Source organism: Amycolatopsis sp. NPDC114504 (assembly GCF_055633595.1).
On sequence record NZ_JBVKDU010000003.1, the window covers coordinates 112719 to 225617 of the forward strand.

The window sequence follows — 112899 nt, forward strand, 5'->3', positions numbered from 1 at the left end:
TTCCAGGCCGCCGCACGCACGGACTCCAAGACCGCGCTGCTCGCGCCGGAGTTCTGGGTCCAGCTGGCGCGCAACGAGCTGGCCCGCGCCGCCGAGCTGTCGTCGACCGCGGGCGTGCTGATGATCGACCTCGACCACTTCAAGGCCATCGACGACGGCAACGGCCACCTGGCGGGCGACGAGGTCCTGCGCGCGATCGCGGCGGCGATCCAGGGCTCGGTGCGCAGTGGCGACTACGTCGGCCGGTTCGGCGGCGACGAGTTCGTGGTGCTGCTCCCGGGCGCGACGAGCGCGGAGATCGTGTCCATCGCGGACCGCATCCGCGCGGCGATCGCCCGGATCGAGGTGGCGGTCCCGGTGATCCGCCCGGGCAAGCCCGAGGTGATCGACGGCCTGACCGCCTCGATCGGCGCGGCGGTGTACCCGGAAACGGCGACGGAGTACACGATCCTGCTGCAGGCGGCGGACGACGCGGTGTTCGCGGCGAAGGCGGCCGGGCGCGATCGCGTGGTCCTCGCGGAAACGCGCACCGAGCTGTCCCGCCCGGAGATCCCCGACGTGCTCTGATCCCCGGGCGGGCCGGACGCTACGGCAGGGTCGAGAGGGAGTCCTCGAGCGTCGCGGCGGACAGTTCGTTGTCCACCATGTCCCCGGCCAGGTAGGCGCCGTACGCCGGCAGGTCCAGGTGCGCGTGGCCGCACAGCGCCGTGAGGATCACCTTCTCCTCGCCGGTTTCCTTGCACCGCAACGCTTCCTGGACGCACGCCGCCAGCGCGTGCGTCGGCTCCGGCGCCGGGATGATCCCTTCGGAACGCGCGAACCGCACGCCCGCGGCGAAACACTCCTGCTGGCCGATCGCGATCGCCTCGATCAGGCCGAGCTCGTAGATGTGCGAGATCAGCGGCGACATCCCGTGGTAGCGCAGGCCGCCCGCGTGGATCGGGTCCGGGATGAAGTCGTGGCCGAGCGTGTGCATCTTGAGCAACGGCGTCAGCCCCGCGGTGTCGCCGAAGTCGTAGGCGTACTTGCCGCGCGTCAGCGACGGGCACGCGGCCGGCTCGACCGCGCGGATCACCGGGTTCATCCGGCCGGCCAGCTTCTCGCGCAGGAACGGGAAAGCGAGCCCGCCGAAGTTCGAGCCGCCGCCGGTGCAGCCGACCAGCACGTCCGGGGTGTCGCCGGCCAGTTCGAACTGCTTCAGCGCTTCTTCGCCGATGATCGTCTGGTGCAGCAGCACGTGGTTGAGGACGCTGCCGAGGGCGTACCGCGCGTCCGGGTCCTGCGCCGCCTGCTCGACGGCCTCGCTGATCGCGATGCCGAGGCTGCCGGTGGAGTCCGGGTGCTGTTTGAGGATGGCCCGGCCGGACTCGGTCAGCTCGGACGGGCTCGGGTGGACGGTCGCGCCGAACGTCTCCATCATCAGCTTGCGGTAGGGCTTCTGGTCGTAGGACGCGCGGACCTGCCAGACCTCGCACTCCAGCCCGTACTGCGCACAGGCGAACGCGAGCGCGCTCCCCCACTGACCGGCGCCGGTCTCGGTGGTCAGCCGGGTGACACCCTCCTGCGCGTTGTAGTACGCCTGCGGGACGGCGGTGTTCGGCTTGTGCGAGCCGACCGGGCTGACGCCTTCGTACTTGTAGTAGATCCGCGCGGGCGTGCCGAGCGCCTTCTCCAGCCGGCGCGCCCGGAACAGCGGAGACGGCCGCCAGAGCCGGTAGACGTCCCGGACCTCCTCCGGGATGTCGACATAGCGATCAGTCGTCACTTCCTGGGCGATGAGCGCCTGCGGGAAGAGCGGCGCCAGGTCGTCCGGCCCGACGGGCTCGCGGGTGCCGGGGTGCAGCGGCGGTGGCGGCGGCTCCGGCAGGTCGGGGATGACGTTGTACCACTGGGTCGGCAGATCCTCTTCGTCCAGGATGTATTTGGTCTGCTCAGCCATCGCGCCTCCTAGGTCGGCACTTCAACTTAGGTCGCCTCCGCCCGCGGAGCCAGTACGGTGTGGACGCCGACTCCTCGAAAGGGCCTCGTGATGGACAGCGTGCTGACGGACCTCCCGGTGTGGCTGCCCGAGTCGGGCCGCGGCCCCGGCCTGGTGCTGGTCCAGGAGATCTTCGGGCTGGACGACTACCTGCGCTCGGTCGCGGCGGACCTGGCCGCCGAAGGGTACGTGGTGGCGGTCCCGGAGCTGTTCTGGCGGACAGCTCCCGGCTGGTCGTCGTCCCACGACGAGGCGGGCGTGGCGGCGTCGATGGAGGTGGCGTCCACTTTCGACCCGGTGTCGGGACTTTCCGACGTCCTGGCGACGATCGCCCACCTCCGCGCCCATCCCGCGGTTTCCGGTGGCGTGGGCGTGCTGGGTTTCTGCCTGGGCGGATCGCTGGCCTTCGCGGCGGCGGCCGCGGGCGACCCGGACGTGGCGGTGTCGTTCTACGGCTCGACGGTGGCCGGGCAGATCGCGGACCTCGCGAAGATCACGTGCCCGATCCAGTTCCACTTCGGCGGGCAGGACCCGTACATCCCGCGCGCGGACGTGGCGGTGGTCGAGTCCGCGGTCGCGGCCCACCCGGGCGCGGAGATCCACGTGCAGGAAGAGGCGGGACACGCGTTCCACAACAACGTGGCGCCGATGTTCCACCACCCGGCCGCGGCGGCCAGGGCGTGGGACCTCACGACCGGCTTCCTGCGGCGGACCCTGCCGGCGTGATTCACCCGGCCGAGTGCCGGGCCAGGTTCGCCTGGTGGGGGCCGGCGAGCCAGTCCTGCTCGAGCCGCGCGTCGACCGGTTCCTCCCCGCGTCGCAACGCGTCGATGTAGGCCCGATCGGCGGCGAAGCGCGCCGCCACTTCGGGACCCTCGGCGACGGCACCGTGGCCGGGGACCACGACCTCGACGTGCCGGGCGGCCTCGGCCAGCCGGTCGAGCGCGGACGCGTACGCGTCCACCTGACCGGGACGGCGGGGGTCGAGGAGCGGGATCAGGAGGTCGGAGAGCATGTCGCCGGCGACCAGGACGCCACGGTCGGCGAGCAGGAGCGCGGCGTGGCCGATGGCGTGCGCCTCGTGCTCGACGAGCTCGCCCGGCACCGGTCCCCCGTCCGCGGGCAGCGGGGTGACGAGCCCGATCAGCTCCGGCGGGATGCCCGTCGCGCTCTCCGCCGCCATCGCCCGCGCGCGCTCCAGGACCGCGCCGGCGGCCGCGGCGCAGGCGGCGGTGGCGTAGCGCGGCACGTCACCGAACCGGGGGTGCCAGAGCAGGTGGTCCCAGTGGAGGTGGGTGGAGAACCCGGCGACCACCGGCAGACCGAGCCGGTCCACGTCGTCGGCGAGCTCGGTCAGATCGGCGCCGTCGATGCCGGGGTCGACCAGGATCACCCCGGCGTCCGCGCGCACCACGACGGCGTTGCTCCGGACCCACTCGCTCTGCCGGACCCAGACACCGTCGGCCACCTGCTTCAGCATCGGCCCACTCTGTCAGGTGGCCACGTCCGGCGCGAGCGGTCGGCTAGGGTGACCGCGTGCATCCGCGGCTGGTGGCCCTGTTCCGGGGTGTCAGCGGGCGACCGGCGGTGCTCGTCGAGCTGATCTTCCTGCTGCTCTGGTTTCCGCTCTTCGCGTTTCTCGACTCCCTGGTGGGCAAGGACTTCGCGGCCGCCACCGCGAACGCGCTGGCCCTCCAGTCCGCGGAACACGCGGTGCACCTCGACGTCGAACTGAGCGTGAACGGCTGGCTGGCCGGGAACCCGGTCGTCGCGCAGCTCGCGGTGTACTTGTACCGGCTGTACTACGTGGTGGTGGCCGGGACGCTGCTGTGGGTGTTCGTCCGGCACGCCGAGGTCTACCGCCAGGTCCGCCGGACGATGGTCGCGATGATGGCCCTCGTCCTGCCGGTCTACTGGGCGGTGCCGATGTCGCCACCGCGGTTCGCGCTGGCGGGCGCCGTCGACATCGTTGCCCGGTACGACATCTGGGACCAGCCGAGCTGGACGAGTCCGACGCACTACACGGCCATGCCCAGCATGCACGTGGGCTGGTCGCTGTGGTGCGCGTATGCCGTGTGGACCGCGCTCCGGGGCACGCGTCCCCGCCTGGCGCTGGCGGCATGGGCGTTCCCGGCGCTCATGGCGGCGGACGTGCTCGCCACGGCGAACCACTACGTGCTCGACATCGTGGGCAGCGTCGCACTACTGGGCGTCTCCATCGCGGCGGGCGTCCTGTGGGGGGCCCGGGTCGTCTACAGTCGCCACCAGCGCTGACCTTGGAGGAACCGTGCCCCACGCCGTGGACTTCGTCACCGTGTCGACCGCCGGCCTGGAGTCGTCGCCGGTCGCGCCCGCCCTCGCCGGCCTGCGGGCCAACGAGGCCCGCTACTTCAAGAACAAGTACGACCACGTCTTCACGGTCGAGCCCGCCGCCGACGCCGAGGCGACCATCGCCTGGGTGAGCCGCATCCTCGCGGAGGAACGCGACATCGTCATCGCCGCACCCCCGCTCGAGGCGACCGAGTTCCAGGTCGAGAACATCCGGATGGCGTACGTGTTCTACGAGGACGGCCTGTCGATCAACGTGATGTACACCCTCGAAGACGGGGGGAAGCGCGCGGTGGGGTTCAAGCTCTCCGACGGGATGGAGATCCCGGCGGAACTGGGGGCGTTCAAGTTCGCCCGCCAGAAGTCGAAGCTGGCCGGCACCATCCGCGGCTCCTACTTCGTCATCAAGAACGAGTACTGATCAGTCCTTCGGGTCGACCAACCAGGCGACGGTGTCGTTACCCTCGACCTCCCGCTCGCCCCCGGCCACCCGTTCGAGCCGCTGCCGCTCGAAGCCGGCGAGACCATCCCGGGACAAGCGCGTCTCGCAGGCCGACCGCACGACCGCCTCGACGAAGACCGCGTAGTCGACCCTTGTGGCGGAGAGTGAGTTGCCGTCGAGCGTGGAGGCCGGTTCGAAGTCGAGCACGGCCGGCGTCGTGTCCTTCACACCGCCGAAGCAAAGTTCTTTCAGTCCATACGGCTTCGTCGATTTCCCGATCGGCAGCCTGTCCTCGCTTATGGTGACGACTCCCCGGATGAACTGGCTCATGAACCTCGCGACCTCGGTCTCGCCACCCGATGGCCGGGGAGCGACACCGATCCCACCGTCCGCCCGGTGCGACGATCGCGACACCTCCCGCGACCACCAGGCCCAGCGGTACCGCGACACCTCCGATGTGGACCTTCTTGTTCAGGATGCTTACGTTCCCGCTGCCGGTGTTCACGAAGCTTCCTCGATCAGCCGAACAGGTGTGCACGTGGATGCCCGAGCGGCCTGCGCTACCCATCGCCGCGCCGGCGAGCGCTGCCCGACCAGCGCATCGATCAGCGGGGCCCGCGGTGCGCGATCCTCGAAATGAGCCCGGAACTCCTCGAGTTCGCCACTCCGGCCCGCCAAGCTCAACTGACCCGCGACGACCCGAAGAAGCCTCGCTCCCGATTCATCCCTCGCATTGCCACCAAGGTCCTGCGCGATCTCGGCGAGCAGATCGACAACCCTGCCCGCCAGTTCGGCCGATTCCATTCGTACCTCCACCGTGCTTGGACCATCGACACTCGCACGGTCGAGCTTCACCAGTTACCGGCGACGTCTCGCCACGGACAGCCCCGGTCGAGCGCGTTACCGGCGACGTCAGGCCAACCGATCAGGAATCGAGAAGCGCCGGTCACCGCCCCCGACCTAGCGTTACCGGCATGACGAACATCGACTCCATCACCCTCGAGGTTTCCGACATCGCCGCCGCCGAGCGCTTCTACGCCGACGGGTTCGGCCTCACCACCCAGCTCCGGTTCCGGACCGCCGCGGCCGCCTCCACCGGCTTCCGCGGCTACACCCTCTCCCTCGTCGTCGCCCAGCCCGCCGACGTCGACTCGCTCATGGCCACCGCTGTCGAAGCCGGGGCCACCACGCTCAAGCCCGCCGCGAAGTCCCTGTGGGGCTACGGTGGCGCCGTCCAGGCGCCCGACGGTGCCATCTGGACCCTCGCCACCTCGACCAAGAAGGACACCGGGCCGGCCACCCGGGCGATCGACTCGATCGTGCTGCTCCTCGGTGTCCAGGACATCCTGGCCAGCAAGAAGTTCTACGTCGACCACGGTCTCACCGTCGGGAAGAGCTTCGGCCGCATGTACGTCGAGTTCGACGGCGGGAGCGGACCCGTCAAGCTGGCGCTCTACCGGCGGAAGGCGCTCGCCAAGCAGGCCGGCGTCGCTCCCGAAGGCACCGGTGCGCACCGGATCGCCGTCAACGCCGGCGTGCCGTTCACCGACCCGGACGGGTTCGCGTGGGAAGTCGCCACGACCCAGTCGCTCGACGCCTGACCAGGCGATCAATCACCCGTTCGGGAATTCGAGCAGGGTGCCGTGGCCGACCGGGACCGCGTCGTCCCGGGCCGGCGACGCGGACTTGGGGCTGCCCACGCAGACGTACCCGGCGTACGTCCGGTCCTTGACCCGCTCGGCCACCGGCCGGAACCGATCGGGCCGGAGACCGCGGAACCGCGTCGCGACGACGTCTTCGTACAACCGTTGTGAGACGACCACCACGACGTCGTCGCCGGCGTGCCGGACGAGCGCTTCGCGCACGGCCACCGCGTCGAGCAGCCGGCAGGCGACGATCGGGGCGTCCCCGATGGGGCCGAAGACCCCCGCGGTCAGAGCGCCGTGGTGCATCGAAATCCGCAGCCGCAACCGCGGGCAGCTGCCGCGCGCCAGTTCTTCCACCACCTCGTGGACGAAGTCCGCGACGACGAGGGAAACGTCGGAATCGGCGGGCAGCACCGCCAGCTCACCGTCCCCCCGCGGTTGCCGGAGCCATTCGGCGCGAACGAGACCGGCCCGTTCGGCAGCGCGGTCGAGAACCTCCTTCAGCCGGAGCAGAACCGCGGTCTGGTCGAGGATCCCCATTCTCGAGAATCCCTCGACGTCGACCGCTACGACGAGTCCGTAGACGAGTTGACCTTCGTGAAGCATGTCCATCCCCTCGGCAGAGCCGATGTCCCTCACACGATTGAACAGTCGGGGGCAGTTTCCGTGCCACGTCCGCGGACACACGAAGACGAACTCGCTCCCGGGACGCCGAAGACGTCGAGGTCCCCCGATTTCCGCCGGTTCCGGCACCCCATCCCGCTCGGAAAGCGTGAGACGATGTGGGACACAACCGGCCGACGTGGGACACGATGCCAAGATGCCTCCTTCCCGACCCGGGCCATTCGGTGACCTTGACCCGTCCGGGGTCACGACGCTCACCCAGCTGGCCGCGCTGCTCCGGCAATGCCGGGTGCGCGCCGGGAATCCGTCGCTGCGCGACATCGAGCGGCTCGGCGAGAAACGCGGGCACACCTTGCCCCGCTCCACCGTGGCCGGCGTCCTGGCCGGCCGGCGCGCGCCGCGGCGTGATCTGCTGCTGGCCCTGCTGACCGCGTACGGAGTTCCCGAAGAAGACCGGGCGGGATGGACGATCGCGTGGGAAAGGGCCGTCGCCGGCCGGCCGGCGGAAAACGCGGACTTCGGCCCCGATCCGGCCGCCGGGGAATCGGCCGACATCTGGCGGTTCCCGCCGGACGAGCCGGTGGTGATCACGTGCGGGCGAATCCCGGAATCGATGGTCAACAACCTCCCGGCGAGCGATCCGCGGGATCCCGACTACGTCGATCTGCTGACCTACGCCGATCCGGACGCGCTGGTCCACCTCTTCGGCCACATTCGCGCCCTGAACCCGGATAACCACGTCAAGTTCGCGACGACGAGCGAACTGCAGCCCGCGGACCACGCCAGTCACCTGGTGGTGATCGGCGGGTCGGATTTCAACCTGCTCACCCGCGACATGTTCGCCGCCCTGCACCTGCCCGTGAAGATGTCCCCGCGTTTTCCCGAAACGGATTGGCTCGGCCTGGAAGTCGGCAACGGGGAGGGAACCCGGCGCTTCAGCCCCGTCCTCGGCGACGAATACGGGGCGCGCATCCTCCACGAGGACGTGATCCTGTTCTTCCGCGGCCTCAACCCGGCCGACCGGCGGCGCACCATCACGATCTGCGCTGGCATGTACGCCCGCGGCACGCTGGCCGCGGCCCGGTGCCTGACCGATCCGGTGCTCGGGCCGGTGAACCAGGACTACCTGCGCCGCCGGGTCGGTGCCAACCCGCACTTCGGGTTCGTCGCGAGGGCGTTCGTCATCGACCGGATGCTGGCCCCGCCGGACCTCACCGCCCCCGGGCACCTCCTCTACGAATGGACGCGCCCGGAGTGACCGGCCGCCGTCAGCGCGGCCCGAGCCCGGTGCGGCCGTCGATCAGCTCGCGGACGACGTCGAGGTGGCCGGCGTGCCGGGCCGTCTCCTCGATCATGTGCAGGACCACCCCGCGCAGGTCGGCGATCTCGTCCCCGAGCGGCGACGGGTGGCGCTGCTTCGGCACCGCGGACAACGGCGTCGCGGCGAAGATCTCGTCGGACCGGCGGCACTGGTCGCGGTAGAACGCGAAGACGACCTCCGGGGGCCGGGGCGTGGTCGACGGCGCGGGGCCGGCCGGCCACGCGACCGGGTCCGCGGTGCCGGTGACGATCTCCTGGAACCAGTGCCGCTCGGCGTACCCGAGGTGCTCGACCATGCCGAGCGGGGTCCAGCCGGTCGGCAGGACCGGGGTCGTCAAGGCGTCCTCGCCGAGTCCGTCGAGGATCGCGAGGACGCTTTCGCGCTGGGCACGCAGGAAAGCCTGGAGCGTGCGCTTCTCGTCGTCGGCCACGACGGGAAACCCTAACGGGCAGCAGCGCACCTTGGCGGACGGTTTTTGTCGGTGGTGTTCGGTAGCGTCGGAGACATGGCAACACTGGTCACCTTCCACGCCCACCCGGACGACGAATGCCTGCGCACCGCCGGGGTGATGGCCAAGGCCGTCGCCGAGGGGCACCGCGTCGTGCTCGTCGTCGCCACCAAGGGCGAGGCCGGCGAGGTCCCCGAGGGCTTTCTCGCCGAGGGCGAACACCTGTGGGAGCGGCGCGTGCGGGAGTCGCACGCGGCCGCGGAGATCCTCGGGGTGGAGCGCGTCGAGTTCCTCGGCTACCGCGACTCCGGGATGATGGGCGAGTCCACGAACGACGACCCGGAGTGCTTCTGGCAGGCGGACGTCGAAAAGGCGGCCGAGCAGCTGGCGGCGATCCTGCGCGAGGAGTCGGCGGACGTCCTGACGGTCTACGACGACAACGGCGACTACGGCCACCCGGACCACATCCAGGTCCACCGGGTCGGCATGCGGGCGGCGGAGCTGGCGAGCACCCCGCGCGTGTTCCAGGCGACGTTCAACCGCGAGTTCATGCAGCGCGGCTTCGAAGCGGCGGTCGAGCAGGGGTTGATGCCCCCGGAGGCGGCACCGAAGCCCCCGGAGAACGTCGAGTTCGGCAAACCGGAGGCCGAGATCACGGCGGCGGTCGACGTGTCGAAGTATGTGGGGGCGAAGCGCGCGGCGATGCGGGCGCACCCGAGCCAGATCAGCGAGGACATGTTCATGCTGGCCATGCCGGACGACGCGTTCGCCTTCGCGTTCGGGACCGAGTGGTTCATCCGGGCCGGCCAGGGGCCGGGGATCACGGAGACGGATCTGCTGGCCGGGCTGTAGGACAGTCGGCTGGTCGCGAGTGTCCGGCCGGGGCCGGGGCCGGGGCCGGGGCCGGGGCCGGGGCCGGGGCCGGGGCCGGGGCCGGGGCCGGGGAGAGGCTAGCGGCGTAGGCGAGCCGAGTGGGTGGCTTGGCGGCGGGAATGCGGTGCTGCCGGGCGTGCCTCGGCGCGGGTTGTGCGGATTTTGCTCCCCCGGCGACCAGGCTGCTCGGCGGTGAACCGCGAACCTCCCCGCGATGCGGCCGTGGTCGGCCTCCGGCGCGGGGCCTCAGCCGATCGCGGCCCCCGACATGCCCGACCAGCCCTCCGCCGCGAGGCCCCAGCCGACTGCAGCCCGGCCAACCTCCGGCGCAGGGCCCTCAGCCGAGCCCGATCCCGCCAACTCCGGCGCGAGACCTCAATCGGCCTCAGCCCCCGGCGGGCTCCTACGCGGGCCCCAGCCGACCGCACTCCCCACCGAGCCTGCCCAGCTCCAGCCGACCTCAGCCCAGGCCGGTCAGTCCGGCGCGGCCGTCACGTCCAGCTCCACCAGCTGGCCCGCGTACCCCAGCCGGGCCACCCCCAGCAACGTGCTCGCCGAGGTGAACGCCGCCCCGATCGCCGACTCCGTCAGCCGGTCCCACACCGCCGACAGCACCGAGCGGTCCTCCGTCACCACGTAAATCACCGTCCGGACCACGTCGGACGGCGACGCGCCCGCGAACTCCAGGGCCGAAGCCGTGTTGGCCACCACCTGGTCCACCTGGGGAAGGAGCCCGTCCACCACCGCACCGTCCGGGGTCAGCGGGCACTGGCCGGCCAGGTACACCGTGCGGGCCGATGTCGCCACCGTCACGTGGTGGTAGCCCGGTGGTGCGTGCAGGCCGGGCGGGTTCTGCCGTTCAATGGTCACCACCGCATCATCACCGGGCGCGCAACCGAGAAACGCCGGGAGGGCACGTGCGCAGGACCATCGACTGGGCCGGCGACGCGATCGTCGTCATCGACCAGACCGCGCTGCCCGGCGAGTACCGGCTGCTGCACCTGCGGACCGTCGGTGAGCTCGTCGACGCCATCCGGCGCCTCGCCGTCCGCGGGGCGCCCGCCCTCGGGGCCGCCGGGGCCCTTGGGGTCGCCCTCGCGGCCCGGACCAGCGAAAACGTCGAAGCCGACGCCGCGCTGATCGCCACCGCGCGGCCCACCGCCGTGAACCTCGGCTGGGGCGTCGAGCGCGCGCTGAAGAAGCTTCACCACGGCCCGGACGCCGTCCTCGAAGAAGCCCTCGCCCTCCTCGACGAAGACGAAGAGCTCAACAAGACCGCTTCACGCCACGCCGCCGAGATCGTGCTCGCCACCTGCCCGCGACGGCCGCTGCGGCTGCTCAGCCACTGCAACGCCGGGCGCCTCGCGACCGTCGGCTGGGGCAGCGCCCTCGGCGTCGTCTGGCACCTGCACGCCCGCGGGCTCGTCGAGGAAGTCCTGGTCGACGAGACGCGCCCGCTGCTCCAAGGCGCCCGGCTGACCGCGTGGGAGCTCGCGCAGGAGCAGGTCCCGTACCGGGTCCAGCCGGACGGCGCGGCCGCCGCGGCGATGGCGCGCGGGATGGTCGACTGCGTGCTCGTCGGCGCCGACCGGATCGCCGCGAACGGCGACGTCGCCAACAAGATCGGCACCTACGGACTGGCGATCGCCGCGAAGCACCACGGCGTGCCGTTCGTCGTCGTCGCGCCTTCGTCCACAGTGGACAGCAGGCTCGCGGACGGCGCGGGCATCGCCATCGAAGAACGCGATGCCCGCGAGCTCACCGAATACGCGGGCGTGCCGACCACCCCGCCGGGCACGCGGGTCTTCAACCCCGCGTTCGACGTGACGCCGCACGAGCTCGTCACGGCCGTGGTCACCGAGCACGGCCGCTACGAGCCTTAGGGACGCGGGCCGATCTCACGACCGCCGTCGGTCACCGTGATGGCCATCGCCGGGCACGAGTCCGCGGCGTCCAGCACCGTTTCGTCGGCGTCGACGTCCGAAACCGCCGTCTGCGCCACCGCGCCGTCGAGGACGAAGACCTCGGGCATCAGCGCGGCGCACATCCCCGAACCGATGCAGGTGTGTTCGTCGACTTCCACGTGCCAGCTCATGGCCACCTTCCGAGTCACCAGCCGATCGGCATCGACCGCGTTCCGCGGACGAGCATCTGCGTCTTCCACACGATATCGCCGGCCAGGTGCAGCCCCGGCAGCTCGGTGACCAACGCGCGGAGCGCCTCCTGCAGCTCGAGCCGGGCGAGCGGCGCGCCGAGGCAGTGGTGGACGCCGTGGCCGAAGCCGAGGTGGTGCTGGTCCTCGCGGTCGAACCGCAGGCCCTCGGCGTCGTCGAACTGCAGCCGGTCGCGGTTGGCCGCCCCGATGGCCACCAGCACCGGCTCCCCCGCCCGCACGAGCACGCCGCCGACCTCGACGTCTTCGGTGGCGTAGCGCGCGAACCCGGCGCCCGCGCCCAGCGGCACGAACCGCAGCAGCTCCTCGACGGCGGCCGGGATCAGGTCCGGGTCGGCGACCAGCCGCTCCCACTGCCCGGGCTGGTCGAGCAAGGCGTAGACGAAGTTGGGGATCTGGCTCGCGGTGGTCTCGTGCCCGGCGACGAGGATGCCGACGCACAGGTCGACCAGCTCCAGCTCGGTCAGCCGGTCGCGGGTGTCGCGCGCCTCGATCAGCGCCGTCATCAGGTCGTCCTGGGGCCGCGCCCGGTGCTCCGCGATCAGCCCGCGCATGTAGTCGCGCAGCTCTTCGCGGTTGCGCTCGAACTCCTCGGGGGTCAGGCCGCTGGTCGACAGCGCGGCGTCGCTCCAGACGCGGAACTTCGGCCGGTCGCCGACCGGGACGCCGAGCAGCTCGCAGATGACCGCGACCGGGATCGGCAGCGCGTACAGGTCGACGAGGTCGGCGGGCGGTCCGGCCGCCTTCATGTCCGCGATCAGCCCGGTCGCGAGCTCGACGACGCGCGGGCGCAGCAGCTCGACGCGCCGCATGGTGAACGCCTTCGCCACCAGCGTCCGCAGCCGCGTGTGGTCCGGCGGGTCCATCTGCAGGATGCCGCCGTCACGCTGGACGGGCGAGCGGCGCGGCGCGTCCTTCTCCTTCTCCATCGCCCGCGAGAACCGGCGGTCGCCGAGCACCAGCCGGGCGTCGGCGTAGCGGGTGGCCAGCCAGGCCGGGTCCCCGTACGTCATCTTGACCCGGACCATGCCCTCGGCGTCGCGGGCGGCCGCATAGGCCTCGTTGAGGTCGAGCCCGGCCTCCTCGTTGAAGGGGTACGAGAGCGGCTCGGTGTGGGCGACGGTCATGCGGAAACCCCCGTGGTCGGATTGTAAGCGACTGCTTACAACGCTACACAGTTTCTCCCCACCTGTCACGGTCCGCCATTGCCAGGTCACGGAATCCTAGGTTACGGTGACATAGGTGTGGATCGAGATCCTCTTGCTGTCGAAGCTGGACCGCGAGCCGATGCACGGCTACGAACTGCGCAAAGCCGTGGAAGCGTCGACGGGCCACACCTTGTCGAACAACTCGCTCTACCCGACGCTGCGGCGCTTCGTCGACGCGGGCGCGGTGAGCCGCAGCGCGGAGGAGCAGGAGGCCAAACCGCCGCGGCACGTCTACACGGTCACCGATGTCGGGCGGGAGCTGCTGCGCGACATGCTGGCGGACTTCCCCGGCGAGCTGGCGCTGAACGAACCGGAGTTCCTCGCCAGAGTGGGGAACTTCGGCCGGCTGAGCCGCGACGAACGCGCTCGCGTGCTCGACGTCCGAAAACGGGCGCTGCTCGCCGAGCGGGCGCGGGTCACCGGGCTCGCCGCCGGGCAGGCCGACCCGTGGAGCCGCGCCGCGCTGCACCACGTCATCGGGAAGTTCGACGCCGAGCTCCGCTGGCTCGCCGACCTCGAAACCGAACTGAGGAGAGACGCATGACCACCACCGAAGAGACGCCTCGCCTCCCCTTCACCCGGGCGAACGCGCTCGCCATCGCGCCGGACTACGAAACGCTGCGCCGGCAGGCCCCGATCAGCCGGGTGCTGACCCCGGCCGGCGACCCGGCGTGGCTGGTGACGTCGTACGAAGAGGCCAAGGAGATCTTCCGTGACAAGCGCTTCGGCCGTTCACACCCCGCGCCGGAGCGGGCTTCGCGGATTTCGAACGCCGCGATCCAGGACGGCCCGAGCGGGGACTTCGAGACCGAGGAAACCGAGCACAAGCGGATGCGCCGGATGCTCGCGCCCGCGTTCTCCGCGCCGCGGATGCGGGCCCTCGGCGACCGGATCGCCGAGCTGACCGACCGCTGCCTCGACGACCTGCAGGCCGCCCACGACGCGCGGCCGGGCGAGCCGGTCGACCTGACCGACTTCCTCGCGTTCCCCTTGCCCGTGCTGGTGATCTGCGAGCTGCTCGGCGTGCCGTACGAAGACCGCGAGAAGTTCCGCGGACTGTCCGAGCGGATCGCCATGATGGACGGCGGCGAGGACGCGCAGGCGGCCATGACCGAGTTCAAGGCCTACATGACGAAGCTGGCCGACGCCAAGCGCGCGGACCCGCAGCCGGACGTCATCTCCGACATGGTCGCGGTCCAGGCCGACGACCCCACGTTCACCGACGACGACCTCGCCCGGATGGGCGCCGGCCTGCTGTTCGCCGGCCACGAGACGACGTCCACCCGGATCGCGATGGGCACGCTGTTCCTGCTCAGCGACACCGCCCGCCGCGACCGCTTCGCCGCCGACCCCGACGGCGAGGTCAACCAGACGATCGAGGAGATCCTGCGGCTGACGGCGACCAGCGGCACCGGCCTGCTGCGCTACGCCCACGACGACGTCGAGGTCGCCGGGACGCGGATCATGCGCGGCGACGCGGTCCTCATCTCCAGCGACGCGGCCAACCGCGACGCGGCGGTGTTCGCCGACCCGGACGAGTTCGACCCGGCCCGCACGCCGAACGTCCACCTGGCCTTCGGCACCGGCGCGCACGTCTGCATCGGCGCCAACCTCGCCCGCACCGAGCTGCGGACGGTGTTCCCCAAGCTGTTCTCGCGGTTCCCCGGCCTGCGGCTGGCGGCCGGGATCGACGAGATCCCGGTCCGCGTCAACCGCGTCGCCGGCGGGGTCGACGCCGTCCCCGTGACGTGGTGAGCCCCATGAAGATCACCGCGGACACCGACAGCTGCGTCTCCTCCGGGCAGTGCGTGCTGCTCGCGCCGGGCACCTTCGACCAGGACGAAGAGCTCGGCACCGTCGTCCTGCTTTCCGACGGGCCGGCGGCCGGCGAGGAGGACGCGGTCCGGCAGGCGGAGCTGACCTGCCCGGCCGCCGCGATCCGCCTTTCCGGCGCCTAGGCGCGCCCGCGTCCGGTTTGCCGGTTAGCCTGCTCGGATGAGCGAACAGGCTGGCCGGCGCCGGGACGCGGCCGCGACGCAGCGCGCGTTGCTGGACGCCGCCGCGACGTTGTTCGCCGAGCGCGGCTTCGACCGGACGACCGTGCGCGAGATCGCGAGCCAGGCCGGGGTCAATCAGGCGCTGCTCTTCCGCTACTTCGGCAGCAAGGACGCGCTGTTCGAGGCGGTCATCGCGCGCAACGGGCGCGAGCAGCTGGCCAGCACCCCGCCCGAGCGGCTCTTCAGCGCCTCCTTGCGCGGCATGCTGGCCCCGGAGGGCACGCGGAACCGGACGCTGGAGACGTACTTGCGCTCGTCGGGCAGCGACGGCGCCGCGGCCGCGATCCGGCAGGAGATCGGCGAGGAGTACGCGCAGGTGCTGGCGACGCTGACCGACGCGCCGGACGCCGAGCTGCGCGCCGACCTCGCGCTGGCCTGGCTGATGGGCATCGCGTTGGTCCGCGAGATCTCCGGCACGGAACCCCTGGCCAGCGCCGACCCCGACGAGGTCTGCCGCCTGGTGCTCACCGCGACGCGCACCCTCCTGGAGCGCGCGGAATAGCCGTGGGGAGTCCTACCGCACTGGTCGTGAGTGAGAAACAGGGTTAGAACACGGTTTCTCACTCACGACCGGGCAGCGCGCGGCGGAGTAGCTCCGCCAGGTGCACCGGGGTGCGGCCCGACTCCTGGGCGATCTGCGTGCGGCAGCTGAAGCCGTCGGACACCACCAGCGTCTCCTCCGGCGTCGCGCGGATCGCCGGGAGCATCCGGTCCTCCGCCACCGCCTTCGACACCTCGTAGTGGCCGCGCTCGAAGCCGAAGTTGCCCGCCAGGCCGCAGCAGCCCGAATCGAGCGTCGTGTTGCGGACCCCGGCCGCGGCGAGCGCCGACTCGTCAGCGCCGAAGCCCAGAACCGCGTGCTGGTGGCAGTGCACCTGCGTGATCGCGTCGACGTCCAGGTCCGCGAACGGGATCGGGGCCCGCTCCAGCAGTTCCGCGAACGTGAACGTCCGGGAGGCCAGCACGGCGGCTCGCGCGTCGCCCGGCAGCAGCGCCGGGAGATCGCCGCGGAACAGGGCCGTGCAGCTCGGCTCCAGCCCGGCCACCTCGTAGCCCTCTTCGAGGTAGGGCGCGAGCACGTCCAGCGTCCGGGTCAAGACGCGGCGCGCGACACCGAGCTGGCCCGTCGACACCCATGTCAGTCCACAACAGACTCCGCGGTCCGGCAGGACGACGTCGTAGCCCGCCGCGGTCAGCACCTCGTTGGCGGCGTCGAGCACCGAAGGCGTCAGGTAGTTGTTGAACGAGTCCGGCCACAGGACGACTCGACGCTCTCCCGAAGCCTTACGCCGCAAGTCCGCACGCGACGACGTGAACGGCGATGGGGCGAACGTCGGCAGCGCACGTTCCGGCGCGATCCCGCCCAGGCGTTTCACCAACCGCGCCAAAGAAGACCGCCCGACGGCGTTGGCCAGCCGCGGCGCCCGGGCGCTGAGCCGCAGCCACAGCGGCAGCCAGCCCATCGAATAGTGCGACGCCGGGCGCAGCCGCCGCCGGTAGTGCTGGTGCAGGAACTCCGCCTTGTACGTCGCCATGTCGACGTCCACCGGGCAGTCCGACAGGCATCCCTTGCAGGACAGGCACAAGTCGAGCGCGTCGTGGACTTCGGACGAACGCCAGCCGTCCGTGATCACCTCGCCGTTGATCATCTCGGCCAGCAGGTGCGCGCGCCCGCGCGTCGAGTGCTGTTCCTCGCGGGTGGCCCGGTAGCTCGGGCACATCACGCCGCCGCCGCTGGTGTTGCGGCACTTCCCGACGCCGACACAACGCCGCATCGCCTGGCCGAAACTCCCCCGGTCTTCCGGATAACCGAGGAAGACACTGTCCTCAAAGGACGGTGTCGTGGCCCGCACGCGCAGGTCGGCGTCGACCGCCCGCGGCGCCACCAGGATGCCGGGGTTCATCCGCCCGGCCGGGTCGAAGATCGCCTTGAACCGCCCGAAGAGGTCCATCATCTCCGGGCTGTACATCCGGGACAGCAGCTCGGAGCGCGCCTGGCCGTCGCCGTGCTCGCCGGACAGCGAACCGCCGTGCGCCGCGACGAGGTCCGCCGCCTCCTCCAGGAACCGCCGGAACCCCGCCACGCCGGACGCGGACAGCAGGTCGAAGTCCAGCCGCAGGTGCAGGCAGCCTTCGCCGTAGTGGCCGTAGACGACGCTGCGCCGCCCGTGCGCCCGCATCAGCTCCTTGAACTCGCGCAGGTACGCGCCGAGCCGCTCGGGCGGGACGGCCGCGTCCTCCCAGCCCGGCCAGGCTTCCGAGCCGTCCGCGAGCCGGGTCGCGAGCCCCGCGCCCTCCTCGCGGATGCGCCACAGCCGGCGTTGCGCGGCCGGGTCGTCCAGGATCGCGAAGCCCGTGAGGTCGAGCGACGCCGCCAGCGCGCGGGCCCGCGACGCCGGGTCGTCGCCGGCCAGCTCGACGAACAGCCAGGCCCCGCCCGGCGGCAGGTCGTCCGCGCGGCCCGGCAGCATCGCGACGAGCTCGGCGTCGACGCCCTCGACGGTCAGCGGCGACCACGGCAGGATCGACGGCACGGCGTCGGCCGCGGCGATGTCGGACGGAAAACCCAGCACCGCCAGCACGCGGCGCGCGGGGAGCTCGGCCAGTTCGACCGTGGCTTCGAGGATCGTGACGCAGGTGCCCTCCGAGCCGACGAGCGCCTTCGCGACGTCGAACCCGTTCTCCGGCAACAGGTGTTCGAGCCCGTAGCCGGACACGCGCCGCGGCCACGTCGAAAGTTCCTTGCGCAGCAAGGCCAGGTTGTCCCGCACCAGCGCGCGCAGCTCGTCGAAGATCCGGCCTTCGGTGGGCTCGTCGCGCCCGACGCGCAGCCGCGTGCCGTCGTAGAGCAGGACGTCGAGCGAGCGGACGACGTCGACCGTGCGCCCCCAGGCCACCGAGTGCGAGCCGCACGCGTTGTTGCCGATCATCCCGCCGAGCGTGCAGCGGCTGTGCGTCGACGGGTCCGGGCCGAACCGCAGCCCGTGCGGCGCGGCGACCGCCTGCAGGTCGTCGAGGACCGTCCCGGGCAGCACCCGCGCGAGCCGCGTCCCCGGGTCGAGGGAGAGCACGCCGCCGACGTGGCGCGAGGTGTCGATGACAAGGCCCGGCCCGCACGCGTTGCCGGCGACGCTGGTGCCGCCGCCGCGGGCGATCACCGGCAGGTCGCGGGCGCGCGCCTCGGCGACCGCGGCGACGACGTCGTCGACGGACCTCGGCAGCACCACGCCCCGGGGCACGTGGCGGTAGTTGGACGCGTCGGTCGTGTACAGCGCGAGCGTGGCGGCGTCGGTGAGGATCTCCACGCCCCCATTCAAGTCGACGGACGGCGTCCGTACCTCTCCAGCCGGGTATGTCCGAAACCACACCCCGTGTGCCATCGTGATCGGGTGACGGCAAAGGAGCACGTCGCCGAGTACAGCGCGGTGCTGGGCGAGCTGCTGCGCGAGCGCGAAAAGCTGCTCGGCACGCTCGACCGCGTCGCCGCGCTGCACGGGACCGCGCGCCTGGTCCGGGAGACGGTCGGCGCGAAGGCCGGGTTCGTCGCGGAGCTCGACCAGCCGGGGCTCGCCGTGATCCGCTGGATGTCCGGCACCCGGACGGACTCGCTGCAGGACCTCGCGGTGCCCGTCGGCCAGGGCATCGGCGGGCGGGTGCTGGCGCTGGGCCGGCCGGTCCGGGTCGCCGACTACGTCAGCTCGCCCGCGATCACCCACCAGTTCGACGCCCAGGTGCGCGGCGAGGGTCTGGCGGCGATGCTCGCCGTCCCGGTCGTCGCGCGCGGCGAGACCGTCGCGATCGCGTACGCGGCCATGCGCGAGCCCGCCGACTTCGGCGACGACGCCGTCCGGCGGATGGAGGAGGTCGCCTGCCAGGCCGGGACGGCCCTGCAGCTGGCGAAGGTCGCCGAGACCGACCGCACGGCCGCGGTGGCCGGCGAACGCCTGCGGATGCAGAGCGCCCTGCACGACTCCGTCGGCGCGCTGCTGTTCTCCATCGGCGTCCAGGTGCGCGACCTGCACGGGGACGTCCACGGGAACCCCGGGCTGGAGGCGCGGCTGCGCCGGCTGGAGGGGGACGTCTCGGCGGCGGCCGGGGCGCTGCGGGAGTCGCTGCTGGCGCTGTCGGAGTCCAGTCCGGAGCGGGCGCTGCCGGTCGAGCTGGCCGAGCACTGCCGCTCGTTCCAGGCGCGCTGCGGCGTCCCGGCCCGGTTCGTGCAGCTCGCGGCGGTGCCGCCGCTGGACGCCGAACGCACCGCGCTGCTGGTCGCCGCGGTCCGCGAAGGGCTGCTCAACGTCGAGAAGCACGCGCGGGCGTCGTCGGTGATCGTCAGTCTCCTGCCCAGCGAAGACGGCGTCCAGGTGGTCGTCGCGGACGACGGCACCGGCGCGGTGACCGTCCCCGGCACGGGCACGGGCATGGGCCTGCGCACGCTGTCCGGGCGCGCCCTGCGGCTGGGCGGCCGGGTCAGCCTGGTCCGCGACGACGACGACGGCTGCACGCTGCGCGCGTGGGTGCCGCTGGTGCGGTCGTGACGCGCGCGAGCGTGCTCGTCGTCGACGACCACCCGGTGGTCCGCGACGGCGTCAGCCTGCTGCTGCGCTCCGACCCGTGCCTGGCGGTGGCGGGTTCGGCGGAGTCGGGCCGGGCGGCGATCCAGCGCGTGTCGGAGCTGCTGCCGGACCTGATCCTGCTGGACCTGCGCCTGCCGGACATGCTGGCGCCGGAGGTGATCGCCGAGCTGCGGCGCGTGCACCCGGCCGCCCGGATCGTGGTGTTCACCGCCCACGGCGACCACCAGGGCGTACTGGCGGCGCTGGACTCCGGCGCGCACGGTTGCCTGCTGAAGGATGTGGCGGGCACCGACCTGGTCGCGGCATTGCGGCGGGTGCTGCGTGGCGAGCGGGTGGTCGACCCGCGCATCCTGCCCGACGCCGGGCAGCGATCGGACGCGCTGGCCCGCAGCGGCCTGACCCGCCGCGAGTACGAGGTGCTGCGCCTGGCCGCGCAGGGCCAGACGAACCCGGAGATCGCGGAGTCGACGGGCCTGGCGCGCAACACGGTGAAGACGTACCTGCAGTCGGCCCTGCACAAGCTCGGCGCCCGCAACCGCGTCGAGGCGATCGGCAAGGCCAGCGAGGCCGGCCTGCTGTGAGATCCTCGCCCGGGTGACCATCGACCTGCACGCGCACAGCACGGCCTCGGACGGGACGACGCCGCCCGCGGAACTCCCCCGGCTGGCCGCCGAGGCCGGGCTTACCGTGCTCGCCCTCACCGACCACGACACCTTCGCCGGGCTGGAAGCCGCCACCGCCGCCTCGGACATCGAGATCGTGCCCGGCGTCGAGATCTCCTGCCGGCTCGACGACGCCGAGGTGCACCTGCTCGGCTACTTCGCCGATCCCGGGTACGCGCCGCTGGCCGCCGAGCTGGAGCTGATCCGCACCGATCGCACGCGCCGCGCCGTGCGGATGGTCGAGCGCTGCCGGGAGCTGGGTGCGCCGATCACCCTGGCGCAGGTCGAGGCGATCGCCGCGGGAGCGCCGCTCGGCCGGCCACACATCGCCGCGGCCCTCGCCGCCGTCGGCATCGCCGATGCCTTCACCCCCGACTGGATCGTCGACGGCGGCCGGGCCGACGTCCCGAAGCACGTCCTGTCCACAGTGGACGCGATCGGGCTGGTCCGCGCGGCCGGCGGCGTGACCGTGCTGGCGCACCCGCGGTCGGTGAAACGCCGCGCGGAGGTCAGCGACGCGCAGCTGGCCGCGCTCGCGTCGGCCGGGCTGACCGGGCTCGAGGCCGACCACCCGGAGCAGGCCCCCGAGGTCCGCACGCGGCTGCGGGAGGTGGCCGCCGGACTCGGTTTGCTCGCGACGGGCTCCAGCGACTTCCACGGCGACCGCAAGCCGGTCCGCCTCGGTGAGCACACCACCTCACCCGCCGTGTTCGAGGCGCTGCGGGAAGCCGCCGTGTCCGTTTTGTAGCCGGTTACCTCTCCACGTGGGGGTGTCCGAGGACCCGACCCCACCGCAGGATGACCGCCACCGACGGTGACTCACGTCACACGAGTGGAGGAGGCGTCGTGCGTCCAGGAGTGAGTCCGTGCTGACCGTGCGTGGTCTGCGGGTGCGGTACGGCCGGTCGACGGCCGCCCTGCACGGTGTCGACCTCGACGTCTCCGCCGACGGCGTCCTCGCCGTGCTCGGCAGCAACGGCGCCGGCAAGTCCACCCTGCTCAGAGCCGTCTCCGGCACCCTCCGCATGCACCGGGGCGCCATCGAAGACGGCGAGATCCGCTACGACGGCCACGCGCTCGGCAAGCTCGACCCCGCCCGGATCGTCCGGCTCGGCGTCGTCGGCGTACCCGAGGGGCGGCAGGTCTTCGCGCGGATGACCGTCGAGGAGAACCTGCGCGCCGGCGGCATCGGGGCTCGGACCGCCGCCGAACGAACGGAGGCACGCGAGCGCGTCGACGAGCTGTTCCCGGTGCTGACCGAACGCGCCAAGCAACGCGCCGGCCTGCTGTCCGGCGGTGAGCAGCAGATGCTGGCCATCGGGCGGGCACTGATGTCCGCGCCGCGGCTGCTGCTGCTCGACGAACCGTCGCTCGGGCTGGCGCCGAAGATCGTCGCGCAGATCGCCCGGACCATCCGCGAGATCCACGAGCAGGGCACCGCCGTGGTGCTGGTCGAGCAGAACGCCGTGATGGCGCTCGGCGTCGCCGACCACGCCGTAGTGCTGGAGGTCGGCCGGGTCGCGCTCGCCGGGACGGCCGCCGAGCTGTCCGCGAGCCAGGACGTCCAGCGGCTCTACCTCGGCGGCCACGCCGAGTCGCAGGAGACCGCCGACGCCGAGGCCGAACGGGCGCGCGAGCACCTCGCGGGCCGGACGCTGTCGAGGTGGGCCGGATGACGCCGCCGGAGCTGTGTGTGGAGGGCGTTTCCTTGCGGTTCGGCGGGATCCGCGCCCTCGACTGCGTGAGCTTCACCGTCGCCCCCGGCTCGCTGCACGCGCTGATCGGGCCGAACGGCGCCGGGAAGTCCAGCTGCTTCAACGTGATCAGCGGCCTCTACCGGGCCGACGACGGCCGCGTGCGGCTCGGCGACACCGACCTCACCGGGCTCGCGCCGCACAAGCTCGCCGGGCTCGGCGTCGGCCGGTCGTTCCAGAACGCCGCGCTGTCGGCCGGCTCCACCGTGCTCGACAACGTGCTGCTCGGCCGCCACGCGCTGACCCGCGGCGGGTTCCTCGAGGTCGGGCTGCGGCTGCCGTGGACGGTCCGCGCCGAACGCCGGCACGCCGAGCGCGCGCGGGAGATCTGCGCGTTCCTCGGCCTCGGCGACGTCGTCGACGCACCGGTCGGCGCGCTGCCCTACGGCGTCGTCAAGCGCGTCGACCTGGCCCGCGCGCTCGCCGTCGAGCCGGTCCTGCTGCTGCTCGACGAGCCCGCGGCCGGGATGAACGCGGCGGAGACCGCGGAGCTGGCCGGCACGATCAGCGGGATCCGCGCCGAGCTGGGCATCTCGATCCTGCTCGTCGAGCACGACATGGGCCTGGTGATGGGCATCGCCGACCGGGTCACGGTCCTCGACTTCGGCCGCCGCATCGCCGACGGCACCCCGGCGCAGGTCCAGGCCGACCCGGACGTCATCAAGGCCTATCTGGGCACGGAGGCGGCGTGAACACATTCCTGCAGCTCACGGTGAACGGCCTCGGCAAGGGCGCGGTGTTCGCGCTGCTCGCGCTGGGGTTCGTCATCATCTTCAAGGCCACCGAGGTGGTCAACTTCGCGCACGGCTCGCTCGTGCTCTTCGGCGGCTACCTCGTCGTGGTGACGCGGGACGCGCTGGGCTGGGTGGGCGCGTCGCTCGTCGGCATCGTCTCGGCCGGGCTGCTCGGCCTGGTCGTGGAGCGGCTGCTGCTGTCGCGCTCCCGGCACGCCGACGCGAACAGCCTGGCCCTGCTCACCATCGGCGTCGACGTGATCGTCACCGAGGAGATCGTCCGCCGCCTCGGCGTCACGCTGCCCTTCCTCGGCGGCGCCTGGGACGCACAGCCGTTCCAGCTCGGCGGGATCACGCTGTTCCGCACGCACCTGGTCGCCCTCGGCGTCGCCGCGGTGCTCATCACGGCGTTCTGGCTGGCCTTCAAGTACTCGAACTGGGGCGTGGCCATGCGGGCGCAGGCGGAGAACCGCGAAGCCGCCGCGCTGATGGGCATCCGCAGCTCCCGCGTCACCGCGACCGCGTGGCTGGTCGCCGGGCTGCTGGCCGGGGTGGCGGTCCTGTTCATCGCGACGCAGGACTTCTCCGGCGCCGGCCTTTCGCGCGGGACGCACTCGATCGCGCTGGCCGCGTTCCCGGCCGCGATCCTCGGCGGCCTCGACTCGACGGCGGGCGCGGTGGTCGGCGGCCTGGTCGTCGGCCTCGTGGAAGCGCTGTCCGCGCAGTACGTGTCGTTCGACTTCTCGAAGAGCGCGGTGTTCCTCGTGATGCTGGTGGTCCTGGTGGTGCGGCCCTCGGGGCTGTTCGGCACGAGGGAGCGAACCCGTGTCTGACAGCGCCGTGTCCGAAGTGGACAGACCACCGGTCGCCGAAGCCGCGCCGCCGAAGCGCCGTGACGCGGGGAAGCTGGTGCGCCGGGCCGCGTGGCTCGCGCTGCTGGTCGTCCTGCTCGCCCTGCCGCTCTACCTCGACGCCGCCTGGCTCAAGGCCGGGCAGTACATGATGATCGGCGGGGTCGGCGCGATCGGGCTGACGCTGGTGGTCGGGCAGGCCGGGCAGCTTTCCCTGGCCCACGCGTTCTTCCTGCTCGCCGGCGGCACGGCGTACACCGTCCTTTCCGGACCGACCGGCGACGACCGCGTCGTCGGCTTCGGCCTGGACCCCGGCCTGGCCCTGGTCGGCGCGGTCGTCGTCTCGGCGCTGCTGGGCCTGGCCTTCGCGCCGGTGGCCGGGCGGCTGCGCGGGATCTACCTCGGCGTCGCCTCCCTCGCCCTGGTGTTCCTCGGGCTCTACTTCGGACAGTCCGCCGAGGAGCTCACCGGCGGGACGTCCACCGGGCGCGCGCCGGCGCCGTTCTCGCTGTTCGGCTTCCCCTTCACCAACGACGGGCCCGAGCTCACCCTGCTCGGCGTCCCGATCCGGCAGGCCGAACGCACGTGGTACCTGTTCCTGCTGCTCACCGCGCTCGCGTTCGTGATCGCGCGCGGTGCCGTGCGCGGCCGGGTCGGCCGGTCATGGCGGGCGGTGCGCGACAACGAGGCCGCGGCCGCGGTGATGGGCGTCAGCGTGCTGCGGGCCAAGGCGGGCGCGTTCGCCGTCTCGTCGGCCTACGGCGGGCTCGCCGGCGCGATGACCGTGCTGTGGTTCGACATCCTCAAGCCGGACGAGAGCGAGTTCGGCACCTACGGCATCAACGTGTCCATCGCCTACCTCGCGATGGTCATCATCGGCGGCCTCGGCTCGGTGCCCGGCGCCCTGGTCGGCGCGTTGATCGTCAACGGCCTGCCGCAGGTGCTCGCCCTGTACTCCGCCGACCTCGGCTGGTTCGCCGGCACCGGCGACGGCGCGCTGACCCCGATCCTGGTCAGCTCGTTCGTCTACGGCGCCGCGATCATCCTCGTCGTCCTGTTCGAACCGGGCGGGCTGACCGCGATCGGCCGCCGGCTCACGCAAAGACGTTTTCGCCGTCAACCCCGTCAACCCGCGGAGGAATCATGAAACGCACACACCTGGCGGCGGCGCTGGCGGCCGTCCTCGCGCTCTCGGCGTGCAGCACGAAAGCGGGCGACGCGGGCTCGTCGGGCCCGGACAGCTCCGGCGTCAAGACCGGCAAGGGGGTGACGGCCACCGAGGTGACGCTCGGCGTGATGACCGACAAGTCCGGCGTCTTCAAGAACCTCGGCCTCGGCGTCACCCAGGGCAACGAGCTGTGGGCCAAGGACTTCAACGCCGCCGGCGGCGTCTGCGGCCGGCAGGTGAAGCTCGAAGAGGTCGACCACGGCTACAAGGCCGACACCGCGAAGACGCTGTACCCGCAGATCGAGCCGAAGGTGCTCGGGTTCGTGCAGCTGCTCGGCTCGCCGGTGGTGGCCGCGCTGAAGCAGAACCTGGCGACCGACAAGGCCGTCGCCGCGCCCGCGTCGTGGTCGTCGGAGCTGCTCGACAACCCGTACGTGATGATCGTCGGCACCACCTACGACCTGGAGATCATCGACGGCCTGGCGTACCTGCAGGAGCAGGGGCAGCTCAAGGACGGCGACACGATCGCGCACGTCTACATCGACGGCGAGTACGGCAAGAACGGCCTGCGGGGCTCGCAGTTCTACGCGAAGAAGCACAACCTGACGGTCAAGGAAGTGAAGATCACCTCGACCGACAGCGACCTGACGAACGTCGTCACCGGGCTCAAGGGCGCCGGGGTGAAGCTGATCGCGCTGACCACCACGCCCGCCCAGACCGGGTCCGCGCTCGCGGCGAACAAGGCGCTCGGGCTGAACGTGCCGGTGCTGGGCAACAACCCGACGTTCGACCCGGTGCTGCTGAAGAGCCCGGCGGCGAACGCGCTGGACAAGCTCACGATCGTCGCCAGCAGCGTGCCGTTCTCGGCCGACCTGCCGAAGGCCAAGGACGTCGCGGCGAAGTTCAAGGCCGCCTACAAGGAGACGCCCAACGGCGGGGTCCCCTACGGCTACGCGGTCGGCGAAGTGTGGGGCGCGGTGCTCAAGAAGGCCTGCGACAACAAGGACCTCACCCGCGACGGCATCGCCGCGGCGCTGAAGCAGACGACCTCGGCCGGCACGGACGACCTGGTCGCGGCGCTCGACTTCTCCAAGCCGGGGACGCCGGCGACGCGCCAGGTGTACGCGGCCACCCCGGACGCCACGGCCGAGGGCGGCGTCAAGTACGTCAAGCCACTGTTCGAGGCACCGGAGGCCAAGGAGTACGTGGCTCCGCACCAGAAGTGAGCCGTCGCGCGGCCAGCGCGGCCGCCTCGTGCAGCGGGGTGGTCGCGTTGGCTTTCGCGGCGTCCAGCAGGTCTTCGACGGTCTTCCCGATCGTCTCGACGCGGGCGAGCGCGGCCTCGTGGTCCAGGCCCTCCGCTTCCCGCGAGAGCGTGTAGACGATCCCGCCCGCGCTCGCGACGTAGTCCGGGACCCACAGGACGCCCCGGGCGGCCAGGTCGTCCGCGACGGAGTCCTCGGTGAGCTGGTTGTTGGCCGGGCCGACGACCAGCGGGGTGTCGAGCCGGGCCACCGTCTCGGGGCTCAGCACCCCGCCGACCGCCGCCGGGACGACGACATCGGCGCTCAAGGTGAGCGCCTTCTCGGGCTCGGCCCAGGTCAGCCCGCCGCTTTCGGCGTCGGCGCGCTTCGCCGGGTCGATGTCGGAGACGACGACGTCGGCACCGGCCGCGTGCAGGCTCGCCGCGAGGTGGGCGCCCACGGAGCCGTAGCCGCTGATCACCACCCGGCGCCCCGTCATGTCCGCGGAGCCGACCGCCGCGCGCAGGGCGGCCAGCACGCCGACGGCGGTCGGGCCGCTGGAGGAGCCGGTGCCGCCCGCGGACTCGGGCGTGCAGAACGCGAACGCCGAGACCTCGCGCAGCACGAGCATGTCGGCCGGGCCGGTGCCGACGTCCGGGCCGGCCAGGTAGGTGCCGCCGAACTCGGCGATCAGGTCGGCGTGGTCGAGCAGGACGTCCCGGCGCTGCGCCGGCGAGAGGACGCGGCCGGGCTCCAGCGCGAGGACGCTCTTGCCGCCGCCGAACGCGAGGCCCGCGACGGCGCACTTCGCCGTCATCGCGGCGGACAGGCGGAGGACGTCGTCCACGGCCTGGACGGGCGTGGCGTAGGCCTTCATGCGGCAGCCGCCGACGGCCGGGCCGAGTGCGCTCGAGTGGATCGCGACCATCGTGGTGACGCCGGAACGACGGCCACGCCGGGCGACGAGCTGTTCATGTGCGGTCATGCCGACCGAAGTTAGGGTGAACATCGACGCTGATGACTGTCCGCCGAACTAAATTCGGTGGAACCGAGGAGGGCCCCGTGCTGGACGAACTTGATTCGGCGATCGTGCGCCACCTGCAGGAGGACGCCCGGCAGACCAACCGGGACATCGCCCGGAAGGTCGGCATCGCGCCCTCGACGTGCCTCGAACGCGTCCGGCTGCTGCGGGAGCGGGGCGTCATCCGCGGCTACCACGCCGACATCGACCTGGCGAGCCTCAACCGCGGCGTCCGGGCGCTCATCGCGGCGCAGGTGCGACCGTTGAGCCGGGCGGTCATCGACGAGTTCCAGCGCTCGATCTCGGACCTGCCGGAGGTGCTTTCGGTCTACGTGACCGCGGGGAGTGACGATTTCCTGATCGAAGTGACGACACCGGACATCGACGGGCTGCACGCTTTCCTCGCCGACCGGCTGGCGTTGCGCCGCGAGATCGTCGGCTTCCGGACGTCGATCGTTTTCCGGCACCTCCGGAAGACGACGCTTGAACCCCTCCCACCGGGGTAACCCTGGTGTGGACGACACGCCACCCCTAAGTGTTCCCCTGAAATACCCGGGTTCGCACCCTCAAAGGCGGAAAATGTCGGTGTCGGGCGGTCTAATGAGCACGACGGGAAGGAGGCACCGCCATGACAACGGAACTGAACCACCGGGAGCGGGCCACATTGAGAGCCGTGGCCGGGGGCCACGCCGAGATCAGCTGCAGCTGCGAGCCCGACCTGTTCATCGACGGCCTGAGCTGCTGCGACCAGTCCACCGTGCACCGGCTGGCCCGGCTCGGCCTGATCGCACCCGCCCGCCCCGGCAAGTGCGGCACCCGCGTGCCCGCCGTGCTGACCGAGGCCGGCTCACTGGCGCTGGGCGAGGTCTTCGCCATCGCCGCGTAATTGTTTTGCCACACTCTGGGGTCACTGACAGCATCACCTGATGCACGTATTCCTCGAAACCGAGCGGCTGATCTTGCGCCGGTTCACCGAGAACGACGCCGACTCGCTCTTCGCGCTCTATGACGACCCGGCCGTGATGAAGTACCTCAATGGGGGCCGGCCGGCGGACCGCACCGAGATCGTCACACTGGATCTCCCCGCGTTCCTCGGTTACTACGAGCGTTTCCCCGGTTACGGGTTCTGGGCGGCGATCGAGAAGAGCACCGGCGATTTTCTGGGGTGGTTCCATTTCCGCCCGCGCCCGCACGATCCCCCGGACGAGCCGGAGCTGGGGTACCGGCTGCACCAGCGGGCCTGGGGCAAGGGCTACGGAACCGAAGGGTCGGCGGCGCTGCTCGCCAAGGGCTTCACCGAACTGGGCGTCCGCCGCGTGACGGCGGCGACCATGGTGGTGAACAAGGCTTCGCGCCGCGTGATGGAGAAACTGGGGATGACGTTCGTCCGCACGTACTTCGAAGACTTCCACGACCCGGCCCCGGGTTCGGAGCACGGCGAGGTCGAGTACGCGATCACCCGCGAAGAGTGGGCTGCCGCGGCCGGTCGTGAGTGAGAAACAGGGTTAGAACACTGTTTCCCACTCACGACCGGTGGGTCAGCGGTAGACCTCGAACTCGTAGATCCGCGCCGCGCCGTTGCCGTCGTTGGCCGGGGTGGTGAGGTTCAGCTTCACGTACCGGGCCGATCGGGTCGTGATCGGGCTGTACGTGCGGCTGGCCCTCGAACCGGTCACGGACGCGACCGTCGTCCAGGTCGAACCGTCGGTCGACGTCTGGATCGTGAACGCGCCGGTGTTCCAGCCGGTCGTCTCACCGCCGAGGCCGGCGTGCTTCACCACGAACGACGACACGTTCTGCGCCGACCCGAGGTCCACCTGGAGGAACTTCGTGGCCGCGGTGGAGCAGAACTTGCTGTTGTTCGCCAGGCTGCCGTCGACGGCCTTGTCGGCGCTCTCGGACGACGCGCACGCCGCCGAGCCCGTGGCCGCCTTGCCCTGGGCCAGGTTCGTGCCGAGGTCCGGCGCGGTGGCCGGCGGCGTGAACCCGTCGTTGTACGACGGCGGGACGTCGGAGGCGTTCGTGCCCCACGCGCTCGCCGACGAGCCCATCGTGTAGTTCAGCGTCGACGCACCCGCGATGTCGCCGTAGCGGATCCACGACTTGGTCGTCGCAACGCCGTTGACGCTGAGGCTCTGCACGTACTGCGATCCCTGGCCCGCGCCGCTTCCGTTGATCTGGATCGTGCCGCTCGGGCGGATGATCGAGACGGACGGGAACAGCGGGCCGTGCAGGGCGAGGACGTCCGCGCCCGGGGTCGCCGGGTACATGCCCAGCGCGGCGAAGACGTACCACGCCGACGTCGCGCCGAGGTCGTCGTTGCCGGGCTCGCCGCCCGCGCCGGTGGTGAACGACTCGTTCATCACGCGCCGCACCGCCGAGCTGGTGCCCTGCGGGTGGGCGGCGTAGTTGTACGCCCACGGCACGCCGTGCTCGGGCTCGTTGCCGATGTAGAAGTACGGCTGGGTCAGGCCGCCGTTGAGCTGGGTGAAGTGGTGGTCGAGCCGCTGGACGGCGGTCTTCGGGCCGCCCATCAGGTTGATCAGGCCCTGGTAGTTGTAGGGCACCATCCACGTGTACTGCGACGGGTTGCCTTCGGTGTAGCCGCTGTTGCTCGACGGCACGACCGGCCAGGCCCACGTGCCGGTGCTGCCGCGCGGCTGGATGTAGCCGGAGTCGGGGCCGAAGACGTTCTGCCACCACTGGGCGCGCTGCATGTACGTGTTGTACTTCGTGGTGTCGCCGACGGCCTTCGCGAACTGCGCCACCGCGAAGTCCGACGCCGAGTACTCGAGCGAGTCCGACGGGTCCTCGGTGACGTAGTGCCGGCTGACGTACCCGGACTGGCGGCCGCGGATCGAGCCGCCCTGCGCGGTGCCGCCGTTGGAGCTCTTGTCCATCAGCGTCAGCGCCGCCGCCGTGTCGAATCCGCGGACGCCGAAGGCGTACATGCTGCCGACGACGATCGGCCCGGGGTCACCGGTCATCACGAAGTGCTCGTTGTTGTTGTGCGACCACTTGGGCAGCAGGCCGCCCTGCTGGCCGTCGAGCACCATGGACTTGGCTATGTCACTGGCTTCCGCCGGCGCGACCAGCCCGATCAGCGCGGCCCACGAGCGGTAGATGTCCCAGCCGGAGTAGTTCTGGTAGACGGTGTGCGACGCCGTGTGGATCGCCTGGTCGAACCCGCGGTACTGGCCGTTGGTGTCGCTGGCGATGTTCGGGTTCTGGAACACGTGGTACAGCGCCGTGTAGAACTTCTGCAGGTCCGCGGCCGCGCCCCCGGTCACCTGGACGCGGTTGAGGATCGTGTTCCAGCTCGTGTCGGCCGCCGCGCGGGTCCCGGCGAAGTCGAAGCCGGGGTTCTCGGCGGCGAGGTTCGCCTGCGCGTTGGCCAGGCTGACGAACGAGATGCCGACCTTCGCCTGCACGGTGGTGTTCGACGAGGTGTCGAAGGTGACGTAGCCGCCGGCGTTCGTGCCGCTGGTGCTCGCGGACCCGTTCGAGACCGTGCCGCCGAGCCAGGTGCCGAAGCCGCTGGGCGCGCGGTCGAACTGGATGACGTAGAAGATCTGGTACGTCTTCGACGAGCCGCAGAAGCCGCCGCCGGTCGCCGAGCCGGTGAGCTGGCTGCCGCTGATGCTGATCGATCCGTTGCGGTTGCCCGTCGCGCTGCGGCCCGGGTTGACCAGCAGCCGCGCGGACGTCGTGTTGGGGTAGGTCAGCTTCATGAAGCCGGACCGCTGGGTGGCCGACAGTTCGACGGTCGTGTTGTAGTTGTCGAGCTTGTTCTTGTAGTAGCCGGGCGCGGCCGACTCGTTCGCTTTCGTGTAGCGGCCGGCGTAACCCGTCCAGCCGGTGCCCGGCGAGGTGCCGATCGCACCGGTGATCGGCAGCAGGCCGAGGTCTTCGTTGTTGGGGCAGCCCGCCCCGTTGAAGTGGGTGAGGCTGAACTCCTCGATGCTGGTGTCGCTGTAGCGGTAGCCGGACGGCGACCCGGTCGGGGTGTCCGGGCTGAACTGCGTCATCCCGAACGGCACGGCCGCACCCGGGTACGTGCTGCCGCCGGCGCCGCCGGGCACCGGGTTCGGGGAGTTGCTGTTGTCGGTGCCGATGAAGGGATTCACGTACTGCGTAAGGGCCAGCGTCGCCGCGCCGGCGGGTGCGGTGGGCAGTGCGACGAGCCCTCCGGCCGCGATGATCGCGGCGAGCGCCGCCCCGCGCAGCCGTCTGGCGAGTGGTCCGGACATGGAACCTTCCCTCCTTGTCGCACGCTTCCGCCGGGCGACAACGTTGTCGGACAAGCGTTTCTGACAACGTTGTCAACGTGGGACGAGCCGCGCCGACGACGTTGTGGCGATCGAAGTGGTACCGGAACTCGGTGGCACGACATGGTGCCACGGCGGAACCCTGTCGCGGAAGCACCGAAAGTCCGTTGTGCGCCAACCGGTTCGGCGACCGGACCACTCAGCGGCGGTGGACCACCCAGGTCTCGCCGAGTTCGGTCGTCGAGGCTTCGCCGTTCGTCAGGTCCGCGAGCCGGCTCTCGAACGCCGGCCACTCCCCCGGCGCCAGCCCGATCTCGAAACGCGCGAGAGCGTCGAAGCGGGTCGCGTGGATCAAGTACGGCGACTCCCTCAGATCGTTCTCCAGCCGGCCCGCGCGGTCGTAACTCACCGCCACCTCGACGAGCCTGAGACGCCGGTGTTCTAGTACACCAACCACTTCCAGTGCGTCCGAAACGGACTGACCGTACGCGCGGATCAACCCGCCCGCCCCGAGCAGCACGCCGCCGAAGTAGCGCGTCACCACCGCGACCGTGTCCGTCAGCTCCCGGCGGCGGAGCACCTCCAGCATCGGCGTGCCCGCGGTACCCGCCGGCTCACCGTCGTCACTGGACCGCCGGGTTCGCCCATCCGGCCCCAAAACGAAGGCGTGACAGTGGTGCCGCGCGCCCGGTTCCGCCTTCCGGCGGCCCGCGATGAACTCGCGCGCGGCCTCTTCCGACGTCACCGGGGCCAGCGCGCACAGGAACCGCGAGCGCTTGATCTCGATCTCGTGGACCCCTTCACGAGCCACGGAGAGATAACGATCAGTCATCGGGCAAGTCCGCCATGCACTCAGCTTGCCACCCCGCACGGGTGCCGCGACACGTGCCCCAGACCACTTAAGACAGACGTTTCCGCAGGTCAAGGCCACTATCTTCCGATACTCGGGAGGAACAGCCCGGCATATGGGACTACCCTGGGGCCCGTCAACGTAAGCGTGGCATTTCCCACCCGGGGACAACGACGTATGTCGATAACAGCGAATTCACACTATCGTCATAAGACCCGGCGAACCCGGGAGTAACACCGCGCGCTCGAGCCGACCCCCACCACAGTGGTCTGCCCGTGCGCGCACGCAGGACCGACATGTTCGGCTGCCCAGTGTTGTGCGGCCTCCCAGATGACCCACGTCCGGTTCCCGAGCATCGCCGCTCGGCCGGTACCTCGCGGCATCTTGCACTTCGACAACGCCGACAACAGCAACTGTTCTCGACTGACCATCGCGGTACCGGACCACTTCGTTAACCGGTTCAGCTCGAACCACACGATGGAGTGAGTACCGGTCGCGCCAACGCCTTGGGAGGCGGCCAGCCGTGACCCACCGTGCCCGTTCCCTGTCCACCACGGGGCAGCAGCTCAGCAACGCCGAGGCCGAGGGCCTCTACCGCAGCGACTACGAACACGACGCCTGCGGTGTCGCCTTCGTCGCCGACCTGACCGGCCGCCGAGATCATGCGATCGTCGCGAAGGCCCTGGTCGCGTTGCGCAACCTGGAACACCGCGGGGCGCGGGGCGCCGAACCGGACACCGGCGACGGCGCCGGGCTGCTGATCCAGGTCCCCGACGAGTTCTACCGCGACGTCGTGGACTTCGAGCTCCCCGAGCCGGGCACCTACGCCGTCGGCACGGCTTTCCTGCCGCAGGACGAAAAGCGCCGCGGCCGGGCCATGACGACCATCGAGCGCATCGCGGCCGAAGAGGACATGCGCGTCCTCGGCTGGCGCGAGCTGCCGGTGCACACCGAGCACTGCGGGCCGACCGCGGCCGAGACCATGCCGCACTTCACGCAGCTGTTCCTCACCGCGCGCCGCCCGAAGCCGGAGCACTCCGACCCGCTGCACATCGAGCGCAGCGCGTTCTGCGTGCGCAAGCGCGCCGAGCACGAGCTCGTCGAGGACGACGTCTACTTCCCCAGCCTTTCGTCGCGGACGATCGTCTACAAAGGAATGCTGACCGAGGGCCAGGTCGAGCGGTTCTTCGCCGACCTGACCGACGAGCGCGTCACCAGCGCCATCGGCCTCGTGCACTCCCGCTTCTCCACCAACACCTTCCCGTCGTGGCCGCTCGCGCACCCGTACCGATACGTCGCGCACAACGGCGAGATCAACACCTTGCGCGGCAACCGCAACTGGATGGACGCCCGCGAAGCCCTCCTCGAAACCGACCTGGTGCCGGGCGACCTCAAGCGGATCTACCCGGTGATCACGCGCGGCGCCAGCGACTCGGCGAGCTTCGACGAGGTACTGGAACTGCTGCACCTCGGCGGCCGCTCGCTGCCCCACGCGGTTCTCATGATGATCCCGGAAGCCTGGGAGAACCACCAGGAAATGGACCCGGCGCGACGCGCCTTCTACGAGTTCCACTCGACGCTGATGGAGCCGTGGGACGGCCCGGCGCTCGTCGCCTTCACCGACGGCAGCCAGATCGGGGCGGTCCTGGACCGCAACGGCCTGCGCCCCGGGCGGTACTGGGTGACCGACGACGGCCTCGTCGTGCTCGCCTCCGAGGTCGGCGTGCTCGACATCGACCCGGCGACGATCGTGCGCAAGGGCCGCCTCGAGCCCGGCCGGATGTTCCTCGTGGACACCGCCGAGGGCCGGATCGTCGAGGACGACGAGGTCAAGACCGAGCTGGCCACCGCGCACCCGTACGACGAGTGGGTCGAGGCCGGCCTGGTGCAGCTCGACGACCTGCCCGAGCGCGACCGCGAGGTGCCGCTGCACGCCGCGCTCGTCCGCCGTCAGCAGGCGTTCGGCTACACCGAGGAAGAGCTCGAAGCGATCCTCGAGCCGATGGCCCGCACCGGCGCGGAGCCGATCGGCTCGATGGGCAACGACTCGCCGATCGCGACGCTGTCCAGCCGGCCGCGGCTGATCTTCGACTACTTCATCCAGCTGTTCGCCCAGGTGACCAACCCGCCGCTGGACGCCATCCGCGAGGAGCTCGTCACCGCGCTCGGCACCCAGATCGGCGCCGAGCCGAACCTGCTCGTCGGCAACGCGGCGTCGTGCCGCCGGATCGCGCTGCCGTTCCCGGTGCTCGACAACGACCAGCTCGCCAAGCTCGTGCACGTCAACGACGACGGCGACCTGCCGGAGTTCCAGGCCGTCACGGTGCTCGGCCGCTACAACGTCCACGGCGGCGGCGAGGCACTGATCCAGCGGCTCGACGAGATCCGCGCCGAGGTGTCGGAGGCGATCGAGGACGGCGCGCGGCTGATCGTGCTGTCCGACCGCGGCGTCGACGAGAACCACGCGCCGATCCCCTCGCTGCTGCTCACCGGCGCGGTGCACCACCACCTCGTCCGCGAGAAGACGCGCACGCAGGTCGGCCTCATCGTCGAGGCCGGCGACGCGCGCGAGGTACACCACATCGCCCTGCTCATCGGCTACGGCGTCGCCGCGGTGAACCCGTACCTGGCGATGGCGACCGTCGAGGAGATGGCCCACCAGGGCCTGATCCCGGGCGTGACGCCGAAGCAGGCGACGTACAACCTGATCAAGGCACTCGGCAAGGGCGTCCGCAAGACGATGTCCAAGATGGGCGTCTCGACCGTCGCGTCCTACACCGGCGCGCAGATCTTCGAGGCGGTCGGCCTCGGCGAAGAGGTCGTCGAAAACTGCTTCACCGGCACGACGTCCCGCCTCGGCGGCGTCGGCTTCGACACCCTCGCCGACGAGGTCGCGAAGCGGCACGCCTACGCGTTCCCGGCCGACGGCGTCCGCCCCGCCCACCGCGAGCTGGAGACCGGCGCGGACTACCAGTGGCGCCGCGAAGGCGAGCCGCACCTGTTCAACCCGCAGACGGTGTTCAAGCTCCAGCACTCCACGCGGTCCGGGAAGTACGACGTCTTCAAGGAGTACACGAAGGCCGTCGACGACCAGTCCGAGAAGCTGCTGACGCTGCGCGGGCTGTTCGACTTCAAGTACGGCAAGCGCGCGCCGGTGCCGATCGACGAGGTCGAGCCGGTCTCCGAGATCGTCAAGCGGTTCGCCACCGGTGCCATCTCCTACGGCTCGATCTCGATGGAGATGCACCAGACCCTCGCCATCGCGATGAACCGCCTCGGTGGGAAGTCCAACACCGGTGAGGGCGGCGAAGACGCGGAGCGACTGTACGACCCGGAGCGTCGCTCAGCGGTCAAGCAGGTCGCGTCCGGCCGGTTCGGCGTCACCAGCGAGTACCTCGTCAACGCCGACGACATCCAGATCAAGATGGCGCAGGGCGCGAAGCCCGGCGAAGGCGGGCAGCTGCCCGGCGCGAAGGTGTACCCGTGGATCGCGAAGACGCGGTTCTCGACGCCGGGCGTGGGTCTCATCTCGCCGCCGCCGCACCACGACATCTACTCGATCGAGGACCTCGCCCAGCTGATCCACGACCTGAAGAACGCCAACCCGAAGGCCCGCATCCACGTGAAGCTGGTGTCCGAGGTCGGCGTCGGCACGGTCGCGGCGGGTGTCTCGAAGGCGCACGCCGACGTCGTGCTCATCTCGGGCCACGACGGCGGGACGGGCGCGTCGCCGCTGTCGTCCATCAAGCACGCCGGCGGCCCGTGGGAGCTGGGCCTGGCCGAGACGCAGCAGACGCTGCTGGCCAACCGGCTGCGCGACCGGATCGTGGTGCAGACCGACGGCCAGCTCAAGACCGGCCGTGACGTGATCGTCGCGGCGCTGCTCGGCGCCGAGGAGTTCGGCTTCGCGACCGCGCCGCTGGTGGTGTCGGGCTGCATCATGATGCGCGTCTGCCACCTCGACACCTGCCCGGTGGGCGTCGCGACGCAGAACCCGAAGCTGCGCGAGAAGTTCAGCGGCAAGGCCGAGTACGTCGTCAACTTCTTCGAGTTCATCGCCCAGGAAGTGCGGGAGTACCTGGCGGAGCTCGGCTTCCGGTCGATCGCCGAGGCCGTCGGCCACGCCGAGTTCCTCGACAAGCGCAAGGCCGTCGACCACTGGAAGGCGGCCGGGCTCGACCTGTCGCCGATCTTCCACGTGCCCGAGATGGCTCCGGCGGGGCTGCGGCTGCAGCAGACCCAGCAGGACCACGGGCTCGAGAAGGCGCTCGACAACACGCTGATCCAGCTCGCCGAGGGTGCGTTGAACTCCGGCGACAAGGTGCGGCTGGAACTGCCCGTCCGCAACGTGAACCGGACCGTCGGCACGATGCTCGGCTCGGAGCTGACCCGGCGGTGGGGCGGTGAGGGCCTGCCCGACGACACCATCGACGTCACCTTCACCGGGACCGCCGGCCAGTCGTTCGGCGCGTTCGTGCCGAAGGGCATCACGCTGCGGCTCTACGGCGACGGCAACGACTACGTCGGCAAGGGCCTCTCCGGCGGGCGGCTGATCGTGCGCCCGTCGAAGGACGCGCGGATCGCCGCCGAGGACCACATCATCGCCGGGAACGTCATCGCCTACGGCGCGACCAGCGGCGAGATCTTCATCCGCGGCAAGGTCGGCGAGCGGTTCTGCGTGCGCAACTCGGGCGCGCTGGCCGTCGTCGAAGGCGTCGGGGACCACGCCGGCGAGTACATGACCGGCGGCCGGATGGTCGTGCTGGGCGGGATCGGGCGCAACTTCGCGGCCGGCATGTCCGGCGGCATCGCCTACGTGCTGGACCTGCCCGCGCACCGCGTCAACCCGGAGATGGTCGACCTCGACCCGCTCGACTCCGAGGACGCGGACTTCCTGCGCGAGACGCTGGAAAAGCACTACGACGAAACCGAATCCGCGGTCGCGCGGGAACTGCTGGCCGACTGGGACGCGGGCGTCGACCGCTTCGGGAAGGTCATGCCGAAGGACTACAAGCGCGTGCTCGCCGCCCAGGTCCAGGCGGAACGCGACGGGCGCGACGTGAACGAGGCGATCATGGAGGCCGCACATGGCTGACCCCAAGGGCTTTCTGACCACCACCCGCGAAGAGCCGAAGCGGCGTCCGGTCGACCTGCGGCTGATGGATTGGCGAGAGGTCTACGAGGACTTCGCGTCCACGAAGCTGGAGAAGCAGGCCGGCCGCTGCATGGACTGCGGCATCCCGTTCTGCCACCAGGGCTGCCCGCTCGGGAACCTCATCCCGGAGTGGAACACCCTGGTGTGGCGGGAGGACTGGCAGCAGGCCATCGAACGCCTGCACGCGACCAACAACTTCCCGGAGTTCACCGGCACGCTGTGCCCGGCGCCGTGCGAAACCGCGTGCGTGCTCGGGATCAACGACGACCCGGTGACGATCAAGCGCGTCGAGATCTCCATCGTCGACCGCGCCTTCGAAGAGGGCTGGATCACGCCGCAGCCGCCCACCGCGAAGACCGGCAAGAAGGTCGCGGTCGTCGGGTCCGGCCCGTCGGGACTCGCCGCGGCGCAGCAGCTCACGCGCGCGGGCCACAGCGTCGTGGTCCTCGAGCGGGCCGACAAGATCGGCGGGCTGCTGCGCTACGGCATCCCCGAGTTCAAGATGGAGAAGTCCCGCCTCGACCGGCGCCTGGCGCAGATGGAGGCCGAGGGCACGGAGTTCCGGACCTCGGTGAACGTCGGCGTCGACATCACCGCGGCCGAGCTCCAGTCGTCCTACGACGCGGTGGTGCTCGCCGGCGGGGCCACCGACTGGCGCGACCTGCCGATCACCGGCCGCGAGCTCGACGGCATCCACCAGGCCATGGAGTTCCTGCCGCCGGCCAACCGGGTGGCGTCCGGCGACCTCGAGTCTTCTCCCTTCGACGCCTCCGGCCTGGATGTCGTCGTGATCGGCGGCGGCGACACCGGCGCGGACTGCGTCGGGACGTCGCACCGCCAGGGCGCTCGGTCGGTGACGCAGCTCGAGATCATGCCCAAGCCGCCGGAGGCCCGTTCGGACGCCCACCCGTGGCCGACGTACCCGATGATCTACCGGGTGTCCTCGGCGCACGAAGAGGGCGGCGAGCGGATGTACGCGGTGAACACGCAGGAGTTCCTCGGCGACGATGCCGGCCGCGTGCGCGCTCTGAAGCTGGTCGAAGTACGCAACGAGGGCGGCAAGTTCGTCCCGGTCGAGGGCTCCGAGCGCGAGCTGCCGGCGCAGCTGGTGCTGCTGGCGATGGGCTTCCTCGGGCCGCAGAAGAAGGGCCTGGTCGAGGACCTCGGCGTCGAGCTGGACCCGCGCGGCAACGTCGCCCGCGACAAGGCGTTCAAGACGAGCCTGGACAACGTGTTCGTGGCCGGTGACATGGGCCGCGGCCAGTCCCTGATCGTCTGGGCGATCGCGGAGGGCCGCAGCGCCGCGGCCGGCGTGGACGCCTACCTGACCGGGCGCGAGGTGCTGCCCCGGCCGATCGCGCCGACGGACCGGCCGATCGCGTAAGACCCGGCGCCGGCGGAGGTGTCACTGTCGCCACCTCCGCCGGCGCTGTCCCACTGCTCAGCCGTAGTAACCCTTTTCGAGGTCGTCCAGCAGTCCCGGGTGCGTCGGCTGCCAGCCGAGCAGCTCCTGGGTCTCCTCGCTGGAAGCCGGCTGGTCGATCCCCAGGAGCGCGCCGAGGAAGCCGAGCTCCTCGGCCTCGACGGACGTGACCGGGAGCCCGAGCCGGCGGCCGACCACCTCCGCGACGTCGCGGATCGCCACGCCCTCGTCGCCCACCGCGTGCAGCACCGAACCCGCGGGCGCCTGCTCCAGCGCCAGGCGGAACAGGTGGGCCGCGTCCACGACGTGCACGGCCGGCCAGCGGGCCGTCCCGTCCCCGACGTAGGCCGCGATGCCCCGCTCCCGGCCCGCGAGCACCAGCCGCGCGATGAGCCCGTGGGCGTCCCCCTCGCCGTGCACCGTCCGCGGTAGCCGGACGACCGACGCGCGGACCCCGCGGTCCGCCGTCTTCACCACGGCACGGGCGTTGTCCATCCGGCCCGCCACCGGCCCGAAGCCCGCCGGGTCGTCCCGCTCGGTCGCGACGCGCCCGGCCACCCACGGCGTCCCCGACGCGGCGATGAACGGCTTGCCTTCGAGCACGGCCGTCATGGCCTCGACGGCGGCCGCGTCGGTGCGGATCGCGGCGTCCATCCGGCCGAAGTCGTGGCCGAAGGCGAGGTGGACGACGCCGTCGGCGTTGTCGGCGCCGGCTTTGAGCGTTTCGAGGTCGCCGAGGTCGCCGCGGAGCACCTCGGCGCCCCTTTCCCCGACGGTCGCCGCGGCGGCGTCCGATCGGGCGAGGCCGACGACCTGGTGGCCGGCCGCGAGCAGTTCGGGCACGAGGGCCGAGGCGATCCAGCCGTTCGCTCCGGTGACGAAGACACGCATGAGAACCTCCCTGTGATGACACCTGGTGCCATCACGCTAGCACGTATGACGACACCGGGTGTCATCGCTTAAGCTGGAGGTATGAGCCGCTGGGAACCGAACGCACGCGAGCGGCTGGTGCGCGCCGCGGTGGAGTCGTTCGCCGAGCGCGGCTACGACGAGGTGACGGTCGCGGAGATCACCGAGCGCGCCGGGCTGACCAAGCGGACGTTCTTCCGGCACTTCGCCGACAAGCGCGAAGTGCTCTTCGCCGGCCAGGACATCCTGAGCCGCACGTTCGCGGAGGCGATCGCCGCGGCCCCGGCGTCGGCGACCCCGATCGAGGCGATCTCGGCGGCGCTGACGGCCACGGAGACGGCGTTCGGCCCGGACCACCGCGAGTTCGCGCGCAAGGTCCAGGCGGTGGTCGCGGACCACACCGACCTCCGGGAACGCGAGCTGCTCAAGCGGGCGAAGCTCCGGGCCGCGATGGCCGACGCGCTGCGGGCGCGCGGCGTACCGGACCCGGCGGCGAGCCTGGCCGCCGAGATCGGCGGGCTGGCGTTCACGACGGGGTTCGCGCGCTGGGTGGCGCCGGCGAACGACCGCACCTTCGGCGAGGAGGCCAGGGAGGCGCTGGCGGAACTCGTCGAAGCGACGGCCAAGCTCGGCTGAGGCGGGTGGTTCAGCGGGGCAGGGTGCTGCCCTTGGGTCCGTGGCTGTGCGAAACGAGCTTGGCGAAGCAGTGGTCGGCGTCGAGGTGCTCGGCGACGCACCACGCGTTCGCGGCCGCGCCGGTGGGGAACGTCGTGCTCGCCACCGTGACCCAGAAGTCGCCCTTGGTGTAGCTCGCGTAGTCGCCGGACCAGAGCAGCAGCGCCGACGGGTACGCCTGCCGGGTCGACGTGAAGTCGGCCCAGATCGCTCGGTAGTCGTACGTCGTCCCGTCCGCGACCAGGCCGTAGCTCTTCGACGACAGCTGCGGAACCCACTGGTCCGCCACGGATTCCACCCGCGCCCGGTCCGTGTCCACCTGCCGCTGGAGCGTGGAGCGGGCGGACGTCTCGTCGGACACCGGGTCGGGCGCCGAGGCCGTGGTGGTCACCGGCGGCTCGGTGTAGGGCGCGGACGTCGTCGGTGCCGCGTACGGGTAGGCGCCGTAGCTCCCGTACCCGCCGCCGCTCGTCCCGGTGCCGCCGGAGTCCGCGTAGCTCGTCGTGCCCATGCCGAGCTCGTGTCCGCAGACCCTCGCCGTCCCGGCCGTGGCCCGGTCCAGCTCGAAGCCGTTCGTCGAGTCGGAATCGGAGATCCGCTCCAGCGCGGACGCGTCGGCGCTCAGCCCGCCGCCCTGGTACCGATCGGCCAGGTCGGCCAGATCGCCGGCACTGGAGAAAACGGCGTTGTCGAAAAAGCCGTTCGCCGACATCAGGTCGTTTCCCAGCTCGTCGAAACCGGTGCACAACGCCCGCCGGTCGACCGGTCCGGTGGCACACCCCGCGAGCCCGAGCACCCCGATGGCGACGGCGCCGACCAGCACGGCCACCCGAATTCTTCCCTGGTTCATCTCCGCCTCCAGCGTTCTCGGGGCGGATGTCGGCGGCCGCGGGAATTCCGCTACCGGCTCCCGCGAACTGTCGCGGAAATGACCGGTAGCGGTGGACACGGAGGGCGTGCAAAAAGTGATTCACCGCCCCGGTGTCCCCCGATCCGCTTCGACGCTCAACTTAATCTTTCGTGTGAATGCCGCGGTTTCGGTGGCACGCGACGTCACGGTGTCGGCAACCTGGGTTTCAGGGGGCACGGCCGACGGGGGAGCTTCGGCCGGTCGTGCACCCCTGCGTCATCCACACGGGAGGGGAGCCCGCAATGAGTGTCGACCTGTCCACCACGCTGTCCTGGACCACCGCGACCGGGGACGCCGAGGTGATGCTCGGCGAACTGCAGCCGAACATCCTCAAGGCCCACGTCCGCGACCACCTTTCCGTACTATTGCTGACTTTCGGCGACGCCGCGGAGGCGCGGGCGTTCCTGGTCTCGGTCACCGGGAAGATGAAGTCCGCCAAGGCACACCTCGACGAAGTCGGCGCCTTCAAGGGCGGTGAAGCGGCCGGCACGCCGTACGTCGGAGTGGGGCTCACGGCGGCCGGCTACAACGCTCTCGGCGTCGAGAACTTCCCGCAGGACGAGGCATTCCTGCGCGGGATGGCGGCACCGGCGACGCGGCGGAAGCTGAACGACCCGCCGCGCTCGACGTTCGATCCGGGCTACCACGGGGAAATCCACGCCGTCGTGCTCGTCGGCGACGCCACGGACAAGGCGATGACCGCGCGGCGCAACGAAATCCTGGACCTGCTTCCGGACTCCGTCGCCGTGCTCGCGGAGGAGACCGGCCTCGGCCGCGTCAACGCGCGGGGCGAGGGCATCGAGCACTTCGGGTACGTCGACGGCCGGAGCCAGCCGCTGTTCCTCACCGAAGACGTCGACGCGGAGAAGAACAACACCGACGGCATCAACGTGTGGAACCCGGCGGCGCCGCTGTCCCAGGTGCTGGTGCCGGACACCGCGGCCCCCGATCCGGCCGTGCACTTCGGCAGCTACTTCGTCTTCCGCAAGCTCGAACAGAACGTGCGGCGGTTCAAGCAGGCGGAGGCGGACCTGGCCGACACGCTCGGCCTGTCCGGCGACGATCGGGAGCGCGCGGGCGCGATGATCATCGGCCGGTTCGAGGACGGCACACCGCTCACCACGCAGCGCGAAGACGGCGCGGAAAGCCCGGTGTCGAACAACTTCACCTACGACAGCGACCGCGCGGCGCTGAAGTGCCCGTTCCAGGCGCACATCCGCAAGACGAACCCGCGCGGATCCGGCGGCGCCGAGGAACCGGCCGGCGAGCGCCTGCACCTGATGGCGCGCCGGGGCGTCACCTACGGCGAACGGCCGGACGACCCGAACGCCGACGTCCCGCCGTCGGCGCGGCCGAGCGGCGGGGTGGGGCTGCTGTTCATGGCGTTCAACGCGGTACTGGGCAACCAGTTCGAGTTCACGCAGGCGGTCTGGGCGGACAACCCGGGCTTCCCGATCGTCGACGGCGTCACACCGGGGCTGGACCCGGTGATCGGGCAGGGCGAGCGCGGCACGTCGGACTACACGGTCGAGTGGGGCGGGTCGGCGCAACGCACGGCCGACCCGGTGCCGCAGTCGGTGACCTTGCGGGGCGGTGAGTACTTCTTCATGCCGTCACTGGCCTTCCTGCGGGCGCTCTGACCCAGGCGCGGCGAGGTCAGGCGGGGCCGAGCAGATCCAAGGCCAGCAACCCCGCTCCCAGCCGCCCGGCCTCGTCGCCCAGCTTCGCGATCCGCAGCTCCGGCATCCGCTGGAACGTCAGGTGCGAAGCCAGCCACTCCCGCACCGGCTCCAGCACGTAGTCCGCCGCCGTGAACAACCCGCCTCCGAGGATGATCACCTCCGGCCCCAGCAGCGTCAGCAACGTCCGGATCCCGTGCCCGAGCCCGTCCAGAGCGTCCTGGACCACCGCGACCGCGACCTCGTCGCCGTGCCGAGCCAGCTCGACGACCTCGCGAGCGCCGTCGGCCGCGCGGCCCGTGCGCTCGGTGTAGCGGCGGGCGATCGCCGCCGCCGACGAGATCGCCTCCAGGCAGCCGATCGCGCCGCAGCCGCACTTGCCGGGGTGGCCGACGTCGATGTGGCCGACCTCGCCCGCCTGCCCGTGGGCGCGGTGGATGCGGCCGTCGAGCAGCAGCGCGGCCGCGATCCCGGTGCCGACCGGGATGAACGCCGCGTTCGTCGCGCCCTGTCCCGCGCCCACCCGGAACTCGGCCACGCCGCCCGCGGTGACGTCGTGCCCGAACGCCACCGGCAGCCCCAGCCGTCCTTCCAGCAGCTCGCCGAAGGGAACCTCGCGCCAGTCGAGGTTGGCCGAGAAGTGGCAGACGCGGGTCTCCTCGTCCACGATCCCGGGCACGACGACGCCGACCGCGTCCGGCGTCCCGGTACCGGCCTGCGAGGACAACGCGGCCACGATGTCCACCACCTGGGCGGCCAGCGCCGTCCCGTCCGCGCTGCGCGCCGTCTCCGCGCGCAGCGTCGCCCTGGGCTCGAGCTGCTCGTCCAGCAGCGCCGCCTTGATCGTCGTCCCGCCCACATCGAGGGCCGCCACCATTCGAGTCACCGCGGCATTGTCACATTGACGCGGCCCAAACGGCGGACCTACGCTCAACCGGCCAGACGAGGAGATTCCGGAACGCGGTGCAAGTCCGCGCGGTCGCGCCACTGTGACCCCCGCCAGGGGGAAGCCAGACCCGGATCCCTTCGTGCAGTCCCCGATGAGGCCGCGAAAGCCCGAGGAGGCCACGCTCATGTCCCACACGGCAGCTCCCGCCGTACCGCTCCCGATCCGCATCCCGATCCGTGAGATCGTGCCGTGGGCGGTGTTCGTGGTGCTCCTCGCCCTGATCGCGGTGTACTTCGTCAGCGCCGAGCAGGGCGCCACCTCGATCTTCGCGAACATGTACGTCCACGAGTTCGTGCACGACGGCCGGCACCTGCTGGCCTTCCCCTGCCACTGATCGGCGGCACGACCTCCCATGATGAAGACCCTGCTGGTCCGCGGCATGCTCGCGGGCCTGATCGCCGGCGTGCTCGCGTTCGGGTTCGCCTACGCCTTCGGTGAGCCGTCGGTGAACACCGCCATCGGGCTCGAGGAGTCCGGCGGCCACGCCCATTCCCACGATGCGGGCGCCGGGCCCGCCGAAGAACACGAGGAAGAGCTCGTCCCGCGGGACATCCAGAGCACGGTCGGGCTGCTCACCGGCGTCGTCGTCTACGGTGTCGCGATCGGCGGCCTGCTCTCGCTCGCCTTCGCGTTCGCCCAGGGCCGCCTCGGCACCCTCCGCCCCCGCGTGACGGCGTTGCTGCTCACCGGCGGCGCCTTCGCCGTCGTGTTCCTGGTCCCGTTCCTGAAGTACCCGGCCAACCCGCCGGCGGTGGGTCAGGCGGGCACGATCGGCTCGCGCACCGAGCTGTACTTCGGGTTCGTCGCGGTGTCGCTGCTGGTCGGCATCCTCGCGACGGTGTTCGGCCGCAAGCTCGCGGACCGCTTCGGCGCTTGGAACGGCTTCCTCCTTGCCGCGGCGGGCTACCTCGTCGTGATCGGCGTGGTGGCCTGGCTGATGCCGGCGGTCGACGAGGTCCCGGCGGACTTCCCGGCCTCGACCCTCTGGGACTTCCGCACGGCTTCGGTCGGCACCCAGGTGGTGCTGTGGCTGGCGCTGGGCCTGGCCTTCGGCGCCTTCGCGGAGAAGGCGCTCACCAAGAAAGCCGTGGCCGTCGCCGGAGCGTGATCCCGGTCCCTTAGGATTTCCCCGCCGGGTCGGGGGATTCCGGAGGGGGAACCTTGTTCGACGAGACGCGCTCGACGCTGTCCAGCCACACCCAGACGACGGTCCGCGGACCCGTCGAGTCCCCCGGGACCGACGGGTTCGCGATCACGGCGTTCGTCATGGGGCTGCTCGGGCTGGTCCCGCTCGCCCTCGGCTTCGGGACCCGCGCCTTGATCCGGCTCAGCCGCAACGGCCGGGACGGCACCGGCCTGGCGGTCGCCGGGCTGGTGCTCAGCGTGCTCTGGATCGGCGTCGGCCTGGTGGCGATCACGCCGCAGCACCCGACGGCCGCCCCGGACTACATCGACGCCATGACGATCGGCGACTGCCTGGACTCCGAAGCGAACGCCGCGCAGGTGGTCCGGTTCGCCTGCGACGTGCCGCACGACGAGCAGATCGCCGCGCGGGTCGACGTCGGCAACGGGTACGAGACTTACCCGGGGCTCACCAAGCTGCAGGAGCCGGCGCTGGCCTTGTGCCGGATCGCGGCGGCCGCGTTCTTCACCGAAGGCACCCCGCCGCCCAGCATCGAGTTCGCCGCGCACGTCCCGACCGAGTCGTCCTGGAGCACCGGGGCCCGGGAGGCGGTCTGCACCTTGCGGCAGGTCAGCGGGAAGCTCACCGCGTCCGTGCCCCGCTAGGGCGCGCCGGGCGGGACGAACGGCAGGCCCTTCGGCGCGCCCAGGTCCAGCAGGGTGCGCAGCGCCGCGGTGTCCAGGTGCTCGTCGACGGCGTCGGCCAGCTTCTCGAGCATCTCTTCGCGCAGGCCGGCGAAGCCGGGAGCGTCCGCCGCCGGGGTCCATTCGACCCCGGCCTGGGCCGCCGCTTCCGTGAGCCACGCGCGGCGGAAGGCGTCGCTCTCGAAGGCGCCGTGCCACATCGTGCCCCAGACCGCGCCCGCGCGCGTGCCGTCCAAAAAGGACTCCTGAGACGCGGACAGCGTCACCGAGCCGTGGTGGATCTCGTACGCGTCGACGGGGTGTCCCCGCCAGCTCCCCGACGGGCGGGCGAGCACCTTCTCCCCGGCGAACAGGACCCGCGCCGGCAGCAGGCCGAGTCCCGGCACCTCGCCGGCACCGGACTCGACGTCGTCCACAATGGACTCGGCCAGCATCTGGTAGCCGCCGCAGATGCCGAGGATCGGCTTTCCGGAGGTCGCCCGAGCCGCCAGGGCCGTGTCGAGGCCGCGGCCGCGCAGCCAGGCCAGGTCGTCCACGGTGGCGCGCGACCCGGGCAGCACGACGACGTCCGCCGCCGCGACGGTGTCGGGGTCGGCCGTGAGCGTCACGGTGACGCCGGGTTCGGCGGCGAGGGCGTCGACGTCGGTGGCGTTGGACGCGCGCGGGAAGCGCACGACGGCCACCCGCAGCCCGCGCCCGTGCGCCTCGCGGCGCCAGCCCGCGGCGGCGAGGGCGTCCTCGGAGTCGATCCAGACGCGGTCGAGCCACGGGAGCACGCCCAGCACCGGCCGGCCGGTGACCTTCTCGAGGCTGTCCAGGCCCGGGCGCAGCAGGCCGACGTCGCCGCGGAACTTGTTGACGACCCAGCCCGCGACGAGCGCCTGGTCCTCGGCGGAGAGCAGGGCGAGAGTGCCGAACATGGCGGCCAGGACGCCGCCGCGGTCGATGTCGCCGACGACGAGCACGGGCAGCCCGAACCGCCGCGCGAGCCCCAGGTTGACGTAGTCGCCGCCGCGCAGGTTGATCTCGGCGGGACTGCCGGCGCCTTCGCAGACGACGACGTCGTAGCGGGAGCTGAGGTCCTCGTAGGCCGCGAAGGCGATCTCGGCGAGCCCGGCGCGCCCGGTGGCGTACTCACCGGCTTCGAGGGTCCCGAAGGGCTTCCCGAGCGCGACGACGTGACTGCGCCGATCGCTGCCGGGCTTGAGCAGAACGGGGTTCATGGCGGCCTCGGGCTCGACCCGGGCCGCGCGCGCCTGCAGCCACTGCGCACGCCCGATCTCGGCACCGTCGGCGCAGACCATGGAGTTGTTGGACATGTTCTGGGCTTTGAAGGGGGCGACGCGGACGCCCTGGCGCGCGAGCCAGCGACAGACCCCGGCGGTGACGAGGCTCTTGCCGGCGTCGGACGTCGTCCCGGCGATGAGGAGGCCGCTCACCGGGCCACCCCGGCGGCGACCGCGACCGCGGCCAGACCCACCAGCCGCGACAACCGCACCGCCCGGCGCAGGTCGACCGGCTCCGGATCGCGTCCCTCGCCGAGGCGGGCGCGGCTCTCCACCTCGCCGCCGTAGCTGTTGGTCCCGCCGAGCCGGATGCCCAGCGCCCCCGCGAACGCCGCCTCGACCTGGCCCGCGTTCGGGCTCGGGTGCTGTCCGCCGTCGCGGCGCCAGACCCGCCACGCACCCCCCGCACGCCCTCCCGCGAGCGACGCGCACAACGCCGTGAGCGCTGCTCCGACCCGCGACGGCGCCAGGTTGACCACGTCGTCGGCGCGCGCCGCGGCCCAGCCGAAGTTCCGGTACCGCGGTGACCGGTACCCGACCATCGCGTCGAGCGTGTTGAGCGCGCGGTAGCCCAGCAGCCCCGGCATCCCGGCGACCGCGCCCCAGAACAGCGGCGCGACCACGGCGTCCGAGGTGTTCTCGGCGATCGACTCGGTCGCCGCGCGGGTCAGCTCGGCGGAGTCGAGCGTCGTCGCGTCGCGCGCGCAGAGGTGTGAGAGCCGCTGACGCGCCGAAGGCACTTCGCCCGCTTCGAGCAGGCGGGCCATTTCGGCGCCTTCGGCGGCGAGGCCGCGTCCGCCGAGTACTGCCCACGTACACGCGGCAGTGAGCGCGAAGCGCGCGAAGGGACGTCGCCGCGTCGCCGTCTGAAGCGCGACGCCGAGGCCGAGAGCACCGAAGGAGCACAACCCCGCGTACACGGCTCCGCGTGGCTTCGAGTCCGCCCACAGGACGCGTTCGAGGCGCGCGGCCGCCGAACCGAAGATCGCCACCGGGTGCCCCCGTCGGGGGTCGCCGAACAGGGTGTCGGCGGCATATCCGGTAACGAGTCCGGCAGCGGTTGTCCCTAGACGGAGTGGCACGTGGCGCACGGTAGCGCGTGCACCACAATGCCGGGTATGACCAAGCTGACCCACCGGCTCGCCGGCTATCTCGAGAACCTCGCGAAGGCGCTCCGCCGGTACGGACGCGACGACGGCAAGGTCCTGGTCCTCGGTGGCGTCCGCTCGGGGAAGTCGCGGCACGCCGAGCGCCTCGTCGCCCGCCACCCGCACCTCGTCTACGTCGCGCCCGGCCTTCCCGCGAGCGACGACGACCCCGAGTGGGCCGCGCGGGTGGCCGCGCACCAGGCACGGCGGCCGTCGCACTGGAAGACCGTCGAGACCACGGACCTGGCGGGCACCCTCCGCAAGGCGACCGAGCCGCTGCTGATCGACTGCCTCGGCACCTGGCTGTCGCGCGTGCTGGACGACGTCGGCGCGTGGCGGGAGAAGCCGGGCTGGGAGCACCGGCTGGACGACCGGCTCGAGGACTTCCTCGCCGCGTGGGCCGCGGCGCGGGTGCCGGTGGTCGCGGTCAGCAACGAGGTCGGCAGCGGTGTGGTGCCCGCAACGTCGTCCGGACGGCTGTTCCGTGATGTGCTGGGCGCACTGAACAACCGGGTGTCCGCCGACGCCGACCGGGTCGTGCTGGTCGTCGCGGGCCGGGCGCTCGACCTGTAGCCAGGAGGCGCCCGTGTTCGACGTTCCCGTCCCCGACCCCGCCGCTCGCACCGCCGCGCTCGAGCGGCTCGACGGCCTGGTCAAGCCGCTCGGCGCGCTCGGCAGGCTGGAGGAGATCGCCGCGTGGCTGGCCGCGGCGCACGGGAGCGTGCCGCCGCGCCCGCTGGACGACGTCCGGGTGGTGGTCTTCGCGGGCGACCACGGCGTGTCGGCGCTGTCGGCGTACCCGCGCGAGGTGACCGCGGCGATGGTGCGGGTGTTCCTGGCCGGCAAGAGCGGCGTGAACGTCCTGGCGGCGCAGGTCGGAGCGAAGGTCCGGGTGGCCGACCTGGGCGTCGACTGGGACGGCGCGGACGTCCCGGCAGACGTCACGGCGCACAAGATCCGCCGCGGCTCGGGCTCGATCGACGTCGAGGACGCACTGGAGCCGGGCGAGGCGCGAGCGGCGTTCGAAGCGGGCCGGGCGATCGCACGCGAAGAAGGCGACGCGGACGTGCTGATCCCGGGCGACATGGGGATCGGCAACACGGCGATGTGCGCGGCGCTGGTGGCGGCGTCGCTGGGCCTCCCGGCGGCCGAGGTAGTCGGCACGGGAACGGGCGTCGACGCCGCGGGCCTGGACCGCAAGACGGAGGCGGTCGCGGCGGCGTTGACGCGGACATCGGGCCGGGTGGAGGAGCCGTTCTCCCGGTTGACGGCGCTGGGCAGCGCGTGCGTCGCGGCGACGGCGGGGTTCCTGGTCGAGGCGGCCTTGCTGCGGATCCCGGTGTTGCTGGACGGGGTGTTCTCGGGCGCGGCGGCCCTGGTCGCGCGGGACATCGCGCCGGGGGCGGAGCAGTGGTGGCTGGCCGGGCATCGGTCGACGGAGCCGTCGCAGGCGTTCGCGCTGAAGGCGCTGGGGTTGGAGCCGATCTTGGACTTCGGGCTGCGGCTCGGTGAGGGGAGCGGCGCGGTGCAGGCAGTCCCGACGCTCCGGGCGGCGCGGGCGATCATCGCCGACATGGGCCTGCTGGCGGACCTGGCATGAGGGCAGCCCCCGCCACTCCCTGGGGGGCCTCCTTGGTCCAGTCTATCGGCCCCCACCAGGAAAAACTCGCCGCTCAGCGATCTGTGGACAACTCCGCCGGCACCGCGCCGCCTGTGGACAACCCCGCGTGAGCCGCTGGGCCGACTCCGTGCGGATGGCCGTCGGGACGCTCACCACCGTGCCCGTCCCGGCGCCCCGCGTCATCGATCGGCGGGTTGCCGGCGGGGCCATGATGCTCGCTCCGCTCGCCGCCCTCCCCCTCGCCGCGGCCGCCGGGCTCGTCGTCGCCGGTGGGGATGCTCTCGGCCTGCCGAGGATCGCCGTCGCGGCGGTTGCCCTCGGGGTCGTAGCGCTCGGGAGCCGGGGCCTGCACCTCGACGGGCTCGCCGACACCGCCGATGGCCTCGGTGCCTCCTACGACCGTGCCAAGGCCCTCGACGTCATGCGCCGCGGCGACTCGGGCCCCACCGGTGTCGCGACGCTCGTCTTCGTCCTGCTCGTCCAGGTCGGTGCGCTCAGCCAAGCCCACCATCCCGTCGCCGCCGTCGTCGCGGGGGTGCTCATCGGGCGCTGCACGCTCTCCATGTCCTGCGCGCGCGGTGTGCCGTCCGCGCGGCCCGAAGGGCTCGGTGCCACCGTCGCCGGGTCCGTCCCGAGGACCGTCGCCGCCGCGATCGCCGCGGCCGCCGCCGGGGCGAGTGCCCTGATCCCCGGGCTGGGCTGGTGGCGGGGCCCGCTCGCCGTGGTCGTCGCCTACGTCGTCGCCGCGGCCCTGCTCGTCAGGTGCACCCGGCGCCTCGGGGGTGTCACCGGTGACGTCCTCGGCGCCGGGGTCGAGGTCGCCGTCGCCGCGTCGCTGCTCGCCCTCGCCTGAAAACGTCGTACCCCACGCCTAAGGTCCAGGCCGTGAACCGGACCGATCGTCTCTACGCCCTCGTCGAAGAACTCCGGGCCGTCGCGCCGCGGCCCCGCAGCGCGCGCTGGCTCGCGAACCGGTTCGAGGTCAGCACCCGCACCGTCGAGCGCGACATCAGCGCGCTGCAGCAGTCCGGCACACCCATCTACGCCGAACCCGGCCGCACCGGCGGGTACTGCCTCGACAAGGCGCGCACCCTGCCGCCGGTCAACCTGACGCCCGGCGAGGCCGTCGCCATGGCCATGGCGCTCAAACGGCTGGCGGGCACGCCGTTCCGCACCGAAGCGGGCTCGGCGCTGCGCAAGCTCGTCGCCGCGATGCAGGAGGACGACGTCGCCGCGGCCGAAGCACTGGCCACCCGCGTCCACTTCCTCACCGACGACGCCGACCTGCCCCCGATCCCCCGCGTGCTGGCCGACGCGCTCGTCACCCGCCGCGTCCTGCGCATCGGCTACGGCGACCGCGCGGGCGCCGAGACGCGGCGGGACATCGAGCCGCTGGGTTACGTCGGGAAGCCGGAGCACTGGTACCTGGTGGCGTGGTGCCGGCTGCGCGAAGAGATCCGCGCCTTCCGCGTCGACCGGATCACCTCGGTCTCGGTCACCGCCGAGGTACCCCCGCCCCGCCCGCTGCGGCGCGAGGACCTCGACATCCCGTACGGCGTCGTCGCGCAGCTCAGTTTGGCGGAGTGAACACCGAGAAGTGGTTGCCGGCCGGGTCGAGCAGGTGCGCGAACGTCACCCCGACGGGGTTCACCGCCGGCGGCCGCTGCACCTTCCCGCCGGCTTCTTCGACCCGGCGGCACGCGGCCGCCACGTCCTCGACGAGCACGGTGAACACCGCGTAATCGGGCATTTCCCCCTTGGTCGCGAAGAGCCCGCCGCGCGAACCACCGGTGTCGATGACCCGGTAGGCGGCGTCGGTGCTGGCCGAGTCGTCCTGCGCGACGGCCCAGCCGAAGACCTCGCCGTAGAACCGTTCGGCGGCCGCCGGGTCGGCCGCACCGATCTCGAACCAGGCGACGTCGTTGAATCGGGGCATGTCGTTCCTTCCACTGCCGCGCCGGGCATCTCCCGGCGGCGATACCCACTCTCGGCGGTGGTGGCGACAGCCCCCTGTCGGTGTTTACGAAACTTCGCGCAGCTTTTCCAGGAACGCGTCGGTCACCGCACGATCGCGGACCGCCAGGCGCAGGTGGTCCGGGCCGAGACCCGGGAACGTGTCTCCTCGCCGGACCGCGTAGCCCGCCTCCCGCAGCCGCGCCCGCAGGGACGCGCCATCGGAGACTCGGACCAGCACGAACGGGCCGCGCGGGTCGCCCAGTACGGGGACGCCCGCCTCCGCCAGGCCGGACACCAGGTACTCGCGGTCCGACTCCGCCGCGATCGCCAGCTTCTCCGCTTCCTCCACCGCGGACGGACGGCAGCACGCCACCGTCGCCACTCCGGCCAAAGTGGACACCGACCACGGCACCTGCACCGCGCGCAGCCGTTCGATGACGTCCGCCGGAGCGAGCACGTACCCCGCCCGCAGCCCGGCCAGGCCCCACGTCTTCGTCAGGCTGCGCAGCACGACGACGCCCGGGACACCGGCCGCCAAACTTTCGCTTTCGCCGGGGACCGCGTCCAGGAACGCCTCGTCGACCACCAGCAGCCGCCCGGGCCGCGTCAACGCCAGCAAGGCGGAAGCGGGGTGCAACACCGACGTCGGGTTCGTCGGATTGCCCACGAACACCAGGTCGGCGTCGGACGGGACCAGCGCCGGGTCCAGCACGAAACCGTCCTCTTCGGACAATACGACCCGTGAGACGGCGTGACCCGCCGCTCGCAAAGCGGCTTCCGGCTCGGTGAACTGCGGGTGCACGACCACCGCATGGCGAGGCCGCAGTGCCGACGCCAGCAGCGTGAACGCCTCCGCCGCACCCGCTGTGACCAGGACTTCTTCCACAGCACGGCCGTGCCGCGAAGCGACCGCCCGCGAAGCCTCCACAGTGGACGGATAAGCCGCCAGGGAGTCCAAAGCGGACGCCAGCTCCTGCCGCAGCCACGCGGGCGGCCGGGGCAGCCGAACGTTCACGGCGAGGTCGACCAGCCCCGGCCCGACCTCGCGGTCGCCGTGGTGGTGCAGGTCGTAGTCAGGCATAGGCCCGGACCCGCGCCGCGAACCGCCGGGCCAGCTCGGGATATCCGGCCCAGTGGACGTGCAGGTAGGACGCGTGCAGCGTCGGCGACGCGAAGCCGTCCAGCTGCCGGTCCCAGCCCCAGGCCGCCGATGCGCCGTGCGACGGCGTGACCTCGGTGCGGTGGAACTCGTGCCCGGTGACGCGCTGCCCCGCCGTGGCCAGGACGTTGTCCTCGACGGCGACCGCACGCCGGTAGCCGAGCTTGCCGCGCGCGGTCATCTTCGCGTCCGCGGGCAGCGCGCCGACCATCGGCACGCCGTCCAGCGACTGGCACAGGTACAGCAGGCCGGCGCATTCCGCGCTCACCGGCATGCCGCGGGAAATCGCCGAAGCCACTTCGAGCCGCAACGCCGTGTTCGCCGACAGTTCCGCCGCGTGCACCTCGGGGAACCCGCCGCCGAAGTACAACCCGGCACACCCATCGGGCAAGGCCTGGTCACGCAACGGATCGACGTCGACCACGTCGACACCGCAGGCGGCCAGCAGCTCGACGTTCTCGGTGTAGCGGAAGGTGAACGCCGGTCCGCCGGCGGCGGCGACCGTCACGCGCGGACCGTCCACACCGGACGGTGACCACGCCGGAGCAGAAAGCCGCGAAGCCCCGGACGCGATCCGGACGATCGCTTCGAGGTCGACGCCCTCCCGCACCCACGCGGCCAGCGACGGCAGCACGCGCTGCGCGTCGACGGCCCGTTCGGCCGCCGGGACGAGCCCGAGGTGCCGGCTCGGCGCGTGGATCTCTTCGTTGCGGTACAACGCTCCCAGCAGCGGGACGCCGGTGGCCTCCAGCGCGGACGCGATCTCGTCGCGGTGCCGCTGCGAGCCGAGCTTGTTGAGGATGACCCCGGCCAGCCGCACCCGCGTGTCGTAGGAAGCGAACCCGAGCACGGTCGCCGCGACACTGCGCGACGCCGCCGACGCGTCCACCACCAGCACCACCGGCGCGTCCAGGAGCCGGGCGACGTGCGCGGTCGAGGCGTAGCCCTCGGTGCCCAGCGCGCCGTCGAACAGGCCCATCACGCCCTCGATGACGGCGATGTCGGCGTCGCGAGAACCGTGGCGCAGCAAGGGAACCAGCTGGTCTTCGCCCTGCAGGAACGGGTCCAGGTTGCGCGCGGGGCGTCCGGTCGCCAGCGCGTGGTAGCTCGGGTCGATGAAGTCGGGGCCGACCTTGTGCCCGGAGACGCGGTGCCCCGCTTCGCGCAGCGCCGCCATCAGCCCGGCGGCGATGGTGGTCTTGCCGTGCCCCGAACCGGGCGCGGCGACGACCACGCGCGCTACCACTCGATCCCCCGCTGGCCCTTCTGGCCGGCGTCCATCGGGTGCTTGACCTTGGTCATCTCGGCGACGAGGTCGGCGGCCTCGACCAGCTCGGGCGGCGCGTACCGGCCGGTGATGACGACGTGCTGGTGCCCGGGCCGCGAGACCAAAGTGGACACGACGTCGTCGACTTCGAGCCAGCCCCACTTGAGCAGGTAGGAGAACTCGTCGAGGACGTAGAAGTCGTGCGTTTCGGCGGCGAGCCGGCGCTTGATCTCCGCCCAGCCTTCCCGGGCGTTCGCGGCGTGGTCCTCGTCGGTGCCGGCCTTGCGCGCCCAGCTCCAGCCCTCGCCCATCTTGTGCCACTCGACCGGCCCGCCCTCGCCGGTGTCGTCGTGCAGCTTGCCCAGCGCGCGGAACGCGGCTTCCTCGCCGACGCGCCACTTCGCCGACTTGACGAACTGGAACACCCCGATCGACCAGCCCTGGTTCCAGGCGCGCAGCGCCATCCCGAACGCGGCGGTCGACTTGCCCTTCATCTCGCCGGTGTGCACGGCGAGCAGCGGCCGGTTGCGACGCTGGCGCGTGGTCAGCCCGTCGGCCGGGACGACGTCCGGCTTTCCCTGCGGCATCAGGCGGCCTTCCCGGTCCGGGCGCGGACGGCGTCGGCCAGCGACTCGGCGGCGACGTCGGCCAGGGGCACGTGCTCCGCACCGAGGTGGACGGCCAGGTCGGCGGCCAGGCCGAGCCGCATCTTGCCGCTCTCGCAGTCCATGACGATGGTGGTGACGCCGGTGAGCAGCCCGGCCGCGGCCTGGGCGCGCGCGACGGCGTCGGGGCCGCTGGTGGCGCGGCCGTCGGTGACGACGACCAGCAGCGGGCGGCGCCGCGGGTCGCGGATCTCCTCGACGCGCAGCACCCGCGCGGCTTCCAGGAGGCCTTCGGCGAGGGGCGTCCGGCCGCCGGTCGGCAGGCCTTCGAGGCGGGACGCGGCCGCGTCGACGCTGATGGTCGGCGGCAGCGCGAGCTCGGCTTCGCTGCCGCGGAAGGTGACGAGCCCGACCTTGTCGCGGCGCTGGTAGGCGTCGAGCAGCAGGGACAGGACCGCGGACTTGACCTCGCGCATCCGCGCCTTCGCGCCCATCGAGCCGGACGCGTCGACGCAGAACAGCACGAGGTTGCCTTCGCGGCCTTCGCGCAGCGCGAAGCGGAGGTCCTGCCTGCGCAGCTTCAGCCCGGCACCGTCGCGGCCACGGGCTTTCTGGTGCGGCGCCGCGGCTTTCACGGTCGCGACCAGGTGCGGCCGCCCGTCCCGGACGCTCGGCGGCTGGACGCCGATGGTGCGGCCGCTGTCGGTGATCGCGCGCGAACGACGTCCTCGCTCGCCTTCGCCGGTGCCCTTGACGCGGAACACGCGGGCCTTGAACGTCTCGCCGGCGCCGACGGTCTTCTGCTGCCCGCCGTTCTGCTTCTGCTGCGGCTCGCCCCGCGGCGCGTCCCCCTGCGGAACATCCTGGGGTGCTTCGTCCGGCGTCGAGCCCGAGCCGGGACCGTCGTCCTCCGGGCCCGGCTGCTGTGACGACTCGGCGTCCTGAAGTGCCTGCTCCAGCTGCTCTTCCGAGATGCCGGGGGCGTCGAACGGGTTGCGGCGGCGGCGGTGCGGCAGCGCGAGCCGCGCGGCGACGCGGACGTCGTCGGTGGTCACCTCGTCGCGGCCGGCCCAGGCCGCGTGCGCGACGGCGGTGCGCGCGGTGACGATGTCCGCGCGCATGCCGTCGACCTCGAAGGACGCGCAGATCTCGGCGATCTGGCGCAGCGCGTCGTCGGGGAGTTTCACGGCCGGCAAAAGCTTCTGCGCCGACTCGATCTCTTCGGCCAGGTGGGCGTCATCGGCGGCGTACCGCTGGGCGAAACCGTCCGGATCGGCTTCGTAGGCAAGCCGGCGCCGGACGACCTCGACGCGCTGCTCCGGGTCGCGGCTGGAGGCGACCTCGACGGTCAGCCCGAACCGGTCCAGCAGCTGCGGCCGCAGCTCGCCTTCCTCGGGGTTCATGGTACCGATCAGCACGAACCGCGCGGCGTGCGACACCGAGACGCCCTCGCGCTCGACGGTCGCGCGACCCATCGCGGCGGCGTCGAGCAGGGTGTCGACGAGGTGGTCGTGGAGCAGGTTGACCTCGTCGACGTAGAGCAGCCCGCGGTGCGCGGCGGCCAGCAGGCCCGGCTGGTAGTCCGTGACGCCTTCGCCCAGCGCGCGTTCCAGGTTCAGCGAGCCGACGACGCGGTCCTCGGCCGCGCCGACCGGCAGCTCGACCAGCTTCGCCGGCCGCCGGTGGCTCGTGGCCGCGTCGTGCGGGCCGTCCGGGCAGACCGGGTCGGGCGCCGCGGGATCGCAGGAGAACCGGCAGCCGTCGACGACGTCCACGCTCGGCAGCAGGCCGGCGAGCGCGCGGACCATGGTCGACTTCGCCGTGCCCTTCTCACCGCGCACCAGCACCCCGCCGACGGCGGGCGAAATCGAGGAGAGGACGAGCGCGAGGCGCAGGTCCGGCATCCCGACGACGGCGGTGAACGGGTACGGCTTCAACAGCACTCCTCCAGCTCGGCGACCGGCCGATCATCGCACAGCGCCCGGCTCGCTTAGGGTGGGAAATCGTGCGCGAAGAATCACTCCGACCTGCGACTGGACCCGCGGCCGCCCGCCAGGGCGACGGCGTTCCCGAGGGGTGGGAGCCCCGGGAACGCCGGGCACGGCTGACGGTGGTCGGGATCGGGGCCGACGGGTGGCCGGGCCTGTCCGAGCAGGCCCGGGCCCTGGTGCTCGGCGCCGACGTCGTGCTGGGCGCGCCGCGGCAGCTGGCCTACCTGCCCGGCGACGTCCCGGGCGAGCCGTGGCCGTCGCCGCTGCTGCCGGGGCTCGACGCGCTCATCGCCGAGCACGAAGGCGAGCGCATCTGCGTCCTGGCCAGCGGTGATCCGTTTTTGTCGGGGATCGGCACCACCTTGGTGGCCCATGGGTACGAGGTCGCGGCGCTGCCCGCGGTCTCGTCGGTGACGCTGGCCCGGGCGCGGCTGGGCTGGTCCGCCGAGGAGACCGAAGTGGTGTCGCTCGTCGGCCGGTCGCCGGCCCGTGTCGCCCGGGTGCTGGCGCCGGGGCGGCGGGTGCTCGTGCTGGGTGCCGACGCGGCGGCGTTGCGCTCCCTGCTGACCGTGCGCGGGTACGGCGAGAGCGAGCTGTTCGCGCTGGAGAACCTCGGCGGGCCGGAGGAGCGCATCACCGACGGCTGGGCCGGCGACCCCGGTCCGCTGACGGTGTTCGCGCTGACGTGCGAGGGCCCGGCGCTGCCGCTGATCGGCATCCCGGACGACGTGTATTCGCACGACGGTCAGCTGACGAAGCGCGACCTGCGGGTGTCGGCGCTGGCGCGGCTCGCGCCGTGCCCCGGCGAGCTGTTGTGGGACGTCGGCGCGGGCGCGGGCAGCGTCGGGATCGAGTGGTCGCGGCTGCACGAGCTGAACCGCGCCATCGCGATCGAGCAGGACCCGGACCGCGCCGAGCGGATCGGCCGGAACGCGCTCGACCTGGGCGTGCCGGAGCTGGAGGTGGTGACCGGCCCGGCCCCGGAGTCGTTGAGCGCGCTCCCGGCCCCGGACGCGATCTTCATCGGCGGCGGCCTGACGACCCCGGGCCTGCTGGACACGTGCCTGTCCACGGGCGCGCGGCTGGTGGCGCACGGGGTGACGCTGGAGGCCGAGCGGATCCTCGGCGACGTGTACGCCGAGCGAGGTGGTGAACTGCTGCGGATCGCCGTCGAACGCGCGGCGCCGCTCGGGGGCTTCACCGGGTGGACCCCCGCCCGCACCGTGACGCAGTGGAGCAGCCGATGACCGCACGTTCGCCCAGTGTCCGTGACCGCGCGACCGGTGGTGGCCGTCGATGACCGTGCACTTCGTCGGGGCCGGGCCGGGGGCCGCGGACCTCATCACCGTGCGGGGGCGGGACCTGCTCGCCCGCTGCGACGTCTGCCTTTACCCCGGCAGCATGACCCCGCCCGACCTGCTCGCGTACTGCCCGCCCGAGGCCACGCTGATCGACACCGCGAACCTCAGCCTCGAAGAAATCGTCGGAAAGCTCGTCGAAGCGCACGAAAACGGGCACGAGGTCGTCCGGCTGTGCTCCGGCGACCCGTCGCTCTACAGCGCCGTCGCCGAGCAGGCCCGGCGGCTCGACGCGAAGAACGTCCCTTACGACGTCGTACCCGGCGTACCCGCCTTCGCCGCTTCGGCCGCCGCGCTGAAACGCGAACTCACCGTGCCCGAAGTCGGGCAGAGCCTGGTGATCACCCGCGTCCAGGCGCGCTCCACCAAGATGCCGCCCAAGGAAACCCTCGCCGCCTTCGCCGCCACCGAGGCGACGCTCGCGCTGCACCTGGCGATCAACCACGTCGAGCGCGTCACCGAGGAGCTCACTCCCCACTACGGCGCCGACTGCCCCATCGCCGTCGTCGCGCTGGCGACCCAGCCCGGGGAGACCATCGTGCGCGGGGTGCTCGGCGAGCTCCCCCAGAGGGTCCGCGAAGCGGGGATGACCCGCGCTGCCACCATCTTCGTCGGCCGGGTGCTCGCCGCCGAGGGCTTCCCGGACAGCTTCCTCTATTCCAGTGCCCGCGACCGGGCCGACCAACCGGAGTCGTTGTGACAGAACTGCGTTGGGGCCTGCTGGCCGCCGGGACCATCGCCGCCCACTTCGCCGCGGGCGTCGACGAAAGCAAGCACGGCACGCTCGCCGCGGTCGCCGCACGCAACGGCGACCGCGCCCGCGACTTCGCCACCCGCTTCGAGATCCCCAAGGCCTACGGCAGCTACGAAGACCTCCTCGCCGATCCGGACATCGACGCCGTGTACGTCGCGACGCCGCACGCCCTGCACAAGGAATGGGCCATCGCCGCGGCCGAAGCCGGCAAGCACGTGCTGTGCGAAAAGCCGCTGACGCTCACCGCCGCCGACGCCGAGGAGGTCATCGACGCGGCTCGCACCAACGACGTCTTCCTCATGGAGGCGTTCATGTACCGCCTGCACCCGCAGACGCGGCGGCTGGTCGAGCTGATCGCGAGCGGCGCGATCGGCGAGGTCCGCGCGGTCGACACGACGTTCTCCTTCGACAGCAACCCGGAGGAGACCGCCCGCCTGTCCGACCCGGCGCTCGGCGGCGGCGGGATCCTCGACGTCGGCTGCTACTGCACGTCGCTGGCGCGGCTGGTCGCCCAGGCCGCGACCGGGCAGGACGTCGTCGAGCCGACCGAGGTCAGCGGGATGGCGAAACTCTCCCCGCAAGGCGTCGACGAGTACGCGACCGGCCTGCTCCGGCTGCCCGGCGACATCCTCGCGACGATCTCCTGCGGCATCCGCCTCACCCGCGAGGACGGCATCCGCGTGTTCGGCACGCGCGGGCAGCTGTACGTGCCGGAGCCCGCGTGGATCCACCCGCTGCGCAAGCCGGGCGTCTCCCGGATCGTCCTGACACCGGCCGACGGCGAGCCGGAGGTCATCGAGGTCGAAGCGACCCAGGGCGTCTTCGCGCGCGAAGCGGACCACGTCGCCGCGCACGTCGGCGACCGGCAGGCACCCGAGCTGACCTGGGCCGAGACGCTGGCCAACATGCGCACCCTGGACCGGTGGCGCGAAGCCGTCGGGTACGGCAAGTCGTGATCCTCATCCTCGGGGGAACGGGCGAAGCGCGAAAGCTCGCCGAAGAGCTCGTAAGAAGCGAAGTGCGCGTTGTGTCTTCGCTCGCGGGACGCGTCGCGAGGCCGAGGCTCCCGGTCGGCGAAGTACGCGTAGGCGGCTTCGGCGGCCCGGAAGGTCTCGCGGCCTGGCTGCGCGAGAACGACGTGAAGGCCGTCGTGGACGCGACGCACCCCTTCGCCGAGCGCATCGGCGCGAACGCGGCGAAAGCGGCGGAAACCACACGGACTCCCCTGCTGCGGCTGGCCCGGCCGGGCTGGACTCCGGGCGAAAACGACGTCTGGCACTGGGCGGACGACCTCGAAGACGCCGCGAAGAAGCTCCCCGGACTGGGAAACCGCGTCTTCCTCACCAGCGGCCGCCAGGGCCTCCCGGCCTTCGCGCACCTCGACGACCTGTGGTTCCTGATCCGCTGCGTCGACCCGCCCGAGCCGCCGCTGCCCCGCCGGCACGAGCTGATCCTCGCGCGCGGGCCGTACGAAGTCGCCGCCGAACGCGCACTGCTCCACCGCACCGACGTCCTGGTCACCAAGGACTCCGGCGGCACGCAGACCAGCGCGAAGCTGACGGCGGCGCGCGAACTGGGCAAACCCGTCCTCCTGGTCCGGCGACCGCCGCGACCGGAGACGGAGACCGCCGCAACCGTGGCCGACGCCGTCGAATGGGTCCTGAACCGATGATCGAAGAGTTCTACGAAGTCCTGCGCAAGCGCCGGGACGTCCGCGGCGAGTTCACCGGCGAGCCGATCCCCGACGACACCCTGCTCAGGATCCTCGAGGCCGCGCACGCCGCGCCGAGCGTCGGGCTCACCCAGCCCTGGGACTTCGTGCTGGTCGACGACCACGCGACGCGCGAGACGTTCGCGAAGCACGTCCACGAGGAGCGAGAGGTCTTCGCGGAGCAGCTCACCGAAGACCGCGCGAGCACCTTCGCGAACATCAAGATCGAGGGCATCCTCGAGTCGAGCCTCGGCATCGTCGTCACCTACGACCCGGCGCGTGGCGCGCCCGACGTCCTCGGCCGGCACGCCATCGCCGACGCCGGCCTCTACTCGGTGTGCCTCGCGATCCAGAACCTCTGGCTCGCCGCCACCGCCGAAGGCCTCGGCGTCGGCTGGGTCAGCTTCTACCGGGAGCCGTTCCTGGGCGAACTGCTGGGCGTTCCGGACGGCGTCCGGCCGGTCGCGTGGCTCTGCGTCGGGCCGGTGAGCAAGCTGGAAACCGTGCCCGACCTGGAACGCCACGGCTGGCGCAGCCGCCGTCCCCTGACCGAGGCCCTGCACCACGGGCGCTTCACCCCGCGTGATCCGGGGGTTGCGTCAGCCGCCGACGTCTGACCCGTTAGCGTTGCGCCGATGCGTCTGATTGCCGTAGCGCTGGGGCTGCTCTCGGCCTTGTGCGCGCTGGCTTTCCCCTTCCTGCCGGTGGTGCAGGACACGGCGGAGGTCGTCTGGCCGACCGGCAGCGACACCCGCTCCGTCAACGCGCCCTTGACCGGGTACTGGGCCCAGGACCTGCGCGCCGAGCTGCCGTGCGCGGCCATCCGCTCGATCGACGCCCGCACCAGCGGCCCGGGCCTGCTCTTCGCCACCGTGCCGGACGGCCGCACCGACCCGAAGTCCGGCAAGGGCGTCGGGCTGCAGCTGCGCGTCGACAACGGCGTGCTGCTCGCCTCCAGCCAGGGCCAGCAGATCGCCCAGCAGCCGCTGCCCGCCGAGAAGTGCGACGTCGAGCTGGACGTCGACGCGACGCAGATGACCCTCGCCGTGGCCGGGACGCCGGTGTTCCACGCGAACGGCGACGTCCGGCCCCGCGTGGTCGGCATCTACTCCTCCCTCAACTCGAGCAAGGACCCGATCGCCGGCCTGCACGTCTCGGTCGTGCCGGACACGCGCTACCAGACGTCGCCGACCGCGCTGAAGATCATCGTCGGCGTGCTCGCCGTGCTGTCGCTGATCGGCTGCATGATCGCGGTCTGGCGCCGCGACTCCGGCTCCGCGAGACGCGCGCCGCGCTGGGCGCCGGTCGGCTGGTGGCGGCTGACGCTGCGGGACGCCACGGTGATCGTCGCGCTCGGCGCGTGGGTCTTCATCGGGCCGGTGACCTCGGACGACGGTTACATCTTGACGATGGCCCGGGTCACCGAGCAGACCGGCTTCCTCACGAACTACCACCGCTGGTTCGGCGTCGCCGAGGCGCCGTTCGGCTGGTTCTACCACGTCTTCGAGCTGATGGCGCACGTCAGCGTGGTGCCGCCGTGGATCCGGCTGCCGTCGTTCCTGCTCGGCGTCCTGAGCTGGCTGCTGATCAGCCGTGAGGTCATGCCGCGCCTGGGCGCCCAGGTCCGCACCAGCCGCCCGGCCAGCTGGGCCGCGGCGACGGTGTTCCTGGTCTGGTGGATGCCCTACAACAACGGCGTCCGGCCCGAACCGGTCGCCGCGCTCGGGTCGCTGCTGGCGATCTGCGCCGTCGAGCGCACCCTGGTGACGCGGCGGCTGCTGCCGCTGTGCCTCGGCCTGACCGCGGCCGGGTTCACTCTCGCCGCGACGCCGACCGGGCTGATCGCGGTGGCACCGTTCCTGGTCGCCGCGCGGCCGCTGTTCAAGCTGATCCGCCAGCGCGCCACCGAGTCCGGCTGGCTTCCGGTGCTCGCGCCGATCGCCGCGGCGGGGCTGCTGGTGCTCGTCGTCGTGTTCGCCGACCAGACGTTCGCGACGGTCCAGGAGGCCACCCGGATCCGGACCCAGGTGGGCCCGAACCTGTCGTGGTTCCAGGAGCTCGCGCGGTACCAGCTGTTGTTCGCCGACCTGCCGGACGGCTCCGCGCCACGCCGGTTCCCGGTGCTCCTGGTCGTGCTGTGCACCGCCACCTGCCTGGTGATGCTGCTGCGTCGCGGCCGCATCCAGGGCGCGTCGCTCGGCCCCGCGCGCCGCCTGATCGGCACGACGGCACTGTTCTTCCTGCTGCTGGCCCTGACGCCGACGAAGTGGACGCACCACTTCGGCGCGTTCGCCGCGGTCGGGGCGTCGATGGCGGCGTTGACGGCGCTCGCGACGAGTTCGACCGTGCTGCGGTCGAAACGCAACCGCGCCGCCTTCCTGGCCGGGCTGCTGGTCGTCGGCGCGCTGGCCGCGACCGGCCCGAACACGTACTGGTTCGTCTCGCGCCTCGGCGTCCAGTGGACGAACGTGGCGCCGTCGATCGGCGGCATCGGCCTGTCCACGATCCTGCTGGTGGCCGCGGCCGTCGCCGGGATCTACGCGTTCGTCGAGAACGTCCGCGCGCACCGGCCGGGGCTGCCGGCCCAGCCGCAGGAGGGCAGGCTGCGCGCGCTGCGGCTCGGGTCGCTGTCGCTGGTGGTGGTCTGCGGCCTGGTGGCGGCGGGCGAGTTCGCCACGATGGCGTGGGCGATCCACAACCAGGCCGGCAGCTACAGCCTCGGCGCGGCGAACGTCGGGCACCTGTTCGGCAAGAGCTGCAACCTGTCCGACCACGTGATGGTGGAGCGCGACGCGGCGACGAGCATCCTGCACCCGCAGACCGAGCAGCGGACGGTCGCGGAGAAGCCCAAGGAGCCCAACTCCCCGCTGCCGAACCCCGACCAGGACAACGGCCGCGTCCAGACCGGCTTCCACACCCGCGCGGTCGACGACAAGGACCCGCTGGCCGAGCCGCCGCACGGGTTCACCCCGGAGACCGTGCCGATGTGGTCGAGCTACCTCGACCAGGAGACGCGCGCGGGCCGCCTGCGCAGCGACTGGTACGCGCTGACGGAGAAGCCGGCGGACGGCCAGATCGTGGTGGCGACGGCCGGCGAGGCCCGCCGCCCGACGTCGGTGAGCCTCGACTACGGCGTCAACACCCCGGAGGGCGTGAAGGTGCTGCGCAGCCAGTTCATGCTCCCGCCGGGCTCAGGCACGGGCGGCTGGAACGACACCCGCATCAACCTGCGCGACCTCCCCCCGGAGACGAACGCGGTCCGCATCAACATCGTCGACAACGACCTGACGGAGGACGGCTGGATCGCGGCGTCGGCCCCGCGCGTCCCGACGTTCACGACGCTGACGGACAAGATCGGTTCGAAGCCGGTGTACGTCGACTGGCCGGCGTCGTTCGTGTACCCGTGCGTCCAGCCGGTGACGTCCCACGACGGCATCTCGCAGGTCCCGGAGTACCGCATCACGGCGGGCGGCCTGGCGGACGAGGCGGAGTGGGCGTCGTCGACCAACGGCGGGCCGATCGGGTGGCTGGAGGAGCTGGCCGAGGAGCCCGAGGTCCCGAGCTACCTGATCGGGCAGCCGAGCCAGTCGTGGGGCCAGCTGCTGCAGATCGAGCCGTTCACGGAGGGCATCGCGCCGACGGTGGTGCACGGGGAGAAGACCGTACCGGGCTGGTGGTCCCCGGGCCCGGGGCCGAGCCAGCCCAACGGCAAGGACCCGACCCGCTAGGTCGCCCGCGGTTGGGAGGCGCGCGAGAACCGACCTCAAGACCTCAAGCGGAAATGCTCGTTTCTCAGGCGGTCGATGAGTTCTTTACCGAGGTCCGTCAACGCGTAGTGAGCGCCTCCAGCTACGGAAAAGTAAGTGTTCTCGGTGGAGTTGACGATCAGTTGCTGGGACTCCAGAGAGTTCAACAGCATGCGGACCACTGGAGCGAGGTCGGGTAAGCCGGCGATCAGGTTGTTGCGACTGCAGACGTTCCGTTCGTTCTCCTCCTGAGTCGCTCCACTATCGAGCTGCACGGTCGGCCACTCTTCGATCTTGACCATGACCTCGATGTGCTCCTTCTCGATCGACTCCAGGACCTGGGTCAACATGCGGTCTTTGACCCGTTCGTTCCTCGGTGCGTTGACAGACCTAGCAACGATGGCGGCCAAGACGGCGATCTTTTCCTCGAACCTCGCTTTTGCCGCGGCGTCCATCCCGCGCATGACGAGATCGGCCAAGTCTTCGTCACTGTCAAGGGCGGCCTTCAGCTCTTGCAGACTCACTCCCTGGTGCTCGACCACCGTTTGCAGCAGCCTCAACTGCCTGCTTTGGCGGATGGCCTGGGTCCCGTTGATGATTTCGACGACAGCGCCGCCCCCTGGGAGGAGGCCGAGAGCAGCCTTGCCGACGGTCCAGAAAGCGATCTTGTCTTCCTCGGCGGAGTTTTCCCTGGCGAGCGCATCGGCCGCTCCCTTGTCGTCGGGAGGCCCGGGCAGATTCTGACTGGCGTCGGCCATCGATCCCTCCGAAGGCGATTCGAAAGCGGCTGCGTGACCGCAAAATCGATCTTCTGGCCGTGAGCGTTACTAGGAAGGACCCGACCCGCTAGGGCTTGGTCCACGCCGTCCGGCGGTGGAGGCGGAAGCCGGCCCGCTCCAGGTTCGCCACGCTCGGTGAGCCGGGGCGGGCCGTCGCCACCGCCAGCGTGCAGCCCTCGGCCGCCGCCGCTTCGAGGCGGCGGCGCAGCAACTCCGGCTGCGCTCCCCGGCCGCGGAACTCGGGCAACGTCGACGCCGCCCCCAGGATCGCGACACCCGCGTCGATCGTCATGCCCGCGGCCGCGATCGGCGTCTCCCCTTCCCGCAGCAGGAAGCGCCGCATGGTCGGGAGCCGGTGCTCCGCGGCCATGTACTCCGCCACCGGCCCGCTCACCTCGAACCCGGCCAGCAGGACGCGCTGGAACACCTGCGCGTCCGCGACGTCCGCAGGCGAAGCCGGCGCGGGCGCCAGCCGGCGGACGGCCAGGAATCGCTCCCCCGCCGGCACCAGGCCCGGCACCGGCAGCCCGGCCGGGGCCACGACGGTCGGGGCGACCTCGTCCCAGCCGGGCGACCCCAGCAACCCGGCCACCTCGGGCAGCGTCTCCGGCGTCACCCCGGTCACCGTCGACAGGTACGCGAGCGTGGGGTCGGTCGCCAGCACCGCCAGCAACCCCGCGTGCTCCCACGCGCGGAACCGGCCCGGCACTCCCGCCGCCGACGCCGCCTCGCCCGCCGCCGACGCCCGGCGGTGCAACGCGCGCTCGGCCGTCAATAGCTGCGCGGAGTCCACACCACGCCGTTCTCGGCGCGGGTCTTCGACGAACCCACGATCAGCAGGCAACGCATGTCCACTGTGGACGGATCGAGGTCACCCAGCGTCGTGACGCGGATGTCCTCCTCCGGGCCGCCGACGTCCCGGGCGACGACCACCGGCGTCGACGGCGCGCGGTGGCGGAGCAGCACGTCCCGGGCGGAAGCCAGCTGAGTCGTCCGGGAGCGCGACGCCGGGTTGTACAGCGCCAGCACCAGATCCGCAGCACCCGCCGCGTCCAGGCGCTTCTCGATGATCTCCCACGGCTTCAACCGATCGGACAGCGACAGCACGCAGTAGTCGTGCCCGAGCGGCGCGCCGACGCGGGACGCCGCTGCCTGCGCCGCCGTCACGCCCGGGACGATCCGCACCCGGACGCCCGCGCCGTGCCCCGACGACACCTGCTCCAGCACCGCCGACGCCATCGCGAACACCCCCGGGTCACCCGAGGAAACGACCGCGACCCGCGCGCCCGAAACGGCCAGCGACAAGGCCTCCCGAGCCCGGTCCGCCTCGACGCGGTTGCCCGACGCGTGCCGCTGCTGGCCCGCCTTCTGCGGCACGCGCGCGACATACGGCCCGTACCCGACGACGTGCTCGGCGGCCGAAAGCTCCGCCGCGGCCTCGGGCGTCAGCCACTCCGGACCGGCCGGGCCGAGCCCGACCACGACGACCTCGCCCGAGCCCTCGGCAACCGGGGCCGGAGCGGGCGCAGGCGAAACGCGCGACGAATAAGCCGGCGAAGGCAGCAGCGCCAAGGAGAAGTACGGCACCGTCGCAGGATCGACCGAAGCGAGGGGCTCGATCCGCTGCTGCCCCCAGGTCGCGCGCTCGATGAAGACGGCGTCGTCCAGCTTTCCGGCCTCTTCGAACGCCTCGCGCACCGAACCGAACGTGCGGCCCAGCTTCAGCACCGCCGCCGCGTCGGTGTCCGCGAGCCGCCGGGCCAGTTCGGGCGCCGGGAGCGTGCCCGGCAGCACCGTCAGGACCTCGTCGCGCTGCACCAGTGGCCGGCCGAGCACCGACGACGCCGCGCTCACCGACGTCACGCCGGGCACGACGACCGCGTCGAACCGCCCGGAAAGCCGTTCGTGCATGTACATGTACGAGCCGTAGAAGAACGGGTCGCCTTCGCAGAGGAGGACGACGTCGCGCCCCGCGTCGAGGTGCTCGGCGAGCCGCTTCGCGCTCAGCTCGTAGAAGTCCGCGATCGCGCCCTCGTAGCCGCCGGGGTGGTCGGTCGTCTCGGTCGTGACCGGGTAGACGAGCTTCTCCTCGACCTGGCCCTCGCGCAGGTACGGCTCGGCGACCGACCGCGCGATGCTGCGCCCGTGCCGCGCGCAGTGGTAGGCGATCACCGACGCTTCGGAGATCAGCCGCGCCGCCTTGACCGTCATCAGTTCCGGGTCGCCGGGGCCGAGCCCGACGCCGTAGAGCGTCCCGGTCATTCTTCGGCGCTCGCGAGGGCGTTGATGGCCGCGACGGCCATCGCGCTGCCGCCACGACGGCCGTGCACCACGAGATAAGGTGCCGGCGCCCGCTTGGCGAGCTCCACTTTGGACTCGACCGCCCCGACGAACCCGACCGGCACGCCGATGATCGCCGCGGGCGCGCCGACGCCTTCGTCGAGGATCTCCAGCAGCCGGAACAGCGCGGTCGGCGCGTTGCCGATCGCGACGACCGAGCCGGGCAGCCTGTCGCGCCACAGTTCCAGGGCCGCCGCCGACCGCGTGGTGCCCATCCGCTCGGCGAGCCCCGGCACCGAAGGGTCGGACAGCGTGCAGACGACTTCGTTGCCCGCGGGCAGACGACGCCGCGTGACGCCGCTCGCGATCATCTGCGCGTCGCACAGGATCGGCGCGCCCGCTTCGAGCGCCGCTCGGCCGGACTCGACGACGTCGAGGGTGTAACGCAGGTCGTCGACCAGATCGACCATGCCGCAGGCGTGGATCATCCGGACCGCCAGGCCCGCCACGTCGTCGGGCAGGATCGCCAGGTCCGCCTCCTCGCGGATCGTGGCGAACGAGTGCCGGTAGATCTCGGCACCGTCCCGCAGGTAGTCGATCACAGCTTCCCTTTCAGCTCTTCGAGCGGCACCCAGCGGCCGTCGATGCGATAGCCGCCCGCTTCGGCGACGACGTCCACATGGGACTGCGACGGCTTCCCGCACCGCCGTTCACAGCCCGAGAAGTGCGCGCGCAGGCCCGGCCGGAAGACGGCGTCGGCCCGCACGTCGGCGCGCGACTTCGCGCAGCCGGGACGCCCGACGCACGCGCTCGTGCCGAGCGGCACGCCGCCGAAGCCCAGCCGCTCGAAGACGTCGGCGGGCACGTCCGGCAGGACCACGGACTTCCACGGCGTGACCAGCGCGGGGCCGAACTCCGCCAGGGCGCGGGCCTGCTCGGCGGTCAGCTGCCCGAAACGCGGCACGACCCCCGCCGCGACCCCGGCGATCATCCCGACGGGCACCGAGACGTCACCCCGCGGCACCGGCGTCCCCCGCCAGGCGGGGTCGTCGAGTTCGGCGACGCGCCAGGCGGATCCGCGCACCCGGCCGAACTCCAGCGCGACCTCGATCAGCGCGGAAACGGCGTCGGCGAGACGCACCCGACGTCCGGTATCGCCCCCGGCGAGCAGCAGGGTTCCTTCGTCCGCGTCGAGCGCGCGCCAGCAGACGTCGGCGCCTTCCCCGGCGACGTCACCGCGGCCGTCGTCGAAGGCGAAGAGGAACCGACCGGGCAGCGAGGCCAGCTCCGGCGTCGAACACAGCACGGCATCGAGCGACGCGGCCAGCCCCCGGACGTCGGCGAGGCCACCGTGAAGCCCGCTCAACGGCGAGGCCAGCACGTTCCGGACCCGCTCGTGGGACGGCGAGGGCAGGAGCCCCGCGTCGGTCAGCCGCGCCGCGAGGCCGGGCCGGGTGACGCCGCGCAGCTGGACGCTGCCGCGCGAGGTGAGGTGGAGGTCGCCGTCGCCGCACTCTTCGGCGGCGTCCGCCAACGCGCGCAGCTGCGCTGCGGAAATCGTGCCGCCCGGCAGGCGCACGCGGGCCAACGGGCCGTCGGCGGCGTCGTGGGGTGCGAAAACACCCGGGCACGCGTCGGCTCGCGCACGTGCTGGGGTCGGCATGGGGTCACTGTAGCTGGCGGTTTTCCGGCTCCGGCGGGTCCGATCGGGGCCGGATTTTCGCGATTCCGCGGTCCAGGTCCACGTCACGCCAGGGTGGCGCGCCTTCGGCGTCCTGCTCGACGAGCATCGACATCGTTTCCCGGTGTTCCAGCTCACGCCGCTTGGTGCCGTAGAGGAACGCGGTCGTCTCCTCGATGTAGGTCGCGGACAGCCGGGCCTTGAAGCGCGAGCCGTTCTTGCGCGGCCGCAGCTCGATCGCGGCCATGACCAGCAGGATCACGACGCCGCCCGGCAGAGCCAGCCCCAGCCAAGTACCCATGCCCGGCGAACCGGATGACCGCGGGTCAAGTTCCCGGCGCAGCAGAAGTCTGATCGAATGTAGTAGGTGTGCTACATTTCATCACATCGGTCCGATGGGGGTTTGACGATGAGAGATCCTGCTGTCCCCGTGATCCGCGTGCGCGGGCTGCGGATGCGCTACGGCGCGAACGACGTGCTCCACGGCGTCGAGTTCGAGGCCCACCGGGGCGAGGTCGTGTGCCTGCTCGGGCCGAACGGCGCGGGCAAGACGACGACGATCGAGATCCTCGAAGGCTTCCGGATGCGGTCGGCCGGCGAGGTCGACGTGCTGGGCGTCGACCCGGCGCACGGCGGCGAGGACTGGCGGGCGCGCCTGGGGGTCGTGCTCCAGTCCTGGCGCGACCACGGGAAGTGGCGCGTCCGGGAGCTGCTCGCGCACCTCGGCCGCTACTACGCGCCGTACTCAACGGCGTCGCACTCCCGGCCATGGGACGCCGACGAGCTGATCACGGCCGTCGGGCTCGCCGAGCACGCGCAGAAGAAGATCAAGAACCTCTCCGGCGGCCAGCGCCGGCGCCTCGACGTCGCGATCGGCATCGTCGGGCGGCCCGAGCTGCTGTTCCTCGACGAGCCGACCGCGGGCTTCGACCCGGAGGCCCGCCGCGAGTTCCACGACCTGGTGCACCGGCTCTCCGACGAGCTCGACACCACGATCCTGCTCACCACGCACGACCTCGACGAGGCCGAGAAGCTGGCCGACCGGATCCTCATCCTCAACGGCGGGCGCATCATCGCCGACGGCTCGGCCGACGCGCTGTCCCGGCAGATCGCCGGTGAGGCCGAGGTCCGCTGGACCCTCGACGGCCAGCGCTTCGTCCACTCGACGACGGAAGCGACGAAGTACGTGTACGACCTGTTCAAGCAGCACGGCGAAGCCGTCTCGGACCTCGAAGTGCGGCGGGCTTCGCTGGAGGACACCTACATGACGCTGGTCCACCGGGCGGAAGCCGACGGCGAAACCGAGCTCGGCCTCCAGGAAGCGGGTGTGCGATGAACGCCAGGACCGCCGCGCTGCGGGCCGGGGTGGACCGCGGCTGGATCGAGTTCAAGCAGACGTGGACCAACCGCGACGACGTCATCGGCCAGTTCGTCTTCGTCGCGCTCTTCCTCGGCACGCTGTTCTTCATGCGGAACGCGACCCTGCCCGGCACCGGCTTCTCGCTCGGCGCGGCGACCGTGCCCGGCGTGCTCGGCGCCGGGATCGTGTTCAACGGCTTGAACAGCACGGCGGGCTACCTCGCCATCGACCGCGAGGACGGCACGCTGCTGCGCGCGAAAGCGACGCCGAACGGCATGCTCGGCTACCTGGTCGGGAAGACGACGGCGGTGGCGATGGCGCAGGTCACCGGGATCCTGCTGGTGCTGGTCCCGTGCCTGTTCCTGTTCGACTCCCTGGCTCCGGACGGCGTCTGGTCGTACGTGCACCTGCTGTGGGTGCTGGCGCTCGGACTGGTCGCGACCCTGCCGCTCGGGGCCGCGCTGGGGTCGCTCACCAACAGCCCGCGCTCGATCGCGCTGATCACGCTGCCGATCATGGGCCTGGGCGCGATCTCGGGGATCTTCTACCCGATCACGGCGCTGCCGAGCTGGGTGCAGGGCATCGCGCAGGCGTTCCCGATGTACTGGCTGGGCCTCGGGATGCGGTCGGCGCTGCTGCCCGACAGCGCGGTGGTCGTCGAGATCGGGCAGGCGTGGCGGCCGCTGCCGACCCTCGCGGTGCTGCTCGCGTGGGCCGTGATCGGATTGGCCCTGGCCCCGGTCCTGCTGCGCCGCATGGCGCGGCGCGAGTCCGGTTCGTCGCTGTCCGAGCGCCGGGAGAAGGCCATGCAGCGTGTGGGGTGAGTCATGAGCGAGGTCGTCTACAACCGGATCGCGATGCTGCGCGCGGAACGGTCGATCTCGCGACGCCAGCTGGCGGAAGCCCTCGGCGTGCACTACCAGACGATCGGCTACCTGGAGCGCGGCGAGTACAGCCCGAGCTTGTTCGTGGCGCTGCGGATCGCGGAGTTCTTCGAGGTCCCGCTGGAGGTCCTGTTCTCGACGAAGCCCTTCCCGCGGCTGGGAGAGCAGACCGCTTAGGCGGTGTCCGGTAAGTCTGCTCGATGGGCTTCGTGATCCAGGTGGTTCCTGGCGGTGCGGGCGGGGCGCCCTCGTACCGGGTCGTACTCGGGTGATCCGCCCGTGCCGTCAGGGGCCGCCTGGGCGCGAAGACCGCGAGCTTGACTTGCCGGACATCGCCTACGGCTTGCGAAGGTCGGCTTCGACGAGCGCGCGGACGACGTCGTCGCGCCGGGTCTCCCGGACCGTCCGGCTCAGCTCGACGTGCAGGAACGGCGTGCCGCCGGCGGCCTGGCTCTGGACGTTCGTCGTCCCGGCCAGGCCCCGGCACGGCTCGGCCCAGGCCCGGCGGACCCGGAACCCGGCCTCGGCGAGCCGGCCGGCGGCGCGGCGGGCGGCATCCCCGGCTTCGGCGGCCCCGGCGGAGAGCACGACGTCGGCCGCGGGCAGGGTCCGGTCCTTGAAACCGTGCAGCTGGACCTGCGGCAGGCCGCGCCGGGCGAGCAGTGTGGTGACGACGTGGAAGACGGTCCCGGTGTCGTGCGCCGGGTCTTCGCGGCGCCGGTGGGCGCCGCCGACCGCGAGGATCGCGCCCGGGGTCCGCCGGAAGAGCTCCAGGCCGATCAGCTCGGTCCGCAGGTCGGACGACGCGTGCGGCGCCTCGACCACCAGCGACGGCGGCGCGGACCGGTCGATGACGTACAGGCCCCAAGCCCGTTCGGAGTCCGGCTCCTGGCGGACCAGACTGTCGTCGGCAACGGAAAAGCCCAGCTCAGCGAGGCGGTGCGGGGTGCCGTCGAGCAGAGCGGCGAACCCCGTCTCGGCGGTTTGCAGCTCGGCCGCGGTCGCGGTGCGGTACGGCCCGCGGCTCGACTGGGCGGCGGTGAAGTCGCGGAGGAAGGCTTCCAAGCCGCCAGGTTACCGAGCGCCGGTCAACGTCACCTTGACGCACCTCGACCGGCACCGGAGAGTGGAGCCGATACCCACGCGTCGGCAGGTGGAGGAACCCGGTGAGAGTCCGGGGCGGTCCCGCCACTGTCATCGGAGAGCGCTGTGCTCGATGTCCCCTCCGCGGGAGGGAGTACGTCGGGGCTCTCCGGGAGCCAGGAACTCCGGCCGGCGCGCCCGTCGACCCGGGGCGCGGACCCCGAGGAGGAACCTCGTGATCCTGCTTCTGTCCACTTCGGACACCGATCTGCTCAGCGCCCGTTCGGCCGACGCCGACTACCGGCTCGGCAACCCGGCCCGGCTCGACGTCGCCGAGCTGCCCGCGCTGCTGGACGGCGTCAAGATCGTCGTCGCGCGGATCCTCGGCACCCCGCGGAGCTGGCAGGAAGGCCTCGACACGCTGCGGGCGTCGGGCGCGCACGTTGTCGTCCTCGGTGGGGAGCAGACGCCGGACGCCGAGCTGATGAAGCTCTCGACCGTCCCGGCGGGCATGGCCGCCGAGGCCCACGCCTACCTCGCGCAGGGCGGCCCGGCGAACCTCACCCAGCTGCACCGGTTCCTCTCCGACACGCTGCTGCTCACCGGCGACGGCTTCGAGCCACCGGCGGCCCAACCCACGTGGGGGATCCTGGAGCGGCCTTCCCAAGCCGAGGGCCCGGTCATCGGGATCCTGTACTACCGCGCGCATCACCTGTCCGGGAACACGAACTTCGTCCACGTCCTCGCCGACCAGATCGAGGCCGCGGGCGGCCGCGCGCTGCCGATCTACACCGCTTCGCTGCGTACGCGCGAGCCCGAGATGATGGCCGAACTGGCTTCCGTGGACGCCCTGCTGGTCACCGTGCTCGCGGCGGGCGGCACGAAGCCGTCCGAGGTGGGCGCCGGGGGCGACGACGAGGCGTGGGACGTCGCCGAGATGGCCGCGCTCGACGTCCCGATCCTGCAGGCGATGTGCCTGACCAGCGACCGCGAGACGTGGGAAGCCAGCGACGAGGGCCTTTCGCCGCTCGACGCGGGGAACCAGATGGCCGTCCCGGAGTTCGACGGACGGCTCATCACGGTGCCGTTCTCGTTCAAGGAGCTGGACGAAGACGGTCTCCCCCGGTACGTCCCGGACGCCGAGCGCGCGTCCCGCGTCGCTCGCATCGCGCTGGCGCACGCTCGCCTGCGGCACACGCCTCCCAGCGAGCGGCGGATCGCGCTGATGCTGTCCGCGTACCCGACGAAGCACTCTCGCGTCGGCAACGCGGTCGGGCTGGACACGCCCGCGTCGGCGATCGAGCTGCTGCGGCGGATGCGCGCTTCGGGTTACGACCTCGGACCGGACGCGTTCCCGGGCGTCGACCCGACCGGCACCGACCAGCCCGACGGCGACGCGTTGATCCACGCGCTGATCGCCGCGGGCGGCCAGGACCCGGAGTGGCTGACCGAGGAACAGCTGTCCGGCAACCCGATCCGGGTGCCCGCTGACCGCTACCAGGATTGGTTCGACGCGCTGCCCGCGGAACTGCGTTCGGGCGTCGAGGAACACTGGGGGCCGGCGCCGGGCGAGCTGTACGTCGACAACGGCGACATCGTTCTGGCGTCGCTGCAGAGCGGCAACGTGATCATCATGATCCAGCCGCCACGCGGGTTCGGCGAGAATCCCGTCGCGATCTACCACAACCCGGACCTGCCGCCGAGTCACCACTATCTGGCCGCGTACCGGTGGCTGGAGGAGGAGTTCGGGGCGCACGCCGTCGTCCACCTGGGCAAGCACGGGTCCCTCGAATGGCTGCCGGGCAAGACGGCCGGGCTCTCGGCGTCGTGCGCGCCGGACGCGGTGCTCGGCAACCTGCCGCTGGTGTACCCGTTCCTGATCAACGACCCGGGCGAGGGCGCGCAGGCCAAGCGGCGGGCGCACGCGACGATCGTCGACCACCTGATCCCGCCGATGGCGCGCGCGGAGTCCTACGGCGACATGGCGCGGCTGGAGCAGCTGCTCGACGAGCACGCGAACATCGCGGCGATGGACCCGGCGAAGCTGCCGGCGATCCGCGCCCAGATCTGGACGCTCATCCAGGCGGCGAAGCTGGACCACGACCTCGGCGTCGGCGAGCGTCCGCACGACGCGGAGTTCGACGACTTCCTGCTGCACATCGACGGCTGGCTGTGCGAGGTCAAGGACGCCCAGATCCGCGACGGGCTGCACATCCTCGGCGCGGCGCCGGTCGGCGAGGCGCGCGTCAACCTCGTGCTGGCGATGCTGCGCGCGTCGCAGATCTGGGGCGGTCGCGAAGGTGCGGTACCGGGACTGCGGTCGGCGCTGGGCCTGAAGGAAGACGCGTCGACGTCCGAAGTGGACGCTGTCGAGAAGACGGCGCGCGAGCTCGTCCAGACGATGGAGATGCGCGGCTGGGACGCCACGGCGGTCGAGTCGGTGGCGCCGGATCCCGAGGTCGCGCGGGTGCTCGCGTTCGCGGCCACCGAGATCGTCCCGCGGCTCGCGGGGACCTCCGCCGAGCTCGACGCGGTGCTGCACGCGCTGGACGGCGGGTACATCCCGGCCGGGCCGAGCGGATCGCCGTTGCGCGGGCTGGTGAACGTGCTGCCGACCGGACGCAACTTCTACACGGTCGACCCGAAGGCGATCCCGAGCCGGCTGGCCTGGGAGACGGGGCAGGCGCTGGCGGATTCGCTGCTGCGCCGGTATCGCGAGGACAACGGCGACTGGCCGAAGTCGGTCGGGCTGTCGGTGTGGGGGACGTCGGCGATGCGGACGTCCGGCGACGACGCGGCGGAAGTCCTGGCGCTGCTGGGAGTCCAGCCGGTGTGGGACGAGGCATCCCGGCGCGTGACGGGCATCGAGGCGATCCCGCTGTCGGAGCTGGGCCGGCCGCGCATCGACGTGACGATCCGCATCAGCGGCTTCTTCCGCGACGCGTTCCCGCACGTGATCGCCATGATGGACGACGCGGTCCGGCTGGTGGCGGCTCTGGACGAGCCTTTGTCGGAGAACTTCGTCCGGGCGCACGTTTCTTCCGACTTGGCCGCCCACGGCGACGACCGGCGCGCGACGACCCGGATCTTCGGCTCGAAGCCGGGAGCGTACGGCGCGGGCCTGTTGCCGCTGATGGACAGCGGAAACTGGCGCGACGATAAGGACCTGGCGGAGGTGTACGCGGTCTGGGGCGGCTTCGCGTACGGCCGCGACCTCGACGGCCGTCCGGCGCGCGAAGACATGGAGAACTCGTACAAGCGCATCGTGGTGGCGGCGAAGAACACGGACACGCGCGAGCACGACATCGCGGATTCGGACGACTACTTCCAGTACCACGGCGGGATGATCGCCACGGTCCGGGCGCTGACCGGCACGGCCCCGGCGTCCTATGTGGGCGACAGCACGTCACCGGACGCGGTCCGAACCCGGACATTGGGCGAGGAGACGGCGCGGGTATTCCGGGCGCGGGTGGTGAACCCGCGCTGGCTGGCAGCGATGCGGCGTCACGGGTACAAGGGCGCGTTCGAGCTGGCGGCCACGGTGGACTACCTGTTCGGCTTCGACGCGACAGCGGGCGTGGTCGGCGACTGGATGTACGAGAAGCTGACCGAGTCGTACGTGCTGGACGAGGTGAACCAGGAGTTCCTGCGCCAGGCCAACCCGTGGGCGCTGCGGGGGATCGTGGAGCGGTTGAACGAGGCCGCGGACCGTGGGTTGTGGGAGGAACCGGACCCGGAGCTGCTCGCGAAGATGCGCGAGGTGTACCTGTCCCTGGAGGGCGACCTCGAGGCGCAGTAGCTCGGAAACGCCCGGGAAACGCGGGCCGGAGTTGGGTGGCGGCATGATCACCGCCGCTCCTCCGAAGACCCGCTCCTGGGCGCTTCCGCTCATCTGCCTCGGCGCCGCCGTGCTCTATGCCTGGAAGATCGGCGACGGCCAGCTCGGCAACACCTACTACTCGGCCGCCGTCAAGTCGATGACGAGCGGTTTCACCGACTTCCTCTTCGGCTCCTTCGACCCCTACGGCGTCGTCACGGTCGACAAACCGCCGATGGCCCTGTGGCCGCAGGCGATCTCCGTCCTCGTCTTCGGTTTCCACGGCTGGGCCTTGCTGTTGCCGCAGGTCCTCGAAGGCGTCGCCGCGGTCTTCCTGCTGCACCGCACCGTCCGGCGGTGGGCCGGCGAGAACGTCGCCCTCCTGGCCGCGGCGATCTTCGCGCTGACGCCCGTCACCGTCATCATCGACCGCGGCAACAACCCCGACACGCTGCTCGTCCTCTTCCTCGTCACCGCCGCGTACGCGCTCACCCGCTCCTTCGAAGACGGCCGGAAATGGCTGTGGTGGTGCGCTTTCTTCGTCGGCTGCGGCTTCCTGACCAAGATGCTGCAGGCGTGGATCATCGTGCCCGCCCTGGTTCTCGCCTACCTCGCCGGGACGTCCGGGCCGCTCAAACGCCGGCTGCTGGACGTCCTCGGCGCCGGCGCGGTGCTGGCCGTCTCGTCGTTCTGGTGGATCGCCCTCCACGACTGGTGGCCCGGCGCCAAGCCGTACATGGGCGGCAGCACGGACGGCTCCGCCTGGGACCTCGTCTTCGGCTACAACGGCTTCGGCCGCCTCTCCGGCGACGGCGAGGGCGGCGGCGTGATGATCATGCGCGACGGGCAGCAGACCACGACGTCGTTCGGCGGCGACCCCGGGCCGGGCCGGATGTTCAACGACCTCGTGGGCGGGCAGATCTCGTGGCTGCTGCCGCTCGCGCTGCTCGTCCTGGTCGTCATCGGACGCCGGTGGCGCGACGCCGGCTGGCTGCTGTGGGGCGGCTGGCTGCTCGTCACGACTGCTGTCTTCAGCTTCGCCGGCGGCATCTGGCACCCGTACTACACGACGGCGATGGCCCCCGCCGTCGCCGCGGTCTCGGCCGCCGGGCTCGCGCTGCTGTGGCGGCACCACCGGCGGACCCTGCTCCCCCTGGCCATCGCGCTCAGCGCGGCCTGGGCGTTCGTCGTGACGTCGCGAGACACGTCGTTCCACGGCTGGACGCGCTGGGCCGTGCTCGGGACGGCGCTGCTCGCGATCACCTGGCTGGCGGTGGCCCCCGGTCGACGCGCGCTCGTCGCCGGTCTCGTGCCGCTGCTGCTCACGCCCGCCGTCTGGTCGTTCGCCGCCGCGCAGAGCACGTCGTCCGGGACGCTGCCCGCCGCGGGGCCGGCCACCGGTCCCGCCGCGCCGCCGCCACCGGCGTCACCCGGCGGACCGCAGCCGCAGCTCGTGCTCGCCGGCGGAAACGGCACGACCAAGCTGTCGGACGAGCAGCGCCGCATCCTCGACTACGCCCGCCGGGACGGCACCGAGATCACCCTGGCGGTGAACGCCGAAGCGGGGGCGGTCGCGCCGTTCCTCATCGACTCGGACGCGACGGTGATCGGCATGGGCGGCTTCGGCGGCGGTGACGACGCGCCGTCCGTCGCGCAGCTCGACCGCTGGCTGGCCGAGGGCAAGCTGCGGTTCGTGCTGAGTGGCGCGGGAACCCCGCCCGGGCCGCGGCGGAGTCCGGTCCAGGACGAACGCCGGCGCTGGATCGACCGGCACTGCACGGTCGTCGACCCCGCCGCGTACGGCGCCGGTCCGCGACGCGTCGTCGGCGGCGGCCCGGACACGCTCTACCGGTGCCGCTAACGGCGAGGAAACACCGCCGCGGCGATCATGGCGGCATGCGGGTCCTGGTGGTGGAGGACGAGCCGATGCTCGCGGACGCGATCGCGGAGTGGCTGCGCGACGAGTCGCACGCCGTCGACATCGCCCCCGACGGCGGCGCCGCGCTCGAGCGGATCGCCGTGCACGACTACGACGTCGTCGTGCTCGACCGGGACCTGCCGGTCGTGCACGGCGACGACGTGTGCCGTCAGGTGGTCGCCTCCGACGCGGCGACGCGAGTGCTCATGCTCACCGCGGCGGTCGAGGTCACCGACCGCGTCGACGGGTTGTCCCTCGGCGCCGACGACTACCTGACGAAGCCGTTCGCCTTCCCCGAGCTGGCGGCACGCATCCTGTCGCTGGGGCGGCGCTGCCGGCCGGCGGCACCGCCGATCCTGCGGCGTTCGGGCGTCACGCTGGATCCGGCGCGGCACGAGGTGTTCCGCGACGGGCGCTACCTCCCACTGTCCAAAAAGGAGTTCGCCGTGCTCGCCGAGCTGCTGCGCGCGGACGGCGCCGCCGTGTCCGCGGAACACCTGCTGGAGAAGGCGTGGGACGAGCACGCGGACCCGTTCACCGGCGCGGTCCGGCTCACGATCCTCAAGCTGCGCCGCAAGCTCGGTGACCCGCCGCTGGTGGAGACGGTCACCGGGGTCGGCTACCGGCTCCGATGAGCCTCCGGCTGCGGCTGACCGTGCTCTACGGCGGCCTGTTCCTGCTGGCGGGCGGGGCACTGCTCGGCGTCACGTACCTGTTGTTCACGCAGCAGGTCGGGCGGCGGGTCACGTTCATCGCGGGCACCGTGCCGTCCGGCCTGCCGCCATTGCCGTCCCCGGAGTTCCTCGACGAGCAGGCGCGCCAGGTGCGCGAAGCGGCGGCGACGTCACTGCTGACCCAGGGTGCGATCGCGCTCGGCGCGGTGGCGGTGCTGGCGGCGGGACTGGGCTGGCTGGTCGCGGGCCGCGCACTGGCCCCGTTGCGCCAGGTCACGGACACGGCGCGCCGCATCGCGGCGACGGCGGATCCGGGCGGGCACTCGCGGATCGCGTTGCGCGGCCCGGACGACGAGGTGAAGAGCCTCGCCGACGCGTTCGACGTGATGGTCGAGCGGCTGGACCGGTCGTTCGACGCGCAACGCCGGTTCGTCGCGAACGCGTCGCACGAGCTGCGCACGCCGCTGACGCTGAACCGTTCGCTGGTCGAGGTGGCCATGCACCGCCGCACGGCCTCCGACGACGTCCGGCAGCTCGGCGGCAAGCTGCTGCGGATCAACGCGAGGCACGAGAAGCTGATCAGCGGGTTGCTGCTGCTGGCCCGGTCCGAGAGCGCGCTGACGGAGCGTTGCCCGGTGGACCTGGCGGCGGTGGTGGCGCACGTGGTTCCCCCGGACGTGACGGAGGACCTGGGCGAGGCAACGGCCCTGGGCGACGCGCTGATGCTGGAGCGGCTGGCGCACAACCTGCTGGAGAACGGAGTCCGCCACAACGTGCCGGGCGGCTGGGTGCGGGTGACGACCCGGTCGTCGCCGGGGCGGGTGGAGCTGGAGGTGGCCAACAGCGGCCCGGTGATCCCCCCGGAGGAGGTGCCGGCCCTGTTCGACCCGTTCCACCGCCGCGCCCGAGTGGCTGCGGAAGGGGCGGGGCTGGGGTTGTCGATCGTCCGCTCGGTGGCCCACGCGCACGGTGGGGAGGTGGCGGCGACGGCTCGGCCGGAGGGTGGTCTGGTGGTGGTCGTGACGCTGCCGTCGGCTTGAGGGTTGGCTGGGCCGCATCGCTGTGGCGTGCAGGACGGTTCGACCGCTACTCGCCGGCGTTGGTCCCCTCACGGCGCCTGCCCGTTTCTCCGCCGCCGTTTGCCCGTCCGTGCCGATGAACCTCGTCTCGGCGCGCAGGAATCCGGGCGGCGCCTTACTCTCCGGCTGACTCCACTGCGTTGGGCCTCTTCAACTCACCCGCGGACCGTCAATCCCCGACGAATATCGGATATTACGGCGCTTTTCGCCCCTCGATTCCCCTTATCCTGCCTTCGCGTCTTGACTTCATCAATGGTCTAGTCCAATAGTTTGTCCACCCTCGAACCCCACCGGGAGGACAGATCATGCGCAGAAGCAGACTGGCCGCCATCGGGCTCGCCGCCGCCACCTTCATCGGTACAGCTGTGAGTCTCGTGATCGGCGCGCCCTCCGCGACAGCGGCGCTGAGCAACAACTGGTACGCCGCCGCGCCGTATCTGATGCCCGTGAGCAACAATCCGCCCGATCCGATCACCGTGATGAACGCGACCGGGCTCAAGGCCTTCCAGCTCGCGTTCATCCTGGCGCCCAACGGCGGCGGCTGCAGCCCGACCTGGGACGGCACCTCGGCCGTCTCGTCCGACACCACCGTCGCGAACGTCATTTCGCGGATCCGCGGCGCGGGCGGCGACGTCTCGGTGTCCGTCGGCGGCTACGGCGGCACGAAGCTCGGCCAGACCTGCGGGAACGTCGCCGCGACGGCGGCCGCGTACCAGCAGGTCATCACCAAGTACTCGCTCAAGGCGATCGACTTCGACCTCGAAGAGCCCGAGTACGAAAACACCGCGGCCATCGCGAACGAGCTCGGCGCCGCGAAGACGTTGCAGGCCAACAACCCCGGCCTCTTCGTGTCGGTGACCATGCCGGGCACCGCGGCCGGCACCGGCTGGTTCGGCACGCAGCTGCTGGACCAGGCCAAGTCGATCGGCTTCACGCCCAACAACTTCTCGATCATGCCGTTCGACGGCGGCTTCAACGGCGGCTCGTCGCAGGTGTCCGCGCTCGAAGGCCTGCACGGCCTGCTGATGTCGCACATGGGCTGGGACAGCGCGACCGCGTACTCGCACGAAGGCTTCTCCGGCATGAACGGCAAGTCGGACGCCTCCGAGATGTTCTACACGGCTGACTTCCAGACCGTCTACGACTACGCGACCAGCCACGGCCTCGGCCGCTTCACGTTCTGGTCGGTCAACCGCGACCGCGCGTGCGTCGGCACGACCGACAACGGCGTCTGCAGCAACGTCCCGCAGAACGACTGGGACTTCACCAAGTTCAGCGTCCGGTTCGCCGGCGCGACCCCGCCGCAGACGACGCCGACCCAGCCGACCACCACGCCGACCACGCCGGGCAATGGCTCCTGCACCGCGGCGGAATGGGATCGCACCAAGGTCTACGTGAAGGACGACGTGGTCAAGCACAACAGCCACAAGTTCACCGCGAAGTGGTGGACCCAGGGCGAAGAGCCGGGCACGACCGGCGAATGGGGCGTCTGGGTCGACAACGGCGCCTGCTAGATCGTCTTGACCGAGCCGGGCCGGCCACCTCGCGGTGGTCGGCCTGGCTTTTCGGTTCAGAAGGTGAGGTGGGTGTTCTCGCGCTGGACCTCCGGGGTCAGCGCGGGCACCTCGACGACGTGCCGCCCGGCCTGCCGCAGCAGTTCGGTGCCCTGCGCGTCGACGAAGACGGGCGGCTCCCGCCACGCGAAGACGACCCGCGGGATCCCGGCGTCGAGGATCAGCCGGCTGCAGCTGCGCGGGTGCGAGCTGCGGTGGCTGCACGGCTCGAGCGAGCTGTACATCGTCGCCCCGGCCAGCCGGGGATCGCCTTCGCACTTGGCCAGGGCCGCTTCCTCGGCGTGGTTCAGCGGATCGCCCTCGCCGGAGTGCCCGGTCGCGATGACCTCGCCTTCGGCGTCGGTGACGACGGCCCCGACCCGGAAGGTGTGACTCGGCGGGCACTCGGCCGCGAGCGCGATGGCTTCCCGCAGGCGCCGGACGTCCCGGCCGGTCGGCTCGGCCGCGGCCCGGTAGCGGAGGATCGCCATCCCCTGAAGGTCTTCGACGCCGACGAGCGTCAGCGGACGCGGGTAGAGCCCGGGCCCGACGAACCGCGGCGCGTCCGGCTGCCCGACGAAGAACGGCGCGATCGCCAGCCGCAGCTCGTCGGCGAGGCCTTCGGAGAGGAACCGGGTGTGGATCCCACCGCCGCCCTCGACCAGCAGGTTCCCGATGCCGCGCGCCCCGAGGTCGTCTAGGACGCGCGAGAAGTCGGACGGATCCCCGGCGTCGACGACGGTGGCGACGTGCTTCAGCGCGTCGGCGGCTCCCGGCGGCGCGTAGACGATCTTTTCGGTGTCCCCGACGGTGAAGAACTGCGCGTCCGGGTCGAGCCCGCGGGTGGTGACGGTGACCTTGACGGGTTGTTCGGGCTTCCCCTGCTCCAGCCGCTTTCGCCGCAGCTCGGGCGAGCGCACGAGCAGCCGCGGGTTGTCCGCCCGGACGGTCCCGGCCCCGACGAAGATGGCGTCGGCCTCCGCCCGCAACCGGTCCACGACCGCGAAATCGTCCTCAGTGGACAGTACGAGCCGCTCGGGCGAGGTGTCGTCGAGGAAGCCGTCGAGCGACTGCGCGGCGGACAGCAGGACGTGCGGCCGGGTGATCACCCCGCCCAGTATGCCGTAACACGCCCGGCGATCGCGGCGTCTATCCGGCATGGGCACGCGCGGCTGGTACCACGAACGGACCCTCACCACGGTCGACACCGTCGGCCGGGAGGTACAGGTGTCGACCGGGCTCACCCGCGACCCGGAAGGCCGGCTGGTGGCGGCGATCGCGATCAGCGACGGCCCGACCGCGATCTTCCGCTACGCCAACGAGACCGAGAACCGGACCGAACTGCTGGACAACACCGAGCAGACCGTGAAGGTGCTGCGGCGGCTCGCGAGCGTGCCGCCGCGGATCTGACCGGGCTCAGGCGGGCAGGACCGCGTACTGGCGGACGTAGAGGTCCGTGTACGTCACCGGGCCGCGGGGGCCGGGGACCTTGTCCAGGTTGATGCCGGTTTCCGGGACCGCGAGCAGCTTGAAGCCGTCGAGGAGGCGGGTCGGGGCGTTCCAGAAGACCCCCGTGCCGGTGTAGCCGTCGAAGAAGGCGTCGGCGGCCGCGGGGTCGTCGGTGGCGATGCCCGCCGCCAGGCCCGACGTCTGCTCGTTGGCGATCTCGACGGCGTCCGCGAGCGCGCCGACCTTGGCGACCGTGACGGTCGCCTCGCGGTCGGAGTCCAGCGCCCACTCGTAGCCGATGGCGTGCTCGTGCGGCGCCAGCGAAGGCGTGACCCCCCGCTCGGCCAGCGCGTCGGCGATGCCCGGCCAGACGTCGTCGTGGATGCCCTCGTGGATGAGCAGCAGGTTCAGCCGGTTGCAGACGCCCAGCCGGTCGAGGCTCGCGTAGACGAGGTCACGCGCCTTGGTGACGTCCGCCCCGCGGTCGACGTACAGGACGCCCCCGCCGTCGGCGTGGGCCAGCGTGCGCACGCCGTGGACGGCCGCCTCGGTGGCCAGCGCCCGGGTGCTGTCGCCGCTGCCGCGCAGGATCACGAGCGGCACCAGGTTCGGCAGCCGCACCAGCGCGGACGCCGCCTCGCGCTCCACCCGCGGCACGAGCTGGACGCAGTCCGCGTCGATGCCGGCCTCGGTCAGCGCCGGGGCGATGACCACCTCGCGCAGCCGCTGGGCCGAGCCGAGCGCGGCCGAGCCGGTGCGCAGCACGCCGCCGTTGCGCGACTTGACCAGCTGCGACGCCACGTCGACGGTCACGTTCGGCCGTGCCTCGTAGTTCGCGCCGATCACGCCGACCGGCCGTCGCCGTTCGACCAGCTTCAGGCCGCCGTCCAGGGTGGACACGTCGACCGAGCGCTCCTGGTGCGGGGCGCCGGCGAGCAGCCGCAGCTGCTCGGCCATGCCGGTCAGCCGCTCCGGGGTGATGGTGAGCCGGTCGAGCAGACCGGCGCTCATCCCCTCGGCCTTCGCACGCTCGACGTCGGCCTGGTTCGCCTCCAGGATCTCGTCGCGGTGCGCGAGCAGCCTTTCGGCCATCCCGCTCAGCGCGGCGTCGACGGCTTCGGCGGAAGCGGCGGCGAGCGACGGCGCGGCCAGCTTCGCCGCCCGTGCGCACTCCTCCACGGCCTTGGCGACCTCGTCCATCGTTCGTCTCCCTCCGCGCGGACCAGCGAGAGACCAGTTTGCCGCATGGGCGCGGCTAGGCGGCCAGGGGCTCCAGCAGCCACAGCCCGCCGGCGATGAGGCAGCTGACCGTCGCCACGACGAAGACCAGCACCCACAGCACCGGCGGCACCGCGGTGAGCCGGCCCAGCTGGTCGGCGTCCGAGTCCCGGGCGTGGCCCCGCCGCCGCTTGACCTGCAGCTCGACCACCGGCCGCACGCCGCCGAACAGCAGGAACCACGTCACGAGGTAGCTGAATGGAGCCTGCACCTCGACCGGCGCGACGAACGCGACCAGCGCCAGCACGACAGCGCTCGCGACGACCGAGAACACCCCGTAGGCGTTGCGGACCATCACCAGCACGCCGAGCAGCAGCAGCGCGATCAGCACGAGGACCGTGCCGGCCAGGTCGGCGCCCAGCAGGCTGGCGAACAGCAGCCCGAGGACCGACGGCGCCAGGTAACCGGCCATCGCGGTGAAGGCCATGCCCGGCCCCTCGGGCTTGCCGCGCGAGACGGTGACGCCCGACGTGTCCGAGTGCAGCTTGATGCCCTGCAGCCGCCGCCCGACCAGCACGGCGGCCAGGGCGTGCCCGGCCTCGTGCACGATGGTGATGCCGTTGCGCGCCAGCCGCCACGGGCTGCCGCCGACCAGCACGACCAGCAGCGCCACCCCACCGGCGACCAGCGTGATCACGGCCGGGGTCTGGGCCTGCTCGAGCAGCGACGGAGTGGTGGCGGCCGCGCGGGCACCGCCGAACGCGAGTTGAACGGGCGAGCTCACCCGGACACCTCACCACAGGCGATATCTGGCTACTGTGAGTCCCCACCGCTGCGGGTTCCGGCCGCTCCGGTATTGGGTCGATACGGTCTCCTTCCTCGTGGTGCCGGTGATCAGGTCATCGGGACTCCCGCATCCGGGCCTCGCCTTCCACGCGGAACAGGAACGACACCCAGCTCCGGAACGGCGCCCACGCCTCGGCGATCGCCGCCAGCTCGTCCACTCCCGCGTCCGGGAGGTGGTACGCGTCGCGCATGATCTCGTGGAGGCGGGTCTCCGCCCGCGGGAACACGTCCGGATGGCCGGCGCCACGAATCAGGACCAGCTCCGCGCTGAAGCGGCCGATCCCCGGCAGGGCCTGCAACTGTTTCAGTGCCTCGTCCGCCGGCATCGCCCGCAACGTCGCCGCGTCGAGCAGGCCGTCGGCCGCCGCCTCGGCGATTCCTCGGAGGCGTTGCATCTTGGGGCCCGACAGGCCCGGCAGGTACTCCAGCCTCGCCAGCACCGCGGGTGCCGGGAACGACGTCAGCACGCTGCCGCCGACGTCGACCTCCGTGCCGTGACGCTCGGCCAGGCGACGGCGCAGCCGGACCGCCTGCGTCATCCAGATCCGGTGGCTCAGCACCGCCCAGCACGCCGCCTCGTACGGGGAGGCGAACAGGACCGGCCGCAAGCCCGGATGCATGCCCTGGACCAGGGACACCACCGGATCGCGGGCGCCGACCTCCGCGAACCCGGTGCCGTCGACGTCCAGCGAACACATCCGCCGCAGCTGCGCCCCGACCGCCTCCGTCAGCGACGGCGGGCCGTGGACCTCCACCGCGATCTCGCCGGGCGATCTCTGCCGCAGCACCGCTCCCACCGGCGTCCACTCGCCGTCGAGCGGGAACGCCACCCGGAGCGCGCCGGGCTCTGCTTCCGGCTGACCGGCGGGCGCGAAGCCGGTCAGGAACCGGGCCGCCGCGGCCAGGTCGAACTCTCCTCGTACCGTGATTTCGCTGCCCAGCAGGGAAATCGTCATCTGTCCTCCTCGGATCGGAACCTTGTCTGCGACGCTAGGCAGGACCACCGACAATTCCGGGCCTCGAACGCCTGAGCCCGCGGATTCTTCACTCGTTCGAGTGGCGCAGATTTGACATACTGCCGGTATCCGAGAGGAGAGCAATGCCGACCAAGACCGCGACCGAACGCCTCGAAGACCTGCTCGAGACGCCCGCGAAGACCGACGACGGCTACCTCGACCTGCTGGGCACCGCCAGCCAGGCCGGCCCGCCGACCGGCCTCACCCAGCGCCTGATGCGCACCGCCCTCCTCCCGCAGGTCTACGAGCGGTACTGGCGCCCCGCCCTCGGCCGCGCGCTCAAGGGCCCGCTCGGCCCGAGCATGGCCGGCGAAGTGAGGCTCGCGACGAAGCTCCTCGACCTGGAACCCGGCGACACGGCGCTCGACGTCGCCTGCGGCACCGGCCGGTTCACGCGCGCGTTCGGCGCGGCCGTCGGCCCGGGCGGGCTCGCCATCGGCCTCGACGGCGCGCGCACGATGCTCACCAAAGCCGTCGCCGAGAACGGGCCGGCATCGGTCGCCTACCTGCGCGCGGACGCCGTGCGCCTCCCGCTGCGAGAGTCCACTGTGGACGGCGTCTGCTGCTTCGCCGCCCTCCACATGTTCGCCGAGCCTGAAACCGCGTTGGACTCCTTCGCGCGCGTGCTGAAGCCCGGCGGCCGGATCGTGCTGCTCACGAGCGCCCGGCGCGGCTGGCAACCCGCGCGGGTCGCGGAGTCCGTCGGCGGGATCCTGAGCGGGCAGCGGATGTTCGACCGCGGCGAGATCGCCGCGAGCCTGCGCGCGCGGGGCTTCACGGACCTCACCGAGCGGTACGCCGGCGTCACGCAGATCGTGGCCGGCCGGCTGAGCTGAGCACCGCGGATTGTCGGAGCCTGCGGTTAGCATCGCCCCATGACCCACCACGAGCCCGTCCCGCCCGACGACAGCTACCTGCGTTCCCTGGTCGAGGCCACCGCCGACGCCGTCGCGGCCGCCGAACCGCTGTCCTCGCCGCACACCGGCGCGGACGAGGCGACGCGCGCCGAGGTGACCGCCGCGGTCGAGCGCGATTCACCCGATCTGGTGGCGTTGAGCCAAGATCTGCACGCCCACCCCGAGGAGGGGTTCGCCGAGCACCGTTCGGTGCGAGCCCTGGCGGACCTCCTGAAGCGCCACGGCCACGAAGCGACCGTCGGCGTCGGCGGGCTCGACACCGCGCTGCGCGTCAGCACGCCCGAACAGGATGGCCCGCACATCGCCGTCCTCGCCGAGTACGACGCGCTCCCCGGCCTCGGCCACGCGTGCGGCCACAACGTCATCTGCACGACCGCCGCGGGCGGCTTCCTCGGTGCCGCGACCGTCGCCGAACGGCTCGGCGGCCGCGTCAGCCTGATCGGCACGCCGGCCGAAGAAGGCGGTGGTGGCAAGGAGATCCTCGCCCGCGCCGGGGTGTTCGACGACGTCGACGCGGTGATCATGCTGCACCCGTTCAGCCACGACATCGCGCTGCACCCGTTCCTCGGCCGCCGTCAGCTGGAGATGGTCTTCCACGGTGTCGGCGCGCACGCGAGCGCCCAGCCGTTCATGGGCCGCAACGCGCTCGACGCCGCCGTCGCGGCCTACCAAGGCGTCTCGGCGCTGCGCCAGCAACTCCCGCAGAGCGACCGGGTCCACGGCGTCTTCACCGACGGCGGCGCCCGGCCGAACGTCATCCCGGCCCGGGCCGCGCTGCTGTTCTACCTGCGCTCCCAGAACCCCGAGACCCTGCGCGACCTCGCCGCGCGCATGACGTCGATCGCGGAGGGCGCGGCGGCGATGACCGGCTGCGGCGTCGAGCTGAAGTGGGACGCCCAGGCGGCCTACCTGCCGATCCGGTTCAACACCACGCTCGCCGGGCGGTGGACGGCCAACCAGGCCGGCACCGGCCGCAAGCCACTGCCGCCGGGCATCGTCCCGGAGTCGCTCACGGGATCGACGGACCTGGGCAACCTGTCCTACCGGATGCCGGCGCTGCATCCGATGCTCGCCGTCTCGGGCCCGACGGTCGCGTTGCACACCAAGGAGTTCGCGGCCGCGGCCGGTTCGGAGACCGGCGACGCGGGAGTCCGGGACGGTGCGCTGGGCCTGGCCCTGACGGCCGCCGACTACCTGGGCGACGCCGAGCTGCGGCAGGCCGTCCACGACGAGTTCGAGGCGGCGGGAGGAGCACTGGACGTGCCGTCGTTCTTCGCCTGACACCTGAGGATCGGCTGAGTTTTCTCAGCTGATTCTTCTCAGCAAAGCCTGAGGTATTTCCACAGGTTGCTCACAAGCACGGGCGCGAACCTAGTGACATGACCGAGAACGAGAGTCGGCCCGGCCCCGCCTCACCCGGTGGGCACCAGCCGCACCACAGCACCCAGCAGTACGGGCCGTACGCGCAGCAGCAGCCGCAGTACGGCTACCAGCAGCAGGCCGCGCCGAACCCTCTGTTCACGCCGCAACCGCCGCCGCTCCAGCAGCCGGGGCAGGCGCCCACGGCGCTGAAGACCAAGCCGCGCAAGGGCGGCCGCGTCGCGATGATCGTCAGCGCGACCGCCCTCGGCGCCGCGCTGGTCGGTGGCGTCGGCGGCGCCGCGATCGTCGGGCTCACCACGAACTCGGCGGACGGCGCGACGACGTCGGTGAGCACGCCGGCCGCGAGCGGGCAGACGGTCGCGAACTCGACCTCCGGCGACGTCAGCGGCGTCGCGGCGAAGGTGACGCCGAGCGTGGTCCAGATCAACGTCACCACCGACCAGGGCGAGGCCATCGGCTCCGGCGTCATCCTCACCGCGGACGGCCGGATCCTGACCAACGCGCACGTCGTCGACGGCGCCCAGAGCGTCGTGATCACCACGTCCGACGGCAAGAAGTACCAGGCCGGCGTGGTCGGCGCGGACACCAAGGCGGACATCGCGGTGGTCCAGGCCCAGAACGCGAGCGGCCTGACGGCGGCGTCACTGGGTGACTCCAGCAAGCTCGTCGTCGGCCAGGAGGTCGTCGCGATCGGCTCGCCGGGCGGGCTGCAGAACACCGTCACCACCGGCATCGTCAGCGCGCTCAACCGGAACCTGTCCGACATCGGGCAGGGCCAGCAACAGCAGCAGTCGCCGTTCAACCGGACCTCCAACCAGACCGAAAGCTCGCCCAGCTACACCGCGATCCAGACGGACGCCTCGATCAACCAGGGCAACTCCGGCGGCGCGCTGGTCGACGCCCAGGGCAACGTCATCGGCATCAACTCGGCCCTCTACAGCCCGGCGGCCTCGGCCAACGGCTCGGCCGGCAGCGTCGGGATCGGCTTCGCCATCCCGATCAACGACGCCAAGAAGATCGTCGACCAGATCGTGAACAACTAGGACGCGGACGGGCCGTGGTCGGGGCGGTCCGTCCTCACCCGCTTCGGGGAGCGGGGACGGCGAAGGCCGTTTCGAGAGTCAATCGGGGGCTCTCGAAACGGCCTTCGCGCTGTTCAGAGTTCGTAGCTGAGGACCAGCGTGTGGTTCTGCTCCGCGTCCATCTCGATGTTCGCGGTGCCGGAGATCCCGGCCAGCTCGCCCGAGCCCGAGCCGGTGAGGATCTTGAGCGTCAGGCCGGACTCGTCGGCCGAGTGGTGCAGGACGAAGGCACCTTTGCGGCCGTCGACCGAGACGGCGAGACGCTCGAAGGCGACGTACGCGCGCGAAGTCGCGTTGGACGCCGTCAGCATCTCGACGGTGCTCGTCCCCTCGACCGCTCCGGTGAACGTCTTGCCGATCGCCACCCGGGCGAACTCGGTGCCCGCGGCCTCGTCGGTCGCTTGCGGCTCCCACTTGTCGAGCACGAACGACGCGGTGGCAGTGCTGGTCATGGCGGATTCCCCTGTCTCGAAGGTGGCACCAGCTTCGCAGTGATACCTGACAGGAAGCGTCAGGTATTCGTCAGCGTTTCCGGTTGCCGAACAGGCCGCGCGTGATCTCCCGGCCCAGCGCGCTCGCCGCGGAGCGCATGAACGACTTCACCGCCGGGTTCTTCATCGCCGACTCGATGAACCCCGGATCGTCCTTCGCCTTCTCAGCCAGAGCCTCGGCGGGCGCCTGAGCAGGCGGAGCGTCCGGCGCGGCCTCGGGAGCCTGGGGGATCTTCGCGGCCAGCTTCTCGTACGCGGACTCGCGATCGATCGTCTCGGCGTACTTCGCATGCAGGTCCGACGAAGCGACGGCGGCGGCCACGGCTTCGGGACCGATCGAGCCCATCTTCGACCGCGGCGCCCGCAGCCGCGTCCACGCCACCGGCGTCGGCGCGCCCCGCTCCGAGAGCACCGTGACGATCGCCTCGCCGATGCCCAGCGACGTCAACGCCGTGTCGAGCTCGTAGAACTTCGTCTTCGGGTAGGTCTTGACCGTCTTGGCCAGCGCCGCCTGGTCGTCCGGCGTGAACGCCCGCAGCGCGTGCTGGATCCGCGCGCCGAGCTGCGAGAGCACGTTGTTCGGGATGTCCGTGGGCAGCTGCGTGCAGAAGAACACGCCGACGCCCTTCGACCGGATCAGCTTCACGGTCTGCTCGATGCGCTCGAGGAACGCCTTCGACGCGTCGTTGAAGAGCAGGTGCGCCTCGTCGAAGAAGAAGACCAGCTTCGGCTTGTCGAGATCGCCCTCCTCGGGCAGCTCCTCGAACAGCTCGGCCAGCAGCCACATCAGGAACGTCGAGAACAACGCCGGCTTCGCCTGCAGGTTGTCCAGCTCCAGCAGCGTGACGACGCCCTTGCCCTCGGGCGCGCGCAGCAGGTCGTGCACGTCCAGCTCGGGCTCGCCGAAGAAGTCCTCGCCCCCCTGGGCCTCGAGGTTGGACAGCGAACGCAGGATCACGCCGGCCGTGGCCGCCGACACGCCGCCGATGCCCTTGAGGTCCGCCTTGCCCTCGTCGCTGGTCAGGTGCGTGATCACCGACCGGAGGTCCTTCGTGTCCAACAACGCGAGACCGCGCTGGTCGGCCCAGTGGAAGATCAGCCCGAGCGTCGACTCCTGCGTCTCGTTCAGCCCGAGCACCTTCGACAGCAGGACCGGCCCGAAGCTCGTGATCGTCGCCCGGATCGGCGAGCCCTTCCCGCCGGTGCCCAGCGACAGGAACTGCACCGGGTAGGCCGTGCCCGCCCAGTCGTCGCCCAGCTCCTGAGAGCGCTTGCCGATCTTGTCGTTCGCCTCGCCGGCCGCGGCCAGCCCGGACAGGTCGCCCTTCACGTCCGCGAGCACCACCGGCACCCCGGCCGCCGACAGCTGCTCCGCGATCAGCTGCAACGTCTTCGTCTTGCCCGTCCCGGTCGCCCCCGCGACCAGGCCGTGCCGGTTCAGCGTCGCCAGCGGCAGGCGCACCGCGGCCGCGGCGTCCGTCTTGCCGTCGATCACCACCGCACCCAGCTCCAGCGCGGCACCCTCACTCGCATAACCGGCGGCGATCTCGCTCGCCGGCGACCCCTGATCCGTCACTCGCAGCTCCCCGATCGTGTGTCCTGCACCACACCGCGAGCGTAACGCGCCGTACGCGCAGGTAACGCCCCTCTTATCCCCGTGTCGGGTTAGGGTCACCAGGTGACCGACCGCCTAGTCTGGATCGACTGCGAAATGACGGGGCTCGACCTCGGCAAGGAAGCGTTGATCGAAATCGCCGCCCTCGTCACCGACGCGGAGCTGAACGTGCTCGGCGACGGAGTCGACATCGTCATCCACGCCGACGAGGAAAAACTCGCCGGGATGCCCGACGTCGTCCGCGAGATGCACGCCCACTCCGGCCTCACCGAAGAGGTCCGCGCCTCGAGCGTCACCCTCGAAGAGGCCGAACGCCGCGTCCTCGAGTACATCCGGGAGCACGTGCCCGAGTCCGGCACCGCGCCGCTCGCCGGCAACTCGATCGCCACCGACCGCGGCTTCATCGCGCGCGACATGCCGGCGCTCGACGCCTACCTGCACTACCGCCTGGTCGACGTCTCCTCCGTCAAGGAACTCGTCCGCCGCTGGTACCCGCGGATCTACTACGCCAAGCCGGAGAAGGGTCTCGCGCACCGGGCGCTGGCCGACATCAAGGAATCCATCGGCGAGCTCGACTACTACCGGCGCGTCGCGTTCGTCCCGCAGCCCGGGCCGACCAGCGACGAAGCCAAGGCCGCGGCCGCTGAAGTGCAGGAACAGTTGCAGAGGTAACCCCCTGCAATCCGCTTGAAGACACCCGCTACGATTACTGCCAGCGAGGTGATCGCAAGCGGATCCCCTCGGTAATGGTGGGCGTAGCTCAGCTGGTAGAGCACCTGGTTGTGGTCCAGGAGGTCGCGGGTTCGAAACCCGTCGCTCACCCCAACACCCCGACGTGGTCGGGCCCTTACGGGCCCTCCCCATGGTCGGGGTTTCGCCTTTTTGCGGGGCCGAGCCCCGCACCCCGCCGGGGGCTCGCCCCGGACCCCCGTCGTGCGTGGTCGCGTTGTGCCGTTGGTGGCAACCCTCACGACCGGATGGCTCAGCGTGCGGTCCGCCGGTTGCCGGTGCACCGTGTTCTGGTGGCACGTTCAGCACCGAAGACCAGGCGGAAGAAGAAGCTGCGGTACGAGGACATCACCGTCATCGACCGATCGCTGCTCAAGCGAGCGGTGGGAGCCGCGGCCCTCGGCAACGCCATGGAGTGGTTCGACTTCGGCGTCTACGCCTACATCGCCGACACCATCGCCGAGGTCTTCTTCCCGCCCACCGTCGCCCCCGGCGTCCGGCTGATCGGCACCTTCGGGGCGTTTACCGCCGCCTTCCTGATGCGACCCCTCGGCGGGCTCGTCTTCGGGCCCCTCGGCGACCGGATCGGGCGGCAGAAGGTCCTCGCCGTCACCATGATCATGATGGCCATCGGCACCCTGAGCATCGGGCTGATCCCGTCGTACTCCTCCATCGGGGTCTGGTCGCCGATCCTGCTCGTCGTCGCCCGGATGGTGCAGGGGTTCTCCACCGGCGGCGAGTACGGCGGCGCGACGACCTTCATCGCCGAGTACTCCCCCGACAAACGCCGCGGCTTCATGGGCTCGTGGCTCGAGTTCGGCACGCTGTCCGGCTACGTGCTCGGCGCGTCCGTCGTCACCGGCATGAAAGCCTGGGTCCCCCACGAGACGCTGCTCGACTGGGGCTGGCGCGTCCCGTTCCTGGTCGCCGGCCCGCTCGGCATCATCGGCCTCTACATGCGGCTCAAGCTCGAGGAGACGCCGGCATTCCAGAAGCACGCCGAAGAGGCCGAGAAGCGCGGCCGCTCCGGCGAGCCGTTCTGGAAGATGTTCACCGACTACTGGCCCGCGCTGCTCATCTGCGTCGGGCTGGTGCTCGTGTTCAACGTCACCGACTACATGCTGTTGTCGTACATGCCGACGTACCTGTCCGAGCAACTGCACCTCGACGCGACGCACGGCCTGCTGCTGATCATCGTCGTCATGGTCGTGATGATGCTGATCATCCTGGTCGGCGGCCGGATCACCGACAAGGTCGGCCGCAAGCCCGTGATGATGGCCGGCTGCGTCGGCTTCCTCGTGCTGTCGTGGCCGCTGATGCTGCTGGTCCACGACGGCGGCCTGGTACTGACCTTCCTCGGCCTGATGGGCCTCGGCCTGCTCCTGCTCTGCTTCGAGGTCTCGATGCCCGCGGCGCTGCCGGCGCTGTTCCCGACCGCGATCCGCTACGGCGCGCTGTCCATCGCGTTCAACATCTCCGTGTCGCTCTTCGGCGGCACGACCCCGCTGGTCATGCAGGCACTGATCTCGTCGACCGGCCACGACTTCTGGCCCGCCTGGTACATGATGGCCGCCGGGGCGATCGGCGCCGTCGCGGTCTACTTCAGTCGCGAGACGGCGAACAAGCCGCTCTGGGGCTCGGGGCCCGCGGTGGCGACCGAAGCGGAGGCGCGGGAGCTCGTCCGCGACTCCGCGAAGGACTAAGCCGCGTCGATCAGCAGTTCGGCCAGCGCGGCGGGCATGGTGATCATGCAGTCGTGCCCGGTCGGCAGCTCCCGCACCGGCTCGCCGGCCGGCACGGGCCGCCGGGTGATCCCGGACGGCTGGCCGCCGACGCAGTGGATGTGCGTGCGCGGGATCGCCTTCGCCGCCGGGTTGTCCAGCCGGACCGGTTCGGTGAGGCACTTCACCGGCTGGTCGGACAGCATCGAGCGCAGCCAGGCGACGTCGCCGGGATCGGTGACGCCGAACAAGCCGGCGGGCCCGGCCGGCATCGGGGGCACCCGCCAGCCGTCGACGGCGCCGTCGATCAGCTGTTTCGTGATGGGGATGACGTCGGCCGCGGTCTCGCCGTCTTCGGGGACCATGGCGTCGAGGAAAACCAGGCGCGCGATCCGCTCCGGGAGCCGGTCGGCAGCTCCCGAGATGACCATCCCGGCGTAGCTGTGGCCGACGAGCACGACGTCGCGCTCGCTCTCGAGGAGGCCGGCGATATCGTCGATGTGGGTGCCGAGCCCGACTTCCGGGCTCAGCAGGTGGGCGCGGTCGCCGTAGCCGGTCAGGGAGGGCACGATCACGCGGTGCCCGGCCGACTCCAGCAGCGGGACCACGCGGTCCCAGCAGCGTCCGTCGTGCCAAGCGCCGTGTACCAGCAAGAATGTGGACATGGAACGATCTTGTTCACTCGCGGCGCGCCAGGCAATACGGCACTAATTGGTGCCCCGGTTCTCAGGAGGTAACCATGGAGGACCCGTGCCGGGCCCGCGAAGTCCTCGGGATCGTCGGGGACAAGTGGGCGCTGCTGGTCGTGCGGATGCTCAAGGACGGGCCGCGGCGCTTCACCGAGCTCAAGCGGTCGATCGACGGGATCAGCCAGCGCATGCTCACGGTGACCCTGCGCGACCTCGAGCGCGACGGGATCCTGACCCGCACGGTCGTCGCCGTCATGCCGCCGCACGTCAGCTACGAGCTGACGGCGATGGGCCGGACGTTGCGCGAAGCCACCGCGCCGCTGCTCGAGTGGAGCATCACGCACATGCCGCTCATCGCGAAGGCCCGCGCGGAGTACGACGACCGCTAGTTCGCGGCCGTCGTCCACTCGTCCCAGGACAGCTGCCAGACGCTCCAGCCGTCGGTGGGCTCGAGCTTCGGGCCGCCACTGTTCTGGACGGTGACGATGTCGCCCTTCCTCGACGCGTCCATCAGCCACTTCGTGTTCTCGGTGGACAGGTTGAGGCAGCCGTGGCTGACGTTGCTGTGCCCCTGCTGCCGCACCGACCACGGCGCGGAGTGGTAGAAGATGCCGCTGTAGGACAGGCGGATCGCGTACTGGACGTAGGTGCTGTAGCCGCCGGGAGCGTCCTCGGGGACGCCGTAGGTGGCGGAGTTCATGGTGTAGCCGGTGTGCTCGCTCATGACGGTGTAGGTGCCGGCCGGGGTGTTGTGGCCGGGCTTGCCCATGGAGGTCGGCATGGTCTTGACCTCCTTGTCGTTGATCGAGACGGTCATCTGGTGCGTCTGGCCGTCGGCGACCGCGACGAGCTTGTCGCCGATGGTGCCGGTGAGCTTCTTGTCCTCGCGGCCGTAGCTGCCCTTGCCGAGCGCCTTGCCGTAGACGGCGGCGTCGACGGTGATCTTGGTGCCGCTCTTCCAGTAGGCCTTCGGCCGCCAGGTCACCTGCTTGTCACCGGACCAGCGGAAAGCACCCTCGGTGGCCGGCTCGGCGGTGACCTTGAGCGCCTTCTCGGCGGCGGCCTTGTCGGCGACGTTCCCGCTGAAGGTGAAGATCAGCGGCATCCCGACGCCAACGGTCTCGCCGTCGTCGAGGTTCACCGAGACACCGAGCTGCCGCGCGGGCTTGACGGTGGTGAAGCTCGTTTCGGCGCTGACCGGCTTCCCGTCGGAGCCGGTCGCGGCGGCGGTGAGCCGGTAGGCCTTGTTGTAGCCGAGCGGCTCGGCGGAGTCCCACCCCGAGCCGTCGGCCCGCGCCTTCCCGGCGACGACCTTGCCATCGGCCCCGGTCAGCTTGACCTCGCCGACCTTCCCATCGGCAACGGCAACGCTGACGGGCTCCCCGGGCGCGACGTCCTTGGCATCCTTGGCAAGGCTCAAGGTGAGCACAGCGGCCTTCGGCGCGGGCTTGGGCGCACTCGAGGACGCCGTCTCCTTCGGAGGTTCACCCGAAGGGCTACTGCTGCAGCCGGCCACCGTGAGGCCGATCACCCCCGCGGCCACCAGCAGCCGCACCCCAGCACTCGTCATGCCCACCCGCCTGTTTCGCCGTCGATGTCCGACTACAGTGTGCCCGACCAGCCGCGACACCGGGACGGCAACGCCCGAACTCGTAGACGGGACCCCCCTGAAAGGGGCTCGGAACCGGGTGCTAATCTTTTCCACGTCGCCGAGGGAAACCTCCGGCAGACACCGGCGCCATTAGCTCAATTGGCAGAGCAGCTGGCTCTTAACCAGCGGGTTCGGGGTTCGAGTCCCTGATGGCGCACACCCCACCACCCCAGGTCGATCCGCATCGGCCTGGGGTTTTGTGGTATCTGGAACCTCTTCGTCCGCTTGGGCACTGTCCACTGTGGTCGTTCGGGAGCCCGAGAGCGCAGGCCGGGTGCACAGCCTTCCGCGGGATTGCCCCAGCCGGCTTCCGCGTAGCGTCGGCAGCCACTTCTTCACCGACGTTCTTGTAGAGATCCATCGTCACCTTGATCGACGAGTGCCGGAGCATGTGCTGGATCACCTTCATGTCCACCCCGGCGCTCAACGCCAAGGTCGCCGCGCCGTGGCGAAGGCCGTGCAGGGTGATCGGGGCAAGCCGGCCAGCTTGATCAACCAGGTGAACTCGTCAACGACATCAGCGGGGTGCAGAGGGCTGCCGTCGGGCTCGGTGCATAGGAGATCGTGGTCGACCCCATCGTCGCCGAGGTGGCTTGGCCTCGTCCTGACGGGCGTTGTGCGAGGAGGACCAAGACGGTGTCCGAGTCGAGCGCGACGATCCCCTCCGACGAGGGGGGCTTTGGCTTGCTCTGCCCGGTCTCCCACCCGTACTGCACGATCTGATTGGCCACCTCGATGCAGGCGACGTCCAGATAGGTGTCGGAGCGACGCTGACCACAGCCCTCTCCGCGGCGCAGACCGGTGTAGGCGATGAGGTGATAGAGGGCGTAGAGCGGGTGGTTGACGATGAAGTCCAGGAACTGCCTGGTCTGCTCCGCCGTCCACACCATCACCGGATAGGGCACTTCGCCAGTCCGGCGCCACTTCGCCACTCGCTCCGGGGTCCACAGCTTCGGCTTCTGCCGGACCGCCGGCGGTAGCTCGACCAGCTTCGCGACGTTGTGGGTCAGCAAGCCCTGGTCCACGGCGGTACATATTCCGGCTCACCGTGCGCTTCTTCAACGTCAGGAAGGCATCGAACACCTCATCCATCAAAGGGTGCTCCAGCACTTGCGCCCCGGCGCGAACGAGACGACGTACCGCGTCGAATTCAGGCAGCGGCTGCTTCTGCGAGATCAGCCCCGCGAGCAAGTCCCCGATCTTGCGCAAAGTCTCGGTGGGTGTGGGTGATGCCGTGGCGGGCGAAGAACGCCCTGGCGCGGCGCAAGAACCCGATCGCGGTGCGGGCTTCTCACCAGGCAGGGCTTCGGTGTAGGCCAGGCGGGAGTAGCCGTCGACGACGGAGTGCAGGTAGGTGTAGTGGGCCCGCCGACCTTGGGTTTTGCCGCGAGCGACGTGTCGTGCGTGTTCGCTGTCTTTGCCGTGAACGCGCCAGCCACCGCCGTCGGCGATCTGGCCGGCCTTCTTAACATCGAAGGGGACCATATGCCCGGGCCAGCGGGCGATGATCCGCTGTGGTGCCCGGTGGGTGGCGCCGGTCGGGTCGAGGAACCGACGCCGGTTCAGGCCCAGCCGCAGCAGATGGCGGCCGACGGTTCGCACCGAGATGGTGATGCCTCGGCAGCGAGTTCGGTGACGGTTCGGCGGGCGGAGTACTTCCGTTGCCGGCGCAGTTGCTCGATCCGGGTCACCACCTCGGCGAGGGTGGCTGTGAATTGGCGGTGCGAGACGCTGAACGCCCATTCTTCACGGTCGCTGTCACTCCGACGAAGGCGCCGGGCTTCACTCGACACCATCCGACACGCCAGATCGCCGTGCCTAACCAGCAAGATGCGAAGCGGTATCCGGGAACACGTAATGGACGTCCGAACCCCGGTCGAACAGGCGCCACTGCTCGATCGGGCCGCCGGAGGCCGGAAAGACCTCGATCACGACGCCACCTGTCAGCTCCAGCGTTATCGTTCCTGCCCGGCCCAAGGTCGCCGTATCGACGATGTACTCGACGGACTTGAAACGCTCGCTGACCTGACGAGCCCTTTTGTCGAACATCGTCTCGTTCTTGCGGTAGGCCTCTTGCGGGTCGGCGTCGGACTTTCCGGGGTAGGCCATGTCCACCGTGCCGAACCAGGTTGACTCGCCACGGCACACTCGGAACGGACATTGCGCGTGCAACCAGGTTTCGACCTCACCACGGGTGAATCCGACTTCGGCGATGTTCACCGTTCTGCTGAAGCCGATCACCCTGGCCGACACCAGTTCGGCCAGGGCGGCCTTCAACTCATCGACCGTCGACAGCGGACTCATCCTCCACAGAACAGGTGCAGGCCTTCACGGAGAATTCCATTGTAGTCGAGTCCGCGGTGGCTGATCGCGTCGTGCCAGGTCCGCCGGTCCGCCTCGGTGAGGCGCTTACCGAGCTGGGAGGCACGCCGCTGGATCTCCCGCCACGCGCTGTCGGCTTGTTCCTGCTGGACGTCCCGGCTCTTCGACGTGCGCCAGCCGTCGTCGTCGTCATCGTCGCCCGGATCCCACTCCATGTCTTCGAAGCGGCCGAGGCCGCCGGCCATTGCGGCTGTCATGCCACCGGCGGCTGCGCCGGCCGCGCCGATCACCGCGACGGCGCCCACGTCGATCGCGATCGCGCCACCGACCCCGACGGCGATCGCGCCACACGGTTCGAGGATGGCACACGCGCCGATGGCCAGCGCCGCACCGGCGACCATCAGGCCGGCGGTGAACGAGCTCCAGAAACTGCGGCCTGTCGGATCGGTGTAGATAAGTGGGTTGCCGCCGGTGTAGGCGTATGGCGTGCGGGTCTGGTCGACGAGGGGGTCGACGGTCAGGAACTGCGCCGTCCCGGGGTCGTAGTACCGGGCGCGGAGGTAGACCAGCCCCGACTCCGCGTCGGTGTACTGCCCGCTGTACTGCAGTGGAGTCCGGGCGGTGCCCGCGGCGGTCGCCCGGCCGTACGGGGTGTAGGCGTAGCTGCCGGCGACGGCTCCGGCGTTGTTCAGCAGCGCGACGGTCGAACCCACCTGGTCGTGCACGTACCAGAAGGAGCCGCTCGCGCCGACTTGTTCGATGGGGGTCCCGCCGGGGCCGTAGATGTAGCTGTTCGTCCCGTCGTTCAGGAGGTTCGGCGTCGCTTCGGCGTCCCAGATGAACGGGGTGGTGGCCCCGGCGGCCGTCTTTGAGACGCGCAGGTCGTCTCCGTCGTAGGTGTAGGTCGCCGAGGTGGGCCCGGCCAGGCTCGTCAGCCTGCCGACCTGGTCGTAGCCGTAGGTTGCGGAGCCGGCCGTCTTGCGCTCGCCGAGGTTGTCGAAGGTGTACCCGGTAGCGCCTGCAGGAACCGTTCCACAGCTGGGATTGCTCACCGTGCCACTCGGCTGCGACCAGCACAGCTGGCCGGCCGGATCGAACGCCTGAGTGACGGTGCCGACTGTCACCGGGTTGTTCGCCGCGTCGTTCGCGTAGGTGCTGCCGCCGTCCGAACCGAGCTGTTCACGGACGGAATAACCGAAGTTCTGGGACGTCGAGCCGGTCGTCCGGGCTGACAGCTGGCCCATGGGGTCGCGGCCGAACGTCATCGATACCGCCGTGGCGGTCCCTGCCGCGGCCGTGGTGCCGGTGAGCGCATCGGTGTCGTCATACCCGTTGGTGACCGTGATTCCATCCGGGTAGGAGGTGGTCTTGACGGCGTTGTCGTTGTCGTAGCCGAACGTTGTCTTGTTGGTGTTCCAGTCGGTCACGGTCTTCAGCCGCTCGGCGTCGTCGAAGGTGCGCACGACCGGCGTGGTCTGGCCGGGGTAGGTGATCGAGGTCAGGTTCCCGTTGTCGTCGTAGCCGTAGCCGACCACGGTGCCGGAGCCTTGCTTCTGTGAGGTGATCTCGCCGAACGTGTTGTAGGTCCAGGTCGAGGTGCCGGTGCCGTCGGTCATCGATACCCGGTGGCCTGCGGGGTCGTACCCGTAGGTGACGCCCGAGGTCACTCCGTCCGAATAGGACACTGTCTTCGGCTGACCGGCCGCGTCGTAGCCGATGGTGACGACCCGGCCGGCCGGGTCGGTGGTCGACAGTGCCCGGCCGGCCGGATCGAGGTGCGAACTGGTCGTGCGGTTGTCGGCATCGGTGCGCGAGTTCTTGCGTCCCTGGCCGTCGTAGCCGTACGTCGTCTTGGCGTTGAGGCCGTCGATGGTGTCGGCGACAGTCCCGTCCGGGTTGTGGTCGGTGGTCTGGGTGGTGTTGTCCGCCTGCGTCACCTTGCCCAGTTGGCCGACCGGGTCGTAGGCCGAGGTCGTGGTGTGGTGGTTGGCGTCGGTTACCGAGGTCTGGTTGCCGTCGGCGTCGAAGCCCGCAGACGTCTGATGGCCGAGCGGATCGGTGGTCAGGGTGACGTGGCCGTGAGCGTCGTGCCCGTAGGTCATGCACCCCTTCGCGGGCGGGGTGCAGCCCGGGGCGACGCCGGCGGCGACGCCGTTTCCATCCACAGTGGACGTGTGCAGGCCGGTCTGGGCGTCGTAGCCGAACCGGGTCTTGTCTCCGGCACCGTCGGTCACCGAGACCTTGTTCCCGTAGCCGTCGTATTCGGTGGTGGTCGTCTTGCCGTTCGGATCGGTCGTGCGAGTGCGGTCGCCGGGGTGGGCGGCGTCGTCGTAGTAATAGTTCGTGGTCCGGACCGGTGCTGGGCCGAAATTGCCGGTGGTCGATTCGACCACGTTGTTGGCACGAGTGACCGTCGTCGACGTCGGCGCCCGTGCCCCGGTGGCCCCGGCGGGGATGTGGTCGGCCTGGTCGAACTGACTGATCGTCGCGACGCCGTCGGGGTCGATGGTCTCGACGAGGTTGCCGGCGTCGTCGTAGACGTAGTCGGTGGTGAATCCGAGAGCGTTCGACTCCGAGGTTCGGTTGCCGTGGTCGTCGTAGGTGAACGTCTGCAGGTTGCCGTCCGGATCGGTCAGGGTACTGACCCCGAGGGTGACCGGGTCGTAGGTGTACGACGTCGTTCCCGCGTCGGGCGTGCCGTAGCCCTTGGTTTCCGAAACCAGCAAGCCGTTCTGGTAGGTGTCCAGCTTCCGGTGCCCGGCCGGGTCGGTCACCAGGGTCTGCCCGGCCGCGAGAGCGCCGTCCGGGCCGTAGGTGAACGTCGTGGTGTGCCCGTTCGCGTCGGTCTGGGTGTGCACGCGTTCGGCGCTGTCGTAGACCATCGACGTCGCCGCCGACGCCGGTCCCGCAAAGTTGGCCGGCGAGCGCATCGACGTCATCAGGTGGTTGCCGTCGTAGCCGTACTTCGTGTGGTCGTCGTCCTTGAGAACCGGTGTGCGCGTGGTGCCGATCCCGTAGACGTCCGTGAGGTTGCCGCCGGCGTCGTACCCGTAGGTGACCTGACGCCCGGCGGTGTCGGCGAGACCGGTGATGTGGTTGCCGGTCCAGGTGAGGGTGTACTTACGGTTACCGGGATCGGTGATAGTGGCGAGGTGGCTCGAGCCGTCGTAGCCCAGGGTCGTCTGGTAGGACGGCGAGGCCTTGCTCCCGGCCAAGTCGGTCTCCGCCGTCAGGTGTCCGCTCGCGGCGTCGAAAGTGAAGATCTGGCTGCCACGCCGGGTATAGACGTACGAAGAACCGGACTTCACCAGTGTCGCGTCGAAACGGGGTGCCGTGGGCGAGTAGCTGCCGCCGCTGCCGACGAACGTAACGGCCGACCCGTCCTCCTGTTTCACGGTGACGTTCCCGGTCGAGCCGTCCGTTGCTGCCGAAAGGTTGTAGGAGAAGGTCCAGCCCCACCCGAACGGACCGTCGGCCGAAAGCGCCTTGTTGGGGCCGTTGGGGTCGGCGATGCTCTCCGCGTAGGTGCGGTTGAAGTTCAGCGCCACGCCGCGCCCTGGTGTGGCAAGGTCGGTGAAGCTGTCGCCGAAGTAGCCTGTCGAGGTGTCGACCGGGTCGCCCGCGGTGCGACGAGCGCAGCCGCAGGCGATGTAGGCCGGGTTGGAGCCCTTGGGCGCGTCCTGGATGCCCGGTGGGCCGCCGATCGGCTGGCCGGGAGTACCGCCCTGGGGGACGAACGCGATCGCGTCGAAAGCGACGTCGAAGTCCGAGTAGCCGAATCCGCCCTGGTCGGCCGAGCTGCCGTTGTTGTTCAGGGTGACGTTGCCGCCATTCTGCATGGCGAACGTCCCGATGGTCACCCACTGCTCGGAGTTCCACGCCTGGTTGACCCGGATCTTCCACGGTGAGACGCCCCCGCCGGGGTTGATGTTGTAGACCACGTTGGTCGCCTGGGCGCCGAGGCCGGGCAGGTGCAGCTTGACCTTGTAGTACTGCAGTGACGGCAGGTTCGGCGTCCACACCCCGGTGTTGATCAGGGCCGGATTCGAGCCGTCCTCGGTGTGGGTGAACAGGACCCGTCCGCCGAGGCCGGTGCCGAGCTGGTGGGTGTCGATCGCGCCGATCGGGTCGCCTGCGGAGTTGGTGCCGTAGGTGTAGGTGAACGTGCCGTTGTCCGACCAGTTCGCGCTGCCACAGCCCTGCAGGTTCAACCGGCTTGGCTCGTCATCGACGATGATCGCGCCGCTCGGCACCTTCGAGGTGTCCTGGCTGCAGGTGGGCGGGTTCTGCGTCGGGTTCGCGGGTTCAGTTCCGCCCGATACGGCGTAGGGACTGGTCGCGCACGTCGTGGCGCAACCGGGGATCCACGTCACCGGGTTGTGCCACCAGCATTGGAAGTCGTCCAACATGCAGTGGCTCGCGCCCGGGTTGGACGTGTTGGTGGCGTTGGGGTCGCACTGGTTGGCCGCGAGGGAGCACATCGCGGTGAAGGGCGCGGGCTGCACCCAGTGCTGCCCGCCGTTGTAAGTCGGCTTGGCGTACGCCGCGCTGCCGTAGCGGATCAGCGGGCTCGCGGTCCAGCCGAGCACGCGTTCCTGGTAGGGCCAGCTCGCGGGGTGCGCGGCGTCGGCGTAGGTGTCCTGCAGGTACGGGTCGCGGTTGGGCGGGTAGTCCAGGTTGGCCGGGTTGTTGGTCCAGCCCAGGCCCCAGGTGCCGTGCGGGCCGGTGCAGGACGGGCCGGGCGTGCAGCCGGTGGTGTTGCCGTTGGCCGCGTTCGGCTGGATGCCGGAGTTGTAGGCCCAGGCCGCGAAGTACCAGTTCTCCAGGTAGCGCGGGTCGGCGTTGTTCGCGGTGATGCCCGCGGTGTAGAGCTGGTTCCAGGTGGTTTCGAGGATCTGCAGGCCGGCGGCGATGTTCTCCTGGTAGTCGACCGCGACCTTCCACTGGCCGTGCTCGGACAGCGAGTGGTCGCCGATGTGCATGCCGTCGGTGACCTGGCTGATCCCGTACCCGCAGTCCGACGCGGCGTAGTTGATGGAGACGATGTCGCCGCCGGCGCCGTAGTAGCTGGCGATCAGCGGGTCGCCCGCGGTGCCGGCGGGGGCGTGCCAGGAGGCCTGGGACCAGTTCGACTCCTGGGCCATGATGCCCTCGAAGATCGACCGCGGCACGGTGTTCGTGCCCCCGGACGGGTGCGACAGCGGGATCAACGGGAAGTCGCTGTTCGGCGCGTACGCGACGAGACCCATGTTCCCGAACCCGGCCGGACGCGTGTACGCGCTGCCGGTCAGCAGGCCCTGCTCGGCCAGTTGCACCGCCCAGTTGACCTGTGCCGGATTCGGCTGCATCACCTGCCGGTTCGAGTTCAGCGGCGGCACCGCGCACTTCGGCGACTGCGCCTGAGTGGTGTTCGGAGCAGCGTTCGCAGCCGGGGCAGCATCCGCCTTCGGGCTCAGCCGGTTCACGCGCGGTGGCTGAACCGCGCTTCCGGAAGCTGCCGCATAGGTGGGCACCACGGTGAAGACCCGAGCGGCACTCGGCGGGACCGCGGGTGAGAAGACCTGGCCCGTCTTCGTCGCGAGGACAGCGGGTGCGGATTTCTGCCCGTCGGAGTCCGGCCCCAGTAGTGCGTCACCATCAAGCGACGCCGTCGAAGCCCCACGGGCGAGCTTGGTGTCCGCGACAGCCGTGACGTCGGCCGCGGCCAGCACTCCCGCGTCGGCCGCGGTGGCGCCGGACAGGACAGCGTGCCCGCCGCGGCCCTGGGACAGCTGCACGCGGGCGAGGTCGCCGGTGCCCAGCGTCGTGACGACGCCGCCGTGTTCGTGGGCCGCGGTCGTGACCTTGGTGCCGGGGGCGGTGTGCAGGAAGCTCACCCCGCCGTCAGCCGACGGGCGCACGTCGTAGACGGATCCGGGCAGGGACGCGATGATGGCCGGGTTTCCCATGGCGGGCACGGAAACCAGGCGGCCGCCCGCGACACCGACGATGCCGGTCCGGGTCGGCACGGCCGAGGTGATCTGTCCCGGCGCGGTGATCGAGCCAGTGATCTTCCCCGCGGCGAGGTCCGCGGTCAGCAGCTTGGTCTTCTGGCCGGTCGCGACGGTGAACACGGCGTCGTCCCCGGCCCCGCAGCCGGGCGAGTAGTACTTCAGGCCGACGCCGCCGGCAAGCGCGTGCACCGCACCCGAGGCGAGGTCGACGGAGTAGGCGAAGGCGCCGTGGTCGCGGGCGTCCTGGGTGTTCACCGCCGAGGCGGGCAGGATCGCCAGCGCGGCGAACCGGCCGTCCCCGGACAGGCACTGGTAGCCGGTCCAGGAGGAGTCGTCGAACCCGGCCGGGTGGATCAGCGCGGCCTCCTGCCAGGCAAAGCCGCGGCTCTCCCGGCCGACTTCGAGGTGGTAGCCCTGCGCGTCACCCCAGCCGTCGACAGCGATGTCCGCGGACTTCGCCGCGTTCGGGCCGAAGTCGGCCGCCTTCGCCGACACGGCGGGGTCGGGCCTCGCGGCGGCCATCGGCATCGCCTGCACGGGCGAAACCACGCCGGCCGTCAATGCGACCACGCTCAAGAAAAGAGTGAGAACCCGGGCAAATCGGAGCGAAAGCCGAGTGACGGATCTTTTGCGCGCGCCAAAGGACAAACCGGGCATAGCAAACCTTCCCCCAGGCAGCCTGCAAAGAGGCACTCAAGTCAGCTTGCCGGGGAACCCGGGGCCGCAGAAGAAATCTAACGCTCCTCAGGACTGCACCCATCAGCCGTTGGGGTGAAGTTTTCTCCACGGATTCAAAACCCGTGATTCACGTACATTGGTTTGTCTTTACCTTTTGCGGCGCTACGTACCGGTACGACGAGGTACCGGTTACGCGACGTCTCAGCAGCACCGGCGGGCACTCTCTGCCACAGGAAAGGTCACCGACTGCTGACCATGACCGTGTAGTTCGTGGTCGGCACCATCAGCGTGCTCGCCATCCACGGGATTGCTTCCTCATCGGAGCGCTCGCCCGCGCGGGACGACGTCGATCGTCTTCAGGCTGCTCGCGATCAACCGGACTGGCAACCAGCGACGAAGACATCGTCCTGACGATCACAGTCACCTGCGTGCTCGGCAACGTGGTCCTGCACGGTATCGGCGTAGCGCAGATCACGCCGCAGACAAAGCGCGACGACATCCCGTGTGCTGTGGCGACCGGTGTCCGCCTGGTAGATCCGGCCGAGGTCCAGCCGGAGGTCCGATCGGGGGCACCGGCGAAGTGACCTCGCCTAGGCCGACATCATTGATGGACGGCTTCGATGCGCCGTACGGTACAACGGTGCGGTGACCGAGCTGTCGCTGAACTACAGTGACTTGATCCGGCGCTTGGACGTGCCGTTAAGTTCCGCGGACCTCGGCCGAGTGCTCCTCGATGCCGTTTCGGAACACTACGCGACGCACTGGCCCGACTGCGCTCTGGTCGAGCTCGACCAGGCCGGGGCGACCTACCTCTTCGATCTGGCCGGCCCACCGCGGGAAGAGCGCACCGTGGCCGCATGGGCGATTACGCCGGCCGCGGTAGCCCGACGCGACGTCTCCTACCAGCGCGGATTTCCCCTTTCGCCCAGCGAAGATGGGACGCTGGTCGATCGTGGGCACGTCATCCCTCACCTGTCCGGCGGCGAGTTCGGGCCGAACATTTTCCGGCAGCACCGGGCCTTGAACCGCGGTTGGTCTCAATAGGGCAAGCGATTCAGGGCGCAGGAGCGGGAAGCGGCCACACCCGGCGCCTTCTACTACGCCCGCTTGCTTTACCAAGACCGGACGGCGTATCCCACTGAGATCGAGAGCGGCCTGCTCCGCGGCACCGAACTGGTCGACGCACTGGCGATCGAACTGGGTGCCCCGCCTCGAAGCCCACCAACGATGGCTGACTGCAGCACTTGCAGCGCGAGGGTTGGATGAGATACCCGATTATGCGACGGCTCCCCCGCAATCGATCAACGAATTCGGCGAGGGACTGCGCATGCCGGCTTTCCGCTGGGACCTGAGCCGCCAGGGCCTCTTGATCGCGATGGTGGCGTCGTATAACGCATCCGGCAACCGCCGTTCCGGGCGACCGATGTCGCGCGCGACGCTGGGCCGCGTCATCGCGACCTTGTCTCGGACGATGACCACTGGCCTTGGACCCGTCGTTCACGACAACACGATGAACGCGCTTCTGAAGCTGGTCAAAGACATCCTCACCAGCACTCCCAACACCGTCCGCGCCCTCGCCGCCGTCGTTGTCGTAGCCTGCACAGTCATCACCGGAGTGTGGTGTTTTGGTCTCGATCTCGATGTCGGCCCAGTGCACATCACCGGACGGGACATCCCGGCCACGGTCCACTCCGAGGACACTCCAGCCTGCCGAGCTGATGTTCGCCACCGGCTACAGGCGGATGCCGAACACGAACCCCAGCCAGACCACCCACCGACCGGATCGGCGACGCTGCGATGAGTCTTCCGCAGTTCAACCGTCGCGAGGTGTGTGCCGCGCCGAGAGCGACCAATCCGGTACAGACACACCGAACGGACAGGGCAAGGTCTTGAGCAAGCCAGCTACCGAGCCGCCTCATGTCCGCTCGGCCTTGCTCTCCGGTTCGGCAGCTTTCCGAACGCTCCAGCCGGACCAATCAAGGAGCGCTGACGACGGGATTGGACCGGGCGACATGACTCGGCAGTTGCGAGCCCGAGGGGGAGCCCGGGAGCGCATCGACGCGACGACATACCCCGACACCACTACCGCTCGGCGGACGAGGAAACGACCTTTTCCGGCATCACTCGACGCCATCCGGCACAGACGGGTGAGGACTCTTAACCAGCGGGGTTCGGGGTTCGAGTCCCTGATGGCGCACACCCCACCACCCCAGGTCGATCCTCATCGGCCTGGGGTTTGTGGTAGCTGGAACCTCTTCGTCCATTTGTGCACTGTCCACAGTGGTCACCTGCGAGCGCAAGGTTCGGCGTCGGCGGTCAGGACCTGGCGGCCGTCTGGAGGCGCGCGTTGCGGGTTGTGATCGCTTCCCATGTTGCCGGCACCACCAAGTCCGCGCCGCCGTTGACGAAGGCTTGGGCGGTCGCTACGTACGGGCGCTGGCGGCTCTCGTAGCGCTTGAAACCTGCCGTGAGGTCAGACTCGTCCAGTTCCTCCGCCAGGAAACTCTTACCCAGCAACGCAAGGGACGTTCCCCGGCCCGACAAGCCTGATGCCGCGTGGGCGGCGTCGCCTATCAGGACCACTCGGCCTTCGTGCCAGGTTGGCAGGTGGATCTGGCTTGCCGCGTCGAAGTACAGCTCTGGGTCCGCCTTGGCTGCCTCGATCAGCTCGGGGATTCGCCACTCGTCGTGGCCCGCGAATGCCTCCGCGAGGATCTTCTTCTGGGCCTTCAGATCTCGGTAGTCGTAGTCGATCGGGTCTGAGCGGAACAGGAACACCGCCAGCGCGCGGTTGCCGTAGCGCATGATGCTTGCCATGTGGCCCGGGAAGTTGTACGTCGGGTTCGGACCTTCCTGGCCGGCCTCTGCAGGCAGGTCCGCGATCGCCGCGTACACCCCGAGGTGCTTGGCGAAGTCGGACTCGGGGCCGAACGTCAGGCGCCTCACTGTGCTGTGGAGGCCGTCTGCGCCGATCACCATGTCGAACCGCTCGGTTCCGCCTGAAGCGAAGCGCACGTCGATGCCGGTGCCGTCGTCCGTGAGCTGCTCCACCGAGTCGCGGAAACGGACCGTCGCGTCGGCGGGCAGGGCCTCCGTCAGCACCGTCGCCAGGTCTTCGCGGGCGATCTCGATGTCGTCGTCGGAGTCGCTTGTTTCCGCTAGGGGCAGTGCCGCGCGGACCGTGCCCTCCGCGTCGATGAAGACCGTGTTCTCGGTCATTCGCAGCCGCCTGTCGCCGATCTTCCCCAGTAGGCCCATCTTTTCCGTGACCGCTATCGCGTCGCCTCGGATGTCGATCGGGGAGCCGTTGACCCGGAAGTGCGACGCACGCTCGACGAGCGTCACGCGGTGTCCCCGGGCTCCTAGTTCGACCGCGGCCGAGAGTCCGGCGACACCCGCGCCGGAGATGAGGATGTTCATCGTGATCCCTCCGCTTAAGGCAACGATCTGTCGCTTTAATGGTAGCGTAGCGCACCTGGAAGAATCACCGCACGAGGAGGTGACCGTGACCGACACCAGGAGGCCAGGCGGGCGCACCGCTCGCGTGCGCGCGCAGATCCTTCAGGCGACCGTCGAGCTGATCGCGCGGGACGGCGTCATGGGGTTCCGGTACGAGGAGGTGGCCGAGCGGGCCGGGGTGAACAAAGCCAGCGTCTATCGCAACTGGCCGCAGCGCCACGAGCTGGCCATCGAAGCTCTGAGTCGGCTTGCCGACCGGGAGGTTCCGTTCGACGACACCGGCGACCTTCGTGCCGACCTCGCGCAGTTTCTGCTGACCCTGGCGGCCGAGCTGGACACGCCGCTCGGACGCGCCCTGACGAGTGCGGCGCAGAGCCGTGAGCACGAAGCCGTGGCTCAGACCGTGCGCGGTGTCTTCGAACGCCGTCTCGAGCTGGTGCGCGTGCGGCTTGAACGGGCTGCCGAACGCGGGGAGCTACCGCCCGTCGACCCGCTTTTCTTCGCTCAGCTCGTTTCCGGGCCGGTGCACCTCAGCCGCAGTGGGGTCGATGTTCCGTTCGGGCGGGCGGAAGCCGAGCGCATCGCCGACGTCGTGCTCGCGGGGATCAGAGCGACCACCTAGGACGGTCAGCAGCGCCGCCGGGCTCGTGATCGACAGCCGGACCGTCATGGTTTGGACCGCCCGGGTACGGCGGCCAGCAGTTCGCGGGTGTAGTCGTGGCCCGGCTCCGTGAGCACCTGGGCCGTCGGCCCCTGCTCGACGATCTGGCCACCCCTCATGACCGCCACGTGCGAAGCCACGTACCGGACCACAGCCAGGTTGTGGGAGATGAACAACATCGACAAACCGAGTTCGCGCTGCAGCTCGCGGACGAGGTTGAGCACCGCCCCCTGCACCGAGACGTCCAGTGCGGACGTGATCTCGTCGGCGATCACCACCCTCGGGCGCGCCCCGAGCGCGCGGGCCAGTGCGACTCGCTGGCGCTGGCCGCCCGACAGCCTGGACGGGACCGCGCCGGCGCACTCCGGGTCGAGGTGGACCAGGTCGAGGAGGCGGGCGACCTCGGCCCGTCTCCCGGCTCGCGAACCGCCCGGGGGCATCGACTCGGCCACGCTCTCCCCCACCGTCATCCGCGGGTCGAGGGAGGAATACGGGTCCTGGAAGACCATCTGAAGGGGGCGCGGCCGACCGCGGGTCGGGACCGGTGCGCCGTCGAGGGTGATGCGGCCGTCCGACAGCGGGGCGAGGCCGACCGCGGCCCTGGCCAGCGTGGACTTCCCCGAGCCGGACTCGCCGACCAGCCCGACCACCGTCCCCTCCGGCACGGTCAGGCTGACCCCGTCCACGGCGGTCGTCCGGCCGTAGCGGATCGTGACGTTCTCGAAGCGCAGCTCGCTCACGGTGACTCCACCAGCTCGTCGGGACTGCGGTCGGCGGGCAGCGGCTCGCCGGCGTGCCAGCACGCCACCCGGTGGTGCCTCGCGTCGGCCGCCAGCGGTGGGTCTTCGGCCCGGCACCGGGCGTCGGCCAGAGGACACCGGTCGGCGTAAGCACAGCCGGGCGGCACGTCGGCCGGGGCGACCGGGCGGCCCGGGATCGTCGCGAGCGGCTCCGCCGGGTCCGTGGCCATGTCGGGCACCGCGTCGACGAGCGCGCGGGTGTACGGGTGCCGGGCGGCGGTGGTCAGCTCGGCGGCCGGCAGGTCCTCGACGATCCGGCCCGCGTACATCACCATGACCCGGTCGCAGACCTCGCCGACCACCGTGACGTCGTGGCTGATCAGGATCAGCGCGACGTCGTCCGCGGCCCGGATCGCGGCGAGCAGGTCCAGCACCTGCTGCTGCACCGTGACGTCGAGCGCGGTGGTCGGCTCGTCGGCGACGATCAGCGCCGGCGACCCCATCAGCCCCATGCCGATCATCGCCCGCTGGCGCATCCCGCCGGAGAACTCGTGCGGGTACTGCCGGACGCGCGTGTCCGCGCCGGGAATGCGGACGGCGGCCAGCCGGTCCACGGCGCGGGCCATCGCCTCGCGGCGGTTCATGCCCTGGTGGTGGGTGGCCACCTCGGCCAGCTGGCTCCCGATCCGGCGGGTGGGGTTGAACGCGGTCATCGGGTCCTGGAAGACCATCGCCAGCGACGTGCCCAGCATCCGGCGCCGCACCGCCGTGTCCGCCGCCAGGAGGTCGTTGCCCAGCAGCTCGAGCCGCGTGGCGTCGACGCGGCCGTGCTCGGCGACCAGGCGTGTGATCGCCAATGCGGTCATCGACTTGCCCGAACCCGACTCCCCGACGATGCCGACCGCTTCGCCCCTGCGCACCTCGAAGGACACCCCGCGCACCGGTCGCACCGGCCCGGGAAAGGTGACTTCGAGGTCGCGGACGTCGAGCACCACGTCGGACTCCCGGGCCGGGCCGGCCTCGCCGTGGACGGCGGGTTCCGGCTTGCTCGCCCGTGCCGTGCGCGTCGTCGCGACCGTGCGCAGGCCGATCCCGACGGGGACGCCGAGCCCCTTGGCGACCGACTCGCCGAAGAGGTTGAAAGCCAAGCCCGCCACCAGCACCGCGGCGCCCGGCGCGAACGCCGCGGACGCGTTCACGTAGATCGCGCCGATGCCGTCGTAGAGCAGCCGGCCCCAGTCGTAGGAGGGCGACTGGACGCCGAGACCGATGAACGACAGCCCCGCGAAGGAGAGCAGCGCGCTGCCGGCGCCGATGGTGGCGTTGACGATCAGGGGTTCGGCGATGTTCGGCAGCACGTGCCGGACGAGGATGCGGAGCCGCCCGATCCCCGCCGTCCGGGCGGCGGCGATGTAGTCCCTGGCCGCGATCCCGGCCACGAGCGTCTGGGTCAGCCGCGCGAACGCCGGGGCACCCGCGAGCCCGATGGCCAGCACCGCGCCGGTCGCGCCCGCGCCGAACACGACGGCGAAGAACAGCGCCAGCAGCAACCCGGGGAAGGCGACCGCGATGTTGACCGCGGCCGACACCGTCCGCCCGGTCCGCCGGCCGAGCACGAACGGCGCGGACCCGAGCAGCAGTCCGGCCACCACGGCGATCACGATGGCCAGCAGGGCCAGCACGATCGACAGCCGGGTCGCGACGAGCGCGCGCAGCAGGATGTCCCGCCCGAGGTTGTCCGTCCCGGCCCAGTGCGCCGCCGAGGGCTGGGCCAGGATGCCGTCGGTGTCGACGGCCTCGGCGCCGTCTCCCCACAGCAGCGGCGCGAAGCAGGCCAGGGCGAGGGTCGCGACCACGAGCACGGTCGCCGCGAAACCCAGCGGGGTGCGGACGACCCGCGTCCAGCGTCCTTGCATCCGTCAGTCCTCCCGGATCTTCGAACGGGGGTCGAGCAGGGCGAGGGCGACGTCGACGACGAGGTTCGTGAGGAGCACCCCGAGGCCGTAGACGAGGACGATCGCCTGCACCACCGGGTAGTCCTTGGTGAGGATCGACTGCACGATCGTGCTGCCGAGGCCGGGCCACGCGAAGACGTTCTCCACCAGGACGGTGCCGGCGACCAGCGCGCTCAGCAGGAGCCCGCCCAGCGTGAGCGCGGCGGTCACGGCGTTGGGCAGCGCGTGTCCCAAGTAGACGGTCCGCGCGGGCAGCCGTTTCGCCCGGGCGGTGCGGATGAAGTCCGCTTCGAGCACGCCGACCAGCTCGACGCGGACGATGCGCGCGAGGATCGCCGCGGGCCCGATCGCCAGCGAGAACACGGGCAGCACGTACGCCGCCGCGCTGTCGTTGCCGGCCACCGGGAGCCACCCGAGCCGGATCCCGAAGACGTAGACGAGCGCGACGCCGATCAGGAAGTCCGGCACGGTCGCCACGACGATGCTGGTCGTGGTGAAGACGAGCTCGGTGCGCCGCCCGTGGCCCCGCCGGGTCAGCACGCCCGCGGCGACACCCACCGGGATCGCCACGACCACGGCGGCGGCGAACGCGAGCACGGCCAGCAGCAGCGTCGCCGGCAGCCGCTGCCCGACGACGTCGGCCACGGGCAGCTGTGAGGAGAGCGACGTGCCGAGATCGCCGGTGAACAACCCCTTCAGGTAGTGGAAGTACTGGGTGAGGATCGGGTCGTTCAAGCCCAGAGCCTGCCGGCGCGCCTCGACCAGGTCCGCCGGCGCGGTGGGGCCGAGCGCTCCGCGCACCGGGTCGCCGGGGATGAGGTGG

105 protein-coding genes, 2 tRNA genes, 2 pseudogenes and 1 riboswitch (2 of these 110 running past the window's edge) are annotated in these 112899 nt (G+C 71.2%); of the genes and pseudogenes, 62 read left to right on the plus strand and 47 right to left on the minus strand.

What is annotated here, in order from left to right; all coding sequences use genetic code 11:
* Positions 1-567, plus strand: the 3' portion of a protein-coding gene (locus ACZ7PG_RS21835; protein ID WP_470240928.1) for a GGDEF domain-containing protein. It extends 708 nt beyond the left edge of the window; 567 of the gene's 1275 nt are visible here — the last part of the coding sequence; its start codon lies off the left edge, out of view; its stop codon occupies positions 565-567.
* Positions 568-586: 19 nt separating this feature from the next.
* On the opposite strand, the gene ACZ7PG_RS21840 is transcribed toward ACZ7PG_RS21835, so the two are convergent.
* Positions 587-1939 (minus strand): TrpB-like pyridoxal phosphate-dependent enzyme, encoded by a 1353-nt coding sequence (locus ACZ7PG_RS21840; protein WP_470240929.1) that lies wholly within the window; start codon positions 1937-1939, stop codon positions 587-589.
* A 90-nt stretch (positions 1940-2029) separates the two neighbouring features.
* Here ACZ7PG_RS21840 and ACZ7PG_RS21845 point away from each other — a divergent pair, with 90 nt between their 5' ends.
* Complete coding sequence (locus ACZ7PG_RS21845; RefSeq protein ID WP_470240930.1) at positions 2030-2704, plus strand: dienelactone hydrolase family protein; 675 nt, start codon at positions 2030-2032, stop codon at positions 2702-2704.
* Between the two features lies 1 nt (position 2705).
* Here the strand turns inward: ACZ7PG_RS21845 and ACZ7PG_RS21850 are convergent, their stop codons facing one another.
* A complete protein-coding gene (locus ACZ7PG_RS21850; protein WP_470240931.1) occupies positions 2706-3458 on the minus strand; it encodes an MBL fold metallo-hydrolase in 753 nt (250 codons plus the stop codon).
* 56 nt (positions 3459-3514) lie between these two features.
* Here ACZ7PG_RS21850 and ACZ7PG_RS21855 point away from each other — a divergent pair, with 56 nt between their 5' ends.
* Together ACZ7PG_RS21855 and ACZ7PG_RS21860 are read left to right on the plus strand one after the other, a co-directional pair.
* A complete protein-coding gene (locus ACZ7PG_RS21855; protein WP_470240932.1) occupies positions 3515-4252 on the plus strand; it encodes a phosphatase PAP2 family protein in 738 nt (245 codons plus the stop codon).
* A gap of 13 nt (positions 4253-4265) precedes the next feature.
* On the plus strand, positions 4266-4727 hold the full coding sequence (locus tag ACZ7PG_RS21860) for a phage tail protein (protein WP_470240933.1): 462 nt from the start codon (positions 4266-4268) through the stop codon (positions 4725-4727).
* On the opposite strand, the gene ACZ7PG_RS21865 is transcribed toward ACZ7PG_RS21860, so the two are convergent.
* Together ACZ7PG_RS21865 and ACZ7PG_RS21870 are read right to left on the minus strand one after the other, a co-directional pair.
* Complete coding sequence (locus ACZ7PG_RS21865; protein ID WP_470240934.1) at positions 4728-5078, minus strand: hypothetical protein; 351 nt, start codon at positions 5076-5078, stop codon at positions 4728-4730.
* Positions 5079-5249: 171 nt separating this feature from the next.
* Positions 5250-5552: a hypothetical protein gene (locus tag ACZ7PG_RS21870; protein WP_470240935.1), complete on the minus strand. Its 303-nt coding sequence runs from the start codon at positions 5550-5552 to the stop codon at positions 5250-5252.
* 170 nt (positions 5553-5722) lie between these two features.
* Here ACZ7PG_RS21870 and ACZ7PG_RS21875 point away from each other — a divergent pair, with 170 nt between their 5' ends.
* Positions 5723-6349 carry a glyoxalase gene (locus tag ACZ7PG_RS21875; RefSeq protein WP_470240936.1) on the plus strand — a complete coding sequence of 209 codons (627 nt, stop codon included), beginning with the start codon at positions 5723-5725 and terminating at the stop codon, positions 6347-6349.
* 12 nt (positions 6350-6361) lie between these two features.
* Here the strand turns inward: ACZ7PG_RS21875 and ACZ7PG_RS21880 are convergent, their stop codons facing one another.
* On the minus strand, positions 6362-7000 hold the full coding sequence (locus ACZ7PG_RS21880; protein ID WP_470240937.1) for a nucleotidyl cyclase domain-containing protein: 639 nt from the start codon (positions 6998-7000) through the stop codon (positions 6362-6364).
* Between the two features lie 214 nt (positions 7001-7214).
* Here ACZ7PG_RS21880 and ACZ7PG_RS21885 point away from each other — a divergent pair, with 214 nt between their 5' ends.
* On the plus strand, positions 7215-8276 hold the full coding sequence (locus tag ACZ7PG_RS21885; RefSeq protein ID WP_470240938.1) for a helix-turn-helix domain-containing protein: 1062 nt from the start codon (positions 7215-7217) through the stop codon (positions 8274-8276).
* A 10-nt stretch (positions 8277-8286) separates the two neighbouring features.
* On the opposite strand, the gene ACZ7PG_RS21890 is transcribed toward ACZ7PG_RS21885, so the two are convergent.
* Positions 8287-8769 carry a DinB family protein gene (locus ACZ7PG_RS21890; RefSeq protein WP_470240939.1) on the minus strand — a complete coding sequence of 161 codons (483 nt, stop codon included), beginning with the start codon at positions 8767-8769 and terminating at the stop codon, positions 8287-8289.
* A 75-nt stretch (positions 8770-8844) separates the two neighbouring features.
* Between ACZ7PG_RS21890 and ACZ7PG_RS21895 the strand changes: the two genes are divergently transcribed.
* Positions 8845-9639, plus strand: coding sequence for a PIG-L family deacetylase (locus ACZ7PG_RS21895; RefSeq protein WP_470240940.1), 795 nt, complete (start codon positions 8845-8847; stop codon positions 9637-9639).
* Between the two features lie 495 nt (positions 9640-10134).
* On the opposite strand, the gene ACZ7PG_RS21900 is transcribed toward ACZ7PG_RS21895, so the two are convergent.
* A complete protein-coding gene (locus ACZ7PG_RS21900) occupies positions 10135-10530 on the minus strand; it encodes a RidA family protein (RefSeq protein ID WP_470240941.1) in 396 nt (131 codons plus the stop codon).
* A 47-nt stretch (positions 10531-10577) separates the two neighbouring features.
* On the opposite strand from ACZ7PG_RS21900, the gene mtnA reads away from it, so the two are divergent.
* Complete coding sequence (gene mtnA, locus ACZ7PG_RS21905) at positions 10578-11543, plus strand: S-methyl-5-thioribose-1-phosphate isomerase (protein WP_470240942.1); 966 nt, start codon at positions 10578-10580, stop codon at positions 11541-11543.
* Here the strand turns inward: mtnA and ACZ7PG_RS21910 are convergent.
* On the minus strand, positions 11540-11755 hold the full coding sequence (locus ACZ7PG_RS21910; RefSeq protein WP_470240943.1) for a ferredoxin: 216 nt from the start codon (positions 11753-11755) through the stop codon (positions 11540-11542). The two genes, mtnA and ACZ7PG_RS21910, sit on opposite strands and share 4 nt — an antisense overlap.
* A gap of 14 nt (positions 11756-11769) precedes the next feature.
* Entirely contained in the window at positions 11770-12960 is a 1191-nt protein-coding gene (locus ACZ7PG_RS21915; protein WP_470240944.1) for a cytochrome P450, read from the minus strand.
* Positions 12961-13075: 115 nt separating this feature from the next.
* Here ACZ7PG_RS21915 and ACZ7PG_RS21920 point away from each other — a divergent pair, with 115 nt between their 5' ends.
* From ACZ7PG_RS21920 to ACZ7PG_RS21935, 4 genes are read left to right on the plus strand one after another with little or no spacing between them, the layout of a single operon-like run.
* Positions 13076-13585, plus strand: a complete 510-nt coding sequence (locus ACZ7PG_RS21920) for a PadR family transcriptional regulator (protein WP_470240945.1) — start codon at positions 13076-13078, stop codon at positions 13583-13585.
* Positions 13582-14796, plus strand: a complete 1215-nt coding sequence (locus tag ACZ7PG_RS21925) for a cytochrome P450 (protein ID WP_470240946.1) — start codon at positions 13582-13584, stop codon at positions 14794-14796. Before ACZ7PG_RS21920 ends, ACZ7PG_RS21925 begins: the two co-directional genes overlap by 4 nt.
* A 5-nt stretch (positions 14797-14801) precedes the next feature.
* Entirely contained in the window at positions 14802-14999 is a 198-nt protein-coding gene (locus tag ACZ7PG_RS21930; RefSeq protein ID WP_470240947.1) for a ferredoxin, read from the plus strand.
* A gap of 37 nt (positions 15000-15036) precedes the next feature.
* Positions 15037-15600, plus strand: coding sequence for a TetR/AcrR family transcriptional regulator (locus tag ACZ7PG_RS21935; RefSeq protein ID WP_470240948.1), 564 nt, complete (start codon positions 15037-15039; stop codon positions 15598-15600).
* A 58-nt stretch (positions 15601-15658) separates the two neighbouring features.
* On the opposite strand, the gene ACZ7PG_RS21940 is transcribed toward ACZ7PG_RS21935, so the two are convergent.
* Positions 15659-18403, minus strand: coding sequence for an FAD-binding and (Fe-S)-binding domain-containing protein (locus tag ACZ7PG_RS21940; protein WP_470240949.1), 2745 nt, complete (start codon positions 18401-18403; stop codon positions 15659-15661).
* Positions 18404-18487: 84 nt separating this feature from the next.
* Between ACZ7PG_RS21940 and ACZ7PG_RS21945 the strand changes: the two genes are divergently transcribed.
* The 8 genes from ACZ7PG_RS21945 (at position 18488) to ACZ7PG_RS21980 (ending at position 26067) form a co-directional block, all read left to right on the plus strand.
* Positions 18488-19633 carry a GAF domain-containing sensor histidine kinase gene (locus ACZ7PG_RS21945; protein ID WP_470240950.1) on the plus strand — a complete coding sequence of 382 codons (1146 nt, stop codon included), beginning with the start codon at positions 18488-18490 and terminating at the stop codon, positions 19631-19633.
* The gene (locus tag ACZ7PG_RS21950) at positions 19609-20253 is read left to right on the plus strand and encodes a response regulator (protein WP_470240951.1); all 645 of its coding nucleotides are present in this window, start codon (positions 19609-19611) and stop codon (positions 20251-20253) included. The genes ACZ7PG_RS21945 and ACZ7PG_RS21950 overlap by 25 nt, the downstream gene beginning before the upstream one ends.
* 13 nt (positions 20254-20266) lie before the next feature.
* Complete coding sequence (locus tag ACZ7PG_RS21955; RefSeq protein ID WP_470240952.1) at positions 20267-21082, plus strand: PHP domain-containing protein; 816 nt, start codon at positions 20267-20269, stop codon at positions 21080-21082.
* A 118-nt stretch (positions 21083-21200) separates the two neighbouring features.
* Entirely contained in the window at positions 21201-22010 is an 810-nt protein-coding gene (locus ACZ7PG_RS21960) for an ABC transporter ATP-binding protein (RefSeq protein WP_470240953.1), read from the plus strand.
* Positions 22007-22780, plus strand: a complete 774-nt coding sequence (locus tag ACZ7PG_RS21965; protein WP_470240954.1) for an ABC transporter ATP-binding protein — start codon at positions 22007-22009, stop codon at positions 22778-22780. The genes ACZ7PG_RS21960 and ACZ7PG_RS21965 overlap by 4 nt, the downstream gene beginning before the upstream one ends.
* On the plus strand, positions 22777-23655 hold the full coding sequence (locus ACZ7PG_RS21970) for a branched-chain amino acid ABC transporter permease (RefSeq protein ID WP_364379875.1): 879 nt from the start codon (positions 22777-22779) through the stop codon (positions 23653-23655). The genes ACZ7PG_RS21965 and ACZ7PG_RS21970 overlap by 4 nt, the downstream gene beginning before the upstream one ends.
* Positions 23648-24820, plus strand: a complete 1173-nt coding sequence (locus ACZ7PG_RS21975) for a branched-chain amino acid ABC transporter permease (RefSeq protein WP_470240955.1) — start codon at positions 23648-23650, stop codon at positions 24818-24820. The genes ACZ7PG_RS21970 and ACZ7PG_RS21975 overlap by 8 nt, the downstream gene beginning before the upstream one ends.
* Positions 24817-26067 (plus strand): ABC transporter substrate-binding protein, encoded by a 1251-nt coding sequence (locus ACZ7PG_RS21980; RefSeq protein ID WP_470240956.1) that lies wholly within the window; start codon positions 24817-24819, stop codon positions 26065-26067. The genes ACZ7PG_RS21975 and ACZ7PG_RS21980 overlap by 4 nt, the downstream gene beginning before the upstream one ends.
* Here ACZ7PG_RS21980 and ACZ7PG_RS21985 read toward each other — a convergent pair.
* Positions 26009-27070 (minus strand): Glu/Leu/Phe/Val dehydrogenase dimerization domain-containing protein, encoded by a 1062-nt coding sequence (locus tag ACZ7PG_RS21985; protein WP_470240957.1) that lies wholly within the window; start codon positions 27068-27070, stop codon positions 26009-26011. The genes ACZ7PG_RS21980 and ACZ7PG_RS21985 overlap by 59 nt on opposite strands.
* Before the next feature lie 80 nt (positions 27071-27150).
* Here ACZ7PG_RS21985 and ACZ7PG_RS21990 point away from each other — a divergent pair, with 80 nt between their 5' ends.
* From ACZ7PG_RS21990 to ACZ7PG_RS22000, 3 genes are all read left to right on the plus strand, one after another.
* Positions 27151-27612, plus strand: coding sequence for an Lrp/AsnC family transcriptional regulator (locus tag ACZ7PG_RS21990; RefSeq protein ID WP_470242370.1), 462 nt, complete (start codon positions 27151-27153; stop codon positions 27610-27612).
* A 122-nt stretch (positions 27613-27734) separates the two neighbouring features.
* The gene (locus tag ACZ7PG_RS21995; protein WP_470240958.1) at positions 27735-27992 is read left to right on the plus strand and encodes a hypothetical protein; all 258 of its coding nucleotides are present in this window, start codon (positions 27735-27737) and stop codon (positions 27990-27992) included.
* Between the two features lie 40 nt (positions 27993-28032).
* Entirely contained in the window at positions 28033-28602 is a 570-nt protein-coding gene (locus tag ACZ7PG_RS22000; protein ID WP_470240959.1) for a GNAT family N-acetyltransferase, read from the plus strand.
* Positions 28603-28644: 42 nt separating this feature from the next.
* Here the strand turns inward: ACZ7PG_RS22000 and ACZ7PG_RS22005 are convergent, their stop codons facing one another.
* Both ACZ7PG_RS22005 and ACZ7PG_RS22010 read right to left on the minus strand, forming a co-directional pair.
* Positions 28645-31356, minus strand: coding sequence for a GH92 family glycosyl hydrolase (locus tag ACZ7PG_RS22005; protein ID WP_470240960.1), 2712 nt, complete (start codon positions 31354-31356; stop codon positions 28645-28647).
* Between the two features lie 217 nt (positions 31357-31573).
* Positions 31574-32206 (minus strand): YigZ family protein, encoded by a 633-nt coding sequence (locus tag ACZ7PG_RS22010; protein WP_470240961.1) that lies wholly within the window; start codon positions 32204-32206, stop codon positions 31574-31576.
* Positions 32207-32747: 541 nt separating this feature from the next.
* Between ACZ7PG_RS22010 and gltB the strand changes: the two genes are divergently transcribed.
* Positions 32748-37319, plus strand: coding sequence for a glutamate synthase large subunit (gene gltB / locus ACZ7PG_RS22015; RefSeq protein ID WP_470240962.1), 4572 nt, complete (start codon positions 32748-32750; stop codon positions 37317-37319).
* On the plus strand, positions 37312-38763 hold the full coding sequence (locus tag ACZ7PG_RS22020; RefSeq protein ID WP_470240963.1) for a glutamate synthase subunit beta: 1452 nt from the start codon (positions 37312-37314) through the stop codon (positions 38761-38763). The genes gltB and ACZ7PG_RS22020 overlap by 8 nt, the downstream gene beginning before the upstream one ends.
* Before the next feature lie 57 nt (positions 38764-38820).
* On the opposite strand, the gene ACZ7PG_RS22025 is transcribed toward ACZ7PG_RS22020, so the two are convergent.
* Entirely contained in the window at positions 38821-39693 is an 873-nt protein-coding gene (locus ACZ7PG_RS22025) for an SDR family oxidoreductase (protein ID WP_470240964.1), read from the minus strand.
* A gap of 81 nt (positions 39694-39774) precedes the next feature.
* Here ACZ7PG_RS22025 and ACZ7PG_RS22030 point away from each other — a divergent pair, with 81 nt between their 5' ends.
* A complete protein-coding gene (locus ACZ7PG_RS22030) occupies positions 39775-40347 on the plus strand; it encodes a TetR/AcrR family transcriptional regulator (protein WP_470240965.1) in 573 nt (190 codons plus the stop codon).
* Between the two features lie 10 nt (positions 40348-40357).
* Here the strand turns inward: ACZ7PG_RS22030 and ACZ7PG_RS22035 are convergent, their stop codons facing one another.
* Entirely contained in the window at positions 40358-41236 is an 879-nt protein-coding gene (locus ACZ7PG_RS22035; protein WP_470240966.1) for a hypothetical protein, read from the minus strand.
* Positions 41237-41538: 302 nt separating this feature from the next.
* Here ACZ7PG_RS22035 and ACZ7PG_RS22040 point away from each other — a divergent pair, with 302 nt between their 5' ends.
* Positions 41539-42936, plus strand: coding sequence for a Dyp-type peroxidase (locus tag ACZ7PG_RS22040; protein WP_470240967.1), 1398 nt, complete (start codon positions 41539-41541; stop codon positions 42934-42936).
* Positions 42937-42952: 16 nt separating this feature from the next.
* Here ACZ7PG_RS22040 and ACZ7PG_RS22045 read toward each other — a convergent pair whose 3' ends face one another.
* Complete coding sequence (locus ACZ7PG_RS22045) at positions 42953-43852, minus strand: ROK family protein (protein WP_470242371.1); 900 nt, start codon at positions 43850-43852, stop codon at positions 42953-42955.
* A gap of 196 nt (positions 43853-44048) precedes the next feature.
* Between ACZ7PG_RS22045 and ACZ7PG_RS22050 the strand changes: the two genes are divergently transcribed.
* The 3 genes from ACZ7PG_RS22050 to ACZ7PG_RS22060 are packed head-to-tail and all read left to right on the plus strand — an operon-like array spanning position 44049 to position 45712.
* The gene (locus ACZ7PG_RS22050; RefSeq protein ID WP_470240968.1) at positions 44049-44258 is read left to right on the plus strand and encodes a CbtB domain-containing protein; all 210 of its coding nucleotides are present in this window, start codon (positions 44049-44051) and stop codon (positions 44256-44258) included.
* Positions 44259-44276: 18 nt separating this feature from the next.
* On the plus strand, positions 44277-45032 hold the full coding sequence (locus ACZ7PG_RS22055) for a CbtA family protein (RefSeq protein WP_470240969.1): 756 nt from the start codon (positions 44277-44279) through the stop codon (positions 45030-45032).
* 53 nt (positions 45033-45085) lie between these two features.
* Positions 45086-45712: a DUF4190 domain-containing protein gene (locus tag ACZ7PG_RS22060; protein ID WP_470240970.1), complete on the plus strand. Its 627-nt coding sequence runs from the start codon at positions 45086-45088 to the stop codon at positions 45710-45712.
* Here ACZ7PG_RS22060 and ACZ7PG_RS22065 read toward each other — a convergent pair.
* Together ACZ7PG_RS22065 and ACZ7PG_RS22070 are read right to left on the minus strand one after the other, a co-directional pair.
* A complete protein-coding gene (locus ACZ7PG_RS22065) occupies positions 45709-47190 on the minus strand; it encodes a cobyric acid synthase (protein WP_470240971.1) in 1482 nt (493 codons plus the stop codon). The two genes, ACZ7PG_RS22060 and ACZ7PG_RS22065, sit on opposite strands and share 4 nt — an antisense overlap.
* The gene (locus tag ACZ7PG_RS22070; protein ID WP_470240972.1) at positions 47187-48119 is read right to left on the minus strand and encodes a cobalamin biosynthesis protein; all 933 of its coding nucleotides are present in this window, start codon (positions 48117-48119) and stop codon (positions 47187-47189) included. The genes ACZ7PG_RS22065 and ACZ7PG_RS22070 overlap by 4 nt, the downstream gene beginning before the upstream one ends.
* 36 nt (positions 48120-48155) lie before the next feature.
* Here ACZ7PG_RS22070 and ACZ7PG_RS22075 point away from each other — a divergent pair, with 36 nt between their 5' ends.
* The 4 genes from ACZ7PG_RS22075 to ACZ7PG_RS22090 all read left to right on the plus strand — a co-directional run bounded on the left by ACZ7PG_RS22075 (position 48156) and on the right by ACZ7PG_RS22090 (position 51393).
* Complete coding sequence (locus ACZ7PG_RS22075) at positions 48156-48758, plus strand: bifunctional adenosylcobinamide kinase/adenosylcobinamide-phosphate guanylyltransferase (protein WP_470240973.1); 603 nt, start codon at positions 48156-48158, stop codon at positions 48756-48758.
* A 13-nt stretch (positions 48759-48771) separates the two neighbouring features.
* Positions 48772-49785, plus strand: a complete 1014-nt coding sequence (gene cobT, locus ACZ7PG_RS22080; RefSeq protein WP_470240974.1) for a nicotinate-nucleotide--dimethylbenzimidazole phosphoribosyltransferase — start codon at positions 48772-48774, stop codon at positions 49783-49785.
* Positions 49786-49939: 154 nt separating this feature from the next.
* Entirely contained in the window at positions 49940-50659 is a 720-nt protein-coding gene (locus ACZ7PG_RS22085; protein WP_470242372.1) for an adenosylcobinamide-GDP ribazoletransferase, read from the plus strand.
* A 32-nt stretch (positions 50660-50691) separates the two neighbouring features.
* Positions 50692-51393, plus strand: a complete 702-nt coding sequence (locus ACZ7PG_RS22090; protein WP_470240975.1) for a helix-turn-helix transcriptional regulator — start codon at positions 50692-50694, stop codon at positions 51391-51393.
* Here the strand turns inward: ACZ7PG_RS22090 and ACZ7PG_RS22095 are convergent.
* The 5 genes from ACZ7PG_RS22095 to ACZ7PG_RS22115 form a co-directional block, all read right to left on the minus strand.
* The gene (locus ACZ7PG_RS22095; RefSeq protein WP_470240976.1) at positions 51377-51742 is read right to left on the minus strand and encodes a VOC family protein; all 366 of its coding nucleotides are present in this window, start codon (positions 51740-51742) and stop codon (positions 51377-51379) included. The genes ACZ7PG_RS22090 and ACZ7PG_RS22095 overlap by 17 nt on opposite strands.
* An 84-nt stretch (positions 51743-51826) precedes the next feature.
* On the minus strand, positions 51827-52843 hold the full coding sequence (cobC, locus tag ACZ7PG_RS22100; protein WP_470240977.1) for an Rv2231c family pyridoxal phosphate-dependent protein CobC: 1017 nt from the start codon (positions 52841-52843) through the stop codon (positions 51827-51829).
* Positions 52836-54167, minus strand: coding sequence for a cobyrinate a,c-diamide synthase (locus ACZ7PG_RS22105; RefSeq protein ID WP_470240978.1), 1332 nt, complete (start codon positions 54165-54167; stop codon positions 52836-52838). The genes cobC and ACZ7PG_RS22105 overlap by 8 nt, the downstream gene beginning before the upstream one ends.
* Positions 54161-54775 (minus strand): cob(I)yrinic acid a,c-diamide adenosyltransferase, encoded by a 615-nt coding sequence (gene cobO / locus ACZ7PG_RS22110; RefSeq protein WP_470240979.1) that lies wholly within the window; start codon positions 54773-54775, stop codon positions 54161-54163. The genes ACZ7PG_RS22105 and cobO overlap by 7 nt, the downstream gene beginning before the upstream one ends.
* The gene (locus ACZ7PG_RS22115; RefSeq protein ID WP_470240980.1) at positions 54775-56730 is read right to left on the minus strand and encodes a putative cobaltochelatase; all 1956 of its coding nucleotides are present in this window, start codon (positions 56728-56730) and stop codon (positions 54775-54777) included. The genes cobO and ACZ7PG_RS22115 overlap by 1 nt, the downstream gene beginning before the upstream one ends.
* A 173-nt stretch (positions 56731-56903) precedes the next feature.
* Between ACZ7PG_RS22115 and cbiE the strand changes: the two genes are divergently transcribed.
* The 6 genes from cbiE to ACZ7PG_RS22145 are packed head-to-tail and all read left to right on the plus strand — an operon-like array spanning position 56904 to position 64335.
* On the plus strand, positions 56904-58031 hold the full coding sequence (gene cbiE / locus ACZ7PG_RS22120; protein ID WP_470242373.1) for a precorrin-6y C5,15-methyltransferase (decarboxylating) subunit CbiE: 1128 nt from the start codon (positions 56904-56906) through the stop codon (positions 58029-58031).
* A gap of 49 nt (positions 58032-58080) precedes the next feature.
* Complete coding sequence (gene cobM, locus ACZ7PG_RS22125; protein WP_470240981.1) at positions 58081-58842, plus strand: precorrin-4 C(11)-methyltransferase; 762 nt, start codon at positions 58081-58083, stop codon at positions 58840-58842.
* The gene (locus ACZ7PG_RS22130; RefSeq protein WP_470240982.1) at positions 58839-59852 is read left to right on the plus strand and encodes a Gfo/Idh/MocA family protein; all 1014 of its coding nucleotides are present in this window, start codon (positions 58839-58841) and stop codon (positions 59850-59852) included. The genes cobM and ACZ7PG_RS22130 overlap by 4 nt, the downstream gene beginning before the upstream one ends.
* Complete coding sequence (locus ACZ7PG_RS22135) at positions 59849-60568, plus strand: cobalt-precorrin-6A reductase (protein ID WP_470240983.1); 720 nt, start codon at positions 59849-59851, stop codon at positions 60566-60568. Before ACZ7PG_RS22130 ends, ACZ7PG_RS22135 begins: the two co-directional genes overlap by 4 nt.
* Entirely contained in the window at positions 60565-61224 is a 660-nt protein-coding gene (gene bluB, locus ACZ7PG_RS22140; protein WP_470240984.1) for a 5,6-dimethylbenzimidazole synthase, read from the plus strand. Before ACZ7PG_RS22135 ends, bluB begins: the two co-directional genes overlap by 4 nt.
* Before the next feature lie 18 nt (positions 61225-61242).
* A complete protein-coding gene (locus ACZ7PG_RS22145) occupies positions 61243-64335 on the plus strand; it encodes an arabinosyltransferase domain-containing protein (protein ID WP_470240985.1) in 3093 nt (1030 codons plus the stop codon).
* A 35-nt stretch (positions 64336-64370) separates the two neighbouring features.
* Here ACZ7PG_RS22145 and ACZ7PG_RS22150 read toward each other — a convergent pair whose 3' ends face one another.
* From ACZ7PG_RS22150 to ACZ7PG_RS22175, 6 genes are all read right to left on the minus strand, one after another.
* Positions 64371-65111, minus strand: coding sequence for a hypothetical protein (locus ACZ7PG_RS22150; RefSeq protein ID WP_470240986.1), 741 nt, complete (start codon positions 65109-65111; stop codon positions 64371-64373).
* Between the two features lie 88 nt (positions 65112-65199).
* A complete protein-coding gene (locus ACZ7PG_RS22155; protein ID WP_470240987.1) occupies positions 65200-65925 on the minus strand; it encodes a GNAT family N-acetyltransferase in 726 nt (241 codons plus the stop codon).
* Complete coding sequence (locus ACZ7PG_RS22160) at positions 65904-67394, minus strand: precorrin-2 C(20)-methyltransferase (RefSeq protein ID WP_470240988.1); 1491 nt, start codon at positions 67392-67394, stop codon at positions 65904-65906. Before ACZ7PG_RS22160 ends, ACZ7PG_RS22155 begins: the two co-directional genes overlap by 22 nt.
* Entirely contained in the window at positions 67391-68014 is a 624-nt protein-coding gene (locus tag ACZ7PG_RS22165; protein WP_470240989.1) for a precorrin-8X methylmutase, read from the minus strand. The genes ACZ7PG_RS22160 and ACZ7PG_RS22165 overlap by 4 nt, the downstream gene beginning before the upstream one ends.
* Positions 68011-69075 carry a precorrin-3B synthase gene (locus ACZ7PG_RS22170; protein WP_470240990.1) on the minus strand — a complete coding sequence of 355 codons (1065 nt, stop codon included), beginning with the start codon at positions 69073-69075 and terminating at the stop codon, positions 68011-68013. The genes ACZ7PG_RS22165 and ACZ7PG_RS22170 overlap by 4 nt, the downstream gene beginning before the upstream one ends.
* 4 nt (positions 69076-69079) lie before the next feature.
* Positions 69080-69394: a DUF6191 domain-containing protein gene (locus ACZ7PG_RS22175; RefSeq protein WP_470240991.1), complete on the minus strand. Its 315-nt coding sequence runs from the start codon at positions 69392-69394 to the stop codon at positions 69080-69082.
* Positions 69395-69502: 108 nt separating this feature from the next.
* On the opposite strand from ACZ7PG_RS22175, the gene ACZ7PG_RS22180 reads away from it, so the two are divergent.
* From ACZ7PG_RS22180 to ACZ7PG_RS22190, 3 genes are read left to right on the plus strand one after another with little or no spacing between them, the layout of a single operon-like run.
* The gene (locus ACZ7PG_RS22180) at positions 69503-70429 is read left to right on the plus strand and encodes an ABC transporter ATP-binding protein (protein WP_470240992.1); all 927 of its coding nucleotides are present in this window, start codon (positions 69503-69505) and stop codon (positions 70427-70429) included.
* Complete coding sequence (locus ACZ7PG_RS22185; protein ID WP_470240993.1) at positions 70426-71277, plus strand: ABC transporter permease; 852 nt, start codon at positions 70426-70428, stop codon at positions 71275-71277. Before ACZ7PG_RS22180 ends, ACZ7PG_RS22185 begins: the two co-directional genes overlap by 4 nt.
* Before the next feature lie 3 nt (positions 71278-71280).
* The gene (locus tag ACZ7PG_RS22190) at positions 71281-71514 is read left to right on the plus strand and encodes a helix-turn-helix transcriptional regulator (protein ID WP_470240994.1); all 234 of its coding nucleotides are present in this window, start codon (positions 71281-71283) and stop codon (positions 71512-71514) included.
* Between the two features lie 159 nt (positions 71515-71673).
* Here the strand turns inward: ACZ7PG_RS22190 and ACZ7PG_RS22195 are convergent, their stop codons facing one another.
* Entirely contained in the window at positions 71674-72402 is a 729-nt protein-coding gene (locus ACZ7PG_RS22195) for a hypothetical protein (RefSeq protein ID WP_470240995.1), read from the minus strand.
* Between the two features lie 91 nt (positions 72403-72493).
* A riboswitch (cobalamin riboswitch) is annotated at positions 72494-72606 on the plus strand.
* Positions 72607-72655: 49 nt separating this feature from the next.
* On the opposite strand from ACZ7PG_RS22195, the gene cobN reads away from it, so the two are divergent.
* The 5 genes from cobN to ACZ7PG_RS22220 all read left to right on the plus strand — a co-directional run bounded on the left by cobN (position 72656) and on the right by ACZ7PG_RS22220 (position 81422).
* Positions 72656-76219: a cobaltochelatase subunit CobN gene (gene cobN, locus ACZ7PG_RS22200; RefSeq protein WP_470240996.1), complete on the plus strand. Its 3564-nt coding sequence runs from the start codon at positions 72656-72658 to the stop codon at positions 76217-76219.
* A 43-nt stretch (positions 76220-76262) separates the two neighbouring features.
* On the plus strand, positions 76263-78098 hold the full coding sequence (locus ACZ7PG_RS22205; protein ID WP_470240997.1) for an ArnT family glycosyltransferase: 1836 nt from the start codon (positions 76263-76265) through the stop codon (positions 78096-78098).
* 35 nt (positions 78099-78133) lie between these two features.
* Entirely contained in the window at positions 78134-78790 is a 657-nt protein-coding gene (locus ACZ7PG_RS22210; protein ID WP_470240998.1) for a response regulator transcription factor, read from the plus strand.
* On the plus strand, positions 78787-79869 hold the full coding sequence (locus ACZ7PG_RS22215; protein ID WP_470240999.1) for a sensor histidine kinase: 1083 nt from the start codon (positions 78787-78789) through the stop codon (positions 79867-79869). Before ACZ7PG_RS22210 ends, ACZ7PG_RS22215 begins: the two co-directional genes overlap by 4 nt.
* A 344-nt stretch (positions 79870-80213) precedes the next feature.
* Entirely contained in the window at positions 80214-81422 is a 1209-nt protein-coding gene (locus ACZ7PG_RS22220; RefSeq protein ID WP_470241000.1) for a chitinase, read from the plus strand.
* A gap of 56 nt (positions 81423-81478) precedes the next feature.
* Here ACZ7PG_RS22220 and ACZ7PG_RS22225 read toward each other — a convergent pair whose 3' ends face one another.
* Positions 81479-82570, minus strand: a complete 1092-nt coding sequence (locus tag ACZ7PG_RS22225) for a dihydrofolate reductase family protein (protein WP_470241001.1) — start codon at positions 82568-82570, stop codon at positions 81479-81481.
* A 49-nt stretch (positions 82571-82619) separates the two neighbouring features.
* Between ACZ7PG_RS22225 and ACZ7PG_RS22230 the strand changes: the two genes are divergently transcribed.
* Complete coding sequence (locus ACZ7PG_RS22230; RefSeq protein WP_470241002.1) at positions 82620-82871, plus strand: hypothetical protein; 252 nt, start codon at positions 82620-82622, stop codon at positions 82869-82871.
* Positions 82872-82877: 6 nt separating this feature from the next.
* Here ACZ7PG_RS22230 and ACZ7PG_RS22235 read toward each other — a convergent pair whose 3' ends face one another.
* From ACZ7PG_RS22235 to ACZ7PG_RS22245, 3 genes are all read right to left on the minus strand, one after another.
* Positions 82878-84110, minus strand: a complete 1233-nt coding sequence (locus ACZ7PG_RS22235) for an aldehyde dehydrogenase family protein (RefSeq protein ID WP_470241003.1) — start codon at positions 84108-84110, stop codon at positions 82878-82880.
* 55 nt (positions 84111-84165) lie between these two features.
* A complete protein-coding gene (locus tag ACZ7PG_RS22240) occupies positions 84166-84852 on the minus strand; it encodes a M50 family metallopeptidase (protein WP_470242374.1) in 687 nt (228 codons plus the stop codon).
* Between the two features lie 175 nt (positions 84853-85027).
* The gene (locus ACZ7PG_RS22245; RefSeq protein ID WP_470241004.1) at positions 85028-85930 is read right to left on the minus strand and encodes a DNA-3-methyladenine glycosylase family protein; all 903 of its coding nucleotides are present in this window, start codon (positions 85928-85930) and stop codon (positions 85028-85030) included.
* 143 nt (positions 85931-86073) lie between these two features.
* On the opposite strand from ACZ7PG_RS22245, the gene ACZ7PG_RS22250 reads away from it, so the two are divergent.
* From ACZ7PG_RS22250 to ACZ7PG_RS22260, 3 genes are all read left to right on the plus strand, one after another.
* A complete protein-coding gene (locus ACZ7PG_RS22250) occupies positions 86074-86826 on the plus strand; it encodes a class I SAM-dependent methyltransferase (RefSeq protein ID WP_470241005.1) in 753 nt (250 codons plus the stop codon).
* Between the two features lie 39 nt (positions 86827-86865).
* Positions 86866-88188 carry a M20 family metallopeptidase gene (locus tag ACZ7PG_RS22255; RefSeq protein ID WP_470241006.1) on the plus strand — a complete coding sequence of 441 codons (1323 nt, stop codon included), beginning with the start codon at positions 86866-86868 and terminating at the stop codon, positions 88186-88188.
* A gap of 98 nt (positions 88189-88286) precedes the next feature.
* A complete protein-coding gene (locus ACZ7PG_RS22260) occupies positions 88287-89333 on the plus strand; it encodes a S1C family serine protease (protein ID WP_470241007.1) in 1047 nt (348 codons plus the stop codon).
* Between the two features lie 113 nt (positions 89334-89446).
* Here ACZ7PG_RS22260 and ACZ7PG_RS22265 read toward each other — a convergent pair whose 3' ends face one another.
* Positions 89447-89824, minus strand: a complete 378-nt coding sequence (locus ACZ7PG_RS22265; protein ID WP_470241008.1) for a DUF3224 domain-containing protein — start codon at positions 89822-89824, stop codon at positions 89447-89449.
* 70 nt (positions 89825-89894) lie between these two features.
* Positions 89895-91439 (minus strand): helicase HerA-like domain-containing protein, encoded by a 1545-nt coding sequence (locus tag ACZ7PG_RS22270; RefSeq protein WP_470241009.1) that lies wholly within the window; start codon positions 91437-91439, stop codon positions 89895-89897.
* 102 nt (positions 91440-91541) lie between these two features.
* Here ACZ7PG_RS22270 and orn point away from each other — a divergent pair, with 102 nt between their 5' ends.
* The 3 genes from orn (at position 91542) to proP (ending at position 93910) form a co-directional block, all read left to right on the plus strand.
* A complete protein-coding gene (gene orn, locus ACZ7PG_RS22275) occupies positions 91542-92150 on the plus strand; it encodes an oligoribonuclease (RefSeq protein WP_470241010.1) in 609 nt (202 codons plus the stop codon).
* A 77-nt stretch (positions 92151-92227) separates the two neighbouring features.
* Positions 92228-92303: transfer RNA gene (locus tag ACZ7PG_RS22280), tRNA-His, on the plus strand.
* 176 nt (positions 92304-92479) lie between these two features.
* Complete coding sequence (proP, locus tag ACZ7PG_RS22285) at positions 92480-93910, plus strand: glycine betaine/L-proline transporter ProP (protein ID WP_470242375.1); 1431 nt, start codon at positions 92480-92482, stop codon at positions 93908-93910.
* Here proP and ACZ7PG_RS22290 read toward each other — a convergent pair.
* Complete coding sequence (locus ACZ7PG_RS22290; RefSeq protein ID WP_470241011.1) at positions 93907-94593, minus strand: alpha/beta fold hydrolase; 687 nt, start codon at positions 94591-94593, stop codon at positions 93907-93909. The two genes, proP and ACZ7PG_RS22290, sit on opposite strands and share 4 nt — an antisense overlap.
* 74 nt (positions 94594-94667) lie before the next feature.
* Between ACZ7PG_RS22290 and ACZ7PG_RS22295 the strand changes: the two genes are divergently transcribed.
* Positions 94668-95006: a winged helix-turn-helix transcriptional regulator gene (locus tag ACZ7PG_RS22295; protein ID WP_470241012.1), complete on the plus strand. Its 339-nt coding sequence runs from the start codon at positions 94668-94670 to the stop codon at positions 95004-95006.
* On the opposite strand, the gene ACZ7PG_RS22300 is transcribed toward ACZ7PG_RS22295, so the two are convergent.
* A complete protein-coding gene (locus ACZ7PG_RS22300; protein ID WP_470241013.1) occupies positions 95003-96187 on the minus strand; it encodes a L,D-transpeptidase in 1185 nt (394 codons plus the stop codon). The two genes, ACZ7PG_RS22295 and ACZ7PG_RS22300, sit on opposite strands and share 4 nt — an antisense overlap.
* A 165-nt stretch (positions 96188-96352) precedes the next feature.
* Between ACZ7PG_RS22300 and ACZ7PG_RS22305 the strand changes: the two genes are divergently transcribed.
* Positions 96353-96425 (plus strand) — tRNA-Lys (locus tag ACZ7PG_RS22305).
* On the opposite strand, the gene ACZ7PG_RS22310 is transcribed toward ACZ7PG_RS22305, so the two are convergent.
* From ACZ7PG_RS22310 to ACZ7PG_RS22330, 5 genes and pseudogenes are all read right to left on the minus strand, one after another.
* Positions 96387-96767, minus strand: coding sequence for a tyrosine-type recombinase/integrase (locus ACZ7PG_RS22310; RefSeq protein WP_470242376.1), 381 nt, complete (start codon positions 96765-96767; stop codon positions 96387-96389). The genes ACZ7PG_RS22305 and ACZ7PG_RS22310 overlap by 39 nt on opposite strands.
* Positions 96760-97293 carry a site-specific integrase gene (locus ACZ7PG_RS22315; RefSeq protein ID WP_470241014.1) on the minus strand — a complete coding sequence of 178 codons (534 nt, stop codon included), beginning with the start codon at positions 97291-97293 and terminating at the stop codon, positions 96760-96762. Before ACZ7PG_RS22315 ends, ACZ7PG_RS22310 begins: the two co-directional genes overlap by 8 nt.
* A 140-nt stretch (positions 97294-97433) precedes the next feature.
* Positions 97434-98001 (minus strand): annotated as a pseudogene (locus ACZ7PG_RS22320) (transposase family protein); the annotation flags it as partial.
* An 85-nt stretch (positions 98002-98086) separates the two neighbouring features.
* Positions 98087-98572: a hypothetical protein gene (locus tag ACZ7PG_RS22325; protein WP_470241015.1), complete on the minus strand. Its 486-nt coding sequence runs from the start codon at positions 98570-98572 to the stop codon at positions 98087-98089.
* Positions 98569-105153: an RHS repeat domain-containing protein gene (locus ACZ7PG_RS22330; RefSeq protein ID WP_470241016.1), complete on the minus strand. Its 6585-nt coding sequence runs from the start codon at positions 105151-105153 to the stop codon at positions 98569-98571. Before ACZ7PG_RS22330 ends, ACZ7PG_RS22325 begins: the two co-directional genes overlap by 4 nt.
* Positions 105154-105531: 378 nt before the next feature.
* Between ACZ7PG_RS22330 and ACZ7PG_RS22335 the strand changes: the two genes are divergently transcribed.
* From ACZ7PG_RS22335 to ACZ7PG_RS22350, 4 genes are all read left to right on the plus strand, one after another.
* Entirely contained in the window at positions 105532-105672 is a 141-nt protein-coding gene (locus ACZ7PG_RS22335) for a hypothetical protein (protein WP_470241017.1), read from the plus strand.
* Positions 105673-105689: 17 nt separating this feature from the next.
* On the plus strand, positions 105690-105845 hold the full coding sequence (locus tag ACZ7PG_RS22340) for a hypothetical protein (RefSeq protein WP_470241018.1): 156 nt from the start codon (positions 105690-105692) through the stop codon (positions 105843-105845).
* A gap of 61 nt (positions 105846-105906) precedes the next feature.
* Positions 105907-106305 carry a hypothetical protein gene (locus tag ACZ7PG_RS22345; RefSeq protein ID WP_470241019.1) on the plus strand — a complete coding sequence of 133 codons (399 nt, stop codon included), beginning with the start codon at positions 105907-105909 and terminating at the stop codon, positions 106303-106305.
* Between the two features lie 157 nt (positions 106306-106462).
* The gene (locus tag ACZ7PG_RS22350) at positions 106463-107062 is read left to right on the plus strand and encodes a hypothetical protein (RefSeq protein WP_470241020.1); all 600 of its coding nucleotides are present in this window, start codon (positions 106463-106465) and stop codon (positions 107060-107062) included.
* Between the two features lie 515 nt (positions 107063-107577).
* On the opposite strand, the gene ACZ7PG_RS22355 is transcribed toward ACZ7PG_RS22350, so the two are convergent.
* The gene (locus ACZ7PG_RS22355) at positions 107578-108681 is read right to left on the minus strand and encodes an FAD-dependent monooxygenase (protein ID WP_470241021.1); all 1104 of its coding nucleotides are present in this window, start codon (positions 108679-108681) and stop codon (positions 107578-107580) included.
* An 85-nt stretch (positions 108682-108766) separates the two neighbouring features.
* Between ACZ7PG_RS22355 and ACZ7PG_RS22360 the strand changes: the two genes are divergently transcribed.
* Entirely contained in the window at positions 108767-109342 is a 576-nt protein-coding gene (locus tag ACZ7PG_RS22360; protein WP_470241022.1) for a TetR/AcrR family transcriptional regulator, read from the plus strand.
* Positions 109343-109404: 62 nt separating this feature from the next.
* Here the strand turns inward: ACZ7PG_RS22360 and ACZ7PG_RS22365 are convergent.
* The 3 genes and pseudogenes from ACZ7PG_RS22365 to ACZ7PG_RS22375 form a co-directional block, all read right to left on the minus strand.
* Positions 109405-110121: pseudogene (locus tag ACZ7PG_RS22365) on the minus strand (ABC transporter ATP-binding protein); the annotation flags it as partial.
* Positions 110118-112037: a dipeptide/oligopeptide/nickel ABC transporter permease/ATP-binding protein gene (locus tag ACZ7PG_RS22370; protein ID WP_470241023.1), complete on the minus strand. Its 1920-nt coding sequence runs from the start codon at positions 112035-112037 to the stop codon at positions 110118-110120. The gene ACZ7PG_RS22370 and the pseudogene ACZ7PG_RS22365, both read right to left, overlap by 4 nt.
* Positions 112038-112040: 3 nt before the next feature.
* A protein-coding gene (locus ACZ7PG_RS22375) for an ABC transporter permease (RefSeq protein WP_470242377.1) crosses the window boundary here: on the minus strand, positions 112041-112899 show its 3' portion. It continues 137 nt past the right edge of the window; the window shows 859 of its 996 coding nt (coding positions 138-996); its start codon lies beyond the right edge, outside the window; the stop codon is at positions 112041-112043.

Coding starts and splice junctions, on each gene's coding strand:
- ACZ7PG_RS22035 (WP_470240966.1), bottom strand. CDS start 41,236: ATGAACCAGGGAAGAATTCGGGTGGCCGTGCTGGTCGGCGCCGTCGCC.
- ACZ7PG_RS22150 (WP_470240986.1), bottom strand. CDS start 65,111: ATGGCCGACGCCAGTCAGAATCTGCCCGGGCCTCCCGACGACAAGGGA.
- ACZ7PG_RS22290 (WP_470241011.1), bottom strand. CDS start 94,593: ATGTCCACATTCTTGCTGGTACACGGCGCTTGGCACGACGGACGCTGC.
- ACZ7PG_RS22220 (WP_470241000.1), top strand. CDS start 80,214: ATGCGCAGAAGCAGACTGGCCGCCATCGGGCTCGCCGCCGCCACCTTC.
- ACZ7PG_RS22185 (WP_470240993.1), top strand. CDS start 70,426: ATGAACGCCAGGACCGCCGCGCTGCGGGCCGGGGTGGACCGCGGCTGG.
- ACZ7PG_RS21930 (WP_470240947.1), top strand. CDS start 14,802: ATGAAGATCACCGCGGACACCGACAGCTGCGTCTCCTCCGGGCAGTGC.
- ACZ7PG_RS21870 (WP_470240935.1), bottom strand. CDS start 5,552: ATGGAATCGGCCGAACTGGCGGGCAGGGTTGTCGATCTGCTCGCCGAG.
- ACZ7PG_RS22020 (WP_470240963.1), top strand. CDS start 37,312: ATGGCTGACCCCAAGGGCTTTCTGACCACCACCCGCGAAGAGCCGAAG.
- cobO (WP_470240979.1), bottom strand. CDS start 54,775: ATGCCGCAGGGAAAGCCGGACGTCGTCCCGGCCGACGGGCTGACCACG.
- ACZ7PG_RS21840 (WP_470240929.1), bottom strand. CDS start 1,939: ATGGCTGAGCAGACCAAATACATCCTGGACGAAGAGGATCTGCCGACC.
- ACZ7PG_RS22170 (WP_470240990.1), bottom strand. CDS start 69,075: ATGCCGACCCCAGCACGTGCGCGAGCCGACGCGTGCCCGGGTGTTTTC.
- ACZ7PG_RS22300 (WP_470241013.1), bottom strand. CDS start 96,187: ATGACGAGTGCTGGGGTGCGGCTGCTGGTGGCCGCGGGGGTGATCGGC.
- ACZ7PG_RS21850 (WP_470240931.1), bottom strand. CDS start 3,458: ATGCTGAAGCAGGTGGCCGACGGTGTCTGGGTCCGGCAGAGCGAGTGG.
- ACZ7PG_RS22040 (WP_470240967.1), top strand. CDS start 41,539: ATGAGTGTCGACCTGTCCACCACGCTGTCCTGGACCACCGCGACCGGG.
- ACZ7PG_RS22235 (WP_470241003.1), bottom strand. CDS start 84,110: ATGGACGAGGTCGCCAAGGCCGTGGAGGAGTGCGCACGGGCGGCGAAG.
- ACZ7PG_RS21895 (WP_470240940.1), top strand. CDS start 8,845: ATGGCAACACTGGTCACCTTCCACGCCCACCCGGACGACGAATGCCTG.
- ACZ7PG_RS22260 (WP_470241007.1), top strand. CDS start 88,287: ATGACCGAGAACGAGAGTCGGCCCGGCCCCGCCTCACCCGGTGGGCAC.
- ACZ7PG_RS21985 (WP_470240957.1), bottom strand. CDS start 27,070: ATGACCGCACATGAACAGCTCGTCGCCCGGCGTGGCCGTCGTTCCGGC.
- ACZ7PG_RS22250 (WP_470241005.1), top strand. CDS start 86,074: ATGCCGACCAAGACCGCGACCGAACGCCTCGAAGACCTGCTCGAGACG.
- ACZ7PG_RS22190 (WP_470240994.1), top strand. CDS start 71,281: ATGAGCGAGGTCGTCTACAACCGGATCGCGATGCTGCGCGCGGAACGG.
- ACZ7PG_RS22055 (WP_470240969.1), top strand. CDS start 44,277: ATGATGAAGACCCTGCTGGTCCGCGGCATGCTCGCGGGCCTGATCGCC.
- ACZ7PG_RS22175 (WP_470240991.1), bottom strand. CDS start 69,394: ATGGGTACTTGGCTGGGGCTGGCTCTGCCGGGCGGCGTCGTGATCCTG.
- ACZ7PG_RS22085 (WP_470242372.1), top strand. CDS start 49,940: ATGGCCGTCGGGACGCTCACCACCGTGCCCGTCCCGGCGCCCCGCGTC.
- ACZ7PG_RS21995 (WP_470240958.1), top strand. CDS start 27,735: ATGACAACGGAACTGAACCACCGGGAGCGGGCCACATTGAGAGCCGTG.
- ACZ7PG_RS22325 (WP_470241015.1), bottom strand. CDS start 98,572: ATGAGTCCGCTGTCGACGGTCGATGAGTTGAAGGCCGCCCTGGCCGAA.
- ACZ7PG_RS21925 (WP_470240946.1), top strand. CDS start 13,582: ATGACCACCACCGAAGAGACGCCTCGCCTCCCCTTCACCCGGGCGAAC.
- ACZ7PG_RS22295 (WP_470241012.1), top strand. CDS start 94,668: ATGGAGGACCCGTGCCGGGCCCGCGAAGTCCTCGGGATCGTCGGGGAC.
- ACZ7PG_RS22005 (WP_470240960.1), bottom strand. CDS start 31,356: ATGTCCGGACCACTCGCCAGACGGCTGCGCGGGGCGGCGCTCGCCGCG.
- ACZ7PG_RS22255 (WP_470241006.1), top strand. CDS start 86,866: ATGACCCACCACGAGCCCGTCCCGCCCGACGACAGCTACCTGCGTTCC.
- ACZ7PG_RS22145 (WP_470240985.1), top strand. CDS start 61,243: ATGCGTCTGATTGCCGTAGCGCTGGGGCTGCTCTCGGCCTTGTGCGCG.
- ACZ7PG_RS22205 (WP_470240997.1), top strand. CDS start 76,263: ATGATCACCGCCGCTCCTCCGAAGACCCGCTCCTGGGCGCTTCCGCTC.
- ACZ7PG_RS22075 (WP_470240973.1), top strand. CDS start 48,156: ATGACCAAGCTGACCCACCGGCTCGCCGGCTATCTCGAGAACCTCGCG.
- ACZ7PG_RS22215 (WP_470240999.1), top strand. CDS start 78,787: ATGAGCCTCCGGCTGCGGCTGACCGTGCTCTACGGCGGCCTGTTCCTG.
- ACZ7PG_RS21980 (WP_470240956.1), top strand. CDS start 24,817: ATGAAACGCACACACCTGGCGGCGGCGCTGGCGGCCGTCCTCGCGCTC.
- ACZ7PG_RS22030 (WP_470240965.1), top strand. CDS start 39,775: ATGAGCCGCTGGGAACCGAACGCACGCGAGCGGCTGGTGCGCGCCGCG.
- ACZ7PG_RS22355 (WP_470241021.1), bottom strand. CDS start 108,681: ATGAACATCCTCATCTCCGGCGCGGGTGTCGCCGGACTCTCGGCCGCG.
- ACZ7PG_RS22025 (WP_470240964.1), bottom strand. CDS start 39,693: ATGCGTGTCTTCGTCACCGGAGCGAACGGCTGGATCGCCTCGGCCCTC.
- cobC (WP_470240977.1), bottom strand. CDS start 52,843: ATGCCTGACTACGACCTGCACCACCACGGCGACCGCGAGGTCGGGCCG.
- ACZ7PG_RS21910 (WP_470240943.1), bottom strand. CDS start 11,755: ATGAGCTGGCACGTGGAAGTCGACGAACACACCTGCATCGGTTCGGGG.
- ACZ7PG_RS22370 (WP_470241023.1), bottom strand. CDS start 112,037: ATGCAAGGACGCTGGACGCGGGTCGTCCGCACCCCGCTGGGTTTCGCG.
- ACZ7PG_RS21845 (WP_470240930.1), top strand. CDS start 2,030: ATGGACAGCGTGCTGACGGACCTCCCGGTGTGGCTGCCCGAGTCGGGC.
- ACZ7PG_RS21915 (WP_470240944.1), bottom strand. CDS start 12,960: ATGACCGTCGCCCACACCGAGCCGCTCTCGTACCCCTTCAACGAGGAG.
- ACZ7PG_RS22230 (WP_470241002.1), top strand. CDS start 82,620: ATGGGCACGCGCGGCTGGTACCACGAACGGACCCTCACCACGGTCGAC.
- ACZ7PG_RS22160 (WP_470240988.1), bottom strand. CDS start 67,394: ATGACCGGGACGCTCTACGGCGTCGGGCTCGGCCCCGGCGACCCGGAA.
- cobM (WP_470240981.1), top strand. CDS start 58,081: ATGACCGTGCACTTCGTCGGGGCCGGGCCGGGGGCCGCGGACCTCATC.
- ACZ7PG_RS22210 (WP_470240998.1), top strand. CDS start 78,134: ATGCGGGTCCTGGTGGTGGAGGACGAGCCGATGCTCGCGGACGCGATC.
- ACZ7PG_RS22010 (WP_470240961.1), bottom strand. CDS start 32,206: ATGACTGATCGTTATCTCTCCGTGGCTCGTGAAGGGGTCCACGAGATC.
- ACZ7PG_RS21880 (WP_470240937.1), bottom strand. CDS start 7,000: ATGCTTCACGAAGGTCAACTCGTCTACGGACTCGTCGTAGCGGTCGAC.
- ACZ7PG_RS22180 (WP_470240992.1), top strand. CDS start 69,503: ATGAGAGATCCTGCTGTCCCCGTGATCCGCGTGCGCGGGCTGCGGATG.
- ACZ7PG_RS21965 (WP_470240954.1), top strand. CDS start 22,007: ATGACGCCGCCGGAGCTGTGTGTGGAGGGCGTTTCCTTGCGGTTCGGC.
- ACZ7PG_RS21935 (WP_470240948.1), top strand. CDS start 15,037: ATGAGCGAACAGGCTGGCCGGCGCCGGGACGCGGCCGCGACGCAGCGC.
- ACZ7PG_RS21885 (WP_470240938.1), top strand. CDS start 7,215: ATGCCTCCTTCCCGACCCGGGCCATTCGGTGACCTTGACCCGTCCGGG.
- ACZ7PG_RS22000 (WP_470240959.1), top strand. CDS start 28,033: ATGCACGTATTCCTCGAAACCGAGCGGCTGATCTTGCGCCGGTTCACC.
- ACZ7PG_RS22095 (WP_470240976.1), bottom strand. CDS start 51,742: ATGCCCCGATTCAACGACGTCGCCTGGTTCGAGATCGGTGCGGCCGAC.
- ACZ7PG_RS21865 (WP_470240934.1), bottom strand. CDS start 5,078: ATGAGCCAGTTCATCCGGGGAGTCGTCACCATAAGCGAGGACAGGCTG.
- ACZ7PG_RS21875 (WP_470240936.1), top strand. CDS start 5,723: ATGACGAACATCGACTCCATCACCCTCGAGGTTTCCGACATCGCCGCC.
- bluB (WP_470240984.1), top strand. CDS start 60,565: ATGATCGAAGAGTTCTACGAAGTCCTGCGCAAGCGCCGGGACGTCCGC.
- ACZ7PG_RS22050 (WP_470240968.1), top strand. CDS start 44,049: ATGTCCCACACGGCAGCTCCCGCCGTACCGCTCCCGATCCGCATCCCG.
- ACZ7PG_RS22045 (WP_470242371.1), bottom strand. CDS start 43,852: ATGGTGGCGGCCCTCGATGTGGGCGGGACGACGATCAAGGCGGCGCTG.
- ACZ7PG_RS22245 (WP_470241004.1), bottom strand. CDS start 85,930: ATGACGATTTCCCTGCTGGGCAGCGAAATCACGGTACGAGGAGAGTTC.
- ACZ7PG_RS22265 (WP_470241008.1), bottom strand. CDS start 89,824: ATGACCAGCACTGCCACCGCGTCGTTCGTGCTCGACAAGTGGGAGCCG.